Origin of the sequence: Nonomuraea sp. NPDC050022 (assembly GCF_044460705.1) — a bacterium.
Taxonomy (GTDB): Bacteria; Actinomycetota; Actinomycetes; order Streptosporangiales; family Streptosporangiaceae; genus Nonomuraea.
The window spans coordinates 792,238-905,788 of record NZ_JBITKE010000002.1; the positions used below are offsets into that span (position 1 = coordinate 792,238).

Genomic DNA, 113,551 nt, shown 5'->3' on the forward strand with positions numbered 1-113,551 from the left:
GCCCCAGGACGCCGAAACTGACATCGCCGCCATGTGCTTCCACAGCCGTTCCGGATGACGCGCCTGCCAATGCCTGACCTCCCACGGGGACGAGCTACGGACCGTGTTGCCGGGATTTGCCGGGATATGGATGGTGGATAAACGGCAGTTGCCGCCCTCCCTGTCAATCTAAGCCAAGACGGGCGGCTGCGTGCTTAAACTTCTGTTGAAGCTTTGCGGGCGGCCTATGATGTGGGTGTTGTGGCCGGTACGCCCCATGAGGAGGTTCGTGAGCGGCGAACGCCTGGAAGAGATCGTCGAGCGGTTCGAGATCACGCACCCGTTCGACATCGTGGAGTTCACCCACCAGGTGGCGCGGGCCCGGGAGCGCCGCATCGAGCTCAGGCCCGTCGACACCGCCGCGGACGGCCCCAGCGGCATGTGGCTGGCCACCGACACGGTCGACTACATCTGCTATGAGCAGCGGACCAGCCGCTCCCATCAGGAACACATCATCCTGCACGAACTAGGCCACATGCTGTGCGAGCACGCGTCGGCACCGATCGCCCCCGACGACCTGCTGCGCATCCTGCTGCCGACGCTCGACCCGGCCATGGTCCGCTCGGTGCTCGGCCGGACGACATACTCCGAGCCGCAGGAACACGAGGCCGAGCGGTTCGCGATGCTGGTGCTGCGACAAGCCGGCCGTCTTCCCACGATGCGCAGGCCGCCGCTCTCAGCCGAGGCGGCCGGGATCCATGACCGTATCCAGGCGGCACTGGCCCCACGCACCAGGCCATCCTGACGTCCGCAGGACTTGGCGAGAAGGGATACCCCATGGTCGCGCCCGAGCGACGGCGACGAGTGACCATTTCCGACGTGGCGAAACACGCCGGGGTCTCCAAGGCGGCGGTCTCGAAGGTCATCCGCAACGACTACGGGGTCAGCGAGGCCATGCGCGACCGCGTCCAGCGGGCCATCGAGGAGCTGGGCTACCGGCCCCAGGCCGCCGCGCGAGCGCTGCGTGGACGGGCGTACACCATCGGCGTGCTCCTGCGGCACATCGGGATCCCGTTCTACGCCGAGATCATGAGCGGCCTGGTGGAGCACCTCGCGGAGTCCGGCTATCAGGCGATCATGATCCAGGGCGGCACCCAGGACAAGACCGAGGAACGAGCGATCGACGCCCTGATAGATCGGCAGGTGGACGGCATCCTCATGATCGCTCCGCTCGCCAGGCGCACCCGGCTGGAGCAGGTCGCCCGCGAGATCCCCACCGTGGTGCTCGGCAGGCACGACCGGTCGCCGGCGTACGACTCGATCGTCGATGACGACCGGACCGGCTCCGAGCTCGTCATGGAGCACCTGATCGCACTCGGCCACCGGCGCATCGGGCACATCACCTTCCAGCAGGACCAGCGGCGGCCCGCCGACCAGGTGCCGCACATCAGGGCCGAGAGCTACGAGCGCGTGATGCGTGATCACGGCCTGGCCGAGGAGATCGCCGTGGTCGCGACCTCATATTCCGAGGAGGGCGGCCATCGCGGCGCCTAGGAGTTGCTGAGCCGGTCGCCACGCCCCACCGCGATCTTCGCGGGCTCCGACGAGGCGGCTCTCGGCGTCCTCGCCGCCCTCCATGAGGTCGCTCTCTCCGTCCCCGGCGATGTCTCCGTCGCCGGCTACGACAACACCCGGCTGGCCGCCCATCCCAACATCGCGCTGACCACGGTCGATCAGGACGGAGCGGTCATGGGCCGTATGGCGGGACGGCTGCTGCTGGAGCGCATCGAAGGCCGCACGGCGGCGGTGCACTTCTCCGTCACGCCGACCTTGGTCGTCCGCCGCTCCACCGCGCCTCCTGGCGGCCCGGCCCAGGACTCGGCATCCGCATCCGGTCATGGGTCACGCCCCTAGAGGCTCGGCGGTCAACCATCCGTCACCTTGCGCAGCCGTTCCAGGGCGTCCGGGTCGTTCAGCGCCGAGCCCATGGCGACACCCCGGCATCCGGCCGCGAGGAAGGCGGCGGCGTTGGACGCGTCGATGCCCCCCGTCGCGACGAAGCCGACTCCGGGGAACGGCGCTAGCTGCGCCTTGATCCAATCGGCGCCGAGCTGCGCCGCGGGGAACGCCTTCAGCCAGGTGAAGCCGCGGGCCAGCGCGGCGGCGATCTCCGTGGAGGTGGCCACACCCGGCAGGTGCGGTAGTCCGAGCCGCAGCGATTCCGTCGCGACCTCGGGATGCAGTCCGGGCGCGACCGTGAAGGCGGCGCCCAGCTCGCTGACGGCCGCCAGCTGCTCTGCCGTGGTCACCGTGCCCGCGCCGACGCTCTTCCCGTTCGCCCTGGCCGCGTCCAGCGCCGCGCGCAGCGACGGGTACGCGTCGGCCGTCTGCACGGGCACCTCGATGAGCTCGATGCCGGACTCCCAGGCGCGCTCGCACATCCGCACGGTGGCCTGAGGGTCGAGGTTGCGGAAGATGCCGAGGACCGGGTTGCGGTCGAGGTGGCTGCCGAAGAACTCAGCGGCGTCCATGTTGGTCTCCTGTCCAGCCCAGGGTCTTGGAGATCTCGTGGGCCGCGTCGCGGTATTGGTCGATGTGCGCGCGCAGCTCTTCCAGCGGCGCGACCGCTCGAAGAGCGGTGAAGGAGATGCCGTGGGTGACCTTGCCGCGGGCGTCGAACACCGGCAGGGCCACGCAGTTGATGTAGTCCTCGTGCTCGCCGTCGTCCTCGGCCCAGCCCCGTCCCCTGGCGCGGGCGAGGTCGGCCTCAAGGTCTTCGGCGGTGGTGATGGTCGTGGGGGTGAAGCGGGTGAAGGTGGCGTGCGCGAGGACGCGCGCCCGGGTCTTGTCGTCCTGATAGGCGAGGATGATCTTCGCGACGGCCGCGCTGTGGAGCTGGGCGGGCAGCCCGATGCGCGAGCCCATCGCTACGCTGCCCCGGCCGTCGATCTTGTCGACGTAGACGACCTGGTCTCCGGCCAGCTCGCCGAGGTGGACCGTGTGGCCATACCTCTCGCTCAGCTCGTGCAGGATCGGGTGCGCGAGGGAACGGGCCTCCACCTGATCGAGGGCCAGTTGGCCGAGCGCGATGAGCTGGAAGCCCATGCCGTACATGCTGCCGGGGACGCGCCGCACGAAACCGCCCTCCTCCAGCGTCTGCAGCAGCCGCAGCGCGGTCGACTTGTGCACGCCCAGGTGCTCGGCGATCTCACCGAGCGAGCGATGCCGTACGGAGACGAACCCGATGATGTCAATGGCACGGGCGACGGTCTGCGACAAGGTGGTGCCCTCCTTCCGCTTCCGCGAGCAGCGAGACGACCTCGTCAGCGGGGGGAAGATCGGCCAGGTCGGCCGGGGACATCAGCACCCGGGAGGCCGCGTAGTGCCCCAGACGCAGCCGCGTGACCTCGTCGCGGCCGTCCAGGAACCCGCTCAGCCACCCGGCCGCGAACGCGTCACCCGCGCCGACCGCGTCGATGACCTCGACCGGCAGGGACGGCGCCCGGTGCACCCCCGTCGGAGTGAAGCCGACCGCCTCGATCGCGGCGTCCTTGACGATCAGGTACGTGGGCCCGCCGAGCAGCGCGCGCACGCTTTCGGCGTCCGTGGTGCCCCACAGGGCCGCCGCCTCGTCGCGGCCGACGAAGACGATGTCGGCCCGCTGCGCCAGCTCCAGCAGCACCGACGCGGCGTCGGCGCCGTCCCACAGGCGCGGCCGGTGGTTGACGTCGAAGCTCACCACGGACGGCCGCAGCGGCCGATCGAACACGATGTGCCTGGTCAGCTCCAGGCACTGCGGGGAGATCGCCGCGGTGATGCCGGAGATGTGCGTCACCCTCGCCGGCCGCGCGGCCCAGCGCGCGACGTCGGCGACGGTCATGACCGAGGCGGCCGAGCCGCGCCGGTAGTAGTAGACGGAGGTGCCCGAGGTGGTCGGGTCCTTGAAGTAAACGGCGGTGGGCCGCTCGTCGTCGCGATGGACGAGGCCGACGTCCACGCCGCGGGCGCGGAGCGAGTCGACCACGAGGTCGCCGAGCGGATCGCGGCCGACCGCGCCGGCCCAGGCCGTGGTGTGGCCGAGCTGGGCGAGCAGTGCGGCGACATTGGACTCCGCGCCGCCGGGGCGCAGGATGAAGCTGCTGTCCGCGTCGAGGCGGCCGCCGGCGGTCGGGGTGACCATCACCATGGTCTCGCCGATCGCGAGCACGTCTGCGGGTCTCATCGGCCGGTCATCCCTCATAGGCGCTGGAGTCGAAGTACATTGCGGGCCTGTTGCAATATATGCAATGACTGTGTTTCATTTGCAATGATAGTCGATGCTTCCGCCTACCACGGGTCGGGGGACCTCGAAGGAGAGGTCATCGGCGGCAGCGGGCGCTCACTTCGTCTCCAGCACGGTGCGCATGTCCACCGGGAGCACCCAGTCAGGGAATCCCCCGTAGCGAGACTCACCGTGACCCCACGGGCCGATCCGTACGACCACGTCCAGCCCGAGCTCCGCACACGTCATCACAAACCGGCGCAGGTCACGGTCGCCCGTCCAGTCGAACACACCGCGCCGCTCCTCGTGCAGGTTCCAGAACACATAGGTGGAGACAGCCGTCACTCCCCCTGCCCGCACCTTGAGCAGCTCCTCCCGCCACTCGCCCGCTGGATAACGGCCGTAGTGGAACTCGCCCATGACCGGAAACCACGGCCTGCCCCCACGGGTCAGGTGGCGCGAGTTCACCTCGATCGCGTCGGGCCCGTGCGCCGGATCGCCAAGACGCAGATGACCCCGCAGGGGCCGGGCCAACTCGCCCGGCACACTCAGTCGCCGCACATCTGGAGCCTTCCTCGCCACTCATAACCCGCGACACGTCCGCTCGTAACCGCGACATGTCCGCTCGTAACCCGCGACATGTCCGCCTATCACTCGCGACATGTTCGCTCATCGCCTGCGGCACGTCTCGCGCGGCTCCCCTTCCAGGGCCACCGTCACGCCGGGTTCGGTGGGCACCATGTCAACGCGGCGCCCACCGGACTCCGCGTGACATGGTGCCCACCACCATGGTCGGCGCTCGATCAGTTCCAGGGACCGGCCGCGGCGGTTTCGGTGACGTAGTCCTCGAAGGGCCTGGGCCGGCGACCGAGGGCTCGTTCCACATCGCCGGAGACCTCGGCGCCCCGGCCGTCGCGGATGGCGACCAGGACGCCGGCGAGCAGCCGCGCGACCTCGGGCGGAACGCCGAAGGAGACCTGACGCTCGACGAAGACTTCGGGCGCGATGTCGACGTACCGGACCGTGCGCCCGGCGGCCTTGCCGATCAGGTCCGCCGCCTCACCGAAGCCGATCGCCCGCGGGCCGGTCAGCTGGTAGATCTGGCCGTTGTGGCGGTCTTCCGTCAGCGCCGCCGCGGCGACCGCGGCGATGTCCTCGGCGTCGATGAACGGAACGCGGCCGTCGCCGGTGGGCAGGGCCAGGGTTCCCGCCATAACCCCTGGCAGCCAGGGACCTTCGCTGAAGTTCTGCGCGAACCAGTCCGGCCGCAGGATGGTCCAGTTCACACCGGAGCCGCGCACGGCCTGCTCCGCCGCCTTGAGGGGATGATCGTCGATCTGGTCGGCGCCGGAGGCGGTCAGCAGCACCAGCCGCCGTACACCCGCGGCGACCGCTTCGGACACGAACCTGGGGATGCGCTCCCGGCCCTCGGCGCCGGTCTGCAGGCTGGGCTCCATGACGTAGGCCGCGGTGATGCCGTCGAGCGCGGGTGCCCACGTCGCCGGGTCGCCCAGGTCGAGGCGGATGTCACCGGTGGCGCGTGACGCTGTGCGTACCGGCTGGCCGGCGTCCCGGAGGCGCTGGGCGATGCGGCGGCCGGTCTTCCCGATGCCGCCGCCCAAGATGAGGATGTTCGTCATGTGCCTACCGAACTCCAAGGAGGCCAAGACGGTCCATGGGAGAAAGTCCGGAATACCTTTGTGATCGTCTACGGTGGGCTCCATGGACGTCCTGAGCGATCTGCTGCATCGGGCCCGCGCCGGCAACGCGACGATCAGGCAGCTGATCCAGCGGCCACCGTGGTCACTGACCTTCGCCGACGCTCCTCCGCTCACGATCGTGGCCACGCTCGGCGGCCACGCGTCGGTCCGCCTCGACGAGACCGATGCCGCACCGGCACTCCTGTCCGCGGGCGACCTCGCCCTCATCAGCGGCACCGGTCGTCACACGATCGCCGACGACCCGTCCACCCCGCCCCAGGTCATGCTGTACCAGGGCAGGAAACAGCTTCTCGACGGGAGCGAAGTGCCGCCTGGAGCCCAGCGGAGGCTGGCTCCCCGCACCTACGGCGACGGTCTGCCCGGGGCCACGACCATGATCCGGGGCGGCTACGACCTCTATGGCGACGTGGGCGACCGCCTGCTGACCATGCTCCCGCCGCTCGCGGTCATCCCCGCCGGTCCCCGTACCCGGGCAGCGCTGGATCTGCTCGCCGCCGAGATCGCCCGCGAGGAGCCCGGTCAGGACGCCGTCCTGGGCCGGCTGCTGGATCTGGTGCTCGTACTGGCGCTGCGGGCCTGGTGCGCCACCCCGCAGGCGGCATCCCCCGCCTGGTATCGGGCCCTGACCGTGCCCGCCATCGGCGACGCGCTGCGTCTGCTCCACGAGGATCCCGCGCACCGGTGGACGGTCGCCGGGCTGGCCGCCAAGGTCGGCATGTCCCGCGCCGCCTTCGCCGCCCGCTTCACCGACCTGGTCGGCGAACCCCCGCTCACCTATCTCACCGGCTGGCGGATGACCTTGGCGTCGGACCTGCTGCGCGACACCGACATGAGCATCGCCGCGGCGGCCCGTGCGGTCGGGTACGAGGACCCGTTCGCCTTCAGTGTGGCCTTCAAGCGCGCCCGCGGCGTCAGCCCGTCTCTCTGGCGCCGAGCGCGCTGATCCCAATCGACCTCCCTGGCACCGAACGCGCCGATCCCGAATCGACGCGGGCATGGTATCCCGAGCGGCTTTGCCGAAGTGGCAACACGATTCGCGGCGACCCCACGGTCTCCCGGATGATTCCCGCGAAAGCCGCCGGCCGGTGGTGGCACTCGGCCGGGCAGGATGGAAAGTCGTGGAAGATCGATGGTGCGACCGCTTCGGACACGAAGCCCACAAGCCTTGGAGGATCGATGATGCCACCCGCTTCAGTCACGGAGCTCACACATCGGCTGGTCATGACGCGCGCCGGCCGCGTCCACCTGGTGGAGCAGGGCTCCGGGCCGCTGGTGCTCTTGGTGCACGGCTTTCCTGAGTCCTGGTATTCCTGGCGCCACCAGCTGTCGGCGCTGGCCGCGGCCGGCTATCGGGCCGTCGCGATCGATGTACGTGGCTATGGCCGCTCCTCCAAGCCCGCGGACATAGCCGCGTACCGGATGCTCGACCTGGTCGAGGACAACGTCGACGTGGTGCACGCCCTGGGCGAGCGGACGGCGGTGATCGTGGGCCACGACTGGGGCGCGCCCATCGCCGCCAACTCCGCCCTGGTCAGGCCGGACGTCTTCCGCGCGGTCGGGCTGCTCAGCGTGCCGTACACCCCGCGCGGCGGGCCGCGGCCCAGCGAGATGTTCGCGCGCATGGGCGGGGAGGAGGAGTTCTATGTCGGCTACTTCCAGGCGCCCGGCCGGGCCGAGGCCGAGATCGAGCCCGACGTCCGCGGCTGGCTCGCCGGCCTCTACGCCGCCCTGTCCGCCGACACCATGCCGCCCGCTGACGCCCCCCATCCGCTTCTCGTCTCCCGGGGCGGGACGCTGCGCGAGCGCTTCCCCACCGATCGGCTGCCCGCCTGGCTCAGTGAGGACGACCTCGACGTCTACGCCGCGGAGTTCGAGCGGACCGGCATGAGCGGGGCGCTCAACCGCTACCGGAACATGGACCGGGACTGGGAAGACCTCGCCGGCTTCGACGGCGCCCCCATCCCCCAGCCGTCCCTGTTCATCGGCGGCGCGCTGGACGCCTCCACCGCCACCTGGCTGGCCGGCGCCATCAAGGCGTTCCCGACGACCCTGCCGGGCCTGGTCTCCTCACACATCCTCGACGGCTGCGGTCACTGGGTCCAGCAGGAACGCACCGCGGAGGTCAACGAGATCCTGACCGGCTGGCTCGCCGGTCTGCCGGCCTGAAGCCGCGGACCGGGAGTTCCAACAATCGTGACTTACGGCTATGAACATAAGTCAAACAGTGAGGTATGGGAGGACCGCATGGGCAAGAATCGGTAAAGACCGTATTCAAGGAGGTTTTCCGTGCGCGCAGTTCTCACCGCCGTGCTCGCGACGCTCACCATGTTGGCCACCGTGGCCAGTTCGGCCAGCGCCGCACCATCCCAGTCATCCTTGCCCGGCGGGAAGGCCAACTTTGTGGTCTCGCAGGGCTTCCTGCGCGCCGGGTCCACTCAGAACTGGGTGCGTCTGGGTACGTACCAGTTCAAGGCCGGCGGCACCGTCAGCGCGAACACCTACCTCTGGTGGCAGCGCAACCCCGAGGGCAGGCAGAAAACCGGTGTCGTCCCGGATTCGAGCTGCGCGACCAAGGCGGGCGGCTCCAGCACCCGCGTACGCGCCTGCGACGTACTGACCGCCGCCGGCTTCACCGGCGCTCCGGACGAATCCCGGACGGGGACGTACACCGTGGCGGGCGACGTACTGAGCATCAGGTGGAAGATCGCCCAGACCTGGACCGAGAAGTGGCGCGTGAAGCTGTCGCCTGACGGCAAGCTCGCCCAGCTGCAGTTCGCCGGCAGCAGCCTGGCCACCAACGGATACGGCTACGGGAGCAACGCCTCGCTCACCACTCGCCGCGCGATGAGCTCCGTGCGAGCCTTCTCCGGAACGCTCAAGCAGGACCTGGTCTCCTGGGCGGGCAACCACATCGTGAAGTCGGACGGCCAGGTCTTCAAGCAGTCCTCCTTCCGCAACTGCGCCACGACGACCTGGTGCCTGACGTACCTGCAGCCGTCGTCCCCGGGCGCATGCCAGAAGTCCGGCGGTTGCCCCAACGTCGGCGGCGGCACCAAGGCGAACGTCAGCTCCATCCAGTACTACCTCGTCAAGGTCTCCAACCGCGATCGCCGCGACACCCTGTGGCACTGGTGCACCTGCCTGGCCATGGAAGCCAAGCAGTTCTGCTACTCGGGCAACTCCCACATCAAGCCGCTTGAGCAGATCATCGACGACAGCGGCGCCTTCCGTGGCTGGGTGGGCGCCGAGGCGTCCTTCTACTCCGGGGTCAGGACCAAGGACATGATGGCCGTGTTCCGCGTGTCCGACTTCCGCTGACGCGTGCGCGCCGGTGGCGCTCGGCCCCCGCCCAGGGGTCGGCGCCACCGACGCCCCGGCGCTATCGCGGAGCATCCCCACCCGACGCCGGGTGGGTGCGACCAAGGCCACCTTCCTTATCAATCGCCACCCGCCGCTCGATGACGGCGGACGAGCCGGCCGTGTGCGTCATCAACAAGACGACATCCAGATCGAGCGGACTTCCTCCGACGCCATCCGTCTCAGCAACCCGTCGAAGAACGGGACGACCATTGACCCCGGCGACAGCGCGATGGTGAACGGGGTGATCCGTGACGCCTACATCACCGGCTCCGGCGCGCGGGCGTCTCGCCCGGAGCGGCCCGACAACGGCGACCCGGTGGCGCGGACGCGCTGAGCCCGCGGCTATTCTCCGCTGCCAGGAATGACGAGGAGGAGGAACCACCGTGCCGCTACCCACGCGACCGCTGCGCAAGCTGGGTTTCCTGACGATCGGGCTGTTCGACGGGGACGACCCGCGCCCCGGCCACGAGTCGACGCTGCGGATCATCGAGCTGGGCGAGCGGCTGGGCTTCGACAGCGCGTGGGTGCGCCACCGTCACCTCCAGTACGGCATCTCCTCCCCCGTCGCCGTCCTGGCGGCGGCCTCCCAGCGCACCACCCGTATCGAGCTGGGCACCGCGGTCATCCCCCTCGGCTGGGAGAACCCGCTGCGGCTCGCCGAAGACCTGGCCACGGTGGACATCCTGGCCGGCGGCCGGCTCAACCCGGGCGTCAGCGTCGGCCCGCCGCTCCACTACGACCAGGTCAAGGACGCGCTCCACCCCGGCACCGCCGACCAGGAGGACTTCAGCTACGAACGGGTGCGGCGGCTGCTGTCCTTCGTCCGCGGCGAGCCGGCCACCGACTTCAGCGGCGTCGAGGGCTTCGAGGTCTTCTCCGATCGGGTCCAGCCCCACTCGCCCGGCCTGGGCGCCCGCATGTGGTACGGCGGCGCCAGCCTCCGCTCGGCCGCCTGGGCGGGTGAGCACGCCATGAACTTCCTGACCAGCAGCGTTGTGAAGGCGGAGGAGTCGGAGGACTTCGCCGAGATCCAGCTCTCCCACGTACGGGCGTTCCGCGCGCGGCACCCCGACGGCGAGCGGGCCCGCGTCTCCCAGGGCCTGGTCGTCATCCCCACGGACACGGCCACGCCGGAGCAGCGAGCCAGGTATCAGGCGTACGCCGACAAGCGCATGCCCCGCACCGCCACGCCGCAGGGGCCGGCCCGCATGATGTTCGCACCCGACCTCGTGGGCAGTTCGGCCGAGATCGCCGAGCGGCTGTACGCGCACGCCGCCTTCCGGGAGATCGACGAGGTGGCGTTCGCGCTGCCGTTCACCTTCGAGCATGAGGACTACGTGCAGATCCTCACCGACATGGCCACCCGGCTGGGCCCCGAACTCGGCTGGCGACCCGCCGTGGACCGCAGCCCGGAGTGAGGCTCGGGGCCGCGGTTCTCTCGGATTCGGTGGGAGGCTCATGACTCCGTGTCAGGCACTGACCTTCAATTGATGGACGCGCTGCTTCGACAGGCCCATGACACGTGCCGTGTCCGGCTCCGACCAGTGGCTCGTGAGAGCCTTCGCGGTCTTGACGGCCAGCTCCGCGGCGCGCTTGGCGTGGGGTTCGGCCAACTCCCGTTCATGACTGTTTTCGGCCACCAGCACGGCCACGTCCTCAGGCAAGTCGAAGACGAACTCCACGCCAGGGGTGTTCTCCGGCCAAGCCCATGCGTGGATCTCCGCCAAATCACGCTCCAGCTGCGACAAGGAGCCGGCCACACCGACTCCCTCCGTCTCCCCGGTGGGACAACGCGACACCCACCGCTCGTTCTCGCAGGTGATGACATAGATGATCGTCTTGCTCATCGGCTCATCCTTCAGCCGTGGCACCTGCAGCGGCCACTATCGCTGCCACCTCGGCAAGCTGGCGGTGGCCCTGCTCGCGCCGCCACGTCTTGAAGCCCGCTTCGGAATCGGGCACGATCCACTGGTTCGAGCAACCGGGAGTGCGCCCTGTAGATTCGAGGCATGAGCGCGGAAGACCGGCGGCCTCCGCTCTTCGAGGTCCTCCCGGACCAGGACGAGCGGCCTGAGCCGATCACTATGCACGCCTCGGACGGCACCCTGAGCGTGGCGGCCGATCTGACCGCCGAGGAGTTCGAGCTCCTCGACGAGCTTCGGCGGGCGGCGGCCAAGGAATGACGGTCTCCGGTTACAACGCGCGGCCGCACGGCATCCGTCAGCACGGGAGGGCTTCCGCCGAGGAGGCCGAGCGCATCCGGGGCATCCTGCACGACGTACGCGAGGCGTTCGCGGCGGCAGGGCGGCCGATGGGGCATGACCAGTACGGCGCCCAGATGGAGAAGGATTTCCCCGGCATGCGCGACGGCGTCATCAACGCCTTCAACGACCACATCGACCGGCTTGAGGGCGTCGGCGACGATATACAGGTGACGGCTGCGAACTACCAGGTCGCAGAGCATCCCGGGACCTGACGGGCGGTGCTGCTCGACGGGGAGATACCCGGCTGGATGCGGCCGTGGATCGGCTGGGCCGTCGGCATGGACTGGCCCGAGGGCGACGAGTCCAAGCTGTTCACGCTGGCCGACGCGCTGGCGGATGCGGCCTACCGGGTCGCGGAGGGCAGTGGCGTCCCCGTTCCCGATCGAGACATCTGGGACGGCGAAGCGCTCCAGGCCTTCGTCGGGAACGCCTCGCTCAAGGTCGGCGAAAGCGAGGCCAACCTGCTGAAGCGCCTCGCGGGGATGGCGATGGCGCTGAACGACCTCGGCGTGCAGGTCCAGTACACCAAGCGGCTGATCAAGCTGTCGATCGCGTTCCTGATCTTCCAGCTGTGGACACTGGTGCCGGTCATCGCGAACCCGGCCACGGCCGGGACCGGGCTGGCGGCCGCGGGGTGGCGCGCCCGCTTCACCCGCGCGATCGTCAGGCAGCTGGCCAAGCGGCTGCTGTTCAACATCGGGCTGTTCGGCGGCCTGATGCTCGCGATGGACCTGGGTGTGCAGGCCGGCCAGGAGCGGCGCGACAAGATCGACTGGGGCCAGGCGCTGACCTCGCTGGGCACCGGCGCGCTGAACGGCGTGTTCCTGACCGGAGCGACCTGGCTCGCGCCGCCGCGAACGTTGCTGGGCTTCATGCTCGCCTCCGGCGCGGCGGGTGGCATGACCGACGCGACCCTGCAGGCGTTCGATGACGAGCCGTTCGACCTGGAACGGCTGCTCAAGGGCGTCTCCTCCGGCGCCATCGGCGCCGCGGACGCGCACTGGGCCAGCTGGAGCCCACACCTCGGCAGATCAGGCGGCGACGGCCCGCCGCTCCCCGACACCCGCGGAGGCCCCGATCCCCACGGAGGCCCGGACCCTCGCGGAGGCTCCGACACCTACGGAGGCCGGGACCCTCGCGGAGGCCCCGACACCCTGCCGCCCGACCCGCGTCAGCCGCTCGATCCGCGGCACTCGTCCGACCCGCGACACGCTGAGCCCTTCTCCGCGGACAGGTCCGACGCGACCGACCTGGCCGGGTGGCGCCACGGTGCCGAGGATCCGGCGCTCTCAGGCGGACTCGATCCCGCCGGTTCCCGCCACGACCCGGTTCCGCGCCCCGGAGAGGCGGCCGCGCAGCGTCAGCAGTTCCTCACCCGCCACTTCAGGGAGGAGACCTGGTCCGGCCTGTGGTTCCGTAACCGGGAAAGCACCGACATGAGCGTCACGGGCGACATGAGACGCCGCCCGCCGCTGCCCGGCCACGTGGACATCGGCATCCGCGCCAGCTCCGACGGCTTCCTGGTCGGCGGCTTCCGCCGGCTGCCCGCCGACGTACCACCCGCTCTGCGCGAACTCGTACCGGGCCGCGGCATCCACATCGACGCCGCCGACCTGGCGAGCGTGCTGCGCGAGGACCGGCGGCTGACGGCCCAGCCGGACGCCGCGCTGCGGATGTTCGGGCCGCACGCCCGCCATGACGCCCTGCTGCTGCAGGACCTGGCCGACCGTACGGGCCGCGTCGTGGTCGCCGCCGACAACGGCATGCCGTACGGCACCGCCCAGGGGTATCGCGGCCCGTTAGAAGGCCGCTGGCAGCGCTTCGAGCCGCAGGTCACCGATGCCCCGCGCGCCGAGCCCCGCGGCCGGATCGAGAGCATGCTCAACTGGGGCCAGGACCGGTCGGCCGGCAACCCGCCGCGGCCCCAGTCCGAGTTCAGTCAGGCAGCCGCCAAAGGGACGAAGGGCCCGTGGGAGCCCGCCGGTATCGACAGCGCCAGGGTCACGCTCTCCGACGGCTCGCTCGCCATGCGCATCGACTTCCCCACCCGGGAGGCCAGAGACGCCAAGGTGCTGGTCGCCTCGCTCGGCGAGGAGCTCGGACTCAAGATGCCCTCGGTCCACCCCATCGGAGACACCCGGCTGCTGCTCGAATGGGTGTACGGCGATCCGAACCACATGAGCTGGATCGGCGAGGAGTGGAACCTGCCCGGCACCGTGGCCACTCGCGACGGCGTCCTGGCCGGGCTGCTCGGCGCCCTGTTCAAGGACGACCCCGTTCTGCTGGACGCGCTGGGCGGCGAGGCCGCCCTCATGCCGCGGCCCGCCATGGCCAAGCTGATGAGCCGGCTGTTCATCCGCGAGGTGGGCACCCTCCCGGAGGGGTGGGCGGCCAATCCGCTCTCGCCGGCGGACGTCGTCAGGATCCAGCGCAAAGTGAGAATGCTGGGGCTCGACTTCGCGGACGCGGGTCTGGCGGAGTCGCACCGGCGGATCACCGCCTCCCTGCGGATGATCGCGGACAACGCGGTCGGCACCGACTCCATCTTCAAGGTCCGTCCCGACGAGACCCTGCCCGAGATCACCACGCGGCAGCTCAACGACCGGGCCGAGCGGCTCGCCGAGCTGGCCGCCGACCTCAGGGACACCACCCCGTCAGGCGCGGGACGCCCCCTTGTGGACCCCGTACAGCGGCTGGTGGACAACCTCGACGACATCGTGGCCACGCGCGAATCCGATCTGGGGCGCGTCGTCACGTTCGGCGACGGATCGCAGGCACTGGCACTGACCGGCAGGGCCGCCGCCGACGCGCTGGAGTCCGCGCTGGCCCGGCGTGCGCTCGGTCTGGACGGCCCCGCGGTCCACCGGGCGAGCGATGGCACCGTGTACCAGACGCACGGCAGCGACCGGCTCCGCGCCGCCCTGGCCACCGGCATCCGCGAGAGCGACGTGGTGTCGCTGACCGGGAACAGGGCGGAGGTGGTGACGTTCAACGACGGAACCAGGGCCCTGCGTCACGAGTTCTCCACCATCGCCGAGGCGGACGAGTTCGAGGGGCGCGCCCATGCGGCGCACGCCACCATGGATGGCGTACAAGGCGTCTACCGGGCCGCGCCCACCGTCGTGTACGAGCACCGCATCAGCCCGTGGCACTGGAACGACGAGACGCGCGCCGTGCCGGCGTCCCTGCGGCACGAACTGAACAGGCGGGCGCTGCACGCCTGGATCACCCCCACGGACCTGTCCACAACGCATTCGATGGGCAACCCGCGCATGGAACACCTCGTGCCGGGCCAGGCGCTGCTCACCGAGGCCGACAGCGCCGCGCTCCGCGCCAGGTTCGAGGCGCTGCGACCGGAGTACGAGAGGTACGGCCTCACCGACCGGTACCAGAAGCACCTCGACCTGATCAACCAGGTGGCCCCGGACGCTCCGCTCGATCTCGGCCCGCTGCACGACCACTCGCCGCTGGTCCCCGACTTCCGGGAGACGCCGTGGCGGCCGCCCGGCAATCAGGTTCCCGCTCTGCCGCACCTCCTGGAGGGCGTCAACCTGCGCCAGGTGAACGAACTGGCCGTCGGGCGCGCGGACGACCCCGCACTTGTCCCCTCGGCCGAGGCGATGCTCGACAGGGCCGACGCCGAACTCGCCGCCAGGGCGACCACGTCGGGCCACGTCTCCGCCCGCGTTCCCGCGGACTGGCTGCCGCGCGCCGTCCGGCCGGGCGAGGAGGTCGTCTTCCACGGCCTCCTGGAGGGCGTCGACGATCCCGGCAAGCTGGGCGATCTGCCGGACAGCGTCCGGTTGACGATCAGAGCGAGCGAGTACACCGACGTCGAGGACCTGTCGGGCAAGCCCGCCCACGCGCTGTTCAGGTCCGGGGTCAGGCTGAAGGTGCTGGCCGTGCAGGAGTCGTTCGGTGAGCGGCACCTCCTGGCCATCCAGGTCCCCCAGGGCCGCAGCGCCGACTCGATGGCGCTGCGGCTGCCGCGAATGAAACCGCCGCTCACCGCCGAGCTGAACCACCATCTCAAGCGGCACGTCGAGGAGACCGACGCGGGTGTCTGGCTGCGCGACCTCGACCACCCGCACGACGCCGGCCTGGCCTCCTCCGCACGCAAGGTGCGGCGCATCGACGGTGCCCTCTACGTGGACGGGCACGGCTCGGAGCGGGGAAACAAGATCGGCGACCAGACCCTGGACGCGGCGCAGGTCTCGGACCTCCTCCTGAACCTGCCGAAGCTGAAGCCGAGCGACGTCATCCTGCTGGCCAACTGCGACATCGGAACCGGCGGCCATCCCCTGAACGTCGCCCGGCGGACCGGCCACGTCGTGATCGCCGCCGACTCGGCGATCATCGTCACGAAGGAGGGCCACATGCGCGCGGTCTCCCCCGAGTCCGGCCACCTGGGCGGCCGCGGCCAGTTGCGCATCTACCTGCCGAGCGACCCCATCTCCGGCCGGACGTACGACACGATCAACGCCTGGTTCCAGGCGCCCTGACGATGGGGACGTACCGGCGCCAAGGGATCAGCCCCGGCGCCGCGCAATATCGGCGTGGGCGCCCAAGCGGGCGCCCACGCCTTCGTGATCAGTTGCCGCGAAGCACCGTCGTGGCCTTGTTGCCGGCGTAGTCCTCCAGGATGGCGACCACCTTGCTGGCGGCGCCGGACATCGTCACCGTCTCGGCGGCACGCGTGGTACGGCCACGGATGATGTACGGCTTGGCGCCCGAGCCGTAGGTCGTCGTGAACGACTTCGCCTGGCCGTCCTCAAGGATGGTCAGGGTGTGCCAGTCCGGAAGCGTCGGCCGGGAGAAGGTGAAGGTGTTCCCGTTGATCGCCACCGCCGACGCCGGGTAGGGGCTGATCTCGGTGTCGGCGAACGTCCCGCGTACCCCGGTGACCGTGCCCGTTCCCGACCGCAGGGTCAGGAGGTAGCCGTCGCCGTTCACGGGTACGCCGGTCAGCGTCGTGGTCGAGCTCGTTCCGGGGACTTCGACCTCCTTGGTGTACGGATGTGCGGTGTCGAGGCTTGTGACCTTCAGCGTGATCGGCTGCCCGCTCGCCGGAGGCGTCCAGGTGGCCGTCAGCGTGCCGTCCGGCTTCGCCGCCGCCTGCGCCTTGCTCGGCGCCGTGGACAGGTTGAACGACGTGCTCGCGGCCGGGCTCTCTGACCCGTCCGGACCGACCGCCACCAGCTTGATCGTGCCCGAGGTGGCCGTGAAGCGCTTGACGTAGTAGACGTCGTCGTAGGCGCCACCGAGGTAGGTGTCGTCCAGGTAGACGTCGTAGCGGCGTACCTTGTCGTAGGCGGAGCGCTTCCAGGACAGGAACAGTTCGCCGGTCGCGGGGAGCAGCTCGGTGATGCGCAGGTCCTGCGGCGCGGCGGGGGTGTGGTTCGTGCCGTCGCGCAGGGCCAGTGCGCCGAGGTTGACCTGGTATCCCGGGATGGGGCGGGCGCCGGCGGCGACGACCAGGCCGAGCGCGGCCACCTTCTGACCGGCGTACGCCGACAGGTCGGCCGACCGGGTCGTCCAGCCTGTAGTGTGCCGGCCCGAGCCGGTCAGCGGGAGCTGGATCACCTTGGCTGTGCTCATGGTCGCGCTCCCTACGGGCCCGGCCTGGTCACGCAAGCTACCGCTGCCGAGCCCTACTCGCCGCTCCGGGTCGGAGGCGAGGACGAGGCCAAGCCGGAGTTCGGAATCGTCGCTGGCCGACGGCTTGTTGTAGGTCAGGTCCAGGGTCGAGCGCTTGTTGATCCGCAGGTCCGTCTTGTAGAGACGCACGGTGTTGTCGCTGTCGAGGTTCCCGCTGAGGACGAGGGAGCTGCCGCCGTTGTAGGCGCCGATCTTCTGGTAGGAGAACCGGCTCGCCGGTGTGTACGCGGGGCCGTAGTCGAAGTCGGCGCTGAGCGGCGTTCCGGCCGCGTCCACCCACCACTGCCAGGTCACCGGGATGTCCTGGAGGTTGATGTTGCCCCACTCCTGCTGATTGGACAGCCGGCCCTTGGTCCAGGTGGACAGGCCGTGGCCGGTGTTGAAGGAGGTGGCGAACGTGGTGCCGCCGATGACGGAGCGTTCGGCGACGTACTTGGAGATTCCCTTCCAGGTGCCCTCCGGCGTGGTGGTGCCGGCTGAGGAGCCGGTCCACCAGCGGCGTTCCCGGTCGAAGACGTCCCGCTGGGCGGCGTCGTCGGTCTTGTTCGCGTAGTCGGAGGAGACGAAGTCGGCGCCGAGGGTGGCGATGGCGTTCATCGGCGCGCCGTTGGCGTCGAGGTTGTCATCGAGGTTGTACGGCTGATTGAACTGGTACTGCCCGGCCTCGACACCGGCGAAGACGCTCTTGCGGGAGTCCAGGCCCAGGCCGGCGGCGTAGCTCTTGGAGTTGGTGAGCTTGGTCCTGTTCCACCAGTAATTGAGGAAGATGGAGTCGGACACGTCGCCGAGTTTCGCGTCACGCACGAACGGGCCGTTGACCGCGTTGAACTCGTTCTGGTACGAAATGGCGCCGGTGGAGTTGTCGATGGAGTCGTACCACTGCACGTACAGGCCGCCCGCGCGCAGTTGCCGCAGGAACTCCTTGTACGCCGGGATGTCGGCCGGCGCGACCCGCGCCTCCTGGTTGATGAAGTAGCCGTCGAAGCCGTAGAACTTGGCCGTCTGGATCAGCTTGGCGGCGACGGGGAAACCGCCGTCGGCGTCACGGACCAGGAGCTCGTTGTAGGTCTGGTCGCCGCGGTCATTGTCGGAGAAGAAGAGGCAGCCCAGCGAGCGCACCCCGTTCGCGTGGGCCGCGTTGGTGTATCCGGGGTTCGGCAGGTTGAGCATCCCGAACTCGAACCACTTCTCGCGCCAGTCCTTGGTCGGGTCGTAGTAGCTCGTCGGCACCCCCTCGGTGGGCATGCCGTGCCAGGAGCCGTAGAAGTCGGCGTACTGCCAGTAGGAGAACAGGTACTGGCTGAACTCGTTGGTGTAGGGGTGGCTTTCGAAGAAGGCGTTGCCGTAGTCGCCCGCCAAGGTGAGCTGCTGGGTGGCGGCGGGCAGCGCCGGGTCGCGTTGCGTGGCGGCGTTGGCGGCGTTGCGCTTCTGGAGCGGCACCTTGGCGCGTAGGAGCTCGGCGTGGGCGTCGTCGGCGGGGTTCCAGCGCAGCAGGTCGGTGACGGAGTAGCCGTGCTGGTACGGCTGGTTGGCACCGACCGCGCTGTCGCCCGTCCAGGGCAGCGTGTCGCTGGCGGCGGCACCGCCGGCGGCGAGCACGACGGCGAGCATGGCGGCCAGGGCGGCGGTGCCCGCACGGGTCGTCGCCCGTCTGCGATGTGATCGGGCCATCACAACTCCTCACTGTCGGGAATGGGCTCGGCCGCTCCGGAGTGGATGGCGGCCTGGGGGTGACTGAATGGTCGGATGGTCGCGTGCAGGTCTTCGACATACAGGTCGGTGACGGCCCGGTCCGTCGCGCCCTCGGCGAAGCAGCGCGCCGCGGGCAGGTTCCAGATGACGGTGGTACGGGCGCCCGGCGGGACGGTGACCCGGCGGAAGGCGAGCAGTTCGCGGAGGCGAGGCAACGCGATGCCTCCGGTACGCCGCCCGAACACCGGCACGACGACCTCTGCTTCGTGGACCTCGGCTTCGGTGGCGTCAGGGTTGACGACCTCGACGCTGACCTCGACCGTGTCCGCGTGCGCCGTCGCGGTCAGGCGGTCGAACCTGATGGGCCGGTAGCGCAGGCCGGAGCCGAAGGGAAAGAGCACCGGGTCCGGGGCGTCCTGGTAGACGCCGTGGGCCGGGTGCCGGTCGTTGTGGCGTACCGGTATGGCCCCCGGATGGCGTGGCGCGGTGAACGGTAGGCGGCCGACCGGCTCGTAGCCGCCGAGCAGCGCGTCGACGATCGCGTGGCCGCCGTGCGGACCGGGGTAGCCGGCCCACAGCATGGCGTCGGTATGGGCCAGTACGCCGGTGAGCACGTGCGGCCGACCGGCGATGACGACGGCCACCACGGGGCAGCCCGCCTGCGCGCGGACAGCGGCGACCAGGTCGTCCTGACCGCCGGGCAGGGTTATGTCGGCCAGGTCGACGCCCTCCCCGGCGGTCGCGACGGCCGCTGTGCCGGTGATCGCCCCGTTGGCGGCGAAGCCCTCCGCGTACGTGCGGTGGCTCGTCCCGCCGAGCGCCAGGATCACGACGTCGGCGCCGCTCAACTCGGCCGCCGTGGGTGCTCCGGAGGCGCACACCACCTCGGCGTCCGGTATCGCCTGCCGCAGTGCCAGATCCAGTCCGGCAGCCGAGCTTGCGGGCAGCGGCGGTACGTAGTCGCCCAGCAGGGCGGTGACGTCGCGGGCGTTCGGACCGGCGAGAACGACCTTGGTCAGGGTCCGCCGGTCGAGGGGCAGGAGGTTGTCGGCGTTGTGGAGCAGGACCAGCGACTGCCGGGCCAGACGACGCGAGAGGCCGTCTGCGGCCCCCAAGGTGAGCTTTTCACGACCGGTCTCGGGTGGGCGATCGGCGAGCAGGCCGACACGCTGCTTGAGTGTGAGCACTCGGCGGCAGGCGTTGTCGACCAGCTCAGCCACTCGCGGATCCTCGCGGGCAGCCTGCTCCAGCAGGCCGAAGGAGTCGTCCCAGAGCGACAGATCCACCCCGGCCTCGATCGCGGCCACCGCGGCGGTCGTCGCGTCGCCCGTCATCGCGATGAGTCGATCCACGGCAAGGCCGTCGGCCATGACGATCCCGTCGAAATCGCACTCGGCCCGCAGAAAGCCGGTGAGGAGGTCGCGGTTGGCGCAGCACGGCACCCCGTCGATGTCGTTGTAGGCCGCCATGAACCCCATGGCCCCGGCCTCCACCGCGGCCCGGACGGCCGGGAGGTGCAGCTCGCGCAGGTCACGGGGGCCGATGACGGCGGATTGGCCGTTGCGCCCGCCGACGGCCTCGCCTTGGGCGGCCAGATGCTTGAGGACGATCGCGACCCCGCCGCGACCCACCGCGCCGCGATCACTGCCCTGCATGCCGATCACCAGCGCCCTGGTGAGCTCCGCCGCCAGCAGCGGATCCTCTCCGAAGCACTCCTCCGCCCGGCCCCAGCGCGGGTCGCGCAGCAGGTCGAGCGCGGACACCAGGGCCAGGTGCACCCCGCTGGCCGCGAGCTCGGCCGCGACGGCGGCCGCGGCCTCGGCCAGCAGCTCCGGGTCCCAGCCCGCGGCCACCGCGAGGTTGGTGGGCAGCAGCGTCCCGCCCAGCGCCTGGTGACCGTGCGGGGCCTCTTCCGACAGCAGCACCCCGATGCGGTGGTCGCCGGCCCGCGACACCTCGTCCTGGACGAGGGCCGCGATCTCGGCGCGTTCCTCCGGCCGGATCCCGTCGGCCCACGAGCGGCCCGACCAGGCGTCGGCGCGGAAGACCCCGTACAGCGCGCCGAGCCCGCCCCACCGGTCGAGCTCGGCGCGGGCGAGGTCGGTGATCCTGAACCCGCCTCGGGGAGCCCGCTCGACGGCCTGCCAGCCGAAAAGGCGCTGGTTGAGCTGCCCAACCTTCTCCCGCAGGGTCAACTCGGAGAGCAGCCGCTCCACGGGCCCGGCGCTCCGCATGCGCGGCTCCACAGGCCCGGCGCTCCGCACACCTGGCTCGACGGGTTCAGCGTTCCGCATGTGCGGCCGTCCGGTTGAGTACCTCCACGTCGCTGACGGAGCTGTAGAACGTGCGCCCCGTCGGCTCGGCGTGGACGAGCCGTTCGACGCCGCGAGCCCGCAGCGCCGACGGGTCGCCCGCGACCGTGGAGGTGACCAGAGTGGGACGGGCTCCGGCGCGGGCGCGGCCCATCCAGGTCTCGAAGACCCCGCCGCCGGGCGACAGCTCCGCCCGGGACACGGGAACGTCCTCGGAGTCGACCGGTACGACAACGGCCTCCCGCCGTGGGGAAGGCCGCGGCCGGTTCCGCAGTTCGGCGGCCAGTTCGGCGATGCGCCGGCCGATCGGCTTGACGGTGGCGTCGGCGTCAATCAGGCCGAGGCTGTACTCCAGGCCGGGGAAGTCGGCCAGCCGGCGTTCCACGTCGTGCGAACACCACCACGTGACGCCCCACAGGGCGTCGCTGTCGGCCGCCGCGCGCACAGTCGCCTCACAGAAGTCCGGCGCCTGGTCCTCGGTGAGGTGGTTGAGCGGCGCGCCGACCTCCTGCAACCACACCGGGCGGGCCGGGTCGAGGGCGAAGGCGCGCGACAGCTCGATGAGGTACGCGGCGTGGCTGACGCTCTCGTGGGACATCGCGCCGTACCCCTGCGCCGTGCCGTTGAAGATCCACGAGTGGATCACGCTCATCTGGCCGTGCCGGGCGGAGTGCGCGGGGGTGAAGGCGTGACCGTCGGCGTACCAGACGGCATCGTATTCGGCGTTGAGCCGGAAATGGCGCCGGTCGCGCGGGCCATCGCCGTGCAGCGCCCGGAGCCAGGCCGTGACCTGCCGCGCGGTGGCCGGCATCGGGCTCGGGTGCAGGGCGGAGGTGAACTGGTTGACCTCGTTGCCCAGGGTCAGGCCGAGGAAGTTGGGCAGGTCGTACAGGTGCCCGTCAAGCGCCTCGACCAGGTCGGCCTGCGCGGCGATGGCGTCGAGGTCGGTGAACATGCTGCGCCGATGCCAGTCCGTCAGCCAGCTCGGCACGAAGTCGAACCCCGACAGGTGGCCCTGCAGGACGTCCACGCTGGCGTCGAGGCCGGCCTCGCCGGCGATCTCCACGACGCGGCGCACGTCGTCGAGGGCGCGGCGGCGGATCAGCGTCCGGTTCGGCTGCAGAACGGGCCACAGCGGCATGACCCGGACATGATCCAGGCCGAGACCGGCCAATGCCTCCATGTCGCGCCGGGTGACCGCCCAGTCCGGATCCAGCCAGGAGTAGAACCAGTCCCGAGAAGGCGTGTAGTTGACCCCGAATCTCAGCATTTCACCCTTTCATGCCTCCCGCTTCGAGCCCGCGGAAGAAGTAGCGCTGCAACATGGCGAAGAACGTGACGATGGGCACCAAGGCGATGATCGTGCCGGCCGCGATGAGGCGTGGATCGTCGTAGAAGGTGCCGCGCAGGCGGTTCAGTCCGACGGTGAGGGTGTAGTTGGCCTCGTCGGACAGCACGATGAGGGGCCACAGGAAGTCGTTCCACGAGCCGACGAAGGCGAAGATCGCCACGACCGTGATGACGCCCTTGACCTGGGGAACGGAGACGCGGATGAACCGCTGCCAGGCGTTGGCGCCGTCGATGACGGCCGCCTCGTCGAATTCGGCGGGCAGGTTGGCGAACGCGTTGCGCATCAGCAGGACGTTCAGCGCGGCCACGATCGTCGGCAGGACGACACCCAGCAGGGTGTTGGCCAGGCCGGCACCCCTGACCAGCAGGAACTGGGAGATGAGGACGGTCTCGGCCGGGACGAGCAGGGCCGCGACGAAGATCCCGGCCGCCACCCCGCGCCCGCGGAAACGCAGCTTGCCCAGGGCGTAGCCGGCGCAGGTGGCCCCCACCACGTTGCCCGCGACGGCCATGGCGGCCACCATCAGGGAGTTGACCAGGTAATGGGGTACGGGGATGCGGTCGAGCACCGTGGCGAAGTTCGCCAGCGTGGGATGGCCGGGGATCAGCTCGGGCGGCCGGGCGTACAAGTCGTCGCCGGCGCCCTTGAGCGACAGCGAGAGCTGCCAGATCAGGGGACCGGCCAGCAGCACGGCCATCAGGATGAGGATCAGGTAGCGGCCGACGAGGCCCGGCGAGACGCGCCGCCGTCCGGCGGCGGGGGTGGGCATCAGACGGTCCTCTGCTTGCGCTGCATGACGAGCTGCGCGATCAGCAGCGCGCCGAGGATGACGGACATGACCAGGCTGATCGCGCCGGCGTATCCGGTACGCGCCTGCAGGCCGGTGCCTTCGCGCTGGATGAGCATGGTCATCGTGAGATCGCCGCCGCCCACCCCTCCGGTGCCGTCGGTGAGCACATAGATCTCGCCGAAGACCCGGAAGGCCGCCACGGAGGACAGGACGCCGATGAGCGCCATCGTCGAGCGCACGCCGGGAACGGTGACGTGCAGGAAGGTACGCACCGGGCCGGCGCCGTCCATCGCCGCCGCGTCGTACAGGCTCGGGTCGATGTTCGCCAGCGCGGCCAGATAGATGACCATGTAGTAGCCCAGGCCCGTCCACACGGTGACGAACATCGCGCTGAACAGCAGCAGCCAGCGGTCGGTGAGGAACGGCACCGGCTGGGCGACCATCTTGAGCGTGCCGAGCAGCTCGTTCACCAGGCCCTGCTTGTCGAGCAGGTTCGTCCAGATCAAGCCGACGATCACCGGCGACATGATCACCGGCAGGTACATGGTGGTGCGGAAGAACCCCATGAGCCGCCCGGCGCCACTGAGCAGCGAGGCCAGGACGAGAGGCAGGACCACCATGAACGGCACGACGCACACCACGTACAGGCTGGAGTTCAGCAGCGCGGTGCCGAACCGCTCGTCCTCGAACATCCGCCGGAAGTTGTCCAGCCCGACGAAGTCCCCCGGCCGCAGCAGCATCGAGTCCGTGAACGCCAGCCGCAGCGTGTTCACGAACGGCACGAGGACCAGGACAACGACGACGGCCAGCCCCGGCAGCAGGAACAGCCACGGAGTCGCCCGCCACCGGTGGGTGGCCAGAGCGGTGTCCCCGCCGCGTGGCGGGGACGCCTGGTGCTTGGTCGTCATCCGTGCGAGGCCAGCCGGTCGTTGGAGTACTTCACCGACGCGTCCAGCGCCTCTTTCACCGTCTTCTTGCCCAGCAGCGCCTGGGCGATCTGCTCGCGCAGCGTCTCGGCGTCGGTCGAGCCGGAGAACGCCGGGGGCCACCACACGATCGCCTTCTTGACCTGGGCGGCGCTCTCCAGCCGCACCTTCGTGGCGGGGTCGCCGTCGTCCTTGGTGAAGTACTCGTCGTCCATCGACCCGGCCGACGAGGGGAACACCGACGCCTTCTTGCCGAAGGCGAGCTGGTTGGCGGGGTTGGTCACGTACTTGGCGAAAGCCATGGCCAGCGGCTGGTTCTTGCCGGTGGCGTTCACGACGAGCGACTCGATGTACATGTTGGGCGCGGCGGTGCTGATCCGCGGCCCGATCCCGAGATTCTTGTAGATGTCGGGCGCGGTGTCCTTCAGGTCGTTGAGCGTGTACGAGCTGCCCGACAGGTACGCCAGCCGCCCGGCCTTGAACTCCTCCACCTCCTTGGTCTGGAGGTTGTTCAGCGACTCCTGGGTCAGGCCCCGGCCGGCGTACAGCTTCTTGTAGCGCTCGACGAACTCCACGCCCTTGGCGTCGTTGTAGGTGAACTGCTTGCCCGCGGCGTCCATGAGGGGCACGCCGTACTCGCCGAAGTTCTCGATGGCCGGCATCCTGACGATCATCGACACGTCCGTGCAGTTCTTGGCCATGGTCTCGGCCTGGGTGAACAGCTCGTCATAGGTGGCGGGCAGCTTCTCCGGGTCCAGGCCGCACTTCTTGAACAGCGCCTTGTTGAAGAACGACGGCCCGGTGTTCAGGTACCACGGGTAACCGAAGGTCCCGCCGCCCAAGCCGCTGAACGTCATGGCCTGCCACGCCTTGTCCAGGAACAGGCCCTTGGCCTGGGGGTCGGCCTTGTTGAGGTCGAGCAGGACCCCCGCCTGGGCCAGGGTGTAGGCGGCCTCGGGACCCATGTCGACGACGTCGGGGAGCGCCCCCGCCGCGGCGTCGGCGGACAGCTTGTCCTGGTAGCCCTCGGCGGGCTGGTCCACCCACTTGATGTCGGTGCCCGGATTGGCCTTCTCGAAGGCGGCGATGAGCTCGGTGAAGTAGGGCGTGAACTTGTCGTTCTTCAGGTTCCAGGTCTGGAACGCGATCGACCCCGACAGCTTCCCGTCCGACGCCTTCTGCGTCGTGTCACCGCCGCCACACCCGGACAGCAGCAGCGATCCCAGGGCGAGCGCCGCGACGCCGGTCCAGCCTCTTCCGAATCTGGTCATTGGGGGTCCTCCTTAGGTGATGCGTGAGGGGCGATCCGCAGGGTCGCCACCTGGAAGGGGCCGAGCTCCAGCCGGGCCTCGCTCACGGGACCGCGTCCCTGGGCCAGTGCCACGGGCAACAGGTCCTCGTCGCCGCCGGGCTCGCGTTCGCCGCCGAGCTCGCGTTCGCCGCCGAGCTCGCGTTCGCCGCCGAGCTCACGTTCCTCGCCGAGCTCGCGTTCGAGCAGGTCGGTCTCCCACAGGACGGCTCCCGTGGCGAGTTCCTCGTGGCAGTGCAGCCGGGCGCTCGCCCGTCCGCCCCGCGTCTCGTACACCCGTACGACCAGGTCCCCGGAGCCGTCGTCGGCCAGCTTCACCCAGTCGATGAGCGCGTGCCCGGTGAGCGGCTCCAGCCGAACCAGCGGCGACAGCCGCGACAGCCCGGCGATGTCGGGCGCGTTGAACGCGTAGGCGGCCTCGGCCGCGGCGGGCACGTCCGCGCCGGGCAGCACCGCCCAGCGGAAGGCATGGGTGCCCATGTCGGCGCGGGGGTCGGGGAAGCGGGCGCTCCGCAGCAGGGACAGCCGGACCACGGTGGAGTCGCCGTCGGCGCGGGCGTCGGCTCCGTACATCGAGTCGTTGACGATCGCGACGCCGAAGTCACCGTCGCCCACCTGGACGTAGCGGTGCATCGCCGCCTCGAACATCGCCTCCTCCGTCGCGGTGTTCGACAGCAGCGGACGTTCGACGTATCCGTACTGGGTCTCGAACCGCGCGGTCCGCGCCATGACCCGCACCGGGACGGCCACCTTCAGCAGGCGTTCGCGCTCCTGCCAGTCGACGGCGCACTCGGTCTCGAACCGCCCGGTGCCGGCGCGCAGCCACATGGTCAGCGTGATCGTCGACGTGCCGGCCCGCCGGACCACCTCCACCCCGGCGTCGGGCCCGTCGCGGACCACTCTGCGGCTGGTGACCTGGTCGAGCACCTGGGGGTGGCGCAGCGTGTGCCGGTCCACGTCCCAGGCGTCCCAGCGCACCGGCTCGTCACGGAAGAGCTGCAGCTCGTTGAGGCGCCGGCCGGGCGGGACGACCTCCCGGCCGCCGCGCAGGTCGAGGAGCGAGGTGACGTGGCCGTCGTCGCCGATCACGACCCGCAGCAGGCCGTCCTCCAGTACGGTGCCGCCGTCGTCGGTGACCTCGACGGCGCGCTCGTCCGGTTCCGCTGTGGCGAACGGGGGGAGCACACTCCCAACAGTGCCGCCGCGTTCACCGTCGCCCAGTGCCGCGCTCGCCTGCTTGATCAGATCGTTCAGCCGTTCCTCGACCGCCCGATAGGTGTCGCGGGCCTCGCGGTGCACCCAGGCGATCGAGGTGCCCGGGAGGATGTCGTGGAACTGGTGCAGCAGCACTGTGCGCCAGATGTCGTCCAGGTCCGCGTGCGGATAGGGCGCCCCGCGCAGCGCGCTCGCCGCCGCGCTGAGATATTCCGCCGCCCGCAGCAGCGACTCGCAGCGCCGGTTGTGCCGCTTCATGGCCGCCTGCGAGGTCAGGGTGCCCCGGTGCAGCTCCAGGTAGAGCTCGCCACGGTAGACCGGCTCCAGCGGCCCGGCATCACGCAGTTCGGCCTCGGCCTCCTGGAAGAACTCCGCCGGAGACCTGGAGGTCACGCGGGGCGCGCCTTCCAGATCGGCGAAGCGGCGCAGCCGCTCGGCCATCTCCCTGGTGGGTCCGCCGCCTCCGTCGCCGTACCCGTAGGGCAGCAGCGAATGGGAGGCGATCGCCTTGTCCTTGAAGGTGGTGACGGCATGGCGGAGTTCGGCGGCGGTCACCTCGGCGGCGTACGTCTCCGCGGGCGGGAAGTGGGTGAAGATCCGCGTGCCGTCGATGCCCTCCCACCAGAAGGAGTGGTGCGGGAAGACCGTGGTGTCGTTCCAGGAGATCTTCTGGGTCAGGAACCAGCGGGACCCGGCCCGGCGGGCCAGCTGCGGCAGGGCGCCCGAGTAGCCGAACGAGTCAGGCAGCCACATCTCCCGTGGTTCCCGGCCGAATCGGTCAATGAAGTACCTCTTGCCGTAGGTCAGCTGGCGCACCATGGACTCGCCGGTGGGAATGACGCCGTCCGCCTCGACCCACATGCCGCCGACCGGTACGAACCGGCCCTGCTCGACATGACGCCGCACCCTCTCGAACAGCTGCGGATAATGCTCTTCGAGCCAGCTGAAGTGCTGCGCCGCCGACATCGTGTAGACCAGCGAGGGGTCCGCGTCGAGCAGGGCGAGCGCGTTGGAGACCGTACGGGCGAGCTTGCGTACCGTCTCGCGCAGCGGCCACAGCCACGCCGTGTCCATGTGCGCGTGCCCGACGGCGGTGATCCGGTGGGCGCTGGCGTGCGCCGGCGCGGCCAGGAGCGGGGCGAGGATCGCGCGCGCCCGCCGCGCGCCGGCCTCGGCGTCCGCCTCGTCGTAGGCGTCCAGCGCCTCCTCTATCGCGCGCAGCAGCCGCCAGTGACGCGGCTCGTCCGGGCTCAGCTCGGCGGCGAGCCCGCCGGCGACGTCCAGGTCACAGCTCAGGGCGTGGATCTCGGGCGAGAACGCGGCGACCTCCGCGCGGCGCAGCCTGAACTGCTCGAACGGCTCCTCCGCCTGCTTCTCCCCCAGCTCGGTGACGACGAACGGCGGCAACCCGAGCAGCAGGGGGTTCGCCGCCGCCTCGACGTAGAGCAGGAACACGCCATCGGCGTCGAGCACACCGGGGACGGCTCCGTCACCCCGTAACCGGATGGCGGACTGCCGAGGGTGCAGGCCCTTGACGATCGTGCCGTCCGGGGTGAAGACCAGGCCCTCGCAGTGACCGCCCACGGAGTGGTCGAACCAGCCCAGGTCGAGCACGAGGTCGACGGGGGTGTCCCCCTGCGGTCCGACCGTGCCCCGAATCCGGAACCAGGTCGTCGACCACGCCTCCCCCCAGGCCGCGCCCAGCGGGAAGGGGCGGTAGCCGGGAGGGGTGCGGCCGGGGTCGCGGGCCAGCCCGAGGGCATGCCGGGCACTCACCGGCTCCCCGTCGTCCGCGACCGTCCATGCCTCGACGTCGACACCCGACAGCCGGGTGTGTGTCCGGGACAGGATCCGTTCGCGCTTCACGCGGGCGAGCCGCTCAAGCGTGCGGCTGAGGTGGTTGTGCATCTCGTACCTCTCCGTAGCGGAGATATGACAATATGCCTGATACGTTTTAGTTGTCCTGAGTGACCGCAGACTAATACGTTTGAGTCCCCAAGGTCACCGGGGAGGATCGTCTCGTTTGCGTAACGACGATGGAGGAGCGATGCCGCCGAAAGATGAGGTTCCGTCGCAGGACGCCGCCGCTTCATCGGACCCTCCCGCGGCGCCGGCCCGGCTGCGGAGCACCGACATCGCGCGGCTGGCGGGCGTCTCCGTCTCGGCGGTGTCGCTGGCGTTCAACGCCCGTCCGGGCATCAGCGACGCGACGCGCAAGCGCATCCTCGACGTCGCCGAGGAGCTCAACTGGCGCCCGCACCGGGCCGCGCGCGCCCTCAAGGGGGCCAACAACGACGCGGTCGGCATCGTCATCGCACGTCCGGCCCGCACGCTGGGCGTCGAGCCGTTCTTCGCGCATGTCCTGTCCGGCCTGCAGTCCCGCCTGTCCAACGAGGGCATCGCCACGCAACTCCTCATCGTCGAGGACACCCAGGCGGAGGTGGCCGTCTATCGCCGCTGGGCCGCCGAGTACCGGGTCGACGGGCTCGTGCTCTTCGACCTCGCGGTGGACGACGTACGGCCACGGCTCGTCGCCGACCTCCGCATCCCCGCCGTCGTCCTGGGCGGCCACGGGGCCCCCTTGCCGCTGAGCAGCGTCTGGGTCGACGACCACGCGGCGATGACGCGCGTCCTCGCCTACCTCGCCGGGCTCGGCCACCGGCACATCGGCCACGTCAGCGGCATCCCCTCCTACCAGCACACGCGACGCCGCCTCCAGGCCATCGCCGACGGGCGCGAGACGCTCGGCATCGACATCGTGAGCGTGGCGACCGACTACTCCGACACCCAAGGCGCCTCGGCCACGCGCCGGCTGCTGGCGTCGAGCCCTCCGTGCACGGCGATCATCTACGACAGCGACGTCATGGCGGCTGCGGGTCTGGGCGTGGCTACCGAGCTGGCCGTACGGGTTCCCGGTGACGTCTCCATCGTGTCCTTCGACGACTCCATCCTCACCCAACTGCCGCACCCCTCGATCACCGCGCTCACTCGCGACACGTTCGCGCTCGGCACGCTCACCGCGACCGAACTGCTCCACGTGATGGCCGAGCGTCCTGAGCCCCGTGCGGTGCAGGCTCCCACCCCCGACCTCGTGCTACGCGCCAGCACCGCCCCTCCAGCCGACACAGACGAATGGAGAGTTCCGTGAGAAGTCGCAAGATCACCCCCACCGCGGTCCTCGCACTGGCCGCGACCCTGTGCGCCGGGGTGCTCCTGCCCATCCCCGCGGCCTATTCCGCGCCGGTTCCGAGCGGCTCCTTACCCTCGGTGTCGCCGACCCCGCAGTCGCTGAGCGGCATCGGCGCGGCCGCCGTCGTCACCAGCCGGGTGCTCGTGATCGCCGACGACCAGACCGACCCCGCCGCCCGCGACCGCCTCGTACGGGAACTCAAGGCACACGGCGCCGGCCGGGTGGACATCATCGCCCCTGACCGGACCCCCACGGCCGGCCTGCTCACCGTGCGCCTCGGCCCCGCGGCACGCCCGGACATCGCGCGGGCGCTCGGCGACGCGGTCGTGCCCGACAAAGCCGAGGGATACGCGTTACGGGTCTCCGGCGGCCGGTCGCGCCAGATCGCTCTCGGCGGCAGGGACGCGGCGGGCCAGTTCTATGCCGTACAGACGCTGCGCCAGTTGTTCGTCCCCGCCAGCGACGGCTGGACGGTGGCGGGGGTCCAGGTCAGCGACTTCCCGTCCATGCCGCTGCGCGGCACCATCGAGGGCTTCTACGGTGCGCCGTGGACACACGCCGAACGCCTCGACCAGATGAACTTCTACGGCGACGTCAAGGCCAACACCTACATCTACGCCCCCAAGGACGATCCCTACCACCGCGACAAGTGGCGCGACCCCTACCCGGCGGCCAAGCTCGCCGAACTGGGCGAGCTGGTGACCAGGGCCGCCGCGAACCATGTCCGCTTCACCTTCGCGCTGTCCCCGGGCGTGTCGATCTGCTACTCCGACCAGGCGGACCGCGACACCCTCAAGCGGAAGCTGCAGGCGCTCTACGACCTGGGCGCCAGGGCGTTCTCCATCCCGCTGGACGACATCAGCTACACCAGCTGGAACTGCGCGGCGGACGAGGCCGCCTACGGTACGGCCGGACGCACCGCCGCGGCGAAGGCCCAGGTCGATCTGCTCAACGACCTGCAGCGGAACTTCATCGCCACCCACGAGGGCGCTCAGCGGCTGCAGATGGTGCCCACCGAGTACGGCGATCTGACCGACACCACGTACAAGCAGACCATGCGGGCCTCCCTCGATCCCGCGATCGAGGTGATGTGGACCGGCACCGACACCGTGCCTCCAGAGATCACCAACGCGCAGGCCGAGAAGGCGGCGGAGCTGTTCGGCCGCAAGGTGTTCGTCTGGGACAACTACCCGGTCAACGACTACGGCAACACCAGCGGCCGGCTGCTCCTGGCCCCCTACGACAAGCGTGAGGGCGGCCTGGCCGCGCACCTGTCCGGCATCGTGGCCAACCCGATGAACCAGCCGTACGCGAGCAAGGTCGCGGTCTTCGGCGCCGCGGACTTCACCTGGAACGACAGAGCGTACGACGCGAGGAAGAGCTGGCCGCGCGCGATGGCCTATCTCGCCGGCGGCGACAAGGCGGCCACTGAGGCCCTGCTGGTCTTCGGCGACCTGGAGCACATGGCGCCGACCTTCGGCGGCACCCCTTGGCAGCCCCAGGCTCCCGAGCTCGCCGCGCGGGTGGCCGAGTTCTGGCGGATATGGGACGGCGGGCGACCCGCCGACGCGATCACCGCGCTGCGTCCGTACGCGAAGGCCATCGCCACGGCGCCGGCCACCATCCGCGGCGGGTCGGTGCAGAAGGGCTTCACCGATGACGCCGCGTCATGGCTGACCGCCACCGAGCTGTGGGGCAGGGCGATGGTGACCACGCTCGACGCGCTCCAGGCTCGACAGGCCGGAGACGAGACCAAGGCCGCCACGTTGCTCGCCGAGTCGCGTGAGCTGCGGCGGCAGGCCCGCGCGATCCGGGTCAGCCCGCCACGCAACCGCTGGGGCGCGGCCCAGCCTCAGGTCGGCGACGGGGTGCTCGACGTCTTCCTGACCGACGCCGAGACCCGGCTGCAGGGGTGACGCGGGTCAGCCGAACTCCTCCGAGGGTCCCAGCTCGGGGCGGTCCCGAGTGCCAACTGACCGAGATCGCCGTCCACCACACGGGATGATCGCTAATGTACCGGGATGAGTGAAGCGTTCCCCAGGCATGTGCTGTGCGTACTCAGCTCCGGGCTGGCCCTTTCCGAGATGGAACGGATCGCGTCCGGCTTCGGCGGGTTCGTCCTCGACCGTGAGTACTCCGAGGCCGAACCCGACCCCCGGATGCCGGAGGCGTTCGAGGCCAGTATGGCCGCGGCCTCGTTCGACGAGGCGGACTGGGCCGCGGTCGAGTCGCACGGCACGGTCGGCTACCTGCTGTCCATGCCGATGATGCGGGAGTTGGCGTTCGACACGTCCCGGCGGCTGCTGGCGGTGACGGCCGCGCTGCTGCGGTCCGGCGCCACGGCGGTGAAGAACGAGAGCAGCGGGATCACGCACGGCCGGGACCGCTGGCTCTCGTTGGCCGACCGGGCGGCTGGCGCCAAGGACGAGGACTTGGCCGACGCGCTCGTCACCGCCTGGGTGAAGCGGCCGATCTACGACGGCCAGGTGCTCTACAGCTGCGGTATGCACCTGCTCGGCGCGCCCGAGGTGCAGATCGAGATCGGTGCGGAGCCGCCGACGAAGGACGAGCTGCCTGAGCTGGTCGAGCACCTGGACACGCTGGCGATCTACCTGCTGACCGATCCGCGCGCGGCGGAGATCGAGGACGGCGCCGGGTTCCGGATGACCGAGGACGCGCCCCGATGGCTGCTGCGCACCGGCCCGTGCGACCGTTACGACGAGGACGATCTGTTCTTCAACCCGTACGGATACGCCCGGCTGACTCACGCGCGCTGACGGGCCGCCCGCGTCACAGGTGAGGGACGCGCGCGGCCCGCGACGGAAACGTCAGGTGCCGATGTTCGCCTGGGGTCCCGCGTAGGTCCTGAGCAGGGACGGGACGTCGGCGGCCGGGTCGAGGGTGTAGGAGTAGAACGAGCCGGGGGTGAAGGCCGAGCCGCTGGTGGTGCTCTTGCCCGTGCAGCTGACGCAGACGCTGCCGCTCTGGCGGAGCTGGGCGGTGGCGTCGGGGTAGTAGGGGTCCTTGACGTGGTCGTAGTAGCTGTTCTCGATCACCATCTTGGTGGCGCCGCGCGAGTAGTTGCCGTAGCCGGTGATGTTCTGCAGGTAGTTGTTGTACAGGTGGGCGTAGGCGACATTGTCCGTGCTGGGGTTGCGCTGGTTGTTGTCGTGGATCCAGTTGTGGTGGATGGTCATGCGGGCGGTGACGTTGTCGGTCCAGCCGATGCCGAACGACTTGTTGTTCTCGGCCATGACGTTCCAGGAGACCGTGAGGTAACTGGTGTCCTTGCGGCTGTCGATCAGGCCGTCGTTCATCCGGATGATGCGGTTGTGGTCGATCCAGACGTGGTGGGCGGTGTCCATCTGGATGCCGTCGTAGTCGTAGAGCTTGTCGTCGGGGTCGTCGTCGGCCATGCGGGTGTCGCGGATGGTCAGGTTGCGGATGATCACGTTGCTGACGCCGGTGCCCAGGAAGAAGCCGCCGTTGACGATGTGGCCGCTGGTGCCCACGCCGACGATGGTCTTGTTGGAGGCGACCTTGATCTCGGTGCCGTACGGGGTGACGGTGATCGCGCCATTGACCCGGATGGTGTACGGGGTGGCGGAGGTGGCGTACTTCACCAGGTCGGCGTAGGTGGTGACGGTCACCGTGGCGCCGGCCGCGCCGCCGGTGGTGGTGCTCAGCCCGTTTCCGCTGGTGGCGGCGAAACCGTCGGCGGTGCTCGGCCAGGTGCGCGCGGCGCCCACCGGGTCGAAGGCCCATTGCTTGTTGGTGTTGGCGGTGCAGGTCTCCTGGATGATCGACGCGCCGGAGGCGGTGGAGGCGCCCTCGTCGCTCACGCACAGGCCGCTCGCGACGTTGACGACCTGGTACGTCCCGCTGCCCGAGGCCACCAACCGCCACTGCTGGTCGGTCTTGGTGCCGTCGCCGCAGCCCCACTGCTGCAGCCGCACACCGGAGGCGGTGGTGCCGCTGGGGACGTCGACGCAGCGCCCGCTGTTGACGTTGACCAGGTGGTAGATGCCCGTCCCGGCCGAGCGGAGGGTGAACTGCTGCCAACTGTCACCGCTGCAGCTCCACTGCTGCAGCAGCCCGCCGTTGTCCTTCGACCCCGCCGTCACGTCCAGGCATTGGCCGCTCTTGGTCACTTTGAGCTGGTAGGTTCCGCCGGCGACTGGGGTGGCCGCCTGGGCGGGCGCGGCGGCCACCCCGAGCGCGGCCAGGACGGTCAGCGCGGTGAGCGTTGCACGGAGGTTCATGATCGTCCTTAGGAAAGGGGGTTCCAGCCGTCGGAGCCGGCCAGGTACTTCTGGGGCGTGTAGTTCGCGGCCTGGGCGTCGCTGTACTGCGGCCGGTTGGCGTTCGAGCCGGCGCCCGAGCCGGTGTTCCGGTACTCGAAGAAGCGGGCGTTCTTCCATGAGTTGCCGGACATGTCGGTCCACGGCTGGCCGGTATTGATCACCGAGCTGAGCGTTGACTCCCGGTAGAGCACCTGTGCATCGGGACGCCAGGGACGGCCCAGGGTGGTGGTCCCGGCCGAGGACCCTCCGGAGATCCGCGACTTGTAGAACAGGAAGCCGTAGGTCTTGGCCGCGTCGGTGCTCGCGGCCGTGATCGGGCCGCCGGTGCTGCGCTTCTCGTAGACGTCGCAGTTGTCGAAGACGATGGTGCCGCCGCCGAAGACGAAGTCGACCGTGCCCTCGACGTAGGAACCGGCGACGTAGGCGCGGGCCGCGTTGTTGACCAGGAAGGTGTCCTGGTCGCCGAGCAGGCGTACGTTGCGCAGGACCGCGCGGTCGGCGTTCAGGTTGAGCGCGACCGCCTGATGGCCGGTGACGTTCGGGTTCTCGTCGAAGTCGTTGGAGATCGTCAGGTTGGTGGCGATGAAATCGTGGCCGTCGACGAAGGCGGTGGCGCTGTTGAATGTCCCGTACTGGCCCGCATAGTGATTGTTAACGATCACAGTCTGGGCCGCCGAGGAACCGAGTCCCTGGAGCGTGATGTACGGCTTGTTCGAGGGGACCCGGACGATCTCGCGATACGACCCGGGCGCGATGGTGATCGTCACCCGACTGGCGTTGCCCGCGGGCACGGCGTCGACGGCGGCCTGAACGGTCCGGTAGGTGCCGGAACCATCCGCCGCCACTGTGGGTTTGGCCAGGGACTCGAAGGCCCATTGCTTGTTGGTGTTGGCGGTGCAGGTCTCCTGGATGATCGACGCGCCGGAGGCGGTGGAGGCGCCCTCGTCGCTCATGCACAGGCCGGTGGCCACGTTGACGACCTGGTACGTCCCACTGCCGGAGGCCACGAACCGCCACTGCTGGTTGGTCTTCGTGCCGTCGCCGCAGCCCCATTGCTGTAACCGCAGCCCGCTGGTGGCCGCGCCGCCGGGCACGTCCACGCAACGCCCGCTGTTGACGGCGCGCAGGGTGTAGATGCCGGAGCCGGCCGAGACGACCGTGAACTGCTGCCAGGTGGCTCCCGAACAACCCCACTGCTGCAGTAGGCCGCCGTTGTCCTGCGAGCCACCCGTCACGTCCAGGCACTGGCCGCTCTTGGTCACTTTGAGCTGGTAGACGCCACCGGCGACGGGTGCGGCCGCCGCCTGCGCGGCCTGCGGTACGGCTCCGCAGACCATCGCCGTAGCCGCCAGCAGGGCGACGCCCGCATGCTTGCGCACGAACATGTCGTTTTTCTCCTTCCTCTCGACGCCGCTGAGGCTCTCGACGCCGCAGAGGCTCTCGTCGCCACTGAGGAAGGGCCACCTTCACTAGGGATGTCAACTCAACAAGCGCGGGCGAGTCGAAATCCCAAGGTCACGCTTGAAACTTTCAGGCGGGAGCGGTGCTGGCGCGGACGACGACGATGGCGATCCGCTCGTGCCCGAGGACGATGAGGTGCTCGGTGGCGGCCCGGGCACCGGCCACGTTCGTGGAGGCGACGACGGGCAGGCCACGCGGGACGGCCCGCCGCGGCTCGACGACCACGGCCGGGATGCCGTGGTCGCTCAGCCAGGCCCGTTGCGTGCTGGTCGGCAGGGTACGCACCAGCAGCACTCCGGCGCTGTCACGGGCGCTGAGCCGGTTGAGCCACGCGGGCGGCGGCTGGCCGTGCTTGGTGCGGTCGACCACGGCGGAGACCACCAGGTCCACGCCCAGTTGCCAGGCCGCCTCCTCCACTCCCTGGAGGATCGCCAGCGCGTACGCCGAGCCCAGCCCTTGCAGCATGACGTCGACCAGGCTCCCCTTGAGGGGCTTGGACCGCTGCCAGGAATAGCCGCGCCGCGCCAGCACCTCGGTGATCAGCTGCCGGGTGCGCGTCGAGACATCGGCTCGCCCGTTGAGCGCCTTGGAGACCGTGGCCACCGAAACGCCCACCTCTCGGGCGATGGCCGCGAGCTTGGGCATCGGCTGGAGTGGGTCTTCGGTTGCCATGGACCTCACCCTCCTCCGCCGCACCGCACGGGGCCAGCAGTAGCGCCCGAAAATTTCGAGTTTTAGGCCATTTCTCCTGTTGAGGAGGTTGTTGGTTGCTTTTGTGCCGTTGACGCCGCGTTCGTACTGTCGCAACGTGTCTGCAACCGATTGCATCCGCATTCCGAAGGAGTCAGGCACATTGGCCGTCGTCTCGGCGCATCCGCCACTCTCGAAACCCCGCCGGCGAGGGTCGTGGACGCCTTACGTGCTGATCGCGCCGTCGGTGGTCGCGATGCTCGGGTTCCTCGTGTACCCGATGGCCAGCGTGATCTACTACAGCCTTCAGCGCTACAACGTGACCAAGCCCTGGGACAACGGCTTCGCCGGGCTCGACAACTTCCGCACGCTGCTGTTCGAGGATCCGATCTTCTGGCAGAGCCTCGGCTTCAGCGCCAGGTGGGTGGTCGTCGAGGTCGTCCTGCAGTTCGCGCTCGGACTAGCGCTGGCGCTGATCGTCAACGAGAGTTTCGTCGGCCGCGCGCTGTCCCGGGCGATGGTCTTCTCCCCGTGGGCGGTCTCGGGGGTGCTCACCACCGCGATCTGGGTCCTGCTGTACAACCCGTTCACGGGGGTGTCGCGCTATCTGGCCGACCTGGGCCTGATCGATTATGGTGCGGCGCCGCTGGCCAACCCGGGAAGCGTGTTCTGGGCGGCGGTGCTGGCCGAGCTGTGGCGCGGGGTGCCGTTCTTCGCGATCCTGCTGCTGGCCGACCTGCAGTCGGTGTCGAAGGACCTGTACGAGGCCGCCTCCGTGGACGGCGCGACCCGGACGCGCAGGTTCTTCCACATCACGCTGCCGCACCTGCGCGACGCGATCATCCTGTCCACGCTGCTGCGCTCGGTATGGGAGTTCAACAACGTCGATCTCCTCTACACCCTGACCGGCGGCGGCCCCGCCCACCAGACCACCACGTTGCCGCTGTACGTGGCCTCGCTGGCCGCCCAGTCGCACGACTTCGGCTACGCCACCGCGCTGACCATGGTGGCGTTCATGATCCTGACCTTCTTCTCCATCGCCTATCTGCGGCTGAGCAAGTTCGGGGCGAAGTCATGACCCTGGTGACCGAACGTCCCGTGGCCGCCCGCCGCGAGCAGGCCCCGCCCCCGAAGCGCGGTGACCGCGTGCCGCGCTGGCACATCTACCTTCCGCTTGGGCTGTATCTGCTGTTCACGCTGGTGCCGTTCTACTGGATGCTGGTCTTCGCGTTCCGGCCCACCGGATCGACGGCGATCTTCCCGTGGCCGATCACGTTCGAGCACTTCGACACGGTCTGGAATGGGATGGGGTTCGCCGTCTTCTTCCAGAACAGCCTGCTCGTCGGGTTCGCCTCGCTGGTCGCGACCACGGTAATGGCCCTGGCCGGCGGGTACGCCCTGGCCCGCTACAGCTTCCGCGGCAAGGCCGCGTTCATGGTCGGGATGCTGTGCACGCAGTTCATCCCCGGCGCCCTGATGATCATCCCGTTGTTCGAGATCTTCAGGACGCTGTCCCTGACGAACTCGCTGTGGAGTCTCGTGATCGCCGAGACGGTCTTCCAGCTCCCGCTCTCGCTGATCCTCATCAGCGGCTTCATCCGCAACATCCCGTACGAGCTGGAGCAGGCGGCCTGGGTGGACGGCTGCGGCCGGCTGCGCGGTTTCCTGGCCATCGTGCTGCCGCTGCTGCGGCCCGCGCTGGTCGCGGTCGGCTCGTTCGCCTTCATCCACAGCTGGAACAACTTCCTTTTCGCCCTCATGTTCCTCAACGACCAGGAGAAGTTCACCGTGCCCGTGGGCCTGGCCTACAACCTCGGCGAGAACAGCGTCGACTTCGGCGCCCTCGCCGCCGGCGGCGTCGTCGCCGCTCTGCCCGTCGTCATCGTCTTCGCCTTCATCCAGCGCTATCTCGTCGAGGGGATGTCGGCGGGGGCGGTGAAGGGATGACCGCGACCTACCGCAACCCCGTCCTCAACGCCGACTGGTCCGACCCCGACGTGATCCGCGTGGGCGACGACTTCTATCTGACGGCCTCCACCTTCACCAAGGTCCCCGGCCTGCCGATCCTGCACTCGCGCGACCTGGTCGGCTGGACGATCATCGGGCACGCCGTGACCAGCGGCTATGCCGACGTACGGCCCGGCTGCGGGGTGTGGGCGCCGTCGCTGCGCCACCACGACGGCCGGTTCTGGATCTTCTACGGGGATCCCGACGTGGGGATCTGCCAGGTCAGCGCGGCGGACCCGCGGGGTCCGTGGACCGCGCCGCATGTGGTCAAGCCCGGCTCGGGGCTGATCGACCCGTGCCCGCTGTGGGACGAGGACGGGCAGGCGTACCTGGTGCACGGCTGGGCCAAGAGCCGCGCGGGGATCAACAACCGGCTCACCCTGCACCGCATGGCCCCGGACGCGAGCAAGGTGCTGGATGAGGGCACGCTGGTCATCGACGCCGACCTGCTGCCCGGCTACCGGACCCTTGAGGGGCCCAAGCTGTACAAGCACGACGGGGTGTACTGGATCTTCGCGCCTGCGGGCGGGGTCGAGCAGGGCTGGCAGTCGGTGTTCCGGGCTGAGTCGATCTTCGGCCCGTACGAGGACCGGATCGTGCTGGAGCAGGGCGGCACCGACGTCAACGGCCCGCACCAGGGCGGCTGGGTGGACACCCGGTCCGGCGAGCACTGGTTCATGCACTTCCAGGACCGCGGACCCTACGGCCGGGTCGTGCACCTGCAGCCGATGGCGTGGGAGGACGGCTGGCCGGTGATGGGCGACAAGGGCGAGCCCGTGGCCGAGGCCGCACTGCCGGTCCTGGGCGGTGTGCCGGGCGAGCCGGCCACCTCCGACGACTTCGCCGGCCCCGCGCTGGGGCTGCAGTGGAGCTGGCAGGCCGACCCGGACCCGTCCTGGTGGGAGCTGAGCCACGGCACGTTGCGCCTGACCTGCGTGCCGGGACCCGAGGACCTGAGAGACCGAGGCGCCGTGCTCGGCCAGCGGCTGCCCGGCGCGCCCTGCCTGGTCACCACCACGCTCACCTTGTCGGGCGAGGGCCGGGCGGGCCTGGTCGTGCTCGGCTTCACCTACGCCTACGTGGGTCTGGCGAGCACGTCGGACGGGCCCGTGCTCGTGTGCGGTGACGCCGAACCCGTACCGGTCGACGGACCCGTCACCGGCGAGGCGATCTTCGAGGCGTTCACCGTGGACATCGAGAGGCGTTCACCATGGACATCGAAAGGTAGAGGGCAATGAGACGACGTGTGCCTGCCATGCTCCTGGCCGCGGCCGTGCTGGCCGGATGCGGCTCGGGTACGGGCTCCGGCGGCAAGACCGAGATCACTTTCTGGGACACCAACGCCGGTCCCGCGCGGACGCCGATCTGGCAGCACGCCATCGCCGAGTTCGAGAAGGCCAACCCGGCCATCAAGGTCACCTACGTGGGCGTGCCGATCGCGCAGGCGGCCCAGAAGCTGGACACGGCGATCGCGGGCGGCGGCGTGCCCGACGTGGCCGATGTGGCCACCTCCGGCCTGGGCAACCTGGTCGCCCAGAAGGCGCTCGAACCCGTGGACGCGCGCATCGCCAAGAACCCCGCGCTGAACGGCAAGTTCAACGACGCCCTCCTGACCACCGTCAAGAACGTCGTGCCGGACGGCAAGACGTACATCATCCCGACCTCCACCAACGCCGGCGCGTTCTGGTACCGCAAGGACTGGTTCGCCGCGGCCGGGCTGGCGCCGCCCAAGACGTGGTCGGAGTTCTTCTCGGCGGTGGACAAGCTGACCAAGCCCAAGGAGAACCGGTTCGGCTTCACCATCCGCGGCGGTGCGGGCTCGATCGCGCAGATGCTGGAGGTCGTCTACGGGCAGTCCGGCATCACGGAGTTCTTCGACGCCTCGGGCAAGGCCACGCTCAATGACCCGCGCAACGTGACGGGGCTGGAGAAGTACGCCGGCCTCTACAAGAAGAACACGCCCGAGGCCGACCTGCAGAACGACTACGTCAAGATGGTCGCCCAGTTCGACACCGCGGGCAGCATCGCCGTCATGCAGCACAACCTGGGCTCCTACCAGGACCATATGAAGGCGCTCGGCCCCGAGAAGGTGGCCTCGTTCTCCGTGCCCAAGTCCGACTCCGGCGTCCAGACGGTGCTGTCCAACCCGGTCAGCGGTGTCGGCGTCTTCTCGGCCGGCGAGAACAAGGACGCCGCGTTCAAGCTCGCGGAGTTCTTCGCCGCCAAGGAGATGGACGGGTACATCGCCGACAAGACCGGCGTCATCCCGGCCAACACCGACGTGCAAGGCACGCGGGCCGCGCACATCGTCGAGGCGCGGCGGGTGCTGAACGACCCGGCGACCAAGGTCGTGCAGATGCCCTACCACCTGCCGGAGTTCAACGAGATCACCAAGACCTGGGCCGAGCCGCAGTTCCAGAAGGTGCTGCTCGGCCAGCTCAGCGCCAAGGACTTCCTGGACCAGTTCGCGGCCAGGCTGACCGAGGCGCAGGCCGCGTACAAGAAGCGGAACGGCTGACGCGCGCCGCGGTCACGACGGGTCCTTGATCTCGCAGATCACCGCGCCTGCCGCGACCGTGGCGCCCACCTGGGCGGACATCCCCACCACGGTGCCGTCCTTGTGGGCGGTCAGCGGCTGCTCCATCTTCATGGCCTCCAGGACCACGATGGTGGCGCCCTCGCGCACGGTGTCGCCGTCGGCGGCCACCAGCTTGACGATGGTGCCCTGCATCGGGCTGACCAGGGCGTCTCCGCTGGGCGCGGAACGCACGGCGCTCGCGCCTCGACGCCGGGGGGCGGCGGTTTTGGGCGTACCGGCGCTCTGCGGGCCGGTGATGCCGGCGGGCAGGACGACCTCCAGTCGCTTGCCTGCCACCTCGACGGTGATCCGGTCCCGCTCCGCCGGTTCCGCCGTGGCGGCCGGTCCGGCGTACGGGGTGAGGCGGTTGTCGAACTCGGTCTCGATCCAGCGGGTGTGGACGGTGAACGGCTCGGCGGTGAACGCCGGGTCGTCCACGACCGCCCGGTGGAAGGGCAGCGCGGTGGGCATGCCGTCGACCTCGAACTCGGCCAGCGCCCGGCGGGCGCGCTGGAGCGCCTGCTCGCGAGTGGCGCCGGTGACGATCAGCTTGGCGACCAGGGAGTCGAAGGAGCCGGGCACGGTCTCGCCCTGCTCGTAGCCGCCGTCGAGACGGACGCCGGGACCCGAGGGGGCGTGCCAGCGGGTGATCGTGCCGGGGGCGGGCAGGAAGCCGCGGCCGGGGTCCTCGGCGTTGATCCGGAACTCGATCGAGTGGCCGCGAGCGGGCGGGTCGTCGTAGCCCAGCGGCTCGCCGTCGGCGATACGGAACATCTCGCGTACGAGGTCGATGCCGGTGACCTCCTCGCTGACCGGGTGCTCGACCTGCAGGCGGGTGTTGACCTCCAGGAAGGAGATCGTGCCGTCCTGGCCGACGAGGAACTCGCAGGTCCCGGCGCCGACGTAGCCGGCCTCGCGCAGGATGGCCTTGGAGCTGTCGCGCAGCAGGGCCTCCTGCTCCGTGGTGAGGAACGGCGCGGGCGCCTCTTCGACCAGCTTCTGGTGGCGGCGCTGGAGCGAGCAGTCGCGGGTGCTGACCACGACCACGCCGCCGTGGGCGTCGGCCAGGCACTGGGTCTCGACGTGGCGGGGCCGGTCGAGGTAGCGCTCGACGAAGCACTCGCCCCGCCCGAACGCCGCCACCGCCTCGCGGACCGCGCTGTCGTACAGGTCGGGGATCTCCTCCAGGGTGCGGGCGACCTTGAGCCCGCGCCCGCCGCCCCCGAACGCCGCCTTGATGGCGATCGGCAGGCCATGCTCCCGCGCGAACGCCAGCACCTCGTCCGCCCCGGACACCGGGTCGGCCGTTCCGGCCACCAGCGGCGCCCCAACCTTCTGGGCGATGTGCCGGGCCTCGACCTTGTCGCCGAGGGCGGTGATCGCCGCCGGGGGCGGGCCGATCCAGATCAGCCCGGCGTCGATGACCGCCTGGGCGAAGGCCGCGTTCTCCGCCAGAAAGCCATAACCGGGATGTACGGCGTCGGCGCCCGACCGCGCCGCCACCTCGATGATCTTGTCGATCGACAGGTACGTCTCCCCCGGCGTGGCGCCGTCCAGCGCGTACGCCTCGTCGGCCAGGCGGGCGTGCAGCGCGTCGCGGTCGGGATCGGCGTAGACGGCCACGCAGCCGATGCCGGCGTCCCGGCAGGCGCGGACGATGCGGACGGCGATCTCGCCGCGGTTGGCGATCAGCACTTTGCGCAGGCTCACAGGTGTCCTCCCAGGTTCCAGCTCGACTCCCGCCAGCCGCGCGGGCCTGGCACGAGGGGACGGCGCAGCACGCGCCGGGCGCGGGTGACGGCGGGTGGCGGGGCGTCGGCCGCCGGTCGCACCAGACGCAAAGCCACGACCAGGGCGGCGAGCTCCTCCGGCGTCGGAGCGCCCTTCACCACGCGCACGGCGGGCGGATCCGTCGGCGCCCCGGCCGCCCGCTCGGCTCCCTCGCCCCCGGGCTTGATGTTGCTCACAGCGGGATGTTCCCGTGCTTCTTGGGCGGCAGGGCGTCGCGCTTGCCGCGCAACAGCCGCAGCGCCCTGGTCACCTCGCGGCGGGTCTCGCTCGGCCGGATGACGGCGTCCACGTAACCGCGTTCGGCCGCCAGGTACGGGGTCGCGAGGGTGTCCTCGTACTCGTGGACCAGCTCGGCGCGCAGCGTGTCGGGGTCGTCGGCGGCGGCCAGGCGTTTGCGGTGCAGGATGTTGACCGCGCCCTGGGCGCCCATGACCGCGATCTGGGCGGTGGACCAGGCCAGGTTGACGTCGGCGCCCAGGTGCTTGGAGCCCATCACGTCGTACGCGCCGCCGTAGGCCTTGCGGGTGATGACGGTGACGAGCGGGACGGTGGCCTCGCCGTAGGCGTACAGGAGTTTGGCGCCGCGCCGGATGATGCCGTTCCACTCCTGGTCGGTGCCGGGCAGGAAGCCGGGCACGTCCACCAGCGTAAGGACCGGGACGCTGAAGGCATCGCAGGTGCGTACGAACCGGGCGGCCTTCTCGGAGGCGTCGATGTCGAGCGTCCCGGCCAGCCGCATCGGCTGGTTGGCCACCACGCCGACCGGCCGGCCCTCGATCCGGCCGAAGCCGACCACGATGTTGGGCGCGAACAGCCCCTGCACCTCCAGGAACTCGCCGTCGTCCAGCAGCGCGCCGATCACCTCGTGCATGTCGTACGGCTGGTTCGGCGAGTCCGGGACCAGCACGTCCAGCGCCAGGTCGTCGGCCGAAGGCTCCAGGTCCGCCTCGAACACCGAGTGCGGCGGCTCGTCGAGGTTGTTGTCCGGCAGGTACGACAGCAACGCCCGGACGTAGTCCAGCGCGTCGTCCTCGTCGTGCGCCAGGTAGTGGGCCACGCCGCTGCAGCTGTTGTGCACCCGCCCGCCGCCGAGCTCCTCGAACGTGACGTCCTCGCCGGTCACGGTCTTGATCACGTCCGGGCCCGTGACGAACATGTGCGAGGACTCGTCCACCATGACCGTGAAGTCGGTGAGCGCCGGCGAGTACACGTGACCGCCCGCGCAGGCGCCCATGATGAGGGAGATCTGCGGGATCACACCGGAGGCGCGGATGTTGCGGCGGAAGATCTCGCCGTACAGCCCGAGCGAGACCACACCCTCCTGGATGCGCGCCCCGGCGCCCTCGTTGATGCCGACGATCGGGCACCCGTTGCGCATCGCCAGGTCCATGACCTTGCAGATCTTCTGCCCGTACACCTCACCCAGACTGCCGCCCGCGACCGTGAAGTCCTGTGAGAACACGCACACCTGGCGGCCGTCCACCGTCCCGTACCCGGTCACCACGCCGTCACCGTAACCGAGCGAACCCTTCATGAGGGCGTCCAGTTCGACGAACGAGCCGTCGTCCAGCAGCCGCTCGATCCGCTCGCGGGCGGTCAGCCTGCCCTTGGCGTGCTGCTTGGTCGCCGCGCGCGCCTCGGCGACGTGGACGGCCTCGTCGAGCCGCTCCTTCAGGCGGGCGAGGCTGCCCGCGGTGTCAGGTGGTCTCATCCATCACCGTCCATGGGACTGAGTTTCATAAGTACGGTACTGAGTTTCGTACGTTTTGGACACCCCTGAATCCGGAAGAATGGCCCCTGTGCCGAACCCGAGCATCAGCCACCGCCTGGCCGAAGCCGCCGTCGCCCTGTTCGACGAGAACGGCTACGACGCCACGACCGTGGACGACATCGCCGCCCGGGCGGGCGTGAGCCGCAGCACGTTCTTCCGCCATTACCACTCCAAGGAAGACGCGATCTTCCCCGACCACGACGCGCTGCTGGCCAAGATCGACACCCGCCTGCGCGCCTCCGCCGCCGACACCGCGATCGTGGCCATCACCGACGCCGTACGCCTCGTGCTCGCCCACTACGTCGACGACGCCGAGGTGTCGCTGCGCCGCTACCGCCTGGTCCGGGAGGTGCCCGCGCTGCGCGACCGGGAGATCGCCAGCGTGGCCCGCTACCAGCGGCTGTTCCGGGAGTTCGTCGGCGAATGGCTCGGCGACTCGCCCGACGCCGGCCTGCGGGCCGAACTCATGGCCGCCTCCGTCGTGGCGGCGCACAACCAGGTCCTGCGCGGCTGGCTGCGGGCCGGCGGCGCCTACGATCCCTTCGGGCTCCTGGACCACGCTCTCGGCTATGTGATCGCCACGTTCCGCCACCTGGAGCAGCCCCAGGAGAAGGGCGAGCAGGTGGTGGTGGCCACCTTCAGCCGCTCGGCCTCGCCGCGAGCCGTCATGGACGCCATCCAGGCCCACCTCGAGACCCGCTGAGGCGACCTATCGCTCGCCCGCAGGAAGGGCTCGCTCTCCCACGGGCGGGACGGAGTCGTGGAGCGTGGCCAGGGCGGCGCGGATCTCCGTCTCCGGCGTGCCCGCCGGTGGATGGAGGTGCACCTGGTCGACCAGCCCGCCGAATCGGCGGCGCAGCTCCGCCGCCACTTCGGGCAGCGTGCCGCTCGTACAGAACGTGTCGAGCACCTCGTCATCGACCAGGTCGGCCATTCGGTCCCAGCGGTCGGCCTCCGGACGGACGGACAGCGCGTGGAGCCGCTCGTGCAGTTCCTCCCAGCCGTGGAGGGCGAGAACCCCTCGGTAGGCGGGGGTGGAGCCGTAGAAGGCGATCCGGCCGCGCAGCATCCGCCGCTGCTCGTCTATGGAGCCGTCCGGGGCGTACACGTGCGCGAAGCCGGGACAGTGGACGCTCACCTCGGACCGGTCACGACCGGCCCGTTCCAGGCCCTCCTCCAGAGCCGACAGGGTGACCTCGCGGAAATACCGTTCGGTGCTGAAGCCGTGCGGTATCAGCCCGTCCGCCACCTCACCGGCCAGCCGCGTCATGGCCGGGCCGACCGCGGCGAGGTGGATCGGCGGATTGTCGTGTCCGTGCGGCGCCGAGCGGAAGGTCGCCGTCATGAGCGTGTGCCGGTAGTACTCCCCCACGTGCCGCACCTCCTCGCCCTTGTTCCAGTCGTTCCAGATCGCACGCAGGGCGGTGATGTACTCCCGCATCCGGGTCACCGGTTTGCCCCACTCCATGCTGAAGCGGCGGGTGATGTGGGGCTTGGTCTGGGTGCCGAGGCCGAGGACGAAGCGCCCGCCGGAGAGCGCCTGAAGATCGTTGGTGATGTACGCCAACGCCATCGGCGTGCGCGCGAAGGCGACCGCGATGCCCGTCGCGAGCCGCACCCGGCTGGTCGCCTGGGCGGCCAGCGCCAGTGGCAGAAAGGGATCGTGATCGACCTCGGTGGTGGTGACGACGTCGAAGCCGGTCTCCTCGGCCCATCCGGCGAACCGCGCGACGTCCGGCGACGGCGGTCCGCCGACGTGCACACCTACCTTCACGTGTACTCCTTAAATGTAGGCATCGCGCAGCTTGCGGCGCTGCAGCTTGCCCGTCTCGGTCCGCGGGAAGTCGGCGCGGAACTCGTACCGGCGCGGGATCTTGAACGAGGCCAGATACTCGGCGCAGTGCGCGCGGAGTTCGGCGGCCAGCTCGTCACCGGGCACCGCGCCGGCGGCCGGTTGAATGACCGCGAGCACGCTCTGGCCCCAGTCCGGATCCGGCACGCCGATGACCGCGACGTCGGCGACGGCGGGATGCGTGATCAGGGCCTGCTCGATCTCGGCCGGGTAGATGTTCACGCCGCCGGAGATGATCAGGTCCGTCCGCCGGTCCAACAGGAACAGGTAGCCGTCCTCGTCGAAGTAGCCGTAGTCGCCGGCGGTGACCAGGTCGCCCCGCCGCGCGGCCGCGGTCTTGTCCGAGTCGTTGTTGTACTCGAAGGCCGGCCGCCGCCCCCGCGTGCCGAAGTAGATGGTGCCCGCCTCCCCGGCAGGCACCTCCTTGCCGTCCTCGTCGAGGATCTTCACGTCCGTGTTCGGCACCGGCCGTCCCACGGTGCCGGGCTTTGCCAGCCACTCCTGCGGGCTCACCAGGGATACGCTGCCCTCGGTGGACCCCAGGTACTCCCACACCCGCGGGCCCAGCCACTCCATCATCTGCTGCTTGATCGGCACTGGGCACGGCGCGCCCGCGTGGATGACCGCCTCCAGGCTGGACAGGTCGTACGCGGACCGCACCTCCTCCGGCAGGCGCAGCAGGCGGTGGAAGTGCGTGGGAACCATGTGCACGCTGGTCACGCGGTATCGCTCCACCGCCCGCAGCACATCCTCGGCATCGAACCTGTCCTGGAGCACCACCGTGTGGCCGAGGTGCAGGAAGGCGGAGGCGTGGCCGCTGGGAGCGGCGTGGTAGATCGGCGAGCACACCAGGTGTACCCCCTCGGCCACGGTGATCTCGTAGCGGGAGACAAAGGCCGTGAACGACGTGATCGCCGCCTCCGGAAGGACGTCCGGCAGCGGGAACCGTACGCCCTTGGGGCTGCCCGTGGTGCCCGAGGTGTAGCCCATCACGGACCCGAGCCGGCGCTGCGGCGGCGTGTCGGCCGACTCGCCCGCACCCAGCTCCGGATAGGGCAGCCAGCCGTCCAGCGCGCCACCGACCACGAACCGGTGCTCCGGGAGCGACTCGAGCGGCAGCGTCGCCGCCTGCTCGGCGTCCATGACCACGACCTTGGCCCCGGAGTCCTGGATGATGTACCGCATCTCGGCCGGGGCCAGCCGCCAGTTCACCGGAACCAGGAACATCCCGACCTGCCCCAGGGCCAGCGACAACTCCAGATACTCGTGACCGTTGTGCACCGCCACCGCCACGGCGTCGCCCGCCGTGAGACCGTGCGACCGCAGGGCGCGTGAGACGCGGTTGACCCGTGCCAGCAGCTCGCCGGAGGTGAGAGCCGATCCGTCCGGATCGATGATGGCCACCCGGCCGGGGTCGGCGGCGGCGATCTCGTAGAAGCCGATGGGTGCCGTGGTTGATGGGGTGGCAGAGGACATAGGGCTTCCCTCTCCTGTCGGCATGGACGGGCCTAAGGTGCTGATCGGCTCACTTCGGGATCTGGGCCATGAAGAGCGATGGCGGCAGGCCGTCGGCCTTGGGGCGGAACGACTTCGCGACCTTGTCCGCGAGGTCCTGGAGGTCCCACGGGCCGTCCGAGGCGACAGTCTCGACGACCTCGGGCGTGTTCCACAGCCTGACCTCGTACCCGGCGGCGCCGAGCGTACGCCCCGACAGCCAGTCCGACTCGGTGCCGGCGATGTAGGTGACGATCGGCCCGATGTTGTCCGGCGACATGACCTCCGCGAGGCGGGAATCGTCGCCGAGCTTCTTGTCGTCCGGGACGGTCGCGGTCAGGCGGGTGGCCGCGCCGGGGGCGATGGCGTTCGCGGTCACGCCGTACCGGGCCAGGCCGTTGGCGAGCGAGGCGGTCAGGCCGATGATGCCCATCTTCGCGGCGGCGTAGTTGGGCTGGCCCGGGGAGCCCTGGAGCGCCGAGTCCGAGGTGAAGTTGATGACGCGATAGTGGCCGTCCGGGTTGCGCTGGCCGCGCCAGTACGCGGCCGCGGGCTTGATCGTGCTGTAGTGGCCGCGCAGGTGCACCCGGATGACGGCGTCCCAGTCCTCCTCGGGCAGATTGAAGATCATTTTGTCGCGGAGGATGCCGGCGACGTTGACGACGATGTCGAGCCCGCCGTAGTTCTCCACGGCCAGGTCGACCAGGCGCCGGCCGGTCGCGGTCTCGGCGATGTCGCCGGTGTCGGCAACGGCCTGGCCGCCGAGGTCGTTGATCTCCTCGGCGACGTCCTGTACGGGACCGGCGTCGCCGCCCGTGCCGTCCGGGCCGGCGCCGAGGTCGTTGAGCACGAGCTTCGCGCCCTGGGCGGCGAACATCCGGCCGATGGACGCGCCGATGCCGCGGCCCGCGCCGGTGATGATGGCGATCCTGCCGTCAAGAGCTCCCATGGAATGCCCTTCATGTGTGCGCAGCGGTGTTCAGGACTGTTCAGTAGGGATCGGTTCCGTCAGGTGGGGGGCCGTACCTTGCTGGTCGGCTGCAGATCGCCGGACGCTAGATCGCCGGACGCTAGATCGCCGGACGCTAGACCGCCCGACGCTAGACCGCCCGACGCGTTCGGGCAGCCTTGGGATGACGGCCGCCACGAGGGTGAGCATCATGGAGACGACCATGCCGCCGAAAGCCAGCACCGCGACGATCCGGCCGGGGCTGCTCGCGTTCGTGAGAGTCACGGGCTGGGGGCCATGTCTGTGCTCCTTCCGGGAGGCCGCGTCAGGGCCATATCCGTGAGCCGATCAAGCCGTTGGCGCGCTGATCCGCACGCTAATACAGACGAACTTGGTCTGTAAATAGCCGCCCGGCAAGTGACCGACCAAGGACAAGCCAGACGCCCCGGAACCGGTCCTGCGTCCGCGACGGATCAGACGTCTTGGGCCGCTGACCGGTAGCCGACGGCCGACAGCACGAAGTCGACGGTCTCCTCGGCGAACTTCTCCTTGCGCTTGATCAGCGCGGGCATCTGGCTGGCCGGTGTCGACAGAACGTGGTTGGTCAGAATGCCCGCGACCGCGTCCAGCACCCGAGCCGGGGACGTCCCCGCCGGAAGCTCGCCTCGGTCGATGCCGCTCACCACGATGGCGCGGCCCTCCCTGATGCGCTCTCGCTGGAGCCGCTCCAGCGCATGACCGAACAGCTCCGGATAGACCTTGGCCTCGATCTGCGCCCGCAGGATGACCAGACCCCGGCGGTCGAAGTAGCCGTCGAGGATGTTCACCGCCATGACGACCAGGTCCTCCCGCAGCAGCCCCGACCGTTTCGGGGCATTCGGGTCAGGGTCGGGGTGCATGGCCGTCAGCGCGTCGACGATCAGCTTCTCTTTGCTGCCCCACCTGCTGTAGAGGGCCGCCTTCCCCACGCGCGCCCGCCGCGCCACCACGTCCAGGCTGAACCCCGCCCAGCCCACCTCGCCGTACAGGTCGAGCGCCGCGGCATGGACCCGCGCTTCGAGGTCCGGGTCCGGCGGGCGACCTCGTCCACTCATGGACTCAGTGTGCCAGACGATCATGCACCCCAGAACAACCCTCGGTCGCCGCTCGCCATCCTCTACAGCCTGTAGAGTATCCGCGTCATTTCGGGCGAAAGGGTGAGAAATGCTGGGTTGGTTCCGGGTCGTGGCGGTGGCCGAGGCATGCTCGTGGGCAGGGCTGCTGGTCGGGATGTTCTTCAAGTACGTGACCGCGACCGGCGAACTCGGTGTGAAGGTGTTCGGGCCGATCCACGGAGCGCTGTTCGTGCTGTACGTGATCGGAGTCCTGCTCTCGGCGCGCGAGGCGGGCTGGAGCCGGGGCGCGGTGGTGCTGGGCCTGGCGTGCGCGGTCCCGCCGTTCTGCTCCCTGTGGTTCGAACGGCGGATGGCGGCGCGCGCGACGGCCGACCAGCCCGCCTAGCCGACCAGCCCGTCTAACTGAAGCCACCGGGGATGCCGTTCGCGCCGACAGCGGTCACGGTCGGCGCGCCACCGCCGGGCGGCGAGGTGGTGGCGCGCGAGCCGGGCGAACGTGCGCCACGCCGAACGCCGTCCGCGCCGGGCTACAACGCCTGGACCAGGGCCACGATCACCGAGGTCAGCGCGATCGGTCCCATCACGGCCACCGACACCACGGTCGCGGTGCGGCCGGGCAGGAAGCGGTCGAGGATGTGCGAGGCGGCCCACCGTACCGGCCCCGAGCCGGGCAGCACGAACAGCCCCAGCGTGAACGCGCCGGCGGCCAAGGATTCCGCGTGGCCGACGCTCAACCGGCCGGCCATGTGCAGGAAAGTCGCGGCGGCGATGCCGAACGCCAGCGACAGGAGCAGGTGACCCCCCGCCACGAGCGCCTCCCTGGACCACGTCCGCTCGGTCTCGCCCAAGAAGTATTCGGCCACGCGCAACGCCAGCGTGAGCGCCGCCGCCAGCAGCCCCATGGCGACCGGCGTGACGACGGTCAACGCCATCAGCGTCACGACCGCGAGCACCCCGACGAACCCGCTACTGGCCAAGAACCGCTGGAGGTCGAACGGCTCCTTGGGGGCCGGGGCCGGGCGGCGCTCCTCCGGCTGATCGGTGTGGACGGTCGGCGCCGGGGCGGGTACGTACGCCGGCTGCTCCTGGCGCCTCGCGGCGTAGTCGACCGGCGGGAGCAGGTCGGAGACGGCGTCCATGGTGAGCGTGCCGTCTCCGCGCCCCTTGGCCTCACCCAGGCGGCTCGCCGGCGTACGATCTCCGTGCCATTCGGCCCGAGCCGGGCGGCCCGCCGGATCGAGCGCCCTGGCCATCCGCTGCAGTTCCCGCGCGCTGGGCCGGGCCGCCGGATCGACCTGCAGCGCCCGGCCGAGCCAGTCCCGCAGCCACATCGGCGCCTTGTCGAGCTGCACCCGCCCTTCCATGGTGTTGAAGCAGACCGTCTCGAACGCCCCCGTCCCGAACGGCGGCAGCCCCGTGGCGGCGAAGAACACCGTCGAGGCGAGCGCGTGCACGTCGGCCGCCTGGGTGATCTGGGAGTCGCGGATGATCTCGGGCGCGAGATAGCCCGGCGTCCCCACGAACATGCCCGTCAGCGTGAGCCGGGTCGCGTTCACCAGATGCGCGATGCCGAAGTCGATGACCAGCGGCTCGCCGCCGACCAGCATGACGTTGGACGGCTTGAGATCCCGATGGATCACACCGGCCGCGTGCACGTCCACCAGCGCCTGGCACAGCCCCTGGGCGAGCCTGATGACCTCGCGCGCCTCCATCGGGCCCTGGGACAGCACGGCGTCCTCCAGCGTGCGGCCCGCGGCGAAACGGGTCACCACATACGGCCGGCCGCCCGCCAGCTCGGCGTCGATCACCTCGGCGACGTACGGGCTGCGCACCCGCTGCATGGTCTCCACCTCGCGGACCAGCCGGTCACGGGCCTTGAGGTCGGCGGCCACATGCTGGTGCAGCACCTTGATCGCGACTTTGCGGCCCGCGCCGTCGAGACCGAGATGGACGACCCCCATACCGCCTTCGCCGATCTTCTCGATCATCCGATAAGGGCCGAGCTGCTCCTGAGCCTGAGTGCCCATTCCCGACGTCATCCTCCGTGATCCCCCCTGGCACGCCGCGCATCTATACGCCCTGGCTCGGACATTCTGCCTCAGCGATTTCCCCGAGATGCACAGTAAGCGAAGATCGATGCTCCTCTTCACGAAGCAGGACGACGTGCGGCAGGGCGTCTCAGCCCATGCTCTGCCGATCGGGCTCGATGAGCGCGACGACCCGCTCCACATCGCGCGTGTAGGGGCCGCCGATGTACTTCGTCGAGATCCGGTCGACGATCTCCCAGGCAGCGTCGCCCTCGATCCACTCGACGACCCTGCCGCGGACGAGGACCGGCTGGAACGGGTTGTCGGGCGGCGTCAGGGAGAGTGCGACCCGGGGGTCGCGCCGCAGGTTGCGGGCCTTCTGGGAGCCCGGGCCTGTCATGATCGCGACTTGGTCGCCGTACGTGCCGACCCAGACCGGAACGGAGTGGGGAGCGCCGTCGGGCAGGACGGTGGCGAGGTGGGCGAGCGAGGTGCCGTCGAGCACGCGGCGTACGTCGGGCTTGAGCATGGTGACCATCTCCTGGCGGCAGTCTTTGAGTTCCTTGAAGAGACTCCATGACCGTAACACTCTAAGTTCCCTAAGGGAACCCCAATTGCTAGACTCCGCTCATGCAACGCACGAACTTCAGGGAGATGGCCTGCTCCATCGCACGCACCCTCGACGTGATCGGGGAGCCGTGGTCGCCGTTGATCCTGCGTGACGTGTGGGCCGGGGTGAGCAGGTTCGACCAGATCCAGGTCGACCTCGGGATCTCCCGCAAGGTGCTGACCGAGCGGCTCAACCACCTCGTCGACCAGGGCGTGCTGGAGCGCCACGCCTACGACATGCGGCCGCGCTACGAGTACCGCCTGACGGCGAAGGGCGGCGAGCTCGTCGACCTGCTCATGGTCATGGCCGGCTGGGGGGACAAGTGGCTCGCGGGCGAGGCCGGCCCGCCGGTGCTCTACCGCCATCACGCGTGCGGTGAGATCAGCAGGGTCGACCTGCGCTGCGCCCACTGCGGCGAGCCGATGCACGCGGGCGACGTCGACCTGCTGCCCGGCCCCGGCGCGGCCGGGTGACCGACTTCTTCCAGGAAGCCGGCAGGTCAATAGAACTCGACCGTGTCGACGACGTTCACGAGCGGATGCCCGTCGAGCAGCCGCGTGGCATTGTCGGCGAACAGCTCGACGACGGCCGTCTCCTCGTCGACGGCGAGGGCCGCGGTATGCGGGCTGATCAGGACGTTCGGCATGGTCCAGAGCGGGCTCTCGGCGGGCAGCGGCTCGACCTCGAACACATCGAGGGCGGCGAAACCGATCCGTCCGTCCTCCAGCGCCGCGATGAGCGCCGATTCGTCGACCACGGTGCCTCGGCCCACATTCACGAGTGTGGCACCGGGTTTGACCCGGGCGAGCAGTCGTTCGTCGACGATTCCTTTCGTCAGATCGGTGCCCGGCAGCGCGCACACGATCGCGTCCATGTCTCCGATCACCTCGGTCAGTTCATCGACGCTGACAAATCTGTCGACATCGGGGTGCTTGGCGTCGGCGTGGCGCGAGGTGGCCGTAACGCTCATGCCCAGCGCGGAAAGAGATCGAGCGACGGCCCGGCCGATCCCGCCGAAGCCAAGAATCAACACCTTTTGCCGGGAGATCTGCCGAGACATCCACCGTTCGCTCCAGTGGCGCCGGCTTTTCAATTGCAGCAGCCGGGGAAGGTCTTTGGCACCACTGAGAATGCCCAGCACCACGAACTCCGACAGCGGCGACCCATGCACGCCGGCGGAGGTGGTGAAGGTGACCCTCTCGAGGTGCGACGGGCTCAGTCCGGCCCTCCCGACCTGCTGCCCACCGCCGGCCGAGGTCGCGTGCACCCAGCGAAGACGTGGGTTCGACCGCACCGCCCGGCCCAGCGCCGCCGCATCGACGTCAGGGATCCCGAGCAGCGCGTCGGCTGAATCGAGGAGGGCTTCGAATTCCGCCTGCTGTTCAGGGGTACGCCGAAATTCGGGGTCGCCGGAGAAATCCGCCCGGTGCCGTGTGGGGGGAAGCAGTGAAAGATCATTGAGCAGCGTCACGCGGGGTTCGCGCTCTACGATGCGCTGGTAGGACTCCTCATGAAGAGGATTGGCAACAACTACTCGAAGGCGTTTCTGGCCGGGCAAAAGTCGTTCCTCGTTCAGTTTTTCTTTATCATTAAATTTTCGTCATCACTGATTTCGCGGGTCAGCTCTCGACAAAGAGCCGCTGCGCACGCTGCCAAGCCTCTACGGAAGTCGCCATGTGCACCTTCATCGCGTGCCGCGCCTGATCAGGGTCGCGTTGTTCGATCGCGCGCAGGATCTCCGTGTGCTCCTCCAGCGCCAGTGAGATCGCGCCAGGAAGACGATCAGTAAGCTGACGCGCGTTCAGGAGCAGATCACCCACGCCTTCGAGCACGTTGCGGAACGCCACGTTGTGACTGGCGACCGCCAGCGCCGCGTGAAAGGCGACATCGGCGCGGTAGGCGCCGTGGCCGTCCCGGTGGGCGCGCTCGTAGTCCTGCAGGGCGAGGCCGATCGCTTCAAGGTCGGCGGGTGTCGCCTCGGTCGCCGCACGCTCGGCGATCGCCGTCTCCAGCACTCGCCGCAGTTCATAGATGTCCCCAACGACCTCTCCTGCCAGTAATGCCGAGATGGCCGCGGACTCGACGGCCTCGTCCACCGGTACGGAGGTCACCCTCGCCCCGACGCGTGGGCGGACATCGAGGTACCCCATGGTCACGAGCGACTGAACCGCCTCCCGGACGGTGTTGCGGCCAACCCCATAGGCCGCCATGAGCTCCTTCTCGTTCGGCACCTTCGAGCCCGGTGGCAGCTGACCGCTCTTGATCTTGAACAGGAGATCGTCGGCGATCGAGGCCGACAGGTTCCTCCTGGTCGCCTTGACACGAGGTTCGATCATGTGCTCTCGCTCGTGCCGCTCTATTGGCTCATCAACACCTCGTTGAAGGCAGGGCCCGATCTCTCCACGGCGAGTCTCACCCCGCCGCACCCCACTCTCGGGAACTACCTGGCGATTCTCGGCGACAGCCATTTCCTGGGCGCCCTGGTCAATTCCGTCATCGTGGCGTCGACGACGACCATCCTCGCGCTCGCCGTCGCGTCGTTCGCCGCCTATCCCCTTGCCCGGCTCAGGATGCGCGGCAAGTTCCTCATCCTGAGCATCGTGCTCTCGGTGACAACTTTCCCCGGCATCGCGATCGCCGCGCCGATGTTCGCCCTGTGGAACGATCTGGGGCTCTACAACACGCTCGTCGGGCTGATCATCCCCTACCTGACGTTCACGCTGCCACTGTCGATCTACACCCTCGTGTCCTTCTTCAAAGAGATCCCCGTGGAACTCGAAGAGGCGGCCTACATCGACGGCACCTCTCCTTTCCAGGCGTACTACAAGGTCATCCTGCCGCTCGCCGCGCCCGGCATCGCCACCGTGGGAATCCTCGCCTTCATCTTCTCCTGGAACGAGTTCCTGCTCGCGGCCACGCTCACCTACAGCCCCGAGGCGCGTACAGTTCCGGTCGCCATCGCGTTCTTCACGGGCGCGAGCGAGTACGAGCAGCCGCTCGGCACGATCAGCGCCGCGTCCGTGATCATCTCCATCCCGCTCGTCCTCCTGGTGCTGGTCTTCCAGAAGAAGATCGTCTCCGGCCTCACCGCGGGGGCGGTGAAGGGATGACCACCCGGGAACCAGGACAGTGGTGGCGCGAAGGGGCCTTCTACCAGGTGTACGTGCCGTCTTTCCAGGATGGCGACGGCGACGGGTTCGGCGATCTGCGGGGCGTGGAGCGGCGCCTCGACTACATCGCGGCACTCGGCGTGACCGCGATCTGGCTGAGCCTGATCTACGCTTCGCCGCTGCTGGACTTCGGCTACGACGTGTCCGGATACACCGAGGTCGGGGCGGTGTTCGGCGATCTGGCGACCTTCGAGCGGATCGTTCGGGGGGCGCACGATCGAGGGCTGCGTGTCGTACTCGACTACGTGCCCCAGCACACCTCCAGCGAGCATCCATGGTTCCGTGACGCCCTGTCGAGTCGCGACAGCGCGCACCGGGACTGGTATCTCTGGCACGACCCGAAGCCGGACGGCGGCCCGCCCAACAACTGGGCCTCCGCGTTCGGCGGCTCCTCCTGGACCTTCCACGAGCCGACCGGACAGTATTACTACCACGCGCATCTGCCGGAGCAGCCGAGCCTGAGCTGGCGCAACCCGGACGTCAAACACGCGATGTTCGACGTGATGAGATTCTGGCTCGACCGTGGGGTCGACGGGTTCCGCGTGGACGCGGTGTGGCGGCTCATCAAGGACGTGCGACTTCGCGACAATCCGATGGATGACGGCAGCGAGTCGTTCGAGATCGGCGGCGCGGCGGCCCACACGACGGTGCGGCAGATTCAGAAGTACACCGCCGACCAACCCGAACTCCCGGGCCTCCTCACGGAGATGCACACGGTCACCGAGGACTATGCCGACCGGATGCTGATGGGTGAGCTCCATCTCAAACTCGAACGCGTCGCCGCGCTCGGGTCGCGAGGACTGGACATCGCGATGAACTTCTCCCTCATCGACACCCCCTGGAACGGCGTCGACCTGGCGGAACTCATTCAGCGCTATTACGCCGCGCTCCCGGCCGGCTCGCACCCCAACTGGGTGCTGAGCAATCACGACCGCTCTCGTCTGGCCAGTCGAATCGGAACGGAACGCGTACCCGGCGCACTGACCCTGCTGCTCACCCTCAAGGGAACGCCGACGCTCTATTACGGCGACGAACTCGGCCTCCCCGACTCCCCCGTCGACAGCGGGCACGCCCGCGACTGCGCCGAACTACGCGCGCCCGGTCTCGGCCTCGGCCGTGACCCGCAGCGGATGCCCATGCCGTGGCAGGAGAAGCCGGCGCACGCCGGATTCGGTCCCGATGACGTCGAGACTTGGCTGCCCATACCTTCGTGGGCGGGAGAGTTCAGCGTCGAGAGCCAGGAATTCGACCCCGGCTCGGTCCTCTCCCTCGTCAAAGGACTCCTGACGCTCCGAAAAGAGCTGGCCGTACTGCGCGAAGGCGGTATCACCGTGTTGTCCGCCCACCCGGACCATCTCGTCTATCGCCGCGGTGACGGCGAAGACGCGGTTCTCGTGGCGGTGAATCTTTCCGACCGTGACCAGAGAATCGCGCTTCCTGATGCCAGGAGCACGCTTTGGTCATCGCACGCGACCGTCGACGAGCGAGACCGGCCGACCGACGCGGTCACCCTCGCGCCTTTCGAGGCACGGCTCCTTACTGGGTTCTTCGCCTCCGCCGTACAACCAGCAGTCCACCGACGCCCGGAATGACGGCGCGCCAGCGGACGCCCGACGGGAAGGCGGCCGTACGCGGGAAGGTCATGCCGTGGCCGAGCCGGGACGGACGATCATCAGCACGACGACGGTCGCCCAAAGCAGGTTGTAGATCCCGGCGAGCATGGAGAGCTTGCGCAGCCGCTCGCCGCCGTCAGGGGTGGCGAGCGCGTCGCGTTGCCGCGGGTAGATCTGCAGGGCCAGCAGGCCGCCCGCCACCGCGGTGAGGATCATGGAGACGGTGATCCAGATCTCACCGATCCGGCCCTGCACGAGGGCCGCGGCGATCCCGACCACCGGCACGACGATGCCGAAGAGGCCGTAGCCCCGGGTGATTCGGTGCAGCGCGACGGCCACGGCCCGATTCCGCTCGGTCTCGGTTGAGACCTGCGTCGGCGCGTCGCCGACCGCCGAACCCACGCCGACGTCGGCGGTAACGGGTGCGTAGCGGGGAAACAGGCTGGCCGCGATGGCCGATCCGCCGACGAACACGATGCCGGCGAGTACATGTATCGACAGCAACAGACCTTCCATGGATACTCCCTCATAGCCTTCAGGTAGCCTGAAGGCTAGCACGGAAGCTTCAGGCAGACTGAAGGTTGTTTGGGCGGGATGTGCCCCAAAGTCGCGCGACCAGTCAGCGCGAACAGTCAGTCAGCGGCGCTCGAAGGAGCTAGCGACGCCGCGCCAGGAGCGCCAGTTGGTGGAGTAGGCCCCGAAGCTGTTAGCGACCCTCGATGCGGCCAGCGGCCTCGAAGCGGTCAGCGGGGTTCGAAGGCGGCGCGGACCGCGTCGGCGATCTGCCGCTGGATGGGGTCGGACTCGGGGCCGAACAGGTGCTCATCGACTCCGGCCACCGCCTCTTTGGCCGCCTCGAGGAGGCGCGCACCGTCAGGCGTGAGCTCGATCGTCGAGGCGGAACCGGCGCGGGCGACACTGTCACTCACGAGCCCGGCGGCGGCCAGCGCCTTCACCGCGCTGTGGGCGCTCTGCACCGTGGTCCCCGACATCCGCGCCAGATCGCTGAACGACACCCCGGGCACACCGGCGATGTGACCCAGCAGCCCGAGCTTGCTGACCGTGAGGTCGAGCGCGGCCAGAGCGGCGTTGAGCTCGGCCTCGATCCGGCGCGCCAGAGTCAGCAGCACGACGGAGACACTGGTCACGGGCGGACCGGGACGGCCGTTCTCGGTGGTCATCCCTCCAGTTTCCCGCACCCTGGAAGGCCGTATCGACGCAGTAGGGCTCGCGCACCTGGTCAAGCGCTACCGTGCGAACGACTTGAGCGCCAGGTCGAGCCGCGCCTCCCCCTGGTGGCGCTGACGAACATCGACTTCCTGCAGACCGGCAAGCCCGGCGCCTCCCCGTGGCTGGGCGGGATCGACATCGACGACTTCGGCGGCGACCCGCTCAGGGCCGTCAAGTCGTTCGGCGCCGGCGCGTTCTCGCCCGTGCACGGCACCCCGCAGAACGGCAAGGCGACCGATCCCGGCTACCAGGCCTACGTCACCCGGGAGATGGTCGACCAGGCGCACCGCCTCGGCCTCAAGGTGATCCCGTGGACGATCGACGACGAGGCCACCATCAACAAGCTCATCGACGACGGCGTCGACGGCATCATCACCGACTACCCCGACCGCCTGCGCACCGTGCTGGAGACGCGCGGCTTCACACTGCCGAGGCAGTACGCCGAGCCACGCGCCTGACCGTGCTCATCGTGCGTGGCTCGCTCTCACCAAGCCTGGCCCAGTGTGCCACGCGCGCCACTCCGTCAGTCTTCGCCGTGATAGGCGCGCAGTTCGCGGCGCGCCTGGCGGCGGCTACGGCGGCGTCCTTCGCGCCGGAAGAAGTACCACTCCCGGCCCCCGCCGCCACCACCGCAGTCGAACCAGTAGCGGTCGCTGGCACGCCAGTAACAGCCGCTCGTACGGTGGCTCAGGGACGCGCTGGCGGCGGTGATCTCGTCGGGGAGCGTGCATGGCCCGAACCGATGATCATGGATGGGCAGACAGGTCACCATCGGCTCGTCGGCGATCCGCACCCACCAGGGCCGGGTCTTGTCGGTCTTGCTCATACGGTCACCTTTCGGCTCCGTGACACCCCGGGATGGGGCTGTCATGAGACCGGATGCACCGTGATCACCTCCGACTTGACGCACGCAATATCAGGGCATAAAGCGACATTGACCCTGATTCCAACATCACCCCGAAGACTAGCCAACAGGACGTCTCAGCGGCGGCGGGCGAGACTGTTGATGGCGACATGGACCGATCTTCGAGGCCCCCGCCCCCAGGCGAACCTTTCTCGGACGCCCGGCGTCGTACCCCTTGTGGATCTTGCCAGGCGTCGTGTCGCGGCCGCAGCTGTCGCCCTGTTGTTAGCCTCAGGCGTCGCTGACCGGCCGATGGCGCCCCTGTTGCCGATACCCGTACAGGCGGCGACTTCGGCGGAGGAGATCGCTGAGCGGCTGCGGAGCCGCTTGGATGACGACGTCGACCGCCGCCTCGAGGACATGGGCCTCACCGTCGCCGTTCCCGCCGGGATGAACCTGGACTTCCCCCTTCTGTTTTCCTGCTGGCCGGAGCACGGCCTCGACGCGCTGCCCCCCGAGGGGGTTCCGGCCTACACCGGCCTGCTTCGTGTTCCGGAGGTGTCCTCGGCGCTGGACGTCAGGTTCTGGATCACTTCGCCCGGCACTGCGAGCCGCCTGGTCCGGGAGGCCCGTCGCGGCGCGGAGGACTGCGCCCGCCAGCCCCAATCCGATTATTCGGGCAGTGATCTGGCGGACTTCGATCGCTGGGGATGGCACGGAGTGCGGGCCAGGGTCAACGAAGAGGAGTACACGAAAGATGGCGACCCGGACATCATGTCGACGATCGTGGCCGCCAGAGGAGGGCTGCTGGCCGAGGTGTCATGGAGAACGATGGACCCGCTCCTGCTCCCGCTCGGCCCGGAAACCGGGGCAGTGTCCGTGTTGGCCGCTGTAGGCGGCGACCCCGACAGCCCCGCCCCGGCCGGCACCTCCCCAAGATCGGCCTTGAGCGCCATGGCTGCGGCGTTGCCCGCGCCGTCCGCGTACGGCAAGAACATGAAGTCGTGGCAGACCTTCGATCCCGAGCACGACACCGTCTGCCCGTCCGCCGGTTTCGACCAGAACGTGTACGGTGGCGCTCCCACGATCAGGCGCCGCCTGGCCGGCGAGGTATCCATCCGTACGGACGTGCTGCTCCTGCCCGACGAGCAGGCCGCCGAACAGGCGCGCACCCGCCCGCTCGGCTGGGGCGACTGGGTCAATTGCGAGGACGACGACAAGTCGCACGTGAGTGGCAGTCACCTGGTCAGACCCCTCACCTCAGGACCCTGGACCGGCGAGATCGAGACCTTCGTCATACGACGTCGCGACCTGTCGTCCCGGTCGGCCCATCACCTGGTCGCGAATGTCTCGGTGGCCGTGCGTCATGGCACCACCATGGTCTATCTCCGATGGCAGGGACCAGCCGGAACCGATCGGACCGCTGCCCTACGCAGGGGTCGCGCCGCGCTCACCCGGACGCTCGCTCTCCTGCCGGCCGCCGATTGAATCAGTCCGGCGACGTTCACCGATGACAGGCGGCCCAGGATCTTCGGGGCGGCAGGCCAGGCAGCCTGGCCGACAGGAATCTCAGCGGCGGCGGGCGGGGCCGGTTCTGTAGGTTGATGGCGACATGGACCGGCCTTTGGGGAGGCTCAGTGCGAGATGGGCAGTGGATGATCCAGCCGATCGATTTCGACCAGCCGGGTGATCTGGTCACGGGCCTGTACGACGCGTTCGTGGCCGGCAACGGCGACGACCACGGCCCCGTACCGTCCCTGCCCTGGTTCTCCTACGTCGTCACTACGGGCGGAGCGGGCGGGCGGTCCGAGGCGTGGGTGGCGGCCGAGGGCGGCAAGGTGGTCGGCGGGTACGCGCTGGCGCTGCCCGAAGACGACAACACCCACGTGGGCCGGCTGTTCACCCTCGTGGTGCGGCCGGAGCGGCGCGGGCGGGGCCTGGGCTCGGCGCTGTTCGAGCATGCCCTTGAGCGGCTGCGTGCCCACGGTCGGACGCTGGTCCTGACCGCGACGCCCGACACCGGGTCGGGCGCCCGCTTCGCCGCCGCGCGCGGGATGACGCTCTCGCTCACGGAGGCCCGCCGCACGCTCGACCTGCGTACGGCCGACTGGGCAGCGCTGGAGCGGATGCGGCCCGAGGTGGACGGCTACCGCCTGGAGCGCTGGGTCGGCCCGGCCGGCCCCGAGTTGCTGCAGGACCTGGCCACGCTGATGGACGGCATGAACGACGCCCCGCGCGACGCGGACATCGAGGCCGCGAACTTCTCCGTCGACCGCGTGCGCTCCCGCGAGCAGGCCCTTCCGGTCATCGGCCGCACTCCGTACACCATGATCGCCAGGCGCACGTCCGACGGCGCCCCCGCCGGCTACACGCGCATCCTGGTCGACGAGGACCGCTCCGACAGCTGGGGCTATCAGGGGGACACGACCGTGCTGCGCGAGCACCGGGGCCACCGCCTGGGCCTGCTTCTCAAGATCGGCAACCTGCTCTGGCTGCACGAGCGGGAGCCCCACATCGAGCGCGTCATCACGTGGAACGCCGTCTCCAACGCCCACATGCTGGACATCAACGAGGCCATGGGATTCGAGTTCTTCGACGAGCAGAGAGAGTGGCGTTTAGAGATCTAAGCGCTCCGGAAGGAGGCGCGATAGGCGTGCGGGGTGACGCCGACGACGCGCTTGAACCGCTCCCGAAAGGCGGTGGGCGAACCGAACCCGGCCTGCGTCGCGATGCGCTCGACGCCGTGGTCGGTGGTCTCCAGCAGGAACTGCGCCCGGCGTACCCGGGCTCGTAGGAGCCACTGCAGCGGAGTGGTGCCGGTCTGCTCCCGGAAGCGGCGGCTGAAGGTCCGCTCGCTGAGCCCGCCGCGCCTGGCCATCTCCGCCAGGGTCACCTCCCGGGCGAGGTTGTCCTCGATCCACGACAGGACGGGCTCCAGCAGCGAGCCCTGGGGCACCGGCGGCTGAGCGTGCGTGATGAACTGCGCCTGTCCGCCCTCTCGTTCCAGCGGCATCACCGACAGCCGAGCCGAGTCGGCGGCGATCGCCGAGCCGAAGTCCCGCCGGATGAGGTGCAGGCACAGGTCCAGGCCGGCCGCGGCGCCGGCCGAGGTCAGGATCTGGCCGTTGTCGACGTACAGCACGTCCGGCCGTACATCCACCCGCGGAAACAGTTCGGCCAGCCGGTGGGCCGCGATCCAGTGCGTGGTCGCGCGCAGCCCGTCGAGCAGCCCGGCCGCGCCGAGGATGAACGCCCCCGCGCAGATGGAGGCGATCCTGGTTCCCGCGGCCGCCGCCGCGCGCAGGGCGTCGAGTGCTTCCCGGTCCGGCGGGGCTGCCTGTTCCGAGCAGCCCGGCACGACGATCGTGTCCGCCTCCCGCAGCGCCTCCAGCCCGTACGGGGCGAGGAGTGTGAACGTGTCGCTGGCCACCCGCGGCGTCGCCGCGCAGACCAGGACCCGGTACGGGCGGCTCCCGTCCGCCAGCCGGGCCCGCCCGAACACCTCGATCGGGGTCGCCATGTCGGCCGCCACCACATGGTCCAGCGCCAGGACCGCCACCGTGTGCATAGGGACACGGTAGGTCGCGCTGGTCAACGGCCCGGCGGCGGATGGCGGGAACCCGTTGGAAATTGTCGATTCAGCCCATGGGGCCGATGGGGCGAGCCGATCTAGCCTGGCGCTGCTTTCGACTTCAACTCGCATGTTCGCAGAACGGATCACCACTCTTCATGTCCATCCTCATGCCGATCCTGATCGGTCTGATCGCCGTCTCCGTCATCTCCCTGATTCCCGAGCCGCACCGGCGCCGCGCGAATGCCGTGGCGGTCGCCGGTGCGGGCGCCGCCTATCTCAGCGGTGGCGGGCTCGGTTACTGGGAGTTCGTGCTGCCGGTCGTCATGTCGTACGTCGCCTATCGGGGGCTGGAAAGCTGGCGGTTCATCGGCATCGGCTGGCTGCTCCACACCGCCTGGGACGTGCTGCACCATCTCCAGGGCAGCCCCCTGCTCCCCTTCGCCGCGGACTCCTCCTTCGGCTGCGCCATCTGCGACCCCGTGATAGCGCTATGGTGCTTCGCGGGTGGGCCTGCGGTCTTCGGCTGGCTCCGCACCCGCCTGTCCCGCCGTCGGCCTGCGGCTCCGCTCGCCTCCCCCGACGGGCAACCTCATTAGAGCTCTCCGCGGGCGAGGTCGATCATGTGGCGCGCACGCGCGGGCCAGGTCGGATGTCCGTGCCTGTTCATGAGGTCGTGGCAGCGTACGAAGTAATCCGCCGCCGGTTGCCGCTCCCCGCGTTCAAGGCTGAGTTCGCCAAGGAAATAGGCGGACAGCGCCTCGCCGTACATGTCGCCGGCCTTCGCCGACATGGCCGACAGCTGCTCCATGGTGCTCACCGCGTCGGCGTGTCTTCCGACGGCGTGATAGACCTCGCCCAGCCTGCGTAGCACATAGCGTTCGCCCGGACCCCAGCCCAGGTCATGAGTGAGGTCGAGGCAGTCCTGGTAACGAGCGATGGCTGCTTGCGGGGCGTCCTGGCGAAAGAGGGTGATTCCCGTGATCAGGGTGCGGAGGAACTGCATGACGGGTTCGCGGCACTGCGGGTTCTGGGCAAGCAGTAATGCCTGCCGGAAGATGCGAATGACTTCCTGATGATCCTGCGGCTGTGCTCCGCATATGGCGATCAGACCGTCGAGCAGATTGTCGATGCCGTCAGCGGACTTGAACCGCGAGAGGACTTCCCGGATGCTGGTTCGCGTTCGTTGATCGGGTTCTGCTGCCAAGAGATCGCAGGCGACCAGGCCGGTGAGCGCGTAGGCAGCCGAATGGGCATCATCCCCCCAGTCGAAGTGGTCGAACGCTGTTTGGAACATGGTCCGCGCCGGCTCGAAGCGCCGCCGCTCCAGCTCGATGTCGGCCAGGGCGAGGTGCGCGAGCATGGCCGTGCCGTGGACGCGTGCTCGCTGGGCGATGTTCCGCAGGATCCTCGACGATCACGGTGTCGGCCAGGATGTCGGCCTGGAGTCGCTGAAGCTGCCGGCCGGGCTCGATGCCGAGCTGATCAACAAGCGCCGCGCGGGCGCGCCGATAAGCGTCCAGGGCCGCATCACGTTGCCCGGCCTGCGAAAGGGCCAGCATGAGCAGACGCCACGCATGTTCGCTCAGTGGCTGCTCGGCCACGAAGGCGCAGAGATCTTCGACCACCTCCGCCGACCGGCCCAGGCCGAGCTTCATCTCGGCCCAGCGCAGCCGTACAGCTGCGCGCCGCTCTTCCACCTGGGTGGCACGGGCGAGCGCCGGTCCCGCGAGCTCGGTCCCTTCGGCCAGCTTCCCGCGCCATAAAGAGAGCGCTCGCTCGTACTGATGGACCGCGCCCCAGACGTTTCCCTGGGCATGCTCGGCCTCGGCCAGCCGTACCGTCTGTTCGAAGGCGAGCAGGTCCACCTCCTCGGGAGTCGCCTCGAAGAGGTATCCCGCTGCTCTGGTGATAAGCCGGGTGCCTGGCGGGAGGGCTCGGCGCAACTGGGCGATGTAGGTCTGCAGGTTGGAAACGGCCGAGGCGGGAGGAACCTCCCACAGCGCCGCCATCAACCGTTGCTTGGAGACCAGGACGTTGACATGGAGCAGCAGGCTGGCCAGCACGGCGCGCTGCTTGCCGCTCAACGAGGCTTCCCGCCCATCTGACCAGCGCACTCCCACCGGTCCCAGGATCGTGAAGGTCACCTCGCCCAAGTCCGGCTCCCGCCTGTGCTGACTTCATGGTGCATATGTGGCACCAGGGCCCATTGTTGGTCACGAGCCGCTCGCGGTCGAGGCTCACTGTGAAATGAAGCGCATCGTCCCTTTTGGAGGCATTCCATGCTGCACGGCTACACCCTTCCCCTCTCCCCGCGCGGCGAGGCCAACCTGGTTGGCGCACCCCCTTGGCACTATGCGGGTGACGTGATCGGGGTGGAGTTCTGGACCACCTCCGAAGCCGCGGCCGCCACGTTACCCCCGGGCTTGAGCCCGGATCCGTCCGCGTCCGGACATGCCACCGCCATGTTCATCGACTGGCAGTTCTCCGCCGCCGGCCAGGACTACCTCGATCCGGTACGCAGCCAGTACCGCGAGTTCATGGTCCTCATCGACGCCATGTGGCAGGAAACGCCCGTCGCCTGGTGCCCGTACATCTACGTCGACAACGACGCCGCTCTGGCCCGCGGGTGGATCCAGGGCTTCCCCAAGAAGCTCGGAGCCGTACACCAGACCAGAGCCTTCTCCGCGCAGGGCCCAGCCACGCCGCAGGTCGGCCCGGGCGGCCGGTTCGCCGCCACCGCATCGGCCGCCGGCCAGCGCATCGCCGAGGCCCTGGTCACCTTGGACCAGTCCGTCCCCGACGCGACGGCGTTGCTGTCCCGGCCCACCGTCAACCTGCGCCACTTTCCCCAACTCAGCGCTGGCCGGCACGACAAGCCCGCCGTACACGAGTTGGTGATGGCCGTCTTTGACGACATCCGAATCGACACCGCCTGGATCGGTGCGGGGGAATTGTCCTTCTTCCCCGCACGTGGTGAGGAATTGGCGGCGCTCGCTCCGGTACGCACCGGGATGGGATTCCGCGCGTCCCTGTCCTACACGGTCAACGACCTGCACGTTCTCGACAGCTGAGTTTCACGAGTTGCTGGACGTCTCCCGAAGCCAGGCGTCGAGTATGGCGAAGTCCTCATGGGTGAGACCGTTCGCGGAGTCGACGCGGTGAAGAAGAGCCGGTCCGCGATGGTGTCTGGCAACCCATATCCGGTCGAGGTCGGTGATCTCATCGTCGACCCAGACAAACGGGCGGCTGGCTGCCGCCTCGACGAGAGCCTGCGTCTTCCAGTGCAGCACACCAGGGTCGTCTTCCTCAGGGGCGTCCGGGAGGTCGGCCACCGGGAGCTCCGGCAGGCCGAGAAGCGGAGCGATCACCTCGTTGGCGTCGTGCATCCACGCGGTGGCCCAGACGAGCTCGCAGGACAGCGCCAGCAGCCGCGGGCCGTGCGCGGGATCGATCTTCGCCAACTGCGGATTGGCCGCGTCCTGCCATGCCGCCCACTCATCGAGGGCTGACGGGAGCCGTCCACCGCCATAGGGCAGGAGCGTCCCGTCGACGTCCAGGAACAGCAGTGGGCGCTGGACATGATCGGTCATGGCGGCACGATATCGGCCGGATCGCCATCGAGGGGGGTGTCGTGCGCACACGTCGCGTGCTTTAGGTCGCGTGCTTTAGGTCGCGTGCTTTGTGTCGGGAGCGACTGTGGCTAACGACCGGCTTCAGGCGCGGGCGGCTGCTCGGCAGGGAACAAGATCGCGCTGAGCAGGTACGGCGTGCGGCCTGGCGTGGGTGCGTTGACCAGCCGGTCGCGCAGCACCACGAGCAGGTCGGCCAGCATGTCAGCGAGCTCGTCCGGGCTCAGCCAGACGGTGCCCTGCCGGTAGGAGACCGAGTCGGCCTCCGGGCTGGCGCCGTCGCGGTCCAGGTAGGCGTTGAACTCGGCGATCAGGACGGCCATGGCCGCGGCGAATCCCCGGCGGTGGTCGTCGAGCGACATCGTGGCGGCCTCGTCGGCGCCGATCCTGGGCCGGTCCTGACGCAGCCGGTAGCGGCGCTCGACGGCGCCGCGTACCCGCTGCTCGCCGTCCACTTCCAGGAACCCTCCCTCGGTCAGCTGGGCGACCTGCCGGTACATCGTGATCTTCGGCACCTCGGGCATGCGGGCGCACATCTGCGCGATCGTCAGCGCGCCCACTGCGGACAGGGCGTGCACGATGCGCAGCCGCACTGGGTGCAACAACTGCTCGACAGGATCCATGGCTCAACGATTTCATATGAGATACCGTTATCAAAAATGAAAACGTTGCGCTCGAAGGACTCGAAGGAGGAGCCATGCGAGACGCCCCTGGACAGCTGGTGCCCGTCAACGGCCGGACCGTCTATGTCGAGGAGTCCGGCCAGGGACAGGACTGGGTGGTCTTCGAGGCGGGCAGCGGATGCGGCCGGACCTTCTGGGACCCGGTGCTGCCACCATTGACCGACAAGGCGCGACTGGTGGCCTACGACCGCGCCGGGCGCGCGCTCAGCGGCCCTACCACCCAGCAGCTCAGCATCGATGACCTGGCCGCCGACCTGATCGCGATGACCGAGGCCGTCGTCCCGGGCGAGTTCGTGCTCGCCGCGCACAGCATGGGCGGGCTGGTCGCCCGCCGCGCCGCCGAGCGCCTGGGATCGCGGCTGCGAGGGCTCCTGCTGGTCGACCCCACACCGGAGACCTCGCCGGTGTACGACATGTGGGACCAGACCACCAAGAAGATCGACCGCATGCTGGCCGTGACGCAGACGCTCAGCCGCTTCCGCCCCCTGGCGCGGCTGTTCAGCGGCAATGTCCGGCCCTTGTTCTCCGCCGACACCTACCAGGCCATGCTCGCCGAGAACTTCACCCCCGCCGGGACCGCTCAGACCCGCAAGGAGATGCAGGCGGTGGCCGCCGCCATCCCGCGGTTCCGCGCCCGCCCGCCCCAGCTCCCGAAATGCCCGACGATCGTGCTGTCGGCGGCGCGCGCCGCCAAAGGGCGGGAGCGCCAGAACGCCGCCATCCGCGAGCACCAGCGGCGGTACGCCGAGACCCTGCCCGACGGGCGCCACGAAGTCGTCGACTCGGCACACTTCATCCAGGCCGAGCAACCGCACCTCGTCGCCGACCGGATAGGCCGGCTGCTCAGCCGTGGCTCCTGATCACCCGCCCGCTTGCCTGATCGACGATCTGCCCTGGCGCGTCCAGGCACGCCATGCTCGCCGCGATAGGGTCCAGCTCAAACCATACGGTCCGGCCGAACAAGTGCCTTCTGACGCCCCATCTCGTCGCCACGGCCGCCAAGATCTGGAGCCCTCGCCCGCCGGTCTCGTTCGCGTCGTCGCTGCGGAGCCGTGGCCCCGACCACCAGCCCTGGTCCCTGACCTCAACACGGATCCGGCCGCCGCTGCCGCGCCACATGCGGACGCGAAAAGCTCCATTTCTCCAGCGGCCGGAAATAGTATGCCTTATTGCGTTGGTGGCGATTTCGGTAACTAGAAGTCGTACGTTATCCAGAAGATTTGCATCGTCAGCGGCTTCAGGCAGCTCCCCGACCAGCCAGGTTACGGCATAAATCCGTACATCGCTGACGACCTCGGGGCGCCCGGGAAACCGCATGTCGCCGACGAGCCGCATGCCGACTTCTGTCATATTTACCACCCATTTCCCACCCGTCGCAGTTTGGCGCATGCCACCATCGCTCGCGCCGGGACTCTGTTATGCGATTTGACAGCACCCAGCTTCCGGTTGCCACTTCAAACAGTGCATGCAACGAGCTACATTGTGTTGGGAAACAATCCCTCCTGGCATCAAACCAGAAGAGCTGGAACAGTCGCGGCCACAGGGGTATCGATGCCAGCACCCAAAGAGCTCGACCCAACCACCGGCCCAATGGCACGTTTCGGTGCCGATCTACGGAAATACCGATACGCGGCTAAATGGACTCAGGCGCAGCTCGCCGAGCGTATCGGCTACAGCAAGAGTCGTATTGGCAACGTAGAACGCGGAGACGAGAAGCCCACGCGCGAACTGATCGAGCTCTGCGAAAAGGCGCTGGGGCTGGACGGCGCGCTGCTGACGCACTGGCCGGCCATCAGCGGCGACCGGATACCCCAGTGGTATCGGCAGTGGCCACCGATCGAGCGGAAGGCGGATCAAATCATCAGCGTTGCCCCATTGATCGTGCCGGGACTGGCACAGACCGAGGAGTACGCTCGCGCGATCTTCACCGGGGAGCCACAAACGACACCGGAGCAGGTAGAGGAAGCCATCCAAGCCCGATTGGAACGGCAAACTATCTTCAACCGGCCCATTCCTCCCCAATACCTCGCGGTCGTGGACGAAGGCATCCTGTATCGTCCAATTGGCGACGGCTCTGTGACCCGCCGCCAGCTGGAACATCTGATCGCCATGGCCGAGAACAACTGGTTCAGCGTCCAACTCGTCCCATACGAAGCTCTGTGCACGGCAGCTCTGGTGGGGCCGGTCGTTCTCGCCCAGGAGAATGGAGTGACGATCGCTGCGTATGTCGAATCCGCCCTCCACGGTCACGTCATCGACAAACCCACCGAGATCAAGCGACTGGTGGATCGGCTCGAATGCATACGCAAGGCGGCACTTCCCGAGTACCTGCCAATGCAGCGGATCAAGGGGAGAGTGGCAGCATGGAGTTGAGCGAGAAGATCGGGCGAGAGATCGCGAGCCCCACAGGATGGATCACCGCGTCAAGCGGCCAGGGCGGCGAATGCCTGGAGGCCAAGCATCTGTCCGACGGCCGCGTCGCCCTGCGTGACACTGAGCAACCAGACGCCGAGCCCTGGGTGGTCCGTCGGGCCGTCTGGGACAAGTTCGTAGCAGGCGCGAAGAACGGAATCTTCGACTTCTAGCGCCATCAACCATGCGGCCCCCGACAAATCCATCGGGGGCCGCACACGTTGGTCGAACCCCCGCCTGGGCCGGAGGTCAGCGCTTGGTGTCGGTGTGTGCGGCGGCTTTGTCGTGCTCCTGGGTCGCCGCCCAGCTGGCGAGAAGCTGCAGGGCGTCCGCGGCCGGTGTGCCGGGATCGGCGCTGTAGACGGTGATGGACAGTCCTTCGTCGCCGGGCAGGTCCAGGGACTCGTGCCTCAGCTCCATCGCGCCGACCACCGGGTGGTGGAAGCGTTTGGTGCCTCTGGTGTAGACGTGCACGTTGTGGGCGCCCCACAGACTGCGGAAGGCGTCGCTGCGGGTGGACAGCTCGCCGATCAGGTTCGACAGTTCGCGATCGTAGGGGTTCTTGGCGGCTTCGACCCGCAGGACGCCGACGCCGTCGCGGGCGACGCGTTCCCATTCGAGGTAGAACGTTCTGGCCCGGGGGTCGAGGAAGACGAAGCGGCAGCAGTTGGCCGGCTCCTGTTCGAAGCACTCACAGTGCAGGGCGCGGGCCAGCGGGTTGGCCGCCAGGATGTCCATGCGGTTGTTGCGTATGTAGGCCGGCTGGTCGTGCAGGCCTTCGATGATGCGCAGCACGCTGGGCCGCACGGCGACCCGTTGGGGGCGGGGCCGCTCGCGGAGGGGCCGGGCGTTGACCGCGTGTGCCAGGGCGTACAGGTGGTCGCGTTCGGTGTCGTCCAGGCGCAGGGCCCGGACGAGGGCGTTGAGGACGCTGTCGGAGACACCGCCGAGGTTGCCGCGTTCCAGGCGGGTGTAGTACTCGACGCTGACCCCGGCCAGCGTCGCGACCTCGCCTCGGCGCAGGCCGGGCACGCGCCGCTGCCCGTACGCGGGCAGGCCCGCCTCCTCCGGCGTGATCTTGTCGCGGCGGGATCTCAGGAAGGTGCTGACCTCGGCCCGGTTGTCCATAACCTCAGCATAGGAAGGATGTAGCGGCCGGTGAGGGCGCGTGAGAGTCCCTGCCAGTGCCCCCCACAGGCATGGACGCGCATCACAGGGACGCGTTCGGCTTGTCGGCGTACGGGCTGGAGCGGTTTCCGACGGCCAGACCGGCGGCGATGGCGAAGATGAGTGTGCGCGCCGGAGTCATCCGGCGGTCGGGCATGGAGGGCACGAAGAGTCCCTTTCACAGAGCAGAAGCGACGGGCGGCTATTTGCGGACGATCGCGACGTTGAAGTCGTACGTCCCCATCCCGGCCGAGACCGCGAAGAGCAGCGGCGCACCGACCACTGACCATGCAACGCAAAGCAGCTGTGACCTGGGAGTCTCCGCTGTGAGGGGTACTGGCAGAAACCCCCAGCGCCCAAGACGGGGCTTCAGGTAAACCCGGCTCCCGGTCAAGAAGGCCCGCGAAGGGGGTCCCTGGCAGTACCCCCCTGCCTCGCGGTAGGACCCGCCATCCGGCATTAGAGTCGGAAACAGATCACTCGCGGGCGCGAAGCCGCAGGCCAAAGAGTCGGCCCATACCTTCCGGGCGACGCGTCGAAGATGACGACAACTGCCAGGCCGCCGACCCGCGTCGCGTCATGGCCGCGACCCGAGCACACATCCAGGAGGACCCGTGACCACCTCGCACAGCAGGACACTCGCACCCGGGGTCGACATCCCGCTCCTCGGGTTCGGCACCTACCTCATCCCCGACGCGGAGGCCGCCGACGCCGTCGAGGCGGCGCTGCGCGCCGGCTACCGCCACATCGACACCGCGGAGGTCTACCAGAACGAACGCGGCGTCGGTGAGGGGATTCGCCGCGGGATGGCCGCCGAGGGGCTCACCCGCGACGACCTGTTCATCACGACCAAACTGTGGCCGGGAGACGGAGACGAATCCTTCAAGTCGACGCAGCAGGCCGTCGACGCCTTCGAGGAGAGTCTCCACAGGCTCGGCCTCGACCACGTCGACCTGTACCTGATCCACGCGCCGTTCAACCGGGCGCAGCGGCTGGAGCAGTGGCGTGCGCTGGTCGAGCTGTTCGAGAAGCACAAGACGCGGGCGATCGGCGTGTCCAACTTCAGTGCCGCGCACATCGAGGAACTGACCGCGGCGGGTCTCCCCTTGCCACACGCGAACCAGATCGAACTGCACCCGTGGTCTCAGAAGCCCGAACTCGTGCGCTTTCTCGACGAGAACGGCATCGTTCCCATCGCCTACAGCAGCTTGGTGCCCCTCTCGACCTGGCGGACCGCCCCGGGCCATCACAGTGGCAAGACGGATGAGATGCGGGCCGACAGCGCCAGTGGCGATTCGCCCTTCAAGGCCCTTGCCGCCAAGTACGGGGTCACCGAGGCGCGGCTGCTGCTGCGGTGGGGCGTCCAGAACGGGTACCCGGTCCTGCCCAAGAGCACCAACCCCGCGCGTATGCGGGAGAACGCGGACTTGTTCTCCTTCTCCATCGACGACGAGGACATGCGGGCCATCACCGCGATGGACCGCGGCCAGGGCGTCGCGTGGGGCTCATCCGACCCCACGCACGCGACTTGATCGCCGCGCTCAACCCCTCGCACCCTGGTGAGCGTACGGTCAGCGGCCGTACGCCTCCAGCAGCCGCAGCCACACCTCGCTGACCGTGGGGTACGACGGGACCGCGTGCCACAGCCGGTCCAGCGGAACCTCGCCGACGACCGCGATCGTCGCGGCGTGCAGCAGTTCCGCGACGTCCGGACCCACGAGCGTGAAGCCGACGATCACTTTGCGGTCCTCGTCGACGACCATGCGGGCGTGCCCCCGGTATCCGTCGGCGTGCAGGGCGGATCCGGCGACGGCGCCCAGGTCGTAGTCGAGGACGCGGATCCGTACCCCGGCGGCCTCAGCCGCGGCCGCGGTCAGCCCCACCGACGCGATCTCCGGTTCGGTGAAGACCACCTGGGGCACCGCGCGCTCGTCGGCCGTGGCCACGTGCCGGCCCCAGCGGCCGTCCTCCACCGCTTCGCCCTTCGCCCGCGCCACGATCACGTCGCCGACCGCGCGGGCCTGGTATTTGCCCTGGTGGGTCAGCAGCACTCGCCGGTTGACGTCACCGACGGCGTACAGCCACCCGTCACCGATCGCTGCCCCGTCCTCCCCGACCACTCGCAGCGTGTCGTCCACCGTGAGCCAGGTACCCGGCGTCAAGCCGACGGCGCCGAGACCGATGTCCTGGGTGTTCGGTGTCCGGCCGATCGCCACCAGAACCTCGTCGGCCTCGACCCGCTCGCCGTCGGTCATCGTGATGCGCACCGTTCCGGTCTCGTCGCGGTGCACCGACGCGGCTTCCGTGCCGAGGCGTACCGACACACCGGCCTCCCGCAACGACTCGGTGACCCGCTCGCCGGCGAACGGCTCGGCCAGCGGCAGCACACCGTCACGGACCAGCATCGTCACCGAGGACCCCAGGGCGGCGAAGGCGGTGGCCATCTCCGACGCCACCACGCCACCGCCGATGATCGCGAGCCGGCCGGGGACCGCGCTCGCGGCGGCCGCCTCCCGGCTGGTCCACGGCGCGGCCTCCCGCAAACCGGGAATGTCGGGCAGTAGTGCGCCGCTTCCGGTCGCGATGACCACCGCGTGCCGGGCCGTCAACGTGATGGGGACGCCGTCGTCGCCGGTCACCTCGACCACGCCCGCGGACACGATCCGGCCCTGGCCACGGTGCAGGGCGATCCCGGCCGAATCGAGCCAGCCGACCTGACCGTCGTCCTTCCAGTACGAGGCGAAACCATCCCGCCGGTTCAGCACCGCGGCCGCGTCGAGACCACCGGTCACCGCCTCGCGGGCACCCGGCAACTGACGCGCCGCCCGTAACGCCGCCGCGCTGCGCAGCAACGCCTTGGTCGGCATGCAGGCCCAGTAGGAGCATTCTCCGCCGACGAGCTCGCGCTCGACGACGGCGGCGCTCAGGCCGCCCCGCACCACCCGGTCGGCGACGTTCTCCCCGACCGGACCGGCCCCGATGACGACGACGTCGTACGTTCTGCCGTCCACGTCAGTTCCCCTTCGCGGCGCGGCCGAGGCGGAAGGCCGAGATGAGGAAGAAGATGCCGCCGGGAATGGCGTAGCCGGCCGCGTTGGTCAGCGTCGGGTCGGCCGCGGCGGCGCCGACGATGAACGACGCACCGGCGAGTACGGAGACGCCGCCGCTGATGATCATCGGCCACTGGCCGCCCATCTTGCGCCGGGTGACCCCCACGATCAACTGGACCAGCCCGGCGACGACCGCCCAGGCGCCCCACACGCGCAGCACCGCCGGGATGCCGGACGCGCAGGCGATGGCCACACCGATGGCGGTGATCAGGCTGACGGCGACGTTCACGTACAGCAGGGCAGGTGATCCGGTGGCGCGCGACGCGCGGGCGTCGATGACGGCGGCGCCCACGTCGAACAGCGGGTAGAGCACGAGCAGGGTGACCGCGAGCGGGCCCAGGTTCGAGGCGGTCGTGAACATCACGAGGGCCCAGACGATGGCGAACGCGAACCGGACGAAGTACAGCCGCCGCAGCGCGGACGCGGTCCCGGAAATACCGGGCGACGCGGCGATGGTGCTCATGATGATCCTTTCGGTGGATGAGTGATGCGGAGAGCGCTTCAGCGCCCTCTCCACAAGACCGAACGTTCTATCGCGGCACAGCATGGCAATCGTGGCGCGGACTGTCAAGACCGAACGTTCTATCCGCTAAGCTGGCGGCATGCCCACCCCATCCGAAGGCCGGCCGTCCGAAGCACGGTCCCGGCTGCTCAACACGGCCACCCGGCTCTTCTACGCGGAGGGCATCCACTCCGTCGGCATCGATCGCATCGTCGCGGAAGCGCAGGTGACGCGGGCCACCCTCTACCGGCACTTCCCCGGCAAGGAAGACCTTGTCCTCGCCTACCTGAACGAGGTCGACCGGGCCATGCGGGGGCAAGCGGACGAGGCCGTCACCGCCGGGCTACCGGCCGCCGGCACCATCCGGGCCCTCAGCGAGTCCATCGCCCAAGGCATCCGGTCCGCCGGATTCCGGGGATGCGCCTTCCTCAACGCCGCCGCCGAATATCCCGACCCGGAGTCCCCGGTGCACAAGGCCGTCCTCGCCCACCGCCAATGGTTCCTCGAAACCGTCACGGAGCTGCTGACCAAGATCCAGCAGACCGGCGCCGAGCCCGCCGCCCGCCACTTCGTGATGATGCGCGACGGCGCCATGGCCGCCGGCTGCCTGTTCGACCCGGCGCTGATCTGCGAGACGTTCCTGCACGGAGTCGAGAGGCTGCTGAAGGTCTATGCCGCCACCGACTACAGCGACCCGGCCTGAGAGGGATGGCTCGTCACCGGAAATTCCGCCGTTATTGGCCCATAGCTAAATTTCGGTCATTACCATAATCCCTCGCGGTGATCATCGGTGAGAGTCTCCGGTACAGATGCCGCAGGGAGTTTCAACGTGCGGAAGATCGCAGCCACCACCCTCGCCATCCTCGCCGGAACCGGAGCCGGAGCTGGAGCCGGCACGGCTCCAGCGGCAGCCGCGGCCGAGTCCGCACCCGACCGGTCCCAGGTCGTCATCATCGGCCACCGCGGCGCGGCGGGCCACCGCCCCGAGCACACGCAGGGCGGCTATGAGCTGGCCGTGGCCATGGGCGCCGACTGGATCGAGCCCGACCTGGTGCCGACCAAGGACCACAAGCTGGTCGTCAGGCATGAGAACGAGATCTCCGGCACCACCGACGTGTCGCTGCGCCCCGAGTTCGCCGCGCGCAAGACCACCAAGGTCGTCGACGGGCGCAACGTGACCGGGTGGTTCACCGAGGACTTCACCCTGGCCGAGCTGAAGACGCTGCGCGCGGTCGAGCGGCTGCCCGCGATCCGCCAGCGCAACACCGTCTACAACGGCTACTACCAGGTGCTCACCTTCCAGGAGGTGCTCGACCTGGCCAAGCGGCTCTCGCGCCAGTACGGCAAGCAGGTCGGGGTCTTTCCCGAGACCAAGCACCCGACCTACTTCAGGTCGATCGGGCTGCCACTGGAGGAGCCGCTGATCGAGACCGTCAAGCGCAACGGGCTCGACCGGCCGAACAGCCCGGTGGTGGTCCAGTCGTTCGAGCCGTCCAGCCTGAAGCGGGTGGCGAAGGAGCTCCGCGTGCCGCTGTGGCAGGCCCTGGGCACCACCGGCCAGCCGTACGACCTGACCGCCGCCGGAGACCCGACGACCTACGCGGACATGATGAAGCCCGAAGGGCTGGCGAAGATCGCCCAATACGCGAAGTGGATCGGACCGGACAAGTCATCGGCGATCCCGCTCAACCCGGACGGCAGCTCGGGCACCCCGACCACGCTGGTGTCCGACGCGCACAAGGCCGGGCTGAAGATCGGCGTGTACACCTTCCGCAGCGAGAACCAGTACCTGCCCCTGCAGTTGCGGCGCGGCCAGACCCCGACGGACCACGGTGACGCGCTGGCGGAGTACCGGGCGCACATAGACCTGGGGGTGGACGCCTTCGTCACCGACTATCCCGACGCCGCCGCCCTGGCGAAGGCGGAGCAGGGCAAGCCGCGCGAGCAGGTACAGCCGAAGCAGTTCGACAACGGTCTGCCGGAAGAGGGGCAGGAGTAGACAAACACCCCGCCTCCCGGCCGGCTGGCCGGGAGGCGGGGTCACATATCGGGCCCGTCACAGGGTCCCGGGGTTGCCGGGGAGCACGAGGGCGAAGAAGTCCTGGGCGGTGTAGGTGGCGAGCTTCCTGGCCTGGCCTGTCTTGACGTTCACCGCGTAGGCCGTGAAGGGAACGTACGGAGGGTCGAGGGTCGGGGCAGGGTCGTAATCGCCGCTGTCCTTGCACACAAAGGGCCGGGCGAGGGCGGTGATCTCCTGAGGGCCGGTCCAGCTGCGCAGGTAGACGAAATTGCCGGTCATGGACAGGCCCCGAATGGGAACTCTCCGAACCACCTTGCCGGTTTCCCGGTCCAGCTGCACGAGATCCCCGCCGCTTCTGAAGCATCCGGTGCCGGGGACCCCTACGCTCTCCACCGCGGCGACGGTCTTCCCATCGGGAGCGAGCCCGCCGGCCAGGTAGTGCCCGGTGACGTCGACGGTCTTCACGTTGACCGCCTTGGCCGGTTGCCAGAGGCGGGTGAGAGTCCGCAGCCGCGTCTTGCCCGCGTACTCCGCCAGGGTGATCGTGTCGCCGTCCGGGGACAGGCCGATGGGATTCCCGCCGTTGGGAAATAGCTGGACCCTGCCCTCGCGCATGTCGAACAGCCTGGCCGGGTCCTTCAGCGGCGGCCTCTTGGTGAAGGCCAGAAAGCGGCCATCGTCCGACAACAGGAGATGGGCGATGCTGCCGAGCTGGGCCTTGGGCACCCTCGCCCAAGGCGCCATCAGGACAGATCCGGAGGCGAGGTCGCGCACCGCGAAGGTGCGGGCCCCGACGTCGTAGTAGGCGATCTTACTGCCGTCCTGGCTGATTGCCAGGGGGCTGTCCACGAGCCCGGACTGGGTACCGCGCAGGGCCTGCGCCACCCGGTATGTCCTGCCATCCTGGGTGACCACCCGCCAACCGCCGTTCACGCACCCGGACGGCGCCTGGCCGCTCTCCGGCCGGCAGAACGTCATATAGGCGTGGCTCAGCGGCCCCACCCCGCGAGCCGGCAGGTCGGACACCGCCTTGGGGTCGGTGGCCGCGTGCGGCTCCGCCGGCAGCAGTCGTACGGCGGCCGTCGCGGCGAGCGCGGCGGCGATGACCGCGGCGGCCGCCACGAGCGGAGTCGCCCTTCGCCGTCGCCGTTCGCGGGTTCTGATCGTCCGCTCGGTCAGGTCCACCTGGGGCGCGTCGTCGGCCATGTCGTCCAGCGCGTCTCGCAGCCAGGTCATCGGTGTGCCCCCTTCAGCTCTTCCATCTCGGCGAACTTCGGTGCCAGCTCCGGCGCGAGCGCCCGTAACCGGGCCAGCGCGTCGTGGGATTGGCTCTTGACGGTGCCGAGCGAGCAGTTCAGCAGCCTGGCGGTCTCATGCTCGGTGAGATCCTCGTAGTAGCGCAGGACGATCACCGCCCGTTGCCTGGGTGGCAGCCGCGCGAGCGCCTGCCGCATGGCGAGCCGGGCGATCGTGGACTCCTCGCTGGAGTGGGGCCGCTCCGGTGGCTCGGCGCTCGGCAGCTCAGTCGTCCAGACAAGCCGACGACGCCAGGAGATGTACTGGTTGACCAGCGCCTTGCGGGCGTACGCCTGAGGGCTGGCCAGCTTGGGCCAGCGCCCGAGCAGCTTGACCAGCACGCTCTGCAGCAGGTCCTCGGCGAGGTGGGCATCCCCCGTGAGCAGATACGCCGTCCGCATCAGCGACTGCTGGTGGGCGGCCATGAACTCGCGGAAGCTGTCATTGTGGTCCAAGACGACTCCTCTCGCCGTTAGCGACGCAGTCGGGCGGGCGAAAGGTTGGGTCGGTTCAGTAGCTCAGGGGCCGACGTGCACGTACGCCGCCCAGAAGATCGGAAACTCCGGACGGCGGCGACGCAGCGGCAGCAGTCAGGCCCGCCACGGCGCGGCGGTGCAGGTCGATGGCCTGGAGGAGGTCCTGCTGCGGTCACCCCGAAGGCCGTCAGTGCCAGGGCGGCCACGATGAAGGGCTTCTCGCCTGGCGCAGTGGCAGGCCCCGCGCCGTCCGGACCTCGACCGTGCCCACGGTCGTGGTCGGCATGTGTAACCGGTCGCCGAGCGCGTCCCACACCTGGCGCAGCCGCCGCTCGCCCGCGGCCGCCTCCGGTCCGGCGGCGGCCACGAACACGTGGACGATCAGCCCTGGGGCGGCAGGCTCACCCGGCCTCATCGGCCCGGTCCGCGACGGAGGCCGACAGGCTGTGGATCAGCTCGTTGACGCGCTCGCGGGTCTGCTCGGGCATCGGAGCCACCGGTTCTTCGGGGTATTTGGTGATGATCCGCATGGGCCCGGCCAGCTCCAGGTAGCCGATCTCCGCGTCCGGGACGCCCCGGCCTCCAGCGAGACCGGGGCGTCTTGGCCCGTGCGCTTTGGTGCCTCAGGGCCCCCGACTGAGGCATGTCGAGATTATTCCTTTGCGTCCGTTTTGTACAGCTTTTCGCAGATGGGACCCGCTGGAGCGCCTTCAGCGCCGCCCGTTCTGGCAGTGCGGCTCCCCTTCCGGCGCGGTGAGGGCGTTCTCCAGGAAATCCCTGGTCGACGTGGTGTAGGCCGAGCAGAGAAGCTTGCCGAAGCGCGTCGCCTTGCCGTCGCCGAGGCGCTGGGTAGGAACGCCCATGGCATGCACGCTGCGTTCCACGGCCACGCTGGAGACCGCGACGATCGTGTCACCGCGCTGGTCGACCCAGCGGAACGCCTCCCAGAGCAACGCGCGGGCGCGAGGGCCGAAACCCGCCACTACGGAACGGGACCAAGCCCGAGCCGTGGCCAGACGGCTGAGCTCCCAGATGGCCGGATCGTGCGGAGCCGGGTCACCCCGTAACGCCTCAGGGAAGACATCGCGGAGCATGTAAGGGCCCTCGGTGGGCAGCAGCCGACAGCACCCCGTGATCTCCCGGCAGCGTTGCGCGTAGCTGATCACATAAACCGGATCGCAGTCGTCGAAGGAATCGCGTTCCCTTCCGTGGAGGGTGTGGACGTCCCAGCGAAGGCGTTCGTGGAACACCTCGTGACGCAGCCGGAACATACCGTCGAGCAGCCAGGCCGGCAGTTCGCCCGCACGGCCGGCGACGATCTGTTGCGTGCATTCCCCCACCGACGGATCGTCCATGTGCGTCCTCCGCGAAAGAAGCGACTCCTGGTGATCGCTTTTCTTTCCGTCATTCGCGGAATCGCGGTTTCCGGATGGCACATAGGGCAATCGCCAGCGGCCGTCAGAGCACTGAAAGCGCATTGCAGGCGGCGTACCCGTCAATGGTTACGCATACGGTTCACGCCGTCACCAAGGAGATCCGATGAAGCGCACCATCCGTACCATGTTCGGAGTCGCCGCCACCGCCGGCATGCTCGCCCTGGGCGCCCCGGCCTTCACCGGCGCCGCGAACGCGTCGACCACGTCCGCCACATCCGCCACCGCCGGTCTCAGGCAGGGTCAGTCCTTCCTGTTCAATTACACCTTCAACGGCCATCTCAAGGTCGCCGGCGGCAATTTCACCGTCGATCACCGGGTCTACCTGGTCGTCAAGTTCAACACCGGCCGGGTGGCGTTCTCCAAGTGGGAGATCGCCCGGACGCACCCCATCACTCCCGGCGGGGCCATTTATGTGGAGACGACGATCGCGGCGCCGTGCGCGCCGGGCAACAACGGCTACGCCCGCGCCTATGACGAGGCCACCAGGACCTGGTCGCCGAAGCTGCCGGTGACCATCTGCCAGCGGATCGACTGACCTTCGCCAGACCATTGCCGGCAGGCCGCTTGCGCCTGGCTAGTATCGTCCGATGATCCCGGAAGACCACCGTCCCGACACGCGATCGTGGAAGCTGCCGACGTGACCGCCCCTGCCGACGACGGCTCACCAGAACGAGCGGGCTACCGGCGATCGGCGGGGTCCCCGCGCGGCGAGGCCAGGCGCCGCGAACTGCTCGATCGTGTCACCGACGACCTCGCGGTCAACGGGCTCGTGGACTTCTCGCTCCGGCGCGCCGCGCGGGCGGCCGGCACCACGCACAAGGTGCTTCTCTACCACTTCGACGGGGCCGAGGACCTGCTCAGGCAGGCGATCGGCCGGCTGCGCGAAAGGCGCATCGGCAACGCGCTGGCCGCCACCGCCGTGGGGGCCTCCACGCGGACGCTGTCGGCCCAGGTACGCGCCGTATGGGCCAGCCTCATGGCAGAGGAACCGGGCCTGCGGCGGGTGCTCGACCAGGCGATCGGCTTGGCGATGTACGACCCCGACCGCCACGCGGAACTCGGCTCGGAGGCGTCGGCACAGTACCTGCCCGTACTGACGTCCTTCTGTCCTGAGCACTGGTCCGACCGGCGCAAGCGGGCGGTCGCCGAGATGATCCTCGCGTCGCTTCGAGGGTTCCTGCTGGAGCGGCTGATCAGTGGCGATGTCGAGCGACTCGGCGCGGGGGTCGATGCCTTGATCCGGATGCTGGAGCGCGAGGAGGCGGTCGACGAGTAGCCGTGGACAATTTGCGAACCACGTGGTTCACTTTCGTCCATCGGTGTTGATTCAGATCGCTCGGAGGTCGCGGTGCCCATTCCTGTGGAGCGGGAGAAGGTCTGTTTCGTCAGCGGCGACGCCGAATGTGCCGCCTGGCACTACCCGGGGACCAACGGCGCCCTGGTGATCATGGCCGGAGGGTTCGCGGTGACGAAGGAGCCGGGCACCGACGTGTTCGCCCAGCGGTTTCACGAGGCCGGGTTCGGCGTACTCGCCTTCGACTATCGCCACATCGGGGAGAGCGGGGGGCTACCGCGTCTGGTGCTGCCCGTCAAAGATCAGCTCGATGACTGGCAGGCGGCGATCGCCTTCGCCGCGACCCTGCCCGGAGTCGACCCCGCCAGGCTCGCCGTCTGGGGTTTCTCCACCAGCGGCGGTCACGTCATGCGGGTGGCGGCGCGCGACCCGCGGATCGCCGCGGTGATCGCGCAGACGCCGAACGTCGACGGCCTCGACGGCACGCGCAACGCCGCACGTCATCAGAAGCCGCTGGCGATGCTGCGTTTCACCGGCAGGGGCCTGCTCGATGCCGTCGGTGGGCTCCTCGGCCGCCCGCCGCTGCTGGTGCCGCTGGCCGGTGCGCCGGGAACGCTCGCGCTGCTCACCACCCCGGACAGCGTCGATGGCGACCGGGCGCTCAACCCCGGCGGCAGATACTCCGGCTGGCAGCAGGCGGTCGCCGCCCGCTCCGCGCTCCGCCTGGCTTTCTACCGGCCGGGCCGCGACGCCTCCCGGGTACGGTGCCCGCTGCTCGTTCTGGTGTGCGACCAGGATCAGACAGCGCTTCCCGGACAGGCCCTCGCCGCGGCACGGCGCGCGCCCTGCGCGGAGGTGGTTCACCTGCCCGGCTCCCACTACGCGCCCTTCATGGACGCGCACGAGCAGGCGGTCGACGCCGAGCTGTCCTTCCTGCGCCGGTACCTGCTTGATCGTTCGGCAGCGGGGAGTCCCGCCGCCGGGACCGCGGATTCCGCGCTGCCGTAGGCGGTTCGCCTGCCGGGCACCCTGAGTGACGATCAACGACTCAGGGTAAGGAGCGGAGCGACAGTCCCCCCGGCCATGGAGTTTCGCATGGAACGTACGGTTCTCGCCGCAGTCGCCGAGCGCCCCGACGCCGACACCGCCCTCGCCGAGCAGATCCGCCGCGTCGGCGCGGCGATGGACGACCTCGGCGTCCAGGTGCGCTGGACGCATCGCACGCAGGACGCCCTGGCGGTGATCGGCTCGGACGCCTCGCTGTCCGGGATGCTGGCCGACTGGGACGCGCCCGGCGCCGACCAGGTGCTGGGCGCGGTCACCCAGCGCTTCCGCGGCCTGCCGGTCTTCCTCATGACCGCCGAACAGGAGCTCCCCCTGTGGGTGTACGAGGTCATTCAGGGCTATGTGTTCCCGCTTGAGGACACCCCCGACTTCATCGCCGGCCGCATCGCGCACGCCGCCGAGGAGTACGCCGAGCGGATCCTGCCGCCGTTCTTCCGCGCGCTGCGCAAGCTGCAGGACCACCACCAGTACTCCTGGCACACCCCGGCGCACGCCGGCGGCGTCGCGTTCCTGAAGTCGCCGGTCGGGCGGGCGTTCTTCGACTTCTACGGCGAGCGCCTGCTGCGCACCGACCTGTCCATCTCCGTCCCCGAGCTCGGCTCACCGCTGGACCACACCGGTCCGATCGGCGAGGCCGAACGCAACGCCGCCCGCGTCTTCGGCGCCGACCGTACCTTCTTCGTGATGAACGGCAACGCCACCGCCAACCGCATCGTCGGCCACCATGCCATCGCCCGCGACGAGACCGCCCTGGTTGACCGCAACTGCCACAAATCCCTCCAGCACGCGCTGACCATCAGCGGCGCCCGCCCCGTCTACCTGGTGCCCGAGCGCAACGGCCTCGGCCTGGCCGGCCCCATCCCGCCCGCCGCACTGCAGGCCGACGCCCTGCGTGCCCGCCTGGTCGGTCACCCGCTCGCGCAGACCGACCCGGCCTACGCCGTGATCACCAACTCCACGTACGACGGGCTCTGCTACGACGCCGTACGCGTCGCCGAACTGCTGAGCGAGAGCGTCCCCCGCGTGCACTTCGACGAGGCGTGGTTCGCCTACGCCCGCTTCAATCCCCTGTACGCCCGCCGCTACGGCATGGCCGTGGACGAGCGGACGCTGCCGGGGCCGCGGCGCCCCACCGTGTTCGCCACCCAGTCCACGCACAAGCTCCTGGCGGCCCTGTCGCAGTCGGCGATGCTGCACGTCCGGTCGGCCGATCGCGCCCCGGTGGACTACGAGCGGCTCAACGAGACGTACCTGATGCACTGCTCCACCTCGCCGCTCTACCCGATGATCGCCTCGCTGGACGTGGCGGCGGGGATGATGGACGGTCCGGCCGGGCCGTACCTGACGGGCGAGGCCGTCATCGAGGCGGTCAGGTTCCGCCAGGCCATGGTCCGGCTGGCCGCCCGCATCCGCGAGGACGGCCGGCGACCGGACTGGTACTTCGGCGTCTGGCAGCCCACACACGTCACCGACCCCCACACCGGCCTGCCCGTCTCCTTCGCCGAAGCCGACCCCGGCCTCCTGAGCACCGATCCGGCGTGCTGGACGCTGGAGCCCGGCGCCGCCTGGCACGGCTTCCAGGGCCTGACCGACGGCTACTGCCTGCTCGACCCCATCAAGGTGACGATCACCTGCCCCGGCGCCGACGCCGCCGAAGGCACCCTCGACTGGGGCATTCCCGCTCGGATCGTCGCCACCTATCTGCGGGAGCGCGGCATCGCCGTGGAGAAGACGGGGGATCACACGCTGCTGGTGCTGTTCTCCATGGGCATCACCAAGGGCAAGTGGGGCACGCTGATCGACGCGCTCACCGACTTCAAACGCGCCTACGACGACGACCTGCCCCTGGCCGAGGTGCTGCCGGGCTTCGGGCCACCGGCCACCACGCTGCGCCGCTTCTGCTCCGACGTACACGACAAGCTCCGCGCCCTCGAGCTCGGCGCGCTCCTCGACCAGATCTTCACCACCCTCCCCCAGCCCGTCCGCACCCCGGCCGACAGCTACCAGGCCCTGATCCGCTCACGCACCGAACGTGTCCCGCTCGCCGACCTGCCCGGCCGCATCTCGGCCGCCACGGTCGTGGTCACGCCGCCGGGGATCCCCATGCTGATGCCCGGGGAGGCGACCGGGCCCGCCGACGGCCCGCTGATGGCCTACCTGCACGCCCTGGAGGACTTCGACCGCTCCTTCCCGGACCTGGCCACCGACATCCACGGCGCGCACCGCGGCGACGACGGCCGCTACCACGTCGAAGTCGAACGCTGAGGAGCGGTCACCGGCCGGGCCGGCGCGGATGAGGTTCAGTCCTCGTGGAGCCTGGCCAGCTCTCCTGCCTCGACGGGGTGCACCGAGCGCAGCGCGGCGAGCAGCTCTTTCTTGCTCAGCGTCGGGCTCTCGATCCGCACCAGGTCGTCGCCGTACCACGCGAAGATGATCTTCTGGGTGCCACTGGAAGCGAGCCATGCCCCCGGTGACACCTGCCGGCACTTGTCCTCCTCCGGGAGGTAGAAGTTCAGCGCGGCATAGTCGCAGGCGCCTTTGGGGCTATCCGTGCTCCCTGACTCGACGGCGACGTCAACTCGCGCGATCAAGTCATCGCGAGCGTACCTGAGCTCCAGCCGCCCATCCACGCCCTTCAAGGACCAGAGCTGGTAATCCGGCAGCGTGGGCGCGACGAGCGGGACTCCGGAGCGGGCCAACCTGTGGGCGTGCGCCGCGTCGGCGAGCACGTCCTGTGCCGACCACACGGCCAGGTACGCCACCGCGACGCCCGCGACCGTCAGGACGCGGAGTCCCCGGTGCACCGGCATGACCAGAGCGCCCGCGGCCAGGTAGGCGGTCGCGCCCAGAGCCACGAGTGACAGGCCCATCTGCCAGTCACCCGAGTCCATGGTCTCGGTAGCGCCTACGAGGGGGAGATCGGCGAGGAGGAACGTCACGATGACGGCCGGGCCCACCAGGCCCACCCCCCACCAGCTCGGCAGACCGCCCCACCAGGACAGGAAGAACCCCAGGCCGGAGGACAGGACGACCGTCATCAGCAGGTCGAGCATTCCTATGTCGTCTCCCCGCCAGCAGAGGAGGACGAACTGGGCCAGTCCGACCACTGCCCCTACGAGCGCGGCCCGCAGCGATGCGTTCATGTTCCGATCATGTCGAAAGAACTGCGTCCATGGCGGAAATCAGGCGATTTGGTACGGCGACCACCGCCGCCCGCCTGCGGCCGCCGGCGCGCCCACGGATCCCGGCGAGCGACCTCAATGCCACGCTGGACCATGCCTGCACATTGTTGAAACAGTCCCCCACGATCACAATGAAACGTCTTTACATTACACGAACAGAATTATCCGTTAAGGTGCCACATAGTCACTACATTTCCGCCACACAGGTAGCTCTACCTGCATAGATACATATCAGTCGGCTCACAGGAACTTTTCAGAAATCGCCTTTAAGGCGCGGCTTCGTACGTGATTTGAACATCGAATTAAACATCCGTCCAGACCCTTGTTGAGCGAGTTTCCATCATTTACTGTCCAGGGGATCAATTCGCTCGCTAAATGAGGAGGACCGGTTGCGTCGATTAACATTCACCGTCGCCGTCGCGGCAGTGCTACTCCCCCTGCTCTCCCCCACGGCGTCTGCCGTCACCACCACCAGCGCCACCAATGAGGCAGACCCGGACAACGTCCAGCAGGTCGGTCCGGGGCTGTACTTCACCGACACCGACACCTTCAAGATCAGCGATACCGACGTAGCGGCCGGGGCGATCGGCCGCTCGCACGGCGTGGCCACCGGAGGCGGCGACCTGGCCCGACCGCAGTCGGCCCTGGCCTCCCGCCCTGAGATGGCGGTGTTCGGGCCCGGCTGGACGGCGGAGTTCCTCGGCGGGATGGCCGACCGGAAACTGGAGACCCAGAACGGCGCCATCGTCGTCACCGAACTGGACGGCGGCACCACCTCGCGCTACGACCTCAAGAGCAGCATCTCCTTCCCCGACGGTGGCGGCGTCCAGCGCTACGAGACCACCGACGGCTCCAAGATCACCGAAACGACCCGGTGGGACACCGCCGCCGGAGCGATGCGTACCTCCATCACCGAAACCATCGCGATGGACAAGGGCGCCACGGAGGCCGGCGACGACACCTTCACCCAGAGCAACGCCGACCTCAGCCTCACCTACACCTGGAGCAAGATCGACGGCCTGCAGAGCACCGACACCTGGCGCGCTACCAGCACCGGCAACACCGCGTACGGCACCTCATCGGTGACCTACGACCCCCAGGGCCGCATCAGCACCATCAAGGAACCGGCCGGTGGCGAGACCCCCGAGGAAACCCTCACCATCCACTACGCCGCCACGACCACGGCCACCGCCGCCTCCTTCGGCGACTTCGCGGGCCGCCTCAAGGACATCACCCTCACCTCCGGCGCAGGCACCCCGCAGACCGTGGCCCAATACGGATACGACCCCAACGGCCTGCTGCGCACCGTGGCCGACCCTGGCCTGAGCAGCTCCCCCGCCGCCACCTATGGCTACGACCAGCTCGGCCGCCTGAACTCCATCGACTCCCCCACCGACGGCAGCTGGCAACTGGCCTTCGCCAACGGCACCGCCGCCCCCACGGCGACCGCCACCGGCACCGCCCTGCCGACTCCCGGCGACCCGATGCAAGGCGCGACCGGCATCAACGACCCCAACGCCACCGAGCCGTCCCCGGGCGACTTCCTGCCCGGCGACACCTCCAACCCCCAGGCGTACCCGTCGTACTGCAACGACGCCTGGAAGTGGCTGTACTACCAGCGGGCCGGCTGTTCGACCTGGGTCGCGCACAACGGCTGGCACAAGCCGCTGTGGAAGAAGCTCCCCAGCAAGCGCTATGTCGTCGGCATCACCTTCGACCACTGCACCAACGCCCCCGACCGGCCGACGGGCTTCGACTTCCGGCCCGCCTGTGACATGCACGACTACGGGTACGGCCTGATCGGCAACACCTACAAGCACTACAAGTACTACCTCGACAGGTATCGCAAGTCCCAGGTGGACGACGTCTTCTACAGCACGCTCAAGAACTGGACCTGCAACGCCTACTTCATCCTCGTCCGGCCCGCCTGCAGGAGATGGGCCTTCATCTACCGCCAGGGGGTTCGCCTCGGCAACCCCAAGAACGGCGCTGACAAGACCTGACCCACAGCACACTCTGATCTGAGAAGGCCGGCCGGATGGCGTGATCGCTCGCCATCCGGCCTCCCTTCGTCACATGACCGCCTTGATCCCTGTGACGGTCCATCGGGGCTGGGGACTCTGGGGATGTACCCCCTCCCGGGGGAGCGAAGAAAACGGTCCGTCGTGGCCAGGGGCCTTGGGAGGGATCCCCCCGGGAACGTCACTCCAGCCGGGCCGCGGCCTCCAGTGGCTCGGACGAACGGAGGAAGCGCAGGTCCTCCATGACCAGGGCCGCATCGGTGGCGCCGCCGCGGCGGAGGGCCGGGCCCAGCGCGTCCAGGTCGGACCAGCGGGACGGGCGGAGGTGGACGCGGTAGCCGTCTCCGGCGGGCTCCAGGGTCAGGGCTTCGCCGATGGCGAGCCTGCTCTCCGGGAGGTGGGCCGCGGTCGCTCCGGCGGCTCGTTCCAGGGCGGTGACCGAGGTGACCCCGGCGGCGATGGGCAGGGTCGTGTCCGGGCCGGTGACCTGTTCGTGCAGGTCACGCAGGCGGGCGGCGGCGGTCGTACGGGCGGGATGGTCCTTGGGCAGGCGGTCGGCCAGGAGCCTCGCGGCGCGGGCGAGGTGACCCAGCGGCGGTACGGACGCACGCTCGCCGAGCAGGGCGATCAGCGCCTCCAGGGCGTCCTCGGCGCCGGAGGCGAGGATGACCCACTGTTTGGTGGTGAGCGGGGTGAGCCTCGGGTGGCGTTGCGTCCAGTACGCGACCGCCCGGTCCAGGTCGGGGCCCGTACGCCAGAGGTCGGCGGGGTCATCGGGCATGAGCAGCTCGACGACCTCGATGGCCTCGTCGTTGGTGGTGAGCGCTTCCAGGGAGAGCGCGGCGATGTGCGGTTCGATCTCGGTCAGGTCGAGTTCGCGGGCGGCGTCGCCCTCGCGGAAGGCGGCGACGCGGCCCCGCGCCCAGCCGTCCGGCCAGGAGAGCGTGCGGGCCGAGGTGGACAGCAGGATCAGGCACTGGGCCGGTGACAGGCCGGTGGCCGCGGCGAACGCCCGTACGGTCGCCTCCCGGTCCACGGGCGGCGGGCCGTTCTCGGCGATCAGGTCGAGCGCCCGCCGCAGCCGGTCCGGGTCGCCCCAGCCGCGGCAGGTCCGCAGCTCGACGGCGCGGTTGCGGGTGAACAGGAGCGGGTCGGGGCCGTCCGGGGTGTAGAGGAGCGCCGTGACCATGTACCCCCACCCCACCTTCTCGTAGTCGGCGACGGCGGCGGCCGCGATGGGGCCGTAGCCCGAGCGGATCTGCCCGAGTTCGTACTCTGGGCGCAGCCGGGCGACGTGCCAGGTGCCGTCGGTACGCAGGAGTTCGGGGACGGCGGCCAGTTCCAGAAGCCGCGCGCGCCCGCCGCCGTCTCCCCACGCGGCCTCCAGGACGGCGGCGCCGAGGCGGCCCAGCGTGTTCTCGACCCCCTTGACGGCGGAGGAGTCGAATATCGCGATGTCCTTGTCGTAGGGCACATCGACGGCGGCACGGGTGAAGTGGACGATCCTCTCGTACGCGGACTCAGGCCCCGGATCGTCCGGCTCGGGGGACTTCTCGGACCGGTCGGCGGGTGCCGCGGCGGCGGGCGGCGGGCGCAGGTGGGGCGGCGGGGTCAGCGCCAGGCGTTCCAGCAGGGCGAACGCGCGCTCGCGGCATTCGACGGCCGTCCACACCAGGAACGTGACGCCCTTCCAGAGCGACTCGTCGGTGATCTCCGGCAGGAGCGGGCGGAGCCGTCCCGCCAGCTCGTCGCGGGCGGCGTCCCTCTCCGGGTACCCGCTCTCGGGGTCCAGCACCCGCATGAGGTCGGCGGCGAGGGCGGCGTCCGCGACGTCGATCAGGGCCTGCGCCTGCTTGTCGTCGACGGCGCGCAGCGCCCTGGATCCTTCGGGGTTGCGCGGCCGCATCGCCGACCACCGGCCGGGCGGCGCGACCAGGCGGGTCCCGGACGCGTAGCGGTGGTGCGCGACCGTGCTGATGTTCTCGGCGCCGTCGTGCTCGGGCACCCTGCTCCAGCCGCGGACGTAGCGGCCGATGGTCCGCCCGGCCGGGTCCCGCAGCTCGATGATCCGGCCCTGGCCGCGCCACACGGTGGCCTCGGCGCCGCCGGGGAAGGCGACCTGTTCGCCGTCGGCCGGTACGACGCGGGGGGCGGCGGGGTGCGCGCTGCCGTGCGGGCAGTGCGGGCCGCCGTGGTCAAGTACGGTCACCCGGCCGTTCACGGCGATCAGGCAGCGGTCGTAGAGGTCGCGCGCCTCGGTCCGTTCGTGGGACCGGCTGGAGACGTCCTCGTACGTTCCGAAGCCGTGTGATGCGCCGACCCCGTCCGGCGTGACGACGGAGGCGCGGAACTGGTGCTCCCAGAGCCGGCCGGACTCGATCAGGAGCAGGTCGGTGCCACTCTCTTCCAGGTAGTCGGTGATGGTGTTGACATGGCCGGGGACGAAGGCGGGCAGCTCCAGTTCGTCGAGGACGCCGCCGCTCAGCGTGGCGGCGAGGGCTCGGGCCGGGTCCGTCCCGGTCGCGATCGTCCGGACGCTGTCCAGGAGGGGGCCGGGGACTCCGGCGATGGTGAACCGTTCGGCGTCGCACAGGGCGGCGTGCGCGTCCGGAAGCCCTTGATCGGGAACCCGCTCGGCATGCTCGGCCAGGATGGCGGCGACGATCCGCGCCGTTCCCGGCGTCGTGGTCAGGGCCCGTACGGTCTCGGGGGCGGTCTGCTTCGGGACGGCGGGCTCGGTGACGTTCAGCTGATTGGTCACCTTGCCCACGATCGCGTCGCGCAGCAGCGGAGCCCAGTCCGGGTCGGCGGCGACGGCGGCCAGGTCCGTGCCCGCTCCGGAGGCGAGCCGGTCGTACAGCTTGAAGGTGTGCAGCAACCGGGGCCGTGCGAGCGGGACGCCGCGGTCCAGGAGGAGATCGAGGAGCGGGAGGTCGGCGGCGGTCTCCTCCCAGCGGTTGACCTCGTCCTCGTCCACTCCCAGCACCGCCTCATGGCCGTCGCAGGTGAGGCCCTCCGCGCGCAGCCGCGTACCGGCGTCGTGCAGGAGGTCGCCGAGACCGGCGACGGGGAGCGCGAGCCCCGCGTACAGCTTCAGTAAGCGGCCGAGCCAGACCTTCGCCGCCGCCCCCGTCAGCCCGGGGGACGTGGTGAACGGGGCGGTCAGGCCCACGCCCGCGAGGTTGCCGAGCAGGAGAGACACCGCCGCGCTCTTGGCCTTGGGGGTGTCCGCGGCGGGCAGCGGCAGGACGCCGAGGAGCGCGCGGCCGATGCCCGCGTCCGCCCGTGTCATCGGGCCGAGCAACGGAAGGACGAACTTCCAGAGGGCCTGCGGTGCCGCCTCCATGCAGCCGCTCTCCAGCAGGGCCCGTACGGCGCGTTCGTCCTCGGGCCCGCCGAGCGCGTGCCCGGCTGCCTTCGCCAGGGCCGCCCAGCCGTCGGCCAGGGCCAGCGCGCCGTCCGCGCCGTCCGGGACTTCCTCGCACCACTCGGTGAGCAGGCCGCGGTGCCAGCGGTACGCGCCGGGGGCGAGATGGCGGGCGGCGAGCCGCTTGCCGTGCTTCTTGAGCGTGGGCGTTCCGGCGGCGTCCGGCCCTGCGGCGAGGTGCGCCGCGACGAGCGCGGCCTCGTCGACCGGCAGCGCGTGCGCGTCCTCGGCGGCGCGGGCCTTCTCGAAGAAGGCGGCGGCGAAGCGGGTGCTGCCCGCGGCGGCCATGATCCGCGCGCACTCCTCGTAGAACGGCGGCAGCAACTCGGGCGCGTGCGTCTCCAGGTCGTCGCCGGTACGGGTGAGCGCGGTGCACGCGAGGCCGGGCTTGCGGGCGGCCTGGCCGCGGGCGGCCCGCAGGTCGGTGTGCCCGGCCAGGATGCGGGCGCGGTGCGCCGGGTACCGGTGCAGGGCGGAGGCGAGGAAGCCGAGCGGGCCCGCGTGCACGGTGCCGACGCCGGTCTCCGCCACCGGGTCCAGGTCGTACAGCGACTTCTCGGTCTTGTCGCCGTCGACGGCCGCGCGCCGGACGAGCTCGACGACCGGCTCGTCCAGGACGGTGTGTTCGTAGCGGACGGCGACGCACGTGTCCTCGCCGGAGCCGGCGGGCGGGCCCGGCAGCACCGCCCCGGCGCGCAGCAGCACGTCGCGGGTCGGGGCGGCGATGCCGGAGGGCGCCACGGTGCCGGGCTCGCCTTGGTGGGCGTCGCAGTAGTGGGAGTACGCCTCGGCCGCCTCCATCACCGGCTCCGTCTCCTCCACGGTGCGGTCGGCGTACAGAGCCATGAGAATGCGGACGCCCTCGGACCAGGCGATGTCGCCGATCTCCCGGCCGCCCGCGGCGAAGCTCAGCTCCGCCATGTAGGCCGGGCTCATCGGCCCGCTCCAGTGCAGGTCGATCTCGATGCCGAGCGGCTCGGGCGCGTGCACGGTGAAGCGCGCCCTGTCCCCCTTGATGCGCCCGCCCAGCTCGTGCACGCGGCGCTCGAACGCGGCGCCGCTCTCGTAGTGGGCGCTCATGTATCCGAAGGTGTCGACCACGCCGAACGTACGGTCCATGCTCGCGGGACGCGTCCACACCTCGCGGCGTACCTGCTCAACGACCTGCGTGAGGTACCGTCCCCGCCAGATGGGCAGCTCGTCGCCGAGCAGCAGCGGGTGCGGGATCGCGAAGTCGTTCGCGCCCGTCCACGCGCCCTCGCGCAGGAGCGCGCAGCGGGCGAGGTCGGGCGTGCCGTCAACGATCGGGGCGATGACCAGGTCGGTGAGCGTCTCGCGCCACACCGGGTCGTCCCACACGGCCGCGAACACCGCGGCCGGGACGGGCAGCGACCGTACCATCCAGGACTCGATCTGGTCGTGCACCGCCCGCACGTGCTCGCCGAGCCGGTCGCGGAGGGCGGCGAGCCGTACCGCGATCGGATCCTTCCTGACGTTGGCCGGCACCTTGGCCAGCACGCGGCCCGCGGCCGTCCGGCAGGCGAGCACCGGCCGCCGCGTCCCCTCGACGGTGAGCTCGTGGCCCGTCGCGATCCCGATCCATCTCATGGCGCCATTCTTGATCAGCCCTGCGACATTCCGCTGTTGATCTCCCGGAGCAGGGCTGGCATGTGTATATGTCTATGTGGCGCGCGAGGCCCCGTTCTTCGCGGTCGAATGGTCGAAGGAGGGCTCTGGTGGAGCCAGCTCGGGCGTGGCGGAGTCCGTCACGGCCTGCTGCTCCTCGGCCTGCCGCTCCGGTGAACTGGCGGCGTCCACGGCCGGCCCGCTTCTCGCGGAGCGCTCGAAGAAGCGCAGCAGCTCCACGGGTAGCGGCATGACCAGCGTGGAGGTCTTCTCGGCCGCCACCTCCACCACGGTCTGCAGCAGCCGCAGCTGAAGCGCGCCGGGCGCCTCGGTCATGATGGCCGCGGCGTCGGAGAGCTTCCGCGCCGCCTGGAACTCTCCGTCCGCGGTGATCACCCGCGCCCTGCGCTCCCGCTCGGCCTCGGCCTGGCGGGCGATGGATCGCTTCATGCCCTCGGGCAGATGAACATCCTTGATCTCCACGCGGTCGATGTGGATGCCCCAGCCGAGCGCAGGGCTGTCGATCATCAGCGCCAGGCCCTTGTTCAGCTGCTCACGATTGGACAGCAGGTCATCCAGGTCGCTCTTGCCGATGATCGAGCGCAGTGAGGTCTGCGCCACCTGCTCGATCGCGAACAGATAGTCCTGCACCGCGATGGCCGCCCGCAGCGGCTCCACGACGCGGAAATAGGCGACGGCGTCGACCTGGACGGAGACGTTGTCACGGGTGATGCCCTCCTGTGTGGGCACCGGCATCGTGACAATCTGTATGTTCACCTTCTTCATCCGATCCGCGACCGGAATGAGGAAAGTGATCCCTGGCGGGCGGACCTCCCGCTGAGCCTTGCCGAAGCGGAAGACCACACCGCGCTCCACCTGGTTGACGACCCTGATGGAACTGACGGCCAGCCAGACCGCCAACAGGACGATCAGCCCGAGCACGATATTGATGATCATGGCGTGCCCCTTCCAGCTCAAGGCTAGATCCGGGGACGCACCTGCCAGGCAAGGAAGGCGTCAAGTCCTGGTCAACGGCACGAACAAAGCCGAGTTTCCCCCGAGGCCCGAGGAGGGTGACGGCGCGCGGTCGTCGCTCTCCTCGGGCGTCATCGATGGTTCAGCTCGGCGGGATCATTCCGTTCTTGGAGACCGGTACGGCCAGTTGCAGAGCGCCGGTCAGCCTGGCGTCCTCGGCCGGCAGGTTCGCCAGCACCGGGTTGAGGTGTTTCAGGGTCAGCGGCACCGGCGAGATGGCCGAGGCGGTGATGTCGAACTTCTCCAGGTCGACCCATCGCACGATGTTCATGATGTCCGCCGGGATGTCGTCACCGGACTTCTGCACCGGCACGCAGAGCTGACGGGCGGCGGCGACCCGGGCGTCCGAGGTCGGGATCTGGTTGGTGAGCACCGGGTTGAGCTGGGTGAGGGTAAGGCCGACGTTCATGAGCGGGTTCGGGGTGTGGGCGTAGCACAGCAGGTCGATGTGGGAGATGAGCCGCACGACGTCCGGGGCGGGCACCACGCCGTTCTTGGAGACCGGCACGCACAGATGCTGGGGCACGTTCAGGACGACCCCGATGCCCGGTACGTTCGCCAGCACCGGGTTGAGGTGGCGCAGCGCCAGGCTCAGGTTGAGCGAGGGGCCGGTGACCCGATAACACGACAGGTCGACGAACCTGACGAAATCGAGGACGCCCGGCGGCGGGATCACGTTGTTCTTGGCCACCGGAACGCACAGTTGCTCACGCTGTCCGAGCGTGACTTGCAGGTTCGGCTGATTGGCGAGCACGGGGTTGAGGTGCCGCAGCTTCAGGGTGGTGGCCGGTGGTTGGTACGGGGTGGTCTTGAAGCATTCCAGGTCGAGGTTCGACACGAATGCATTCGGCGTCGGCAGGGCCAGGGCCTGCGCGGGCGGCGCGACGAGGAAGGCCACGACGAACATGGCGAGGCCAGCGGATAAGAGACGTCGTACGAGGTTTTTCGCGCGGCGTTGTGGTGCGACCGTTCCGTCCATAAATAGCGCTCCATTCCGGTGGGCGGTGCCTCGACTGTGCGCCCGCGCGACCGGCCTAACAAGGCTGCTGACCGCTTTTTGCCACAATGCTCAAACGACCGGGTCCGATGAAAAGGCGAACCCATTTTCGGCCAGAAATATCCAGCCTATTCTTCGGGTATTCAATAGCGAATCGGCGAAGCGGCTAACCGACCTTGCGGAGCACCACGCCGAGCAAGTGGTCCGTCGTCAGATACCCGGAGCGGCGGGAGTCGTACGAACGGTCCGCGTTGTCCCCCAGCACGACCAGGTGGCCGGCGGGCACATGCGTACCCGGCGCGGTCCGCAGCGCGGGCACCGTGTCCCTCGGTATCGGGTCACCCGGGACGGCCGCGACGCGCTTGACGATCCAGCCCGTGCCCGGGTCGTCCACTGGCGACCCTCCCACCGCGCCGGCGCGCGGCCCTCTCGCCGCTCCAGCGCGCGACCCCTTCGCCACTCCCGCGAGCACCACGACCTGTCCGGTACGCAGTGAACGGGGAGGTGTCCGCCGGACGACCAGGCGCTCGCCCGGCCGATACGTCGGCAGCATGCTCTCCCCATGAACGGTCACCACCACATACCGCCTGCGCAGCCACAGGACGATGAGGAGCACCACCACGGCGACGCCGACGAGCGCGCCGATCAACGCGCTGCTCCCGTCGGGTGAACCTCGTCCCGAGAGCTCGGGTGGACCTCGCCCCGGGGAGTCCCGTGGACCTCGTCCCGAGAAGCCGGGTGGACCTCGTCCCGAGAGTTCGGGTGGACCTCGCCCCGAGGAGACGAGCTGACCTCGTCTCGGTAACCGGTGGCCTGCCGGGTGAACAGCCGCGCGTACGTCCCCCCGTCCGACAGCAGGGCGGCGTGCGTGCCCTCCTCGGTGACCACGCCGTCGGCCAGCACCACGATCAGGTCGGCGTCGCGCACCGCGCCGAGGCGATGGGAGATCACCACGCTGGTACGCCCGGACCGCAGCCTGGCGAGCTGGCTGTGCACCTCGTACTCGGCCTCGGGGTCCAGCCCGGCGCTGGGCTCGTCGAGGATCATCAGGTCGCGGTCGCGGCGCAGGAACGCCCGCGCCAGCGCCACCCGCTGCCACTGCCCGCCCGACAGCAGCACACCCGCGCCCTCCTCACCTTCCTCCTCCGGGGTGAATTGGCGGCTCAGGAGCGTGCGATAGCCGTGCGGGAGAGCCGCGACAGTGTCGTGGACGCCGGCGTCGCGTGCCGCTCGTTCGACGCGCGTCCGGTCCTCGGTGGCGGCCGGGTCGCCCAACGCGATGTTGTCGGTCGCCGTCATCTCGTAGGCCACGAAGTCCTGGAAGACCGCGCCGATCCGGGCGCGCAGCGTCTCGGGCGCCACGTCGCGGAGGTCCACGCCGTCCCACAGGATCGCGCCGCGCGTCGGGTCGTAGAAGCGGCACAGCAACTTCACCAGCGTGCTCTTGCCGCCGCCGTTGCGGCCGACGAGCGCGACCGTGCGGCCGTGCGGGATGAACAGGTTGACGCCGCGTAGGACCCACGGATGGTCGTCGCTGTACCTGAACCAGACGTCCCGCAGTTCGATGCCCCGGCGCAGCGGCGCGAGCGGCCTGGGCTCACCCGGCGCCGGCAGGTCGGGGCCCGCGGTCACGATCGTGACGTGATGGTGGAACGTCAGCAGCTGTTCGTGGGCCATCACGCCGGCCGACACCATGACGTTCAGCGCGGCCTGCACGCCGGCGACGGCCGCCACGAACATCGACACGTCGCCCACGCTGAGCTGCCCGCGGCCCGCCGCGAGGATGGTCCAGACGAGTCCCACGCCGGCCACGGCCGCCGACGTGCCAGACAGGCTCGCCTGTACGAGGAACTCCCGCCGATCCATCCGCCGGCGAGCCACGTTGGCGGTCCGCAGCTCGGCCAGCATGCGCAGGCGCAGGAAGGCGCCGAGGTCGAACAGGCGGATCTCCTTGGCGGCGTCCGCGGTCGACATCAGGTGCGCGTAGAACAGCTCCCGCCGCTCGGCCGGCCCGATCCGCCACATCATCGCGACCCGCTGCCGCGACAGCCGCAGCTCGATCAGCAGCGCCGGTACGGCCGACAGCAGGACCAGGACGGTGAACGCGGGACTGATCAGCGCCAGGGAGCCGACGAACCCGACGACGGTCACCGTGCCGCGCGCGGCGGAGCACGCGGTGTCCACCAGCCGGCCCGGGTTGCTCGCGCTCTGCTGGGCCAGGCGCAGCCGGTCGAGGAAGGCGGGGCTCTCGAACGGGGCCAGTCCCGTGAAGCGGGTCACCGCCGCGAACAGCTCGTCCTTGGCGCGCTGTGCCGCCCGGCGGTCCACCTCGGCCCGCAGGTAGTGCGCGGCGTGCGTCGCCGCCACGGCGGCCGTCGTCACGACGGCGATCGTCACCGCCAGGCCGAGCAGCACGGTGGTCCGCCGGTCAGCCAGGCCGTCCAGCACGGCCTTCGTCAGCCAGGCCAGGGCGATCGGGGCGACCGCGCCCACGAGCGTGACCGCCAGATATCCGAGTACGTGGGCCGGCGCCGACCGCCACACCATCCCGGCGGCGCGCAGCCCGCATCCCGCCAGGACCCGGGGCGCCGGTGCCGTCCCCGGTCGGCGATCGCTCACGCCGGCTGCTCTTCGGCCTGCCGCTCCGACGAACCGACGGTGTCCGCGGCCGGCGAACCAGCGGTGGACACGGCCGGCGAAACGGCCGGCAGCCGAGAGATCCGGGGCGCCCTCGCGAGCAGCTTGCCGCCCTCGGCCACCTGGAAGAAGGTCGGGAAAGATTGGACGCGGAACGCGTTGGCGACCCCCGAAGGCGCCTCCTCCACGATCACCTGGGCGACGGGCGACAGCTTGGTGACCAGGGACGCGGGATCACCCGAGCGTCCGTCGACCACCGCGAGCACCCGCGACCGGTCCTGGCCCGCGGCCCAGGAGACCACCTCGGGAAGCTGCTCATGGCAGCCCTGGCAGTCCGGCGACATGAACGCGACGACCGTCCCCTCGGGCAGAAGGTCACGCGCGACGCGGGTGCCGTCCACGGTCGTCGCGTCGAAGTCGCCGACGACCTCTCCGACGGGCAGACCGTTGTCCGCTCCGGCCAGGACGCCCGTGCCGACGGCTTCGTACAGCGCGTCGATCAGCTTCGTCTGCTCCCGGAGCCGCCGGATGACGCCGAGGGTCAGCAGCAGGTCCAGCAGGCACAGGGCGCCGACGAGGACCACGATGGCGATCAGGTAAGGCACTAGACATCTCCGTGTCGAAAGCTCATGAGGGTGTGCCCGGCCGCGGCCGACCACCGCCGGGCACCGGTCATCGCGGCGTACTCGTCACCGTGAAAGCCCGCGCGCTACGTGAGCGGGCTCGGGGACGAGTGGTTACGAGCAGTAGATGTAGCTCTTGCACCCGCCGCACGACACGTGACCATTCGGGTAGTAGCAGCAGTACTTCGCGGTGAATGCGGGGAACTTGCAGCACTCATAGGCGCAGTCGGCTGCCCGGGCCACAGTGTGCGGCGCGACCAGCTCAAGGAGCCGGTCGGCCATTTTGGTCACGACGCGCATCGAACCTCCATATCGGCGGCGGTCCCGGCGGGCCATCGCCCGGCCGGCACGGCGGAGCACGGCCGGCCCACGCCGGCCGTCCCGCCGCGCCTCGCAGCCTGCACCCGGGCGCTGAGCGATTTCTCAACGAATTCTTAACGGCCTACCGAGAACGGGTTCACCCCTCCTGGTCGTGGGCCGCGATGCGGGCGCGTACCTTGTCGGCCTGCGCGTCGCCGAGGGCGTCGTAGCATTCCGCCGCCCGCTTCCAGGCGTCGAGCGCGGCGGCGGTGTCGTCGGCCCGCAGGTGCGTCTCGCCCAGCCGGACCAGCGTCTCGGCCGCCGGGTGGAGGTCGTCGCAGCCGCGCAGCAACTCCACCGCCCGCTCGTAGGACGCCACGGCCTGCGCGAGGTCGCCCTTGGCCTCCAGTACGACGGCGATGCTGTCCCAGGTGTGGCCCTCGCCCTGGGCGTACCCGAACTCGGCCAGGATGCGCTGTGCCCGGCGGCAGTCGGCCAGCGCCTGGTCGTACTCGCCGAGCTGGGCCCGCAACCAGCCCGCGTTGTTCAACGCCCGCGCCTCGCCGATGGCATCGCCTGCCTGCCGGAACAGCTCCCGCGCGCGCAGCGTGTGGCCCAGTCGTTCGGCGGGTCGCACCCGGTTCAGCGAGACCGTCAGGCCCAGGTGGACGTGCGCCTCCAGGACCGGCTCGTCGAGGTCGCGATGCAGCTCGATCGCCTGCTGGAAGTGTTCGATGGCCGCCAGGTCGCGGCCGAGCCTGACGTGGGCGCGCGCGATGCAGTTGTGGCCCCGGGCCCGGGCCAGCCGGTCGCCGAGCCGCTCGGCCGCCTCCAACGCCACCGCCTGAACGCCCAGCACCTGCTCCCATGGGCCGCGGCGCTGCATGAACTCCGAGAACGCCCACGCCAGCTGCCACACGTGCCGGTCCAGCCCGGCCTCGGTCGCCTCCGTCAGCAACGCGGGCAGCGCCGCCGACTCGTCGGCGTACCAGCGCAGGGCCTCCGCCTGATCGGCGAACCGCTCCGTAACGACGCCTCGCGCCCGCGGTTCCAGGTCGAGCTTTTCGCGGTGCGGGTAGCAGACCTCGCTGGCCGCGCACGCCGAATGCAGGTAGTGGTCCAGCAACCGCCTCGTCGTCCCCCACCGTACCGTCCGGCTGTCGGCGGCCCGCTCCTGCTCCGACGCGTACACGCGCAGCAGGTCGTGCAGGTGCAGGCGGCCGGGCGCGCGGAGGTCGAGCAGGTTGGCGCGGTCGAGCCGCGCGGCCAGTTCCCGGGTGCGGTCCACCGGCAGGGCGGCCAGGCTCGCCGCCGCGGCGAGCGACACGTGCGGCCCGGGGTGGCGACCGAGGCGCCGGAACAGCCGGATCGCGGGCTCGGGCAGGTCCCGGTACGAGCGCCCGAACACTCCGCGCAGGTCGATCGCCGGGTCGCTGTGGGCGAACGGCTCCAGATCGGCGCCGGGCCGCGCGAGGTCCGCGGCGACCTCGGCCAGCGGCAGGTCGGTGTGCCGCGCCAGCTGCGCCGCGACGATCGCCAGGGCCAGCGGCAGCCGGCCGCACCGGCGAATGATCAGCGCGGCGGCCTCGGGCTCCGCCGCCAGCCTCGGCTCGCCCAGGCGCGCCGCCAGCAGGTGGTAGGCGTCGTCGTCCGGCAGGACGTCCAGGCGAACCAGGGAGGCGCCCGAGGTGACCGCCAGGCCGGTCAGCTCGGCCCGGCTGGTGATCAGCGTCAGGCATCCCGGCGCGCCGGCCAGCAGCGGGCGTACCTGCTCGGCGCCGCGGGCGTCGTCGAGCACGACGAGGACCCGCCGGGAGGCCAGCAGGCTGCGGTAGAGCCCGATCCGGGCCTCGACGTCCGACGGGATCTGGGCTTCCGGGACCGCGAGCGCGCCGAGGAAGCGGGGCAGGACCACGGCCGCGTCGGCCGGGTCGACCGTGCTGAGGTCGGCGTACAGCTGGCCGTCCGGGAAGCGGTCACGATTGAGGTGCGCCCAGCGCAGCGCGAGCGACGACTTGCCCACGCCGGGTGGTCCCGAGATCGCGTAGACCGCCGCGCTCGCCAGCCGGTCGCCGCTCGCGGCCTCGGCCAGCCGGTCCAGCTCCGCCGCCCGCCCGACGAAGCCCCTCAGGTCGACCGGCAGCTGGGCCGGGACCACGTGCGTGGTCTCGGCCACGTCGCCGGAGCGCAGCAGCATCCGGTGGACGCGCCGTAATGCCGTACCGGGCTCGACGCCCAGCTCGTCGGCGAGCGTCCGGCGTACCCGGGCGAAGTGCGCCAGCGCCTCGGCGGTCCGCCCCCACGTGTGCAGCGCCTCGATCAGCGCGGCCGCCAGGAGTTCGTCCAGCGGGTGTTCGTCGGCCAGCGGCGTCAGCGCCCCCACGGCGGCCGCGGCGTCGCGGCCGGTCACCGTACGCGCCCACCGCAGCATGGCCGCCTTGCGCTCGTCGCGCAGCCGGTGGCGGGCGCGCTCGGCCCATTCGCCGGGCAGGCCGGTCAGCGGGTCGCCGCGCCACAGCGCCAGAGCCTCGCCCAGCAGCGGCGCCGGGTCCGGCTCGGCCATCGCCTGATAGGCGAGGCTCCGGAAGCGCGACACGTCCACCGCGGACTCGTCCACGTCGAGTAGGTAGCCGCCGGTCCGCTGGACGACGGCGCCATCGCCGGCCAGTACGTCGCGGCGGATGCGGGTGATGACGGTGTACAGGGTGCGCCGCGCGCCGGGCGGAACCTGCTCGCCCCAGACCCGGGCGAGGAGCCTGTCGACGGACACGACCCGGCCGACCTCCCACGCGAGCGCGGCCAAGGCGAGCGCGACCTGCGGCGGCCGTACGGGGCGGGTCTGGCCCGAACGCTCCACCTCGACGGGTCCGAGTAACCGAATCAGCACGACGGTCTACTTCCTGCTCGTGGATCTTCGAGCGTAACGAAGTCCCTCTTGCTGGATCCGCTCGCCCGTGGCTACGTTGTGATCATGCAGTACGTCGATGTGGCGAGCAGACTGCTGCTGCTCACGATGTTCACGCTCGCGCTGGTGGGCAAGGTCTCCAGCCGCCGGGCCTGGGACGAGTTCGTCGTGTCGGTCGGCGCGATGGGGCTGGTCGGCGCCGTGAAGGTCCCGGCGGCGGTCGCCACGGTGGTGGCCGAGGGCGGGGTCATCTTGCTGGCCGCGGTTCCCCTTCGCTGGGCCGGATCGGCGTCGTTCGTCCTCGCGGCCGGGCTGCTCGCGTGTCTGACCGTCGCCGTCGCCCTGGTCGTCCGGAGGGGCAACACGGTGGCCTGCCGCTGCTTCGGCCCCACCCAGACGCCCTTGGGCGTAGAACACGTGGTGCGCAACATCGTGCTCGTCGTGATCGCCCTGCTCGGGCTGGCGGGGTCGCTGGTGAGCGGGTCCTTCGACCCGGCGCTCAGCGTGGTGGTCGGCGTCTTCGGCGCTGTTCTGGGGCTGCTGTTCGCCCGATGGGACGATCTCGTCTCGTTGCTGGCGCCGTCGTGATCAGTGCGGGTGATTGATCGCCGAGGTCCGTCGCTACTCTGAGCGAGATGGACATCCAGCAGCTCCGTTACTTCGTGGCCGTGGCCGGGGAGCTCCACTTCGGGCGCGCCGCCGAACGGCTGCACGTGACGTCGTCCCCGCTCAGCCGCCGCATCCGGGAGCTGGAGAAGGAGCTCGGCAAGGATCTGTTCGACCGGGGCTACCACCAGGTCGAGCTGACCGCCTTCGGGCGGGTGTTCCTGGAGCCGGCCCGCGACGTGCTGGCCCGCTTCGACGCGCTGGCGGACCTCGCGACCGGACCCGCCGTCGTCGCCCCGGCCGTGCGGGTGGGGGCCACGCCGCTCGCCCCCACCCAGGTCCTGGACCTGGTGCTGGAGACGTTCGCACGGGTGAGCCCCGGGATCGAGCTGCCGGTGAGCCTGGAGCCGTCGGCGGGGCTGCTCGCCCTGCTGGCGGCGCACCGGCTGGACATCGCCGTCGTCCACCTGCCCGTGGACGCCCCCGGCCTCGACAGCCTCGCCCTCGCCGAATACAGCTTCGCCATCGCCATGCGGGCCGACGACCCGCTGGCCGGCCGCGCCCGGCTCACGCTCCGCGACCTGGCCGACCGGCAGATGCTGCTCACCTCGTTCAAGGTGCACCCGCTGGTGATGAAGGGGCTGCGCGACCACCTGCGCGAGGGCGGGGTCACCCGGATCCGGGAGATGCCGCACAGTGACGTCGTACAGATCGCCGCGCACATCACCCACTCGCGCGCTCTGTCCCTGATCACGCCCAACACGATCGCGGGCCGCGTCCTGACCGAGTCCGGGCTCGTCCTCGTGCCGCTGGACGACCCGGACCTGCACTTCCGGCTCGGCGTGGTCTGGCCCGCGGGCGCGGCGGATCGCGGCGGCCCGCTCGCGAGCGTCATCAGCGCCCTGCGCGAACGCGCCGCCGACCCGCTCACCATCCTCTGACCGGACCTCGGCCGGGCCGGTGCCCGGTCAGAGCGGCAGCGGGATGCGATCGACGAACCAGTACAGGCTGACGCCACGATGGGGACCGACAGCGCGACCACCCCCAGCGGGCGGCGGGCGTGCGGCGCAGCAGCACCAGCAGCGGGAAGAGCACGGCGATGATCGCGAGCTGCGCGGCCTCGATGCCGAGGTTGAAGCTCAGCAGCGACAGGAGCAGCTCCCATGATCCGCTCTGGTCGATGTCCAGCGCGCCCGCGAAGCCGAGCCCGTGCACCAGCCCGAAAGCGAACACGACGGGCAGCCGCCACCTGCCCAGCCGGTCCTCGCCCCGGCCCAGGAGGTTGGCGAGGGCCACGACCATGATCGACCCGGCGATGATCGGCTCGACGATCTGACCCGGAACGTCCACGACCCCCATCGCCGCCAGCAGGAACGTGATGCTGTGGGCGGCGGTGAAGGCGGAGGCCGTGATGACGACATCCCGCAGGCGGCGCGCGCCGATGAGCAACGCAAGCAGGCGCCCCAAAGGGCACTCACAGGCGGGCCTACACCATTCCGCCTGAAGTCGGGAGCACTGGCCCGCCGCCGTCGGCCATGACCTCGATCATCCGCTTCGAAAAGGCTCACGCGCCGTGCTCGGACGGCGCGTGAGCCTTGCCTTGTAGAGGCGGGGCGGCTTACCAGTCGCCCTTGTAGAGCTGGCCGCGTACCGCGCCGCCCGGGAACGCGGCGGTGTGCAGGTTCGCGTACCAGTTCTTGGGCTTCTTCCAGATGCGGCGGGCCACCGCTGTAGAGGTGGTCGTGCTACCGGCGATGCCGTTGACGCTGGCGGGCAGGCCCTTCTCCGCGGCGAAGAAGGGCACGACCACCGGCCCGTTCTTGCCCTTCGGGGCGCGGTGGATGTGCGCGCCGACCGGTGGCCCGACCCCCGCCCACGCGGCGGCGAACCACACCCGGTTGCCCTCCGGCTGTACCAGCCACCCGGCGCGCCCGTCGCGGTCGCCGACCTTCATGCCGGGTGCCGGTATCTCCTGGCGCCCGTCGGCCCGCGTGGTGAGCGTGGCGCCGAACCCGTGCGCCAGCACCGACTCCAGTTCCACCGGGCGGATCCGGTACAGCTGAGCCCGTACGGCGCCGCCGCCGAACTCGGCGTTGTGCAGGTTGGCGTACCACTTGCCGGGATGGCTGACGATACGGCTGAGCAGAGCGCCGTCCTGCACCTGGACCGTGCCCTTGACGGCGTGGAACGTGTTGGGCAGCGCCTCGACGAAGAACGGGACCCTGACGTCGCCGTTCTCACCCGCTTCGCCACGGTGGATGTGGAATCCGCTGGGCGCGTCTACTTTGCTCCACCGGACGGCGTAGTCGACCCGGTTGCCGTGGATGCGGAACACGGCGAGCGCGCTTCCGTCCGCGTCACCTACCTTCATGCCCTGGGCGGGAACTTCGTTCGAGCCTTTGAGCGATGCGGCCAGGTAAATGGGGGTGGTCGCTTGTGCGGAAATCGGGTTGAGCGAAGTGGCGATCAGTACGAGGGAGGCAGCAAGGCCGGGGACAATGAGGGTGCGCATGTTCATGATTACCCTTTCCGTTCTCTCTCGGCCTGGTACGGCTGCCTCCCTTGTGGGGTTCAACTGCGGACAAATGCGCATTCTCGGTGATATGCGGAAAAGATGGCATCGCAGTGGCGCTGACCTGGGGAAACATGGCGCCGATCCGCGCCCGCCTGGACGACCGGCTCCGCCCCGCCCGGACGGCCGGCTCAGTCCTGGCCCGCCACGTAGACGTCGCCGTCGGCCACGGTGACCTCGCGGGCGCTCGACGCTCCGGTGGCCAGGATCCTGGCCGGGTCGCGGAAGCGGGTGATGAGCTCGATCCGCGCGACCGGCTTGGGGGTGGGGATCACGGTCTCGGGCGTCCACCGCCGGCCGTGGTCCAGCCGATGGGTCGCGATGCCGGGCTGTCCGTCGACCGTGGTGTACACCCGCCACGTGTCCGGCCCGATCTGCTCCATCTCCCTGCTACGCAGCCCGGTGGCCACCTCGCTGGTCTGCCAGCCGCGCGGCGTCCACACCGAGGCGAAGTCGTGGAATCCGAGGGCGGCGTCCCTGGTGAACCAGACCACGAACGGCCGCCCGTTCCGCAGCCAGCCGACCAGCTGGATGTAGTCGGGCGAGACGACGTCGGCCGGACGCTCAAGCGGCGTCACCGCGACCTTGCAGGGTCCCTCCATCTCGTCGTTGGTGAGCTGCGGCCCGAGATCGGTGCCGTCGGCGGCGTGGAAGGTCAGCGCGTTGGGGTCGAACCAGGCGTAGTGGATGTCCTTGTGGTAGTAGTCGTGCCGGTGCTGGGCGGGACCGCCGCCGGCCAGCGTCCATACCAGGTGCACGCGCTCGGGCCATCGCTGGTACCTCAGCTGCCCGACGTAGATCTCGTTGAGGTTGTCCGCCCTGTCGGTCGAGCCGAGCACGTACGGCAGGCCAGTGAGCTGCTTGGAGCTCTGCCAGGTGACCCCGTGGTCGGTGGACCTCATGAACAGCATCGGCCGATTGTCCGTCGGCGCGCTCGGGTCCACGGTCCGGGTGGTCTCCCGGAAGAACACGAACAGGTGCCCGTTGGCCGCCTTGAACGGCATCGGATAGCTGGCCGCCGCGCCCTCCGCGACGACCCGGGAGCTCCACTCGCCGTCGATGGTGTGCGGTTGCGGGGACCTGGCGACCACGGTCTCGCCGTTGTGCATCCCGACGACCACCACGAGATGCCCGTCGTCGGCCTGCACCATGGTCGGGTAGTTGTGGGAGTCGCCCCGCCCGTCGATGATCTTCCGTGGCGCCGACCAGCGGCCGTGGCGGAACGCCTGGACGTAGCTGTCCTCGTTCGTCCCGCCCCAGGAGATGAACGTCGTCCCCGCCTTCGGATCGTGGACTCCCCCTGCGACGGGCCGCCGGTCTGTCCTCGCCGCCACGCCGGTGGCGGCCGTCATCACCCGGAAGGCCACCTCTCGGGCCGCCGACGCCGGTCCGGGTAAGCCGCCGGCCAGCAGTGCGCTCCCGGCCAGGACGCCTCCGGTCTTCAGCAGGTGTCGCCGATCCATAGGGTGCCCTCTCGTCGTGAAGAGATCGGAGGTGTTAGGCACCAATGACGGTATTTCCGGCGTGGAGCGTGGTCAAGGCCCTGTAAAGATCCGAGTTTCTGGCTTCTGCAACCGCTTGCCGGGCTACTGAAGCGTGTTCATGGTCGGTCAGGGACGCGGGCTTGGGTGCCCGCGTCCCTAGCCGCTGTTTGCTCAGCCTCAGCGGGCGCAGGTTGTCAGGCCGGGGCGCCAGCGGCAGGCGATGGCGGCGAATCCGCCCTCCGCCTTGACCTCCACCGGCAGCGTGCCGCCCTGCACCACGTGCGCCTCACGGACCAGCCCGTCGGCGCCGTCCCCGGTCACCTCGACCAGCCACCGACCCCGCAGGAAGCCCGTCGGCACCTGCAGCGTCCGGGCCACCCCGGAGACTCCGGCGCCGATGAACCAGCGGTCGCCGCTGCGCCGGGCCATCACCGTGTGGTCGGCCGGCTTGCCGGACAGCAGCCGCGTCTCGTCCCACACCGTGGGCACCTGGCCGAGGAAACGCTCGGCCTCGGGCCGCGCCCGATATGCCGCCAGCGACCCGGCCAGGTTCTCCAGCCCCGACTCGAACACCACCGACAGCGCCAGCTCATGCGCGTCGGAGGTGGGCCGATTGGGGCGCTGGAAGGCCATCGGCGTGTAGTCCATCGAGCCGATCTCGTTCCTGGTGTACGGCAGGGCCGCCAGGTGGCTGGTGGTCAGGTTCGACGACTTCTCCGCGCCGTGCACGCCTTCCATGCTCATGACCTGGGGCCACGTGCGGTTGATCCCCTTGGGCACGGTCGAGCCGTGGAAGTTGACCATGAGCTGGTTGTCGGCCAGGTCGCGCAGCGTCCCGTCGTACCACTGCAGCCGTTCCTGCGCCTCGGAGTCGATGAAGTCCAGCTTGACACCCTTGACACCCCATTGACGCAGCAGGCCGAAGCGCTGGACGCGCTTGTCGTGGGTGTCGAAGTCGGAGAATCGCAGCCAGGTCATGATGCCAACGCCGCGCGCCTTGCCGTACTCGACGAGCTCGGGTATCCAGGTGAACTCGGCCGTCCGATCCGTCCAGGCCCGCTCGCCGGTGACCGGATCGTCGTACCAGCCGGCGTCCACCAGCACGTACGGCCAGCGGTGCCGCGCGGCGTAGTCGACGAACTCCTTCTGCTGCTCAAGGCTCTGCTGCACGCTCCGGCCACCGGCCAGCCAGCTCCACAGCACCTTGCCCGGCTTGATCCACGAGGTGTCGGCGACCTGGGATCCGGGCGCGAGGTCGTCGACGAGGGTGGACTCGGTGACGGTTGCGAGGTCGCCCGTGACCATGACCCGCCAGGGCGTGGCCAGGCCATGGTCGTAGGGGACCCGCGCGTCCCAGAGAGCGATCTTGTAGGTGCCCTGGTCGCTTACCAGGCGGGGACCCGTGTAGGAGCCGTTCAGCGCCGATTCGGCCAGCAGGAGGTAGTTCTGGCCCACTCCGAACAGGGCGGGCATCTGGTATTCGGCCGGGGGGACGTCGGCGTACTGGATGAACGGGTTCTCGTAGTCGCGGCGGTGGCCGGCCAGCCAGGCGGTGGACCCGGCGGGGACGGCGAACGCCGACGCCTCGCTGAGGACGGCGCCCGCGCCGGGCAGTTCGTAGCGGTAGGCGACGCCGTCGCGGGCGGCCCTGACGACCAGGTCGAGCTTGGCGTCTCCGCGGGTGAAGCGGAAGTGGGTCTCGTTCATCACGGACAGGCGATTGAGGCGCTTGCCGGCCGTGGTCGTGTACTTCTCGACGACCACGCGGCCGGAACGGCCGGTCAGGCTCAGGCCGGTGGTGAGGTCGGCCTGTTCCGTGGTGACGCCGAGCGGGCTGGGTTCGAGTACGGTCGCGCCGTCTCGCGACACGGCCACGGACGGGCGGCCCTGCGCGTCGAGGTGGACGGTGGCGACGGGCCCGCCTGTGGGGGCCTTGACGGTCCAGGTGTCGGTGGGGGTGGTGGGAACGGTGAGCAATCCGGCCAGCAGTGTGCCGGTGATAACCCAGTGCAACTGGTGCCTCCCGAGAGGGCTGGGGTGTGCAACCGATTGTACTGGTAATTAACTTCCTCAAGAATTGAATTGTCCAGCGGCGACGTCACTGCGCCTTTGAGGGCTGTGGGTCAGCACATGGTCCACGAGGTCGACTTGGTGCGCTGTGTCGGCGAGGTGAGCCGGAAGACGACCGTGTGCTTGGTACCGAGCTCGGGGGTGATCTGCTTTTTCGACCCGAAATAGTCGCTTCGGCCGTAGGACGGGATCCGCCTGGAGCCGCTCTCGATCACCTGACCGTCGACGAGCCACTGGTAGGAGAACGCGGCTCCCATCTCGGAGGAGTCGATGCCGATGCCGAAGCCCAGCGAGCCCCTGTAGCAGGTGATCCCCTCGTCGTTGATCTTCGACGAGCCGGCGACCCGCACATAGGCGAGGCTGAACGAGGCGGCCTTGGTCTTCTTGGTCGCGGTCGGCGACGGTCGCGTTGTCGTCGGTTTCTTCGTCGCCGTGCTCGTGGGCTTGTTCGTAGGCGTGCTCGTCGGCCTCGGCGTGTTCTTGGGCATGTTCTTGGGGGTAGAGCGGACGGGCGTGCGCTCCTGCGACGGCTCGGGGGTGGAGGGCGAGTGCGTGGGCTTCGGCGTGGAGCGCGAGTGCGTGGGCTTGGGAGTGATCGGTGAGGTCTGCGGCTTCTTGGGCGCTGCGGTCTTTTTGTGCTTGGTCGTGGTGGCGGAGGGGGACGACTCGCTGGAGTTCGCGGCCAGAGCCGATAGAGCGGCGCCCCCGTTCAGCGGACCTTTCCAGACGACGACGCCGGCCGCCAGACACACGGCGACCGCTCCGGATACGCCCGCGACCAGCGGAAAGCGACGACGCGGCCGCGCGGGACGCTGACCGCCACCTGCGGGAGCGTGCCCCGGACCGGATGGGGCGTACCCGGGGCCGGGTGGGGTGTGCCCGGAGCCGGGTGGGGTGTGCCCAGAGCCTGGCGGGACGTACCCCGGGCCGGGCGGGGCGTGCTGAGGCGCTGGCGGCATGTGCTGGTTTCCGGCGCTGTTGGCGCCGCCGAGCAGGCGCAGCAGGACGTCCTGCATCTGTGGGCGGGCGGCCGGGTCCTTGGCCAGGCAGGTGTACACGACCGAGCGCAGCGGCTCCGGCAGGTCGCCCAGGAACGGCTCCTGGTTGAGGATGCGGTTGATGACCGCGGGCAGCGAATCCTCGCCGAACGGCGGCGTGCCCGTCGCCGCGTACACCATGACCGAAGCCCAGGCGAAGACGTCCGCCGCCGGGCCGACGTACGCGCCCGCGAGCTGCTCAGGGGCCATGTACGCGGGCGTCCCGACGACGCTGCTGGTGACGGTGACGGCGGAGTCGGCGACGCGGGCGAGGCCGAAGTCGACGACACGTGGCCCGTCGCGGCCGAGCAGCACGTTGGCGGGCTTGAAGTCGCGGTGCACGATGCCCGCCTGGTGGATGGCGGTCAGCGCGGTGGCCGTGCTGACGGCCAGGCGTTGCAGGTCGCCGCCGCCATGGCGGCCCGCCTGCTGCAGGGAGGGGCCTTCGACGTACTCGCTGACGATGTACGGACGGCCGCCCATCGACGCGTCGAGCACCTGGGCGATGCAGAACGGCTCCACGCGCCGGGCCGCGGCGATCTCCTTGGCGAAGCGGTCGTCGCCGCCGACGGACTGCCGCAGCACCTTGACGGCCACCGGCCGCCCGTCCGGGGCCTGACCGAGGTAGACGATGCCCTGGCCGCCCTCACCGAGACGCCCGACGATCCGGTAGGCCGCGATCGCCTCGGGGTCGCCGGGGCGCAGGGGTTCGGCATTCGGCATGAGTGGAGTGGCTCCTGTGACGGCCGGAACGGACCCCATGCACCTTAACGGGATAGATCCCGATTTTCAGGCACGTTACGCGATCTCCACCGCAGCCGGAGCCGCACGCGGGCGCGGGCGCGGCGTCGCGGGCACGCCGTCGCGGGCACACCGTCGCGAGCACACCGTCGCGAGCACACCGTCGCGGAGCCGGTCAGAGGCGGTAGACGCGGGTGGCCGTCGCGGCGAACACGTCCCGGATCTCCTCGGCGGATCGCCCCGAGAGCACGTCCTGCCAGGTAGAGAGCAGGGTGGGCAGGTCGGTCCAGAGCTTCTCGATCGGGAAGTTGCTGCCCCACATACACCGGCCGGAGCCGAACAGCTCCAGGCACGTGGCCGCCACCCGCTCGATCAGCGACCGGTCCACCCGGTGCACGAAGGTGCCCTGGCCGGTGAGCTTCACCACGACATTGGGCCGCTCGGCCAGCAGCCGCAGGCCAGCGGACCACTCCGCGACGGCCGGCGGCTCGGCGCCCACCGGCATACCGGCGTGGACCAGCACGAACGTCACGTCCGGGAAGTCGGACACGAGGGCCGCGGCATCGGCCATCTGGGCGGGGAACACCTGCAGCTCGAACAGCCACCCCAGCTCGGCGAGCACGCCGATGTTGCGCCGGAAGACGGGATCCTTCATGCGGTCCGGGGCGGCGGCGAAGCGGAACTCCGGCCGCTCGTGCCAGTGCAGTTGCAGCCGGGTGCCACGAACGAGCGGGGTCACGGCGGCCTGCCGGCGCAGCACGTCGGCCGCGCCCTCGTCGAACAGGTCGGCCGATCCCACCACGGCGGTGGGCCAGCCGGTCTCGGCGTGTACGTCGCGCAGCCACCGCACCTCGTCCACGGAGCGGTCGAGCGCCCAGTTGGCCTGGACGTAGACGGCCGAGGTGATGCCGCAGGCGGTGGCCTCCCCGACGTACTCGGAGGCGGGGTAGTCGCGGCGGATCGGCTCGTACGGGCCGAAGATGCGCGGGACCATCTCCCCCTGGAGCCAGGGCAGGTCGGCGGCCCGCCAGATGTGGTGGTGCGCGTCCACGATTCCGGCCAAACTAAGCTCCCAGATGTCGCAGGGTGGACCAGCGCCGCGCCGCGGTGTGGCGGGGGCCGGACAGGACGGCGGGGAGGCGGCGTACCTCCTCCAATGCGGTGGGCAGATCGCGTACGCCGCCGAGGTGGTCCAGGCTCGGGAGCTGGGCGGCCATGGCGCGCGTGGCGGGGCGGTAGGTCGGCGAGCAGGCCAGCGGGGACCACCAGACGAGCCGGTGGCCGAGCCGCGACAGGCGGGCCGTGGCGCGCACCATGGGGGTGCAGTCGCCGCGTTCGAGCCCGTCGGACAGCACGATCACGAGCGCGCCTCGGGCCAGCGCCGCGAAGCGCGGGTTGCCCAGGAACCGGGCCAGCGCCGCACCGATCGCCGTACCGCCGTCCGCGTCCGTGACCAGCCCCGACACGGCCCGCAGCGCCTGGTCGGCGTGCGGGTGCGACAGCGCGGCGGTGATCCGGGTGAGCCGGGTGCCGAAGGTGAACACCTCCGTACGGGCCGGCGCCGCGCGCAGCGCGGTGTGCGCGACGCGGAGCAGGTCCGGGGTGTGCAGCCGCAGCGAACCGGAGACGTCGACCAGGATCAGCAGGCGGCGCGGGCGCGGCGGGCGGGCCAGGCGGCGCAGCTCGATGATCTCCCCGTCGTGGCGGTGGGCTCGCCGCCACGCGTGCCGCACGTCCAGCCGGTCCCCCGACCGGGCCGGGCGGCGCCGCCGTGACGGCGTGGCGGGCAGTACGGCGGGCCAGGCGGCTTCGAGCGTGCGCATGAGCGCGTGCCGCTGTTCGCCGGTCCGGCCGAACTCGCGCGTGCCGTAGGTGTTCAGGGTGCTGGCCTCGATGCCGTCGCCCGGCCGTACCTCACGCGCCGGGTCGTCCTCGCCGGGTCCGCCGGGGGACGGCGCCTCGCCGTCGTCGCCTTCGGGCGGCGGGCCGTCCTCGCCGGGTCCGCCCTGCCGGAACCAGGTGTCGAAGACCCGGTCGAAGGCGGGCAGGTCGCCGACGTCCTGGAGCAGGGTGATCCGGGCGTACCAGTACAGCGTGGTCAGGTCGGGCGGCGGGGACTCGGCGATCGACCGGAGCAGGTCCGCGCGCTTGGGCGGCGCGGCGGGCACGCCCGCGCCGCGCAGCGCGGTGAGAAACCCCCAGAGATGGTCCGCTGCGGGGGTCAGGTCAGGCATCGTCGAACACCTCCTCCGCGTGCGCGAGGAGCAGCCGGGTGTCCTCCTCGTCCTTGATCAGCAGGCCGAGTGCCCGGCGCAGCGCCACCGGCCACGGGCTGCCGCCGTCGGCCAGCGCCAGCGCGCCGCGCGCCCACTCCACCGACTCGGCGATGCCGGGCCGCTTGAGCAGCGGCAGCCGTCGTACGCGCTGCACCGCCCGTACGAGCCCCTCCGCCGCCCGCTCCTCGAGCCCGGGAACGGCCGCGCGCAAAATCGCCCGCTCGCGGTCCGGCTCGGGGAAGGCGATCCAGTGGTAGAGGCAGCGCCGCTTGAGCGCGTCGTGCAGCTCGCGCGTACGGTTGGAGGTCAGCACCACGATCGGCGGCGTACGCGCCCGTACTGTGCCCAGCTCCGGGATCGTGATCTGGAAGTCGCCCAGGAACTCCAGCAGGAACGCCTCGAACTCGCTGTCGGCCCGGTCGATCTCGTCGATCAGCAGCACCGCGCCCTGCTCGGCCTGTACGGCGCGCAGCAACGGCCGGCGCAGCAGGAACTCCTCTCTGTACAGATCGCCGACGTCCTGGCCACGGCTCTCGGCCACCCGGACCTGGAGGAGTTGCTTGGGGTAGTCCCACTCGTACAGGGCCTGGCCGGAGTCCAGCCCCTCGAAGCACTGCAGGCGGATCAGGTCCAGGCCGGTGACACGCGAGAGCACCGCGGCGACCTCGGTCTTGCCGACGCCCGGCTCGCCCTCCAGCAGGAGCGGCCGGCCCAGCCGCAGCGCCAGGTGGATGGCCGTGCACAGCCCCTCGTCGGCGAAGTAGCCCGCCCCCTCCAGCGCGGCGGCCAGCTCGGGCTCGCGCAAGAGGGTCACAACTGGGCGTGCTCGGTGGTCAGCAGATGGACGCGCTGGGAGGTGTGCGCGGCGGCGTCGGCCGCGGCGGCCTTGCCGTCCTCGGAGCCGAACGCGGCGGCGCGGGCGTCCTCGTCGTCGAAGTACAGCTCGTTCACCGAGTCGTAGGCCCCGCCGTCGCCGGTGGTGACGCTGACCGTGTACTTGCGCAGGCCGGGCAGCCGCTTGGCGAACTCGACGTGGTCCTCCACCACCCATTTGGCGAACTCCTCATGGGACAGGCCCTCGGCCCGCTTGAGCAGGGAGACTACTTTCAGCATGATTCCTCCACTTTCAGGCGCAGAGCGTCGAGCCCGCGCAGGACGCGTTCGGGGGTGAACGGCATCGACTCCAGGCGCACGCCGCAGGCGTCGAAGATCGCGTTGGCGATGGCCGGGATCGGGGCGTTCGCCGTCATCTCGCCGATCCCCTTCGCGCCGTACGGGCCGTTTCCGGCCGGGCGCTCAAGGAACAGGCTGTGCTGTACGGGAATGTCGGCGGGGCCGGGCATCAGGTACCCGGCGAAGTCGCGCGGCCCGTGGTCGCGCGACGGGTAGTAGGGCTCGGTGGTCTCGAACAGGGCGTGCGACACGCCCATCCACGCCCCGCCCTCCACCTGCTGCGTCGCCATCGCCGGGTTGAGCGCCCGGCCGATCTCGTACGCGTTGTACAACTCCAGCACCTCGACCACCCCGGTCTCGTCGTCGACCTCGACGACGGCGGCCGTACACGCGTGCGCCTGGCAGGAGTCGGGATCCATCTCCCCCGTCTCGGGCACCGGCGCGCTCGGCTCCTTGAGGTAGATGCCGCGGCCGGAGATCGTCCGTCCGTGCTTGAAGTGCGCGGCCAGCGCCAGGTCCGTGATGTGGATGCGCTTCTCCTCCGCGCCCTTGAGCCGGATGAAGCCGGTGCCGTCGGTCTCCAGGTCGGCGGCGTCCACTTCCAGCTCCTCGGCGGCGACCTCCAGCATCACGCCGCGTGC

At 69.9% G+C, this 113,551-nt stretch carries 104 protein-coding genes and 1 pseudogene (2 of these 105 running past the window's edge); 40 read left to right on the plus strand and 65 right to left on the minus strand.

All coding sequences use genetic code 11. The features are described from left to right. On the minus strand, positions 1-43 hold the 5' end (the start) of the coding sequence (locus tag ACIBO2_RS10185) for a BTAD domain-containing putative transcriptional regulator (RefSeq protein ID WP_397296353.1). 2,792 nt of this gene lie to the left of the window's left edge; 43 of the gene's 2,835 nt are visible here — the first part of the coding sequence; its start codon is at positions 41-43; the stop codon falls past the left edge of the window. Between the two features lie 225 nt (positions 44-268). On the opposite strand from ACIBO2_RS10185, the gene ACIBO2_RS10190 reads away from it, so the two are divergent. Both ACIBO2_RS10190 and ACIBO2_RS10195 read left to right on the plus strand, forming a co-directional pair. Next, on the plus strand, positions 269-784 hold the full coding sequence (locus tag ACIBO2_RS10190; RefSeq protein WP_358543997.1) for a hypothetical protein: 516 nt from the start codon (positions 269-271) through the stop codon (positions 782-784). A 32-nt stretch (positions 785-816) separates the two neighbouring features. Then, positions 817-1,893: pseudogene (locus ACIBO2_RS10195) on the plus strand (LacI family DNA-binding transcriptional regulator). An 11-nt stretch (positions 1,894-1,904) separates the two neighbouring features. On the opposite strand, the gene ACIBO2_RS10200 reads toward ACIBO2_RS10195, so the two are convergent. The 5 genes from ACIBO2_RS10200 to ACIBO2_RS10220 form a co-directional block, all read right to left on the minus strand. Next, the gene (locus ACIBO2_RS10200; RefSeq protein WP_358544004.1) at positions 1,905-2,510 is read right to left on the minus strand and encodes a bifunctional 4-hydroxy-2-oxoglutarate aldolase/2-dehydro-3-deoxy-phosphogluconate aldolase; all 606 of its coding nucleotides are present in this window, start codon (positions 2,508-2,510) and stop codon (positions 1,905-1,907) included. Further along, complete coding sequence (locus ACIBO2_RS10205) at positions 2,497-3,258, minus strand: IclR family transcriptional regulator (protein ID WP_397296355.1); 762 nt, start codon at positions 3,256-3,258, stop codon at positions 2,497-2,499. The genes ACIBO2_RS10200 and ACIBO2_RS10205 overlap by 14 nt, the downstream gene beginning before the upstream one ends. Then, the gene (locus tag ACIBO2_RS10210; protein ID WP_358544009.1) at positions 3,230-4,201 is read right to left on the minus strand and encodes a sugar kinase; all 972 of its coding nucleotides are present in this window, start codon (positions 4,199-4,201) and stop codon (positions 3,230-3,232) included. The genes ACIBO2_RS10205 and ACIBO2_RS10210 overlap by 29 nt, the downstream gene beginning before the upstream one ends. Positions 4,202-4,357: 156 nt before the next feature. Beyond that, positions 4,358-4,801: a beta-galactosidase gene (locus ACIBO2_RS10215; protein WP_397296357.1), complete on the minus strand. Its 444-nt coding sequence runs from the start codon at positions 4,799-4,801 to the stop codon at positions 4,358-4,360. A 242-nt stretch (positions 4,802-5,043) separates the two neighbouring features. Next, positions 5,044-5,880: an NAD(P)H-binding protein gene (locus ACIBO2_RS10220; protein WP_397296359.1), complete on the minus strand. Its 837-nt coding sequence runs from the start codon at positions 5,878-5,880 to the stop codon at positions 5,044-5,046. A gap of 82 nt (positions 5,881-5,962) precedes the next feature. Here ACIBO2_RS10220 and ACIBO2_RS10225 point away from each other — a divergent pair, with 82 nt between their 5' ends. The 5 genes from ACIBO2_RS10225 to ACIBO2_RS10245 all read left to right on the plus strand — a co-directional run bounded on the left by ACIBO2_RS10225 (position 5,963) and on the right by ACIBO2_RS10245 (position 10,739). Next, the gene (locus ACIBO2_RS10225) at positions 5,963-6,904 is read left to right on the plus strand and encodes an AraC family transcriptional regulator (protein ID WP_358544015.1); all 942 of its coding nucleotides are present in this window, start codon (positions 5,963-5,965) and stop codon (positions 6,902-6,904) included. A 278-nt stretch (positions 6,905-7,182) separates the two neighbouring features. Further along, a complete protein-coding gene (locus ACIBO2_RS10230; RefSeq protein ID WP_358544017.1) occupies positions 7,183-8,127 on the plus strand; it encodes an alpha/beta hydrolase in 945 nt (314 codons plus the stop codon). A gap of 120 nt (positions 8,128-8,247) precedes the next feature. Further along, positions 8,248-9,279, plus strand: a complete 1,032-nt coding sequence (locus ACIBO2_RS10235; protein WP_358544019.1) for a hypothetical protein — start codon at positions 8,248-8,250, stop codon at positions 9,277-9,279. Between the two features lie 91 nt (positions 9,280-9,370). After that, positions 9,371-9,655, plus strand: coding sequence for a hypothetical protein (locus tag ACIBO2_RS10240; protein ID WP_358544021.1), 285 nt, complete (start codon positions 9,371-9,373; stop codon positions 9,653-9,655). A 49-nt stretch (positions 9,656-9,704) separates the two neighbouring features. Further along, a complete protein-coding gene (locus tag ACIBO2_RS10245) occupies positions 9,705-10,739 on the plus strand; it encodes an LLM class flavin-dependent oxidoreductase (protein ID WP_358544023.1) in 1,035 nt (344 codons plus the stop codon). A 51-nt stretch (positions 10,740-10,790) separates the two neighbouring features. On the opposite strand, the gene ACIBO2_RS10250 is transcribed toward ACIBO2_RS10245, so the two are convergent. Beyond that, the gene (locus ACIBO2_RS10250; RefSeq protein WP_358544026.1) at positions 10,791-11,168 is read right to left on the minus strand and encodes a hypothetical protein; all 378 of its coding nucleotides are present in this window, start codon (positions 11,166-11,168) and stop codon (positions 10,791-10,793) included. Between the two features lie 162 nt (positions 11,169-11,330). On the opposite strand from ACIBO2_RS10250, the gene ACIBO2_RS10255 reads away from it, so the two are divergent. From ACIBO2_RS10255 to ACIBO2_RS10265, 3 genes are read left to right on the plus strand one after another with little or no spacing between them, the layout of a single operon-like run. Beyond that, entirely contained in the window at positions 11,331-11,504 is a 174-nt protein-coding gene (locus ACIBO2_RS10255) for a hypothetical protein (protein ID WP_397296363.1), read from the plus strand. Further along, the gene (locus tag ACIBO2_RS10260; protein WP_358544030.1) at positions 11,501-11,797 is read left to right on the plus strand and encodes a hypothetical protein; all 297 of its coding nucleotides are present in this window, start codon (positions 11,501-11,503) and stop codon (positions 11,795-11,797) included. The genes ACIBO2_RS10255 and ACIBO2_RS10260 overlap by 4 nt, the downstream gene beginning before the upstream one ends. Positions 11,798-11,803: 6 nt before the next feature. Next, positions 11,804-16,087: a hypothetical protein gene (locus tag ACIBO2_RS10265; RefSeq protein ID WP_397296365.1), complete on the plus strand. Its 4,284-nt coding sequence runs from the start codon at positions 11,804-11,806 to the stop codon at positions 16,085-16,087. A gap of 88 nt (positions 16,088-16,175) precedes the next feature. Here ACIBO2_RS10265 and ACIBO2_RS10270 read toward each other — a convergent pair whose 3' ends face one another. Genes ACIBO2_RS10270 through ACIBO2_RS10300 form a run of 7 tightly spaced genes read right to left on the minus strand, consistent with a single transcriptional unit; the run spans position 16,176 to position 28,746 of the window. Continuing rightward, a complete protein-coding gene (locus ACIBO2_RS10270; RefSeq protein ID WP_397296367.1) occupies positions 16,176-18,914 on the minus strand; it encodes a hypothetical protein in 2,739 nt (912 codons plus the stop codon). Continuing rightward, complete coding sequence (locus tag ACIBO2_RS10275; RefSeq protein WP_397296369.1) at positions 18,914-21,169, minus strand: glycoside hydrolase family 3 N-terminal domain-containing protein; 2,256 nt, start codon at positions 21,167-21,169, stop codon at positions 18,914-18,916. Before ACIBO2_RS10275 ends, ACIBO2_RS10270 begins: the two co-directional genes overlap by 1 nt. Before the next feature lie 46 nt (positions 21,170-21,215). Then, positions 21,216-22,517, minus strand: coding sequence for a glycosyl hydrolase (locus ACIBO2_RS10280; protein ID WP_358544039.1), 1,302 nt, complete (start codon positions 22,515-22,517; stop codon positions 21,216-21,218). Between the two features lies 1 nt (position 22,518). After that, positions 22,519-23,367: a carbohydrate ABC transporter permease gene (locus tag ACIBO2_RS10285; protein WP_397296371.1), complete on the minus strand. Its 849-nt coding sequence runs from the start codon at positions 23,365-23,367 to the stop codon at positions 22,519-22,521. Next, positions 23,367-24,296, minus strand: coding sequence for a sugar ABC transporter permease (locus tag ACIBO2_RS10290; RefSeq protein WP_358544044.1), 930 nt, complete (start codon positions 24,294-24,296; stop codon positions 23,367-23,369). The genes ACIBO2_RS10285 and ACIBO2_RS10290 overlap by 1 nt, the downstream gene beginning before the upstream one ends. Next, positions 24,293-25,585, minus strand: coding sequence for an ABC transporter substrate-binding protein (locus ACIBO2_RS10295; protein ID WP_397296373.1), 1,293 nt, complete (start codon positions 25,583-25,585; stop codon positions 24,293-24,295). The genes ACIBO2_RS10290 and ACIBO2_RS10295 overlap by 4 nt, the downstream gene beginning before the upstream one ends. Then, positions 25,582-28,746 carry an alpha-mannosidase gene (locus ACIBO2_RS10300; RefSeq protein ID WP_397296375.1) on the minus strand — a complete coding sequence of 1,055 codons (3,165 nt, stop codon included), beginning with the start codon at positions 28,744-28,746 and terminating at the stop codon, positions 25,582-25,584. Before ACIBO2_RS10300 ends, ACIBO2_RS10295 begins: the two co-directional genes overlap by 4 nt. Before the next feature lie 139 nt (positions 28,747-28,885). On the opposite strand from ACIBO2_RS10300, the gene ACIBO2_RS10305 reads away from it, so the two are divergent. The 3 genes from ACIBO2_RS10305 (at position 28,886) to ACIBO2_RS10315 (ending at position 32,805) form a co-directional block, all read left to right on the plus strand. Further along, on the plus strand, positions 28,886-29,986 hold the full coding sequence (locus ACIBO2_RS10305; protein ID WP_358544051.1) for a LacI family DNA-binding transcriptional regulator: 1,101 nt from the start codon (positions 28,886-28,888) through the stop codon (positions 29,984-29,986). Beyond that, positions 29,983-31,944, plus strand: a complete 1,962-nt coding sequence (locus ACIBO2_RS10310) for a beta-N-acetylglucosaminidase domain-containing protein (RefSeq protein ID WP_397296377.1) — start codon at positions 29,983-29,985, stop codon at positions 31,942-31,944. The genes ACIBO2_RS10305 and ACIBO2_RS10310 overlap by 4 nt, the downstream gene beginning before the upstream one ends. A 105-nt stretch (positions 31,945-32,049) precedes the next feature. Next, positions 32,050-32,805 (plus strand): hypothetical protein, encoded by a 756-nt coding sequence (locus tag ACIBO2_RS10315; protein WP_397296379.1) that lies wholly within the window; start codon positions 32,050-32,052, stop codon positions 32,803-32,805. A 51-nt stretch (positions 32,806-32,856) separates the two neighbouring features. Here the strand turns inward: ACIBO2_RS10315 and ACIBO2_RS10320 are convergent, their stop codons facing one another. From ACIBO2_RS10320 to ACIBO2_RS10330, 3 genes are all read right to left on the minus strand, one after another. Then, on the minus strand, positions 32,857-34,290 hold the full coding sequence (locus ACIBO2_RS10320; protein WP_358544058.1) for an RICIN domain-containing protein: 1,434 nt from the start codon (positions 34,288-34,290) through the stop codon (positions 32,857-32,859). A gap of 8 nt (positions 34,291-34,298) precedes the next feature. After that, positions 34,299-35,717, minus strand: a complete 1,419-nt coding sequence (locus ACIBO2_RS10325) for a pectinesterase family protein (RefSeq protein WP_358544060.1) — start codon at positions 35,715-35,717, stop codon at positions 34,299-34,301. Positions 35,718-35,862: 145 nt separating this feature from the next. Further along, complete coding sequence (locus tag ACIBO2_RS10330) at positions 35,863-36,465, minus strand: LacI family DNA-binding transcriptional regulator (protein ID WP_397296382.1); 603 nt, start codon at positions 36,463-36,465, stop codon at positions 35,863-35,865. A 247-nt stretch (positions 36,466-36,712) separates the two neighbouring features. Between ACIBO2_RS10330 and ACIBO2_RS10335 the strand changes: the two genes are divergently transcribed. From ACIBO2_RS10335 to ACIBO2_RS10350, 4 genes are read left to right on the plus strand one after another with little or no spacing between them, the layout of a single operon-like run. Next, on the plus strand, positions 36,713-37,561 hold the full coding sequence (locus ACIBO2_RS10335; protein ID WP_397296384.1) for a carbohydrate ABC transporter permease: 849 nt from the start codon (positions 36,713-36,715) through the stop codon (positions 37,559-37,561). Next, positions 37,558-38,430, plus strand: a complete 873-nt coding sequence (locus ACIBO2_RS10340) for a carbohydrate ABC transporter permease (protein WP_358544066.1) — start codon at positions 37,558-37,560, stop codon at positions 38,428-38,430. The genes ACIBO2_RS10335 and ACIBO2_RS10340 overlap by 4 nt, the downstream gene beginning before the upstream one ends. Then, a complete protein-coding gene (locus tag ACIBO2_RS10345; protein WP_397296386.1) occupies positions 38,427-39,728 on the plus strand; it encodes a family 43 glycosylhydrolase in 1,302 nt (433 codons plus the stop codon). Before ACIBO2_RS10340 ends, ACIBO2_RS10345 begins: the two co-directional genes overlap by 4 nt. Beyond that, entirely contained in the window at positions 39,725-41,008 is a 1,284-nt protein-coding gene (locus ACIBO2_RS10350; protein ID WP_397296388.1) for an ABC transporter substrate-binding protein, read from the plus strand. Before ACIBO2_RS10345 ends, ACIBO2_RS10350 begins: the two co-directional genes overlap by 4 nt. A gap of 12 nt (positions 41,009-41,020) precedes the next feature. On the opposite strand, the gene ACIBO2_RS10355 is transcribed toward ACIBO2_RS10350, so the two are convergent. From ACIBO2_RS10355 to ACIBO2_RS10365, 3 genes are read right to left on the minus strand one after another with little or no spacing between them, the layout of a single operon-like run. Next, complete coding sequence (locus ACIBO2_RS10355) at positions 41,021-42,772, minus strand: acetyl/propionyl/methylcrotonyl-CoA carboxylase subunit alpha (RefSeq protein WP_397296628.1); 1,752 nt, start codon at positions 42,770-42,772, stop codon at positions 41,021-41,023. Between the two features lie 2 nt (positions 42,773-42,774). After that, positions 42,775-43,035, minus strand: a complete 261-nt coding sequence (locus ACIBO2_RS10360; RefSeq protein ID WP_358544072.1) for an acyl-CoA carboxylase subunit epsilon — start codon at positions 43,033-43,035, stop codon at positions 42,775-42,777. After that, positions 43,032-44,570, minus strand: coding sequence for an acyl-CoA carboxylase subunit beta (locus ACIBO2_RS10365; protein ID WP_397296391.1), 1,539 nt, complete (start codon positions 44,568-44,570; stop codon positions 43,032-43,034). Before ACIBO2_RS10365 ends, ACIBO2_RS10360 begins: the two co-directional genes overlap by 4 nt. Before the next feature lie 88 nt (positions 44,571-44,658). Between ACIBO2_RS10365 and ACIBO2_RS10370 the strand changes: the two genes are divergently transcribed. Further along, the gene (locus tag ACIBO2_RS10370) at positions 44,659-45,333 is read left to right on the plus strand and encodes a TetR family transcriptional regulator (RefSeq protein ID WP_358173446.1); all 675 of its coding nucleotides are present in this window, start codon (positions 44,659-44,661) and stop codon (positions 45,331-45,333) included. A 6-nt stretch (positions 45,334-45,339) separates the two neighbouring features. Here the strand turns inward: ACIBO2_RS10370 and ACIBO2_RS10375 are convergent, their stop codons facing one another. From ACIBO2_RS10375 to ACIBO2_RS10390, 4 genes are all read right to left on the minus strand, one after another. Then, positions 45,340-46,404, minus strand: coding sequence for a TIGR03617 family F420-dependent LLM class oxidoreductase (locus tag ACIBO2_RS10375; protein ID WP_358544076.1), 1,065 nt, complete (start codon positions 46,402-46,404; stop codon positions 45,340-45,342). Between the two features lie 9 nt (positions 46,405-46,413). Continuing rightward, a complete protein-coding gene (locus ACIBO2_RS10380; protein WP_397296394.1) occupies positions 46,414-47,958 on the minus strand; it encodes an AMP-binding protein in 1,545 nt (514 codons plus the stop codon). A gap of 49 nt (positions 47,959-48,007) precedes the next feature. Next, positions 48,008-48,925 carry an SDR family NAD(P)-dependent oxidoreductase gene (locus ACIBO2_RS10385; RefSeq protein WP_358544081.1) on the minus strand — a complete coding sequence of 306 codons (918 nt, stop codon included), beginning with the start codon at positions 48,923-48,925 and terminating at the stop codon, positions 48,008-48,010. A gap of 473 nt (positions 48,926-49,398) precedes the next feature. Continuing rightward, entirely contained in the window at positions 49,399-50,019 is a 621-nt protein-coding gene (locus ACIBO2_RS10390) for a TetR/AcrR family transcriptional regulator (protein WP_358544083.1), read from the minus strand. Between the two features lie 109 nt (positions 50,020-50,128). Here ACIBO2_RS10390 and ACIBO2_RS10395 point away from each other — a divergent pair, with 109 nt between their 5' ends. Next, a complete protein-coding gene (locus ACIBO2_RS10395; RefSeq protein ID WP_357952409.1) occupies positions 50,129-50,425 on the plus strand; it encodes a DUF3817 domain-containing protein in 297 nt (98 codons plus the stop codon). Positions 50,426-50,567: 142 nt separating this feature from the next. On the opposite strand, the gene ACIBO2_RS10400 is transcribed toward ACIBO2_RS10395, so the two are convergent. Both ACIBO2_RS10400 and ACIBO2_RS10405 read right to left on the minus strand, forming a co-directional pair. Continuing rightward, the gene (locus ACIBO2_RS10400) at positions 50,568-52,067 is read right to left on the minus strand and encodes a serine/threonine-protein kinase (RefSeq protein ID WP_358544084.1); all 1,500 of its coding nucleotides are present in this window, start codon (positions 52,065-52,067) and stop codon (positions 50,568-50,570) included. Between the two features lie 151 nt (positions 52,068-52,218). Beyond that, positions 52,219-52,596, minus strand: a complete 378-nt coding sequence (locus tag ACIBO2_RS10405; protein ID WP_358544085.1) for a PPOX class F420-dependent oxidoreductase — start codon at positions 52,594-52,596, stop codon at positions 52,219-52,221. A 101-nt stretch (positions 52,597-52,697) separates the two neighbouring features. On the opposite strand from ACIBO2_RS10405, the gene ACIBO2_RS10410 reads away from it, so the two are divergent. Continuing rightward, positions 52,698-53,150: a helix-turn-helix domain-containing protein gene (locus ACIBO2_RS10410; protein ID WP_358544086.1), complete on the plus strand. Its 453-nt coding sequence runs from the start codon at positions 52,698-52,700 to the stop codon at positions 53,148-53,150. A 26-nt stretch (positions 53,151-53,176) separates the two neighbouring features. Here ACIBO2_RS10410 and ACIBO2_RS10415 read toward each other — a convergent pair whose 3' ends face one another. After that, positions 53,177-54,235, minus strand: coding sequence for a D-2-hydroxyacid dehydrogenase (locus tag ACIBO2_RS10415; protein ID WP_397296398.1), 1,059 nt, complete (start codon positions 54,233-54,235; stop codon positions 53,177-53,179). Between the two features lie 61 nt (positions 54,236-54,296). Continuing rightward, positions 54,297-55,013 carry a FadR/GntR family transcriptional regulator gene (locus ACIBO2_RS10420; RefSeq protein ID WP_397296400.1) on the minus strand — a complete coding sequence of 239 codons (717 nt, stop codon included), beginning with the start codon at positions 55,011-55,013 and terminating at the stop codon, positions 54,297-54,299. Here ACIBO2_RS10420 and ACIBO2_RS10425 point away from each other — a divergent pair, their 5' ends adjacent. Together ACIBO2_RS10425 and ACIBO2_RS10430 are read left to right on the plus strand one after the other, a co-directional pair. Continuing rightward, positions 55,014-55,787, plus strand: coding sequence for a carbohydrate ABC transporter permease (locus tag ACIBO2_RS10425; RefSeq protein WP_397296402.1), 774 nt, complete (start codon positions 55,014-55,016; stop codon positions 55,785-55,787). Beyond that, the gene (locus ACIBO2_RS10430; protein WP_397296404.1) at positions 55,784-57,439 is read left to right on the plus strand and encodes an alpha-amylase family glycosyl hydrolase; all 1,656 of its coding nucleotides are present in this window, start codon (positions 55,784-55,786) and stop codon (positions 57,437-57,439) included. The genes ACIBO2_RS10425 and ACIBO2_RS10430 overlap by 4 nt, the downstream gene beginning before the upstream one ends. Positions 57,440-57,487: 48 nt before the next feature. On the opposite strand, the gene ACIBO2_RS10435 is transcribed toward ACIBO2_RS10430, so the two are convergent. After that, the gene (locus ACIBO2_RS10435) at positions 57,488-57,976 is read right to left on the minus strand and encodes a hypothetical protein (RefSeq protein WP_397296406.1); all 489 of its coding nucleotides are present in this window, start codon (positions 57,974-57,976) and stop codon (positions 57,488-57,490) included. 227 nt (positions 57,977-58,203) lie between these two features. Further along, a complete protein-coding gene (locus tag ACIBO2_RS10440; RefSeq protein ID WP_358544102.1) occupies positions 58,204-58,641 on the minus strand; it encodes a MarR family winged helix-turn-helix transcriptional regulator in 438 nt (145 codons plus the stop codon). A 114-nt stretch (positions 58,642-58,755) separates the two neighbouring features. Here ACIBO2_RS10440 and ACIBO2_RS10445 point away from each other — a divergent pair, with 114 nt between their 5' ends. Further along, positions 58,756-59,148, plus strand: a complete 393-nt coding sequence (locus ACIBO2_RS10445; protein ID WP_397296408.1) for a glycerophosphodiester phosphodiesterase — start codon at positions 58,756-58,758, stop codon at positions 59,146-59,148. A gap of 65 nt (positions 59,149-59,213) precedes the next feature. On the opposite strand, the gene ACIBO2_RS10450 is transcribed toward ACIBO2_RS10445, so the two are convergent. Then, complete coding sequence (locus ACIBO2_RS10450; protein WP_397296410.1) at positions 59,214-59,516, minus strand: hypothetical protein; 303 nt, start codon at positions 59,514-59,516, stop codon at positions 59,214-59,216. 405 nt (positions 59,517-59,921) lie between these two features. Between ACIBO2_RS10450 and ACIBO2_RS10455 the strand changes: the two genes are divergently transcribed. After that, positions 59,922-61,022: a hypothetical protein gene (locus ACIBO2_RS10455; RefSeq protein WP_358544111.1), complete on the plus strand. Its 1,101-nt coding sequence runs from the start codon at positions 59,922-59,924 to the stop codon at positions 61,020-61,022. A 149-nt stretch (positions 61,023-61,171) separates the two neighbouring features. After that, the gene (locus ACIBO2_RS10460; protein WP_397296412.1) at positions 61,172-62,161 is read left to right on the plus strand and encodes a GNAT family N-acetyltransferase; all 990 of its coding nucleotides are present in this window, start codon (positions 61,172-61,174) and stop codon (positions 62,159-62,161) included. Here ACIBO2_RS10460 and ACIBO2_RS10465 read toward each other — a convergent pair. Further along, positions 62,158-63,102, minus strand: a complete 945-nt coding sequence (locus ACIBO2_RS10465; RefSeq protein ID WP_358544117.1) for a helix-turn-helix domain-containing protein — start codon at positions 63,100-63,102, stop codon at positions 62,158-62,160. The genes ACIBO2_RS10460 and ACIBO2_RS10465 overlap by 4 nt on opposite strands. Before the next feature lie 161 nt (positions 63,103-63,263). Between ACIBO2_RS10465 and ACIBO2_RS10470 the strand changes: the two genes are divergently transcribed. Further along, positions 63,264-63,704 (plus strand): DUF6010 family protein, encoded by a 441-nt coding sequence (locus ACIBO2_RS10470; protein WP_358544120.1) that lies wholly within the window; start codon positions 63,264-63,266, stop codon positions 63,702-63,704. Here the strand turns inward: ACIBO2_RS10470 and ACIBO2_RS10475 are convergent. Together ACIBO2_RS10475 and ACIBO2_RS10480 are read right to left on the minus strand one after the other, a co-directional pair. Further along, complete coding sequence (locus ACIBO2_RS10475) at positions 63,701-64,468, minus strand: tetratricopeptide repeat protein (protein WP_397296415.1); 768 nt, start codon at positions 64,466-64,468, stop codon at positions 63,701-63,703. The two genes, ACIBO2_RS10470 and ACIBO2_RS10475, sit on opposite strands and share 4 nt — an antisense overlap. Further along, complete coding sequence (locus ACIBO2_RS10480) at positions 64,362-65,252, minus strand: BTAD domain-containing putative transcriptional regulator (protein ID WP_358544471.1); 891 nt, start codon at positions 65,250-65,252, stop codon at positions 64,362-64,364. The genes ACIBO2_RS10475 and ACIBO2_RS10480 overlap by 107 nt, the downstream gene beginning before the upstream one ends. Before the next feature lie 135 nt (positions 65,253-65,387). Here ACIBO2_RS10480 and ACIBO2_RS10485 point away from each other — a divergent pair, with 135 nt between their 5' ends. Beyond that, positions 65,388-66,179 carry an acetoacetate decarboxylase family protein gene (locus ACIBO2_RS10485; RefSeq protein ID WP_397296417.1) on the plus strand — a complete coding sequence of 264 codons (792 nt, stop codon included), beginning with the start codon at positions 65,388-65,390 and terminating at the stop codon, positions 66,177-66,179. A 3-nt stretch (positions 66,180-66,182) separates the two neighbouring features. On the opposite strand, the gene ACIBO2_RS10490 is transcribed toward ACIBO2_RS10485, so the two are convergent. Together ACIBO2_RS10490 and ACIBO2_RS10495 are read right to left on the minus strand one after the other, a co-directional pair. Continuing rightward, positions 66,183-66,698, minus strand: a complete 516-nt coding sequence (locus tag ACIBO2_RS10490; protein WP_358544129.1) for an HAD domain-containing protein — start codon at positions 66,696-66,698, stop codon at positions 66,183-66,185. A gap of 110 nt (positions 66,699-66,808) precedes the next feature. Next, on the minus strand, positions 66,809-67,360 hold the full coding sequence (locus ACIBO2_RS10495) for a helix-turn-helix domain-containing protein (RefSeq protein WP_358544132.1): 552 nt from the start codon (positions 67,358-67,360) through the stop codon (positions 66,809-66,811). A 74-nt stretch (positions 67,361-67,434) separates the two neighbouring features. On the opposite strand from ACIBO2_RS10495, the gene ACIBO2_RS10500 reads away from it, so the two are divergent. Continuing rightward, entirely contained in the window at positions 67,435-68,280 is an 846-nt protein-coding gene (locus ACIBO2_RS10500; protein ID WP_397296419.1) for an alpha/beta fold hydrolase, read from the plus strand. Here ACIBO2_RS10500 and ACIBO2_RS10505 read toward each other — a convergent pair. Then, the gene (locus ACIBO2_RS10505) at positions 68,264-68,770 is read right to left on the minus strand and encodes an ATP-binding protein (protein ID WP_397296421.1); all 507 of its coding nucleotides are present in this window, start codon (positions 68,768-68,770) and stop codon (positions 68,264-68,266) included. The two genes, ACIBO2_RS10500 and ACIBO2_RS10505, sit on opposite strands and share 17 nt — an antisense overlap. 201 nt (positions 68,771-68,971) lie before the next feature. Here ACIBO2_RS10505 and ACIBO2_RS10510 point away from each other — a divergent pair, with 201 nt between their 5' ends. Both ACIBO2_RS10510 and ACIBO2_RS10515 read left to right on the plus strand, forming a co-directional pair. After that, entirely contained in the window at positions 68,972-69,793 is an 822-nt protein-coding gene (locus ACIBO2_RS10510; RefSeq protein WP_358544141.1) for a helix-turn-helix transcriptional regulator, read from the plus strand. Then, on the plus strand, positions 69,784-70,005 hold the full coding sequence (locus ACIBO2_RS10515; protein WP_358544144.1) for a DUF397 domain-containing protein: 222 nt from the start codon (positions 69,784-69,786) through the stop codon (positions 70,003-70,005). The genes ACIBO2_RS10510 and ACIBO2_RS10515 overlap by 10 nt, the downstream gene beginning before the upstream one ends. A gap of 76 nt (positions 70,006-70,081) precedes the next feature. Here the strand turns inward: ACIBO2_RS10515 and ACIBO2_RS10520 are convergent, their stop codons facing one another. Further along, on the minus strand, positions 70,082-70,960 hold the full coding sequence (locus ACIBO2_RS10520) for a helix-turn-helix transcriptional regulator (protein WP_358544147.1): 879 nt from the start codon (positions 70,958-70,960) through the stop codon (positions 70,082-70,084). 82 nt (positions 70,961-71,042) lie between these two features. Then, positions 71,043-71,165, minus strand: coding sequence for a hypothetical protein (locus ACIBO2_RS10525; RefSeq protein WP_358544150.1), 123 nt, complete (start codon positions 71,163-71,165; stop codon positions 71,043-71,045). Positions 71,166-71,613: 448 nt separating this feature from the next. On the opposite strand from ACIBO2_RS10525, the gene ACIBO2_RS10530 reads away from it, so the two are divergent. Then, complete coding sequence (locus ACIBO2_RS10530) at positions 71,614-72,531, plus strand: aldo/keto reductase (protein WP_358544153.1); 918 nt, start codon at positions 71,614-71,616, stop codon at positions 72,529-72,531. A 39-nt stretch (positions 72,532-72,570) separates the two neighbouring features. On the opposite strand, the gene ACIBO2_RS10535 is transcribed toward ACIBO2_RS10530, so the two are convergent. Beyond that, a complete protein-coding gene (locus tag ACIBO2_RS10535; RefSeq protein WP_358544156.1) occupies positions 72,571-74,010 on the minus strand; it encodes an NAD(P)/FAD-dependent oxidoreductase in 1,440 nt (479 codons plus the stop codon). A 1-nt stretch (position 74,011) separates the two neighbouring features. Next, positions 74,012-74,572 (minus strand): hypothetical protein, encoded by a 561-nt coding sequence (locus ACIBO2_RS10540; protein WP_358544159.1) that lies wholly within the window; start codon positions 74,570-74,572, stop codon positions 74,012-74,014. Between the two features lie 139 nt (positions 74,573-74,711). Here ACIBO2_RS10540 and ACIBO2_RS10545 point away from each other — a divergent pair, with 139 nt between their 5' ends. Both ACIBO2_RS10545 and ACIBO2_RS10550 read left to right on the plus strand, forming a co-directional pair. Then, positions 74,712-75,314 carry a TetR/AcrR family transcriptional regulator gene (locus tag ACIBO2_RS10545; RefSeq protein WP_397296425.1) on the plus strand — a complete coding sequence of 201 codons (603 nt, stop codon included), beginning with the start codon at positions 74,712-74,714 and terminating at the stop codon, positions 75,312-75,314. A gap of 126 nt (positions 75,315-75,440) precedes the next feature. Continuing rightward, positions 75,441-76,610, plus strand: a complete 1,170-nt coding sequence (locus tag ACIBO2_RS10550; protein WP_397296427.1) for a glycerophosphodiester phosphodiesterase — start codon at positions 75,441-75,443, stop codon at positions 76,608-76,610. Between the two features lie 57 nt (positions 76,611-76,667). Here the strand turns inward: ACIBO2_RS10550 and ACIBO2_RS10555 are convergent, their stop codons facing one another. The 5 genes from ACIBO2_RS10555 to ACIBO2_RS10575 all read right to left on the minus strand — a co-directional run bounded on the left by ACIBO2_RS10555 (position 76,668) and on the right by ACIBO2_RS10575 (position 79,758). After that, a complete protein-coding gene (locus tag ACIBO2_RS10555) occupies positions 76,668-77,867 on the minus strand; it encodes a hypothetical protein (protein WP_397296429.1) in 1,200 nt (399 codons plus the stop codon). Beyond that, on the minus strand, positions 77,864-78,382 hold the full coding sequence (locus ACIBO2_RS10560; protein ID WP_358544171.1) for a SigE family RNA polymerase sigma factor: 519 nt from the start codon (positions 78,380-78,382) through the stop codon (positions 77,864-77,866). Before ACIBO2_RS10560 ends, ACIBO2_RS10555 begins: the two co-directional genes overlap by 4 nt. 208 nt (positions 78,383-78,590) lie before the next feature. Further along, a complete protein-coding gene (locus ACIBO2_RS10565; RefSeq protein WP_397296431.1) occupies positions 78,591-78,818 on the minus strand; it encodes a CATRA conflict system CASPASE/TPR repeat-associated protein in 228 nt (75 codons plus the stop codon). After that, complete coding sequence (locus ACIBO2_RS10570) at positions 78,805-78,960, minus strand: CATRA system-associated protein (RefSeq protein ID WP_358544473.1); 156 nt, start codon at positions 78,958-78,960, stop codon at positions 78,805-78,807. The genes ACIBO2_RS10565 and ACIBO2_RS10570 overlap by 14 nt, the downstream gene beginning before the upstream one ends. A gap of 153 nt (positions 78,961-79,113) precedes the next feature. After that, on the minus strand, positions 79,114-79,758 hold the full coding sequence (locus ACIBO2_RS10575) for an acyl-homoserine-lactone synthase (protein ID WP_397296433.1): 645 nt from the start codon (positions 79,756-79,758) through the stop codon (positions 79,114-79,116). Between the two features lie 184 nt (positions 79,759-79,942). On the opposite strand from ACIBO2_RS10575, the gene ACIBO2_RS10580 reads away from it, so the two are divergent. The 4 genes from ACIBO2_RS10580 to ACIBO2_RS10595 all read left to right on the plus strand — a co-directional run bounded on the left by ACIBO2_RS10580 (position 79,943) and on the right by ACIBO2_RS10595 (position 84,463). Continuing rightward, entirely contained in the window at positions 79,943-80,374 is a 432-nt protein-coding gene (locus tag ACIBO2_RS10580) for a hypothetical protein (protein WP_397296435.1), read from the plus strand. A gap of 102 nt (positions 80,375-80,476) precedes the next feature. Next, positions 80,477-81,115: a hypothetical protein gene (locus ACIBO2_RS10585; RefSeq protein ID WP_397296437.1), complete on the plus strand. Its 639-nt coding sequence runs from the start codon at positions 80,477-80,479 to the stop codon at positions 81,113-81,115. 72 nt (positions 81,116-81,187) lie between these two features. Then, on the plus strand, positions 81,188-82,141 hold the full coding sequence (locus tag ACIBO2_RS10590; protein WP_397296441.1) for an alpha/beta hydrolase: 954 nt from the start codon (positions 81,188-81,190) through the stop codon (positions 82,139-82,141). A gap of 87 nt (positions 82,142-82,228) precedes the next feature. Further along, on the plus strand, positions 82,229-84,463 hold the full coding sequence (locus ACIBO2_RS10595) for an Orn/Lys/Arg decarboxylase N-terminal domain-containing protein (RefSeq protein ID WP_358544188.1): 2,235 nt from the start codon (positions 82,229-82,231) through the stop codon (positions 84,461-84,463). 35 nt (positions 84,464-84,498) lie between these two features. Here ACIBO2_RS10595 and ACIBO2_RS10600 read toward each other — a convergent pair whose 3' ends face one another. Next, complete coding sequence (locus ACIBO2_RS10600; RefSeq protein ID WP_397296443.1) at positions 84,499-85,341, minus strand: hypothetical protein; 843 nt, start codon at positions 85,339-85,341, stop codon at positions 84,499-84,501. 428 nt (positions 85,342-85,769) lie between these two features. Between ACIBO2_RS10600 and ACIBO2_RS10605 the strand changes: the two genes are divergently transcribed. Then, complete coding sequence (locus tag ACIBO2_RS10605; protein ID WP_397296445.1) at positions 85,770-87,383, plus strand: phospholipase A2; 1,614 nt, start codon at positions 85,770-85,772, stop codon at positions 87,381-87,383. Between the two features lie 199 nt (positions 87,384-87,582). Here the strand turns inward: ACIBO2_RS10605 and ACIBO2_RS10610 are convergent, their stop codons facing one another. From ACIBO2_RS10610 to ACIBO2_RS10645, 8 genes are all read right to left on the minus strand, one after another. After that, positions 87,583-92,436 (minus strand): DUF4132 domain-containing protein, encoded by a 4,854-nt coding sequence (locus tag ACIBO2_RS10610; RefSeq protein ID WP_397296447.1) that lies wholly within the window; start codon positions 92,434-92,436, stop codon positions 87,583-87,585. Positions 92,437-92,508: 72 nt separating this feature from the next. Continuing rightward, positions 92,509-93,411, minus strand: coding sequence for an SPFH domain-containing protein (locus ACIBO2_RS10615; protein ID WP_358544200.1), 903 nt, complete (start codon positions 93,409-93,411; stop codon positions 92,509-92,511). Positions 93,412-93,571: 160 nt separating this feature from the next. Further along, entirely contained in the window at positions 93,572-94,468 is an 897-nt protein-coding gene (locus ACIBO2_RS10620) for a hypothetical protein (protein ID WP_358544202.1), read from the minus strand. Between the two features lie 184 nt (positions 94,469-94,652). Then, positions 94,653-95,135, minus strand: coding sequence for a S26 family signal peptidase (locus ACIBO2_RS10625; RefSeq protein ID WP_397296450.1), 483 nt, complete (start codon positions 95,133-95,135; stop codon positions 94,653-94,655). Then, on the minus strand, positions 95,132-97,105 hold the full coding sequence (locus ACIBO2_RS10630) for an ABC transporter ATP-binding protein (protein WP_397296452.1): 1,974 nt from the start codon (positions 97,103-97,105) through the stop codon (positions 95,132-95,134). The genes ACIBO2_RS10625 and ACIBO2_RS10630 overlap by 4 nt, the downstream gene beginning before the upstream one ends. Next, positions 97,102-97,728, minus strand: a complete 627-nt coding sequence (locus ACIBO2_RS10635; RefSeq protein WP_358544209.1) for a hypothetical protein — start codon at positions 97,726-97,728, stop codon at positions 97,102-97,104. The genes ACIBO2_RS10630 and ACIBO2_RS10635 overlap by 4 nt, the downstream gene beginning before the upstream one ends. A 132-nt stretch (positions 97,729-97,860) precedes the next feature. Further along, positions 97,861-98,046, minus strand: a complete 186-nt coding sequence (locus ACIBO2_RS10640; protein WP_358544212.1) for a hypothetical protein — start codon at positions 98,044-98,046, stop codon at positions 97,861-97,863. 157 nt (positions 98,047-98,203) lie between these two features. Further along, positions 98,204-100,933 (minus strand): BTAD domain-containing putative transcriptional regulator, encoded by a 2,730-nt coding sequence (locus ACIBO2_RS10645; protein WP_397296454.1) that lies wholly within the window; start codon positions 100,931-100,933, stop codon positions 98,204-98,206. Between the two features lie 84 nt (positions 100,934-101,017). On the opposite strand from ACIBO2_RS10645, the gene ACIBO2_RS10650 reads away from it, so the two are divergent. Continuing rightward, positions 101,018-101,539, plus strand: coding sequence for a MauE/DoxX family redox-associated membrane protein (locus tag ACIBO2_RS10650; RefSeq protein ID WP_397296456.1), 522 nt, complete (start codon positions 101,018-101,020; stop codon positions 101,537-101,539). A 47-nt stretch (positions 101,540-101,586) separates the two neighbouring features. Further along, positions 101,587-102,498, plus strand: coding sequence for a LysR family transcriptional regulator (locus tag ACIBO2_RS10655; RefSeq protein WP_358544220.1), 912 nt, complete (start codon positions 101,587-101,589; stop codon positions 102,496-102,498). On the opposite strand, the gene ACIBO2_RS10660 is transcribed toward ACIBO2_RS10655, so the two are convergent. The 10 genes from ACIBO2_RS10660 to ACIBO2_RS10705 form a co-directional block, all read right to left on the minus strand. Next, positions 102,485-103,024 carry a HupE/UreJ family protein gene (locus ACIBO2_RS10660; RefSeq protein WP_397296458.1) on the minus strand — a complete coding sequence of 180 codons (540 nt, stop codon included), beginning with the start codon at positions 103,022-103,024 and terminating at the stop codon, positions 102,485-102,487. The two genes, ACIBO2_RS10655 and ACIBO2_RS10660, sit on opposite strands and share 14 nt — an antisense overlap. A 151-nt stretch (positions 103,025-103,175) precedes the next feature. Continuing rightward, positions 103,176-104,075, minus strand: coding sequence for a CHRD domain-containing protein (locus tag ACIBO2_RS10665; protein ID WP_358544224.1), 900 nt, complete (start codon positions 104,073-104,075; stop codon positions 103,176-103,178). A gap of 185 nt (positions 104,076-104,260) precedes the next feature. Next, positions 104,261-105,592 (minus strand): BNR-4 repeat-containing protein, encoded by a 1,332-nt coding sequence (locus ACIBO2_RS10670; RefSeq protein WP_397296460.1) that lies wholly within the window; start codon positions 105,590-105,592, stop codon positions 104,261-104,263. 198 nt (positions 105,593-105,790) lie between these two features. Further along, complete coding sequence (locus ACIBO2_RS10675; protein ID WP_397296462.1) at positions 105,791-107,626, minus strand: glycoside hydrolase family 97 catalytic domain-containing protein; 1,836 nt, start codon at positions 107,624-107,626, stop codon at positions 105,791-105,793. Positions 107,627-107,736: 110 nt separating this feature from the next. Next, a complete protein-coding gene (locus ACIBO2_RS10680) occupies positions 107,737-109,443 on the minus strand; it encodes a protein kinase (protein WP_397296464.1) in 1,707 nt (568 codons plus the stop codon). Between the two features lie 193 nt (positions 109,444-109,636). Continuing rightward, positions 109,637-110,524, minus strand: a complete 888-nt coding sequence (locus ACIBO2_RS10685; protein WP_397296466.1) for an amidohydrolase family protein — start codon at positions 110,522-110,524, stop codon at positions 109,637-109,639. A 1-nt stretch (position 110,525) separates the two neighbouring features. Then, the gene (locus ACIBO2_RS10690) at positions 110,526-111,695 is read right to left on the minus strand and encodes a VWA domain-containing protein (protein WP_397296468.1); all 1,170 of its coding nucleotides are present in this window, start codon (positions 111,693-111,695) and stop codon (positions 110,526-110,528) included. Then, positions 111,688-112,551, minus strand: coding sequence for an AAA family ATPase (locus tag ACIBO2_RS10695; RefSeq protein ID WP_397296470.1), 864 nt, complete (start codon positions 112,549-112,551; stop codon positions 111,688-111,690). The genes ACIBO2_RS10690 and ACIBO2_RS10695 overlap by 8 nt, the downstream gene beginning before the upstream one ends. After that, entirely contained in the window at positions 112,548-112,850 is a 303-nt protein-coding gene (locus tag ACIBO2_RS10700; RefSeq protein ID WP_225295367.1) for an EthD family reductase, read from the minus strand. The genes ACIBO2_RS10695 and ACIBO2_RS10700 overlap by 4 nt, the downstream gene beginning before the upstream one ends. Continuing rightward, a protein-coding gene (locus tag ACIBO2_RS10705) for a molybdopterin cofactor-binding domain-containing protein (RefSeq protein ID WP_358544241.1) crosses the window boundary here: on the minus strand, positions 112,844-113,551 show its 3' portion. Its footprint extends 312 nt past the window's final position; the window shows 708 of its 1,020 coding nt (coding positions 313-1,020); its start codon lies beyond the right edge, outside the window; it ends in the stop codon at positions 112,844-112,846. Before ACIBO2_RS10705 ends, ACIBO2_RS10700 begins: the two co-directional genes overlap by 7 nt.

Coding starts and splice junctions, on each gene's coding strand:
- ACIBO2_RS10505 (WP_397296421.1), bottom strand. CDS start 68,770: ATGACAGAAGTCGGCATGCGGCTCGTCGGCGACATGCGGTTTCCCGGG.
- ACIBO2_RS10520 (WP_358544147.1), bottom strand. CDS start 70,960: ATGGACAACCGGGCCGAGGTCAGCACCTTCCTGAGATCCCGCCGCGAC.
- ACIBO2_RS10540 (WP_358544159.1), bottom strand. CDS start 74,572: ATGAGCACCATCGCCGCGTCGCCCGGTATTTCCGGGACCGCGTCCGCG.
- ACIBO2_RS10280 (WP_358544039.1), bottom strand. CDS start 22,517: ATGCTGAGATTCGGGGTCAACTACACGCCTTCTCGGGACTGGTTCTAC.
- ACIBO2_RS10665 (WP_358544224.1), bottom strand. CDS start 104,075: ATGAACATGCGCACCCTCATTGTCCCCGGCCTTGCTGCCTCCCTCGTA.
- ACIBO2_RS10565 (WP_397296431.1), bottom strand. CDS start 78,818: ATGAGGCCGGGTGAGCCTGCCGCCCCAGGGCTGATCGTCCACGTGTTC.
- ACIBO2_RS10380 (WP_397296394.1), bottom strand. CDS start 47,958: ATGTCCTCTGCCACCCCATCAACCACGGCACCCATCGGCTTCTACGAG.
- ACIBO2_RS10275 (WP_397296369.1), bottom strand. CDS start 21,169: ATGCGGAGCGCCGGGCCCGTGGAGCGGCTGCTCTCCGAGTTGACCCTG.
- ACIBO2_RS10470 (WP_358544120.1), top strand. CDS start 63,264: ATGTCCATCCTCATGCCGATCCTGATCGGTCTGATCGCCGTCTCCGTC.
- ACIBO2_RS10580 (WP_397296435.1), top strand. CDS start 79,943: ATGAAGCGCACCATCCGTACCATGTTCGGAGTCGCCGCCACCGCCGGC.
- ACIBO2_RS10600 (WP_397296443.1), bottom strand. CDS start 85,341: ATGAACGCATCGCTGCGGGCCGCGCTCGTAGGGGCAGTGGTCGGACTG.
- ACIBO2_RS10555 (WP_397296429.1), bottom strand. CDS start 77,867: ATGACCTGGCTGCGAGACGCGCTGGACGACATGGCCGACGACGCGCCC.
- ACIBO2_RS10285 (WP_397296371.1), bottom strand. CDS start 23,367: ATGCCCACCCCCGCCGCCGGACGGCGGCGCGTCTCGCCGGGCCTCGTC.
- ACIBO2_RS10575 (WP_397296433.1), bottom strand. CDS start 79,758: ATGGACGATCCGTCGGTGGGGGAATGCACGCAACAGATCGTCGCCGGC.
- ACIBO2_RS10650 (WP_397296456.1), top strand. CDS start 101,018: ATGCAGTACGTCGATGTGGCGAGCAGACTGCTGCTGCTCACGATGTTC.
- ACIBO2_RS10390 (WP_358544083.1), bottom strand. CDS start 50,019: ATGAGTGGACGAGGTCGCCCGCCGGACCCGGACCTCGAAGCGCGGGTC.
- ACIBO2_RS10230 (WP_358544017.1), top strand. CDS start 7,183: ATGACGCGCGCCGGCCGCGTCCACCTGGTGGAGCAGGGCTCCGGGCCG.
- ACIBO2_RS10620 (WP_358544202.1), bottom strand. CDS start 94,468: ATGGACGGAACGGTCGCACCACAACGCCGCGCGAAAAACCTCGTACGA.
- ACIBO2_RS10610 (WP_397296447.1), bottom strand. CDS start 92,436: ATGAGATGGATCGGGATCGCGACGGGCCACGAGCTCACCGTCGAGGGG.
- ACIBO2_RS10545 (WP_397296425.1), top strand. CDS start 74,712: ATGCCCACCCCATCCGAAGGCCGGCCGTCCGAAGCACGGTCCCGGCTG.
- ACIBO2_RS10345 (WP_397296386.1), top strand. CDS start 38,427: ATGACCGCGACCTACCGCAACCCCGTCCTCAACGCCGACTGGTCCGAC.
- ACIBO2_RS10640 (WP_358544212.1), bottom strand. CDS start 98,046: ATGCGCGTCGTGACCAAAATGGCCGACCGGCTCCTTGAGCTGGTCGCG.
- ACIBO2_RS10485 (WP_397296417.1), top strand. CDS start 65,388: ATGCTGCACGGCTACACCCTTCCCCTCTCCCCGCGCGGCGAGGCCAAC.
- ACIBO2_RS10290 (WP_358544044.1), bottom strand. CDS start 24,296: ATGACGACCAAGCACCAGGCGTCCCCGCCACGCGGCGGGGACACCGCT.
- ACIBO2_RS10420 (WP_397296400.1), bottom strand. CDS start 55,013: ATGATCGAACCTCGTGTCAAGGCGACCAGGAGGAACCTGTCGGCCTCG.
- ACIBO2_RS10410 (WP_358544086.1), top strand. CDS start 52,698: ATGCAACGCACGAACTTCAGGGAGATGGCCTGCTCCATCGCACGCACC.
- ACIBO2_RS10405 (WP_358544085.1), bottom strand. CDS start 52,596: ATGCTCAAGCCCGACGTACGCCGCGTGCTCGACGGCACCTCGCTCGCC.
- ACIBO2_RS10465 (WP_358544117.1), bottom strand. CDS start 63,102: ATGCACACGGTGGCGGTCCTGGCGCTGGACCATGTGGTGGCGGCCGAC.
- ACIBO2_RS10400 (WP_358544084.1), bottom strand. CDS start 52,067: ATGGGCACTCAGGCTCAGGAGCAGCTCGGCCCTTATCGGATGATCGAG.
- ACIBO2_RS10385 (WP_358544081.1), bottom strand. CDS start 48,925: ATGGGAGCTCTTGACGGCAGGATCGCCATCATCACCGGCGCGGGCCGC.
- ACIBO2_RS10435 (WP_397296406.1), bottom strand. CDS start 57,976: ATGGAAGGTCTGTTGCTGTCGATACATGTACTCGCCGGCATCGTGTTC.
- ACIBO2_RS10430 (WP_397296404.1), top strand. CDS start 55,784: ATGACCACCCGGGAACCAGGACAGTGGTGGCGCGAAGGGGCCTTCTAC.
- ACIBO2_RS10340 (WP_358544066.1), top strand. CDS start 37,558: ATGACCCTGGTGACCGAACGTCCCGTGGCCGCCCGCCGCGAGCAGGCC.
- ACIBO2_RS10490 (WP_358544129.1), bottom strand. CDS start 66,698: ATGACCGATCATGTCCAGCGCCCACTGCTGTTCCTGGACGTCGACGGG.
- ACIBO2_RS10395 (WP_357952409.1), top strand. CDS start 50,129: ATGCTGGGTTGGTTCCGGGTCGTGGCGGTGGCCGAGGCATGCTCGTGG.
- ACIBO2_RS10300 (WP_397296375.1), bottom strand. CDS start 28,746: ATGCACAACCACCTCAGCCGCACGCTTGAGCGGCTCGCCCGCGTGAAG.
- ACIBO2_RS10500 (WP_397296419.1), top strand. CDS start 67,435: ATGCGAGACGCCCCTGGACAGCTGGTGCCCGTCAACGGCCGGACCGTC.
- ACIBO2_RS10210 (WP_358544009.1), bottom strand. CDS start 4,201: ATGAGACCCGCAGACGTGCTCGCGATCGGCGAGACCATGGTGATGGTC.
- ACIBO2_RS10365 (WP_397296391.1), bottom strand. CDS start 44,570: ATGAGACCACCTGACACCGCGGGCAGCCTCGCCCGCCTGAAGGAGCGG.
- ACIBO2_RS10495 (WP_358544132.1), bottom strand. CDS start 67,360: ATGGATCCTGTCGAGCAGTTGTTGCACCCAGTGCGGCTGCGCATCGTG.
- ACIBO2_RS10315 (WP_397296379.1), top strand. CDS start 32,050: ATGAGTGAAGCGTTCCCCAGGCATGTGCTGTGCGTACTCAGCTCCGGG.
- ACIBO2_RS10440 (WP_358544102.1), bottom strand. CDS start 58,641: ATGACCACCGAGAACGGCCGTCCCGGTCCGCCCGTGACCAGTGTCTCC.
- ACIBO2_RS10450 (WP_397296410.1), bottom strand. CDS start 59,516: ATGAGCAAGACCGACAAGACCCGGCCCTGGTGGGTGCGGATCGCCGAC.
- ACIBO2_RS10350 (WP_397296388.1), top strand. CDS start 39,725: ATGAGACGACGTGTGCCTGCCATGCTCCTGGCCGCGGCCGTGCTGGCC.
- ACIBO2_RS10700 (WP_225295367.1), bottom strand. CDS start 112,850: ATGCTGAAAGTAGTCTCCCTGCTCAAGCGGGCCGAGGGCCTGTCCCAT.
- ACIBO2_RS10250 (WP_358544026.1), bottom strand. CDS start 11,168: ATGAGCAAGACGATCATCTATGTCATCACCTGCGAGAACGAGCGGTGG.
- ACIBO2_RS10225 (WP_358544015.1), top strand. CDS start 5,963: ATGGACGTCCTGAGCGATCTGCTGCATCGGGCCCGCGCCGGCAACGCG.
- ACIBO2_RS10305 (WP_358544051.1), top strand. CDS start 28,886: ATGCCGCCGAAAGATGAGGTTCCGTCGCAGGACGCCGCCGCTTCATCG.
- ACIBO2_RS10260 (WP_358544030.1), top strand. CDS start 11,501: ATGACGGTCTCCGGTTACAACGCGCGGCCGCACGGCATCCGTCAGCAC.
- ACIBO2_RS10615 (WP_358544200.1), bottom strand. CDS start 93,411: ATGATCATCAATATCGTGCTCGGGCTGATCGTCCTGTTGGCGGTCTGG.
- ACIBO2_RS10655 (WP_358544220.1), top strand. CDS start 101,587: ATGGACATCCAGCAGCTCCGTTACTTCGTGGCCGTGGCCGGGGAGCTC.
- ACIBO2_RS10295 (WP_397296373.1), bottom strand. CDS start 25,585: ATGACCAGATTCGGAAGAGGCTGGACCGGCGTCGCGGCGCTCGCCCTG.
- ACIBO2_RS10320 (WP_358544058.1), bottom strand. CDS start 34,290: ATGAACCTCCGTGCAACGCTCACCGCGCTGACCGTCCTGGCCGCGCTC.
- ACIBO2_RS10330 (WP_397296382.1), bottom strand. CDS start 36,465: ATGGCAACCGAAGACCCACTCCAGCCGATGCCCAAGCTCGCGGCCATC.
- ACIBO2_RS10595 (WP_358544188.1), top strand. CDS start 82,229: ATGGAACGTACGGTTCTCGCCGCAGTCGCCGAGCGCCCCGACGCCGAC.
- ACIBO2_RS10475 (WP_397296415.1), bottom strand. CDS start 64,468: ATGCTCGCGCACCTCGCCCTGGCCGACATCGAGCTGGAGCGGCGGCGC.
- ACIBO2_RS10515 (WP_358544144.1), top strand. CDS start 69,784: ATGGAGTTGAGCGAGAAGATCGGGCGAGAGATCGCGAGCCCCACAGGA.
- ACIBO2_RS10255 (WP_397296363.1), top strand. CDS start 11,331: ATGAGCGCGGAAGACCGGCGGCCTCCGCTCTTCGAGGTCCTCCCGGAC.
- ACIBO2_RS10690 (WP_397296468.1), bottom strand. CDS start 111,695: ATGCCTGACCTGACCCCCGCAGCGGACCATCTCTGGGGGTTTCTCACC.
- ACIBO2_RS10325 (WP_358544060.1), bottom strand. CDS start 35,717: ATGTTCGTGCGCAAGCATGCGGGCGTCGCCCTGCTGGCGGCTACGGCG.
- ACIBO2_RS10510 (WP_358544141.1), top strand. CDS start 68,972: ATGCCAGCACCCAAAGAGCTCGACCCAACCACCGGCCCAATGGCACGT.
- ACIBO2_RS10680 (WP_397296464.1), bottom strand. CDS start 109,443: ATGCCGAATGCCGAACCCCTGCGCCCCGGCGACCCCGAGGCGATCGCG.
- ACIBO2_RS10670 (WP_397296460.1), bottom strand. CDS start 105,592: ATGGATCGGCGACACCTGCTGAAGACCGGAGGCGTCCTGGCCGGGAGC.
- ACIBO2_RS10270 (WP_397296367.1), bottom strand. CDS start 18,914: ATGGCCCGATCACATCGCAGACGGGCGACGACCCGTGCGGGCACCGCC.
- ACIBO2_RS10220 (WP_397296359.1), bottom strand. CDS start 5,880: ATGACGAACATCCTCATCTTGGGCGGCGGCATCGGGAAGACCGGCCGC.
- ACIBO2_RS10200 (WP_358544004.1), bottom strand. CDS start 2,510: ATGGACGCCGCTGAGTTCTTCGGCAGCCACCTCGACCGCAACCCGGTC.